Raw genomic sequence first — 112,082 nt, 5'->3', positions numbered from 1 at the left:
TAGGTTCAAGTCCAATAGAATAAGGTCATAGTCGTAGAGTTTGGCGAGGTCTATTCCCTCTTCACCCAAGTCTGTCGCGTAGACGTTGAGGTTTGCGTGCGTCAACATCAATTCGATGCTTTTGGATGTCGTTGGATCATCCTCGACAAGTAGTATGCGCATTCACTGCTCCAATTCGGTTCAATTTACCAATTCAAATTGAGCCTGCGTAAAAATGGTTAATCTGACGTTACCGTTGAATCGTTTATTCACTTTCATCTTTAGGTTGTCGATATTTTTTTAGCGCCGTTGCCTTCAAAGCATCCGTTCCGTGTTCGGCAACTGCTGAAACCCACGAGTTGAACTCTTCATCGCTGAGGCCGTAACGCTTTTTCGCATCCGATAAGCTGATCAGCCCATAAAGAACGCCGCGGACGACAATGACCTTACGTGATGCCACCCAACGGGTCGTGTCGTCCGGCGGAAGGTCTGCACGCGATAAAACTGTTCCATCCGGCAGAGTTACGGATCTTGGGCCTTCAACTTTGTGCAAATACATCGTTCATACCTTTCCAGTTACCACAAAGCTGACCCGAGCCTACTTAATGTGCGGTGAAACCGCCTCTTGAGAGTGTGTAGAATTTTCCTATATTCTGCCGGTCTTTCTTAACCCGCACTGGAATCGTCATGGCACTCGATACCGAGACACCGCTGAACTCGCTTGGCTTCGCCAAACCGCCCGCTGAGACACGGGTGGTCGTAGCCATGTCCGGAGGCGTGGACAGTTCTGTTGTGGCCGCTCATCTGGCCGATCAGGGCTATGATGTAGTGGGCGTGACGCTCCAGCTTTACGACCACGGTGCGGCGTTGGCCAAGAAAGGCGCATGTTGCGCGGGGATCGACATCCACGATGCGCGGCGCGTGGCGGAGGAGCGCGGCTTTCCCCATTACGTGTTGGACTATGAGAACATCTTCAAAGATGCCGTGATTGACGAATTCGCCGATAGTTATCTGGCGGGCGCGACCCCTGTCCCCTGCATACGTTGCAATGAGCGGGTAAAGTTCAAGGATCTGTTGGAAACGGCCAAGGACCTCGAGGCCGACTGCATGGCCACCGGACATTACATCCAACGCAAGATGGGCTCCAACGGCCCGGAATTGCATAGCGCTGAAGACGCAAACCGGGATCAATCCTATTTCCTGTTTTCGACAACGCCCGAGCAACTGGATTTCCTGCGCTTTCCGCTGGGTCACCTGCCGTCAAAAGACGCAACGCGCGAGATGGCGGCGCAATATGGGTTGGCAGTCGCTGACAAGCCGGACAGTCAGGACATTTGTTTTGTGCCGAACGGAAACTATGCCAGCGTGATTGAAAAGCTTCGGCCAGGTGCGGCCGAGCCGGGCGAGATCGTCCATGCCGACGGTCGCGTTTTGGCACAGCACAACGGCGTTATTCACTATACAATCGGTCAGCGCCGTGGCCTTGGTATCGGTGGTCTAAGCGAGCCACTTTACGTGGTCAAACTGGACGTCGACAAAAAGCAGGTGGTTGTCGGCCCAAAAGATCTTTTGGCGACGCGTACAATTCCTGTGCGTGAAATCAACTGGCTTGGCGATGCTCCGTTCACCTCGCAAAAAGAATGGCACGTTTCGGTCAAAGTCCGATCAACCCGTCCACCGCGCGAAGCAATCGTAAGGCCTCTGTCAGACACGACGGCCGAAGTTGAACTGTTTACCCCGGAAGAAGGCGTGTCACCCGGTCAGGCCTGTGTGTTTTACGCGTCAGAGGGTAGTCGCATCTTTGGTGGTGGATGGATCTGGCGCGGGTATTGAGCGCAGGAACATCTTGGGCAGCGCGCCTAAAAAACGTAGAACTCAAAGAACGTCAGTGGGCGTGTTCACCAGAATATATAACCCGACCGAGATCATTACGTATGGAGTAAAACGCTCGAGCCTTGCAAAGCGTGGGGCGAGGCTTTGGGCGCGCGGCGCTCCTACCAACGCGATGATTGCCAGTGCTGCAATCGCCAACCCGGCGCCGATCAAAGCAGCCAAACGGAATGGCGCGGTTGAATCCGCCATCAACGGAGTCATCGCAGCCAACGTGTCGATGGACAGGCTTAGAAACAAGACGAGAATGGAAGAAGTATCACTGCGGTCCTGAACATCAGCGGTATGATCTTGTGTGTATTGGTGCCAAAGGCCCCGCAGCCCCAAAACCAACGGAATGATACCCAGATAACCGATCCATGTCAGAAAGCCGCTTTGGCTAAGGCCGCTCGCTATGGCCAACGAAGCGAGCAAAACGCAAATCTGAGCTGCGGCAAACCCGGCCACGGCCCGGCGCGCGTTGCTGACCATGACCAAGCCGAACAGTACCACCAGATTGTCGAGATTGGTCGAAATCGTCACAATAGACGCGGACAGTGCAAACAGAATTTGTTCCAGCATTGGCTAGGACATTCTTTGCAAAACGGCTCGGGCAGCGCGCAGTCCGGGTGCCTCACCACCACGGCCCAGACGCTCCATCGTAAGATCCATTGCGTGGCGTTGTGCCTGTGGATCCTTGGCGACTTCACCCAAGGCCGCCGCAATGCGCTCGGGATGGCAATCGTCCAACAGGCATTCAGGGACTGTACGGGTTTCAGAGACAAGGTTTACCAAGGTGACCGTATCTAGCTTGACCATCCGCTCAGCCATTTTCTGGGTCAGCCAGCTTAGACGGTATGCGATCACCATTGGCGTCGCTTGCGCGGCCAGTTCAAGGGAAACAGTACCCGATGCCGCCAGAGCTAAATCAGCGGCCGCAAAAGCGGCGCGTTTAACGCGCGCGGCCTCGTCTGATTTCAAAGCGCGAGTGTCTACTATGACTGGCGATCCCGGCCAGGACTTACAGTGTTCTGAAACGGCCTCGACCATATGAGCCACCGTCGGCACAACGACCCGTGTATTCGGATGATCGTTTATGTACAAACGCAAAGCATCGCCGAAGACAGGCGCCAGCCTGTCGACTTCTCCGCGGCGGGATCCGGGTAGTGCCAGCACAATCGGTGCATCACCCAGACCATACGTCTGACGAAAGGCGCGAATGTCCTCGTCTGCAGCTGCGGGTTCGCTGGCGACGGGATGGCCGACAAAATCGCACTCCATCCCTGCCCGCTCCATATAGGGTGGCTCGAACGGTAATAGGGCCAGAACATGGTCAATCACCTTGGCCATTTTGTCCGCCCGTCCCGGTCGCCAGGCCCATACGCTGGGGGCCACGTAGTGAACTGTCCGGATGTCGCTTTGGGCTTTGACCAGCTTTGCAACGCGTAGCGAAAAATCAGGGCTGTCAATTGTGATCAGGACATCGGGCTTGGTTTCGAGAACGGCCTGCGCTGTCTCGGATATTCGACGTTTAAGATGGAAGAATTTCGGCAGAACCTCGACCAAACCTATGACTGACAACTCCGCCATCGGAAAGCGACTGACCAGTCCCTGTGCCTGCATCAGCGGCCCCCCGACGCCATCAAAGATCACGTCAGGATGAAGTTCTTGCAAACCCTGCATTAAAGCGCCGCCCAAACGGTCGCCCGATGGTTCACCGGCGACCAGAAAGACACGCATCAATTCGACCGCTCGCGTACGTAAAGGAAGATACCTAAACGGTTGCATTCCTCGATGACGCGGTCTTTTTGCAGAACCAATACACCGCCCTTTTCGACGACAATGCCTGACAATCCTGCAGCCACGACACTGGCGGGCGTGTCCGGCCCAATCGCTGGCAAATCCGCACGGCGGTCTTGTCCGGGCTTGGGTCCTTTGAACAAAATACCGCCACCGGCGTCGGGCCGTTGAGTCAACGATTGCAGCATCCAGGCCGTTCCATAAATGCTTTCCACCGCCAGCGCCTGACCCTTTGATACCGCGCAAGCTTGCCCGATATCTGCGGCCCCCATACCAATTAATATGCCGGCAGCACGGTCCGCGTCTGACAGGTCGCCTGCGGAAGGTTGCGCCCCGGTCAGGCATCCGAGCGGCGGCAATAGGCCAGGCGCAATCTCGTGAGCGGCACGCATCGTCAGGCCCGCGTCCTCGAATATGCCTATAACTGCGCGCAAGGCACCGTCGTCACCTGACGTCATCGCTTTTTGAATGATGGGCACCAGCGGCAAAGTTGCGGCATCAATACGCGTCGGATCGACCGCAGGACGCCGAACGGCACCTGCCAGACAAAGGTCTGTAATGCCCCGAGTCTGAAGGTCTGCGATGAATGAACCAAGATGCTCCAACGGAAATACAATATCGGCGGCAACCGACTCAGGTTCAAACCCTTCCATTGCACAGATCAGCGGTCGCTCTTGCAATTGCGCGACCACTTCACCGGGCAGAACACCTGTTCCAGCAATCAAGGCCAGCATCGGATCACTTCCTAGGGGTAAGGAACGAGCGGTCCGATTGACCGGTCACGAAATCCACGATTCGCTGGACATAGTCGCTCTCGTTGTCGGCACCGACCCTTTGCGCGCGCTCCATAAAGGTCCCCTCGCCGGTCGAGAGCTCTTTGAAGGCAGCCCGCAAGGCCGAGATATCCTCGCGCGATACACCGCGCCGTTTGAGGCCGACAAGGTTCAGGCCATCAAGTTCCCCGCGCGGTGCCTGGACAAGGCCGTAGGGAATGACATCATTCGGTACCATGGTCAGCGCCCCGATAATCGCGCCCCGGCCAACACGTACCCATTGGTGCAATCCCGAAATACCGCCCACAATAACATCGTCTTCGATAATGCAGTGGCCAGCAGCACCAGCATGATTCACCATGATCACCCTGTTCCCGATCTGCACATCATGGGCCACATGCACACCGGCCATAAACAAGCAATCATCGCCGATCCGCGTGACACCACCGCCACCCTTGGTTCCGGTGTTTATCGTTACATGTTCGCGAATACGGTTGCGTTTGCCGATTTCCAGCTTGGTGTCTTCACCGCCAAACTTAAGATCCTGCGGGATTTCACCGATGACCGAGAAATTGAAGATGATTGTTTCTTCGCCGACAGAGGTCTCACCCGTGACGACCACATGTGATTTTAACTCGACCCGGTCCGCCAGTTTTACTTTGCTACCAACATAACAGAACGGTCCGATGACGCAGTCTTCACCAATCTGCGCGCCATCTTCGACAATTGCGCTTGGATGGATACCGCTCATGTTGTCTTTTCCATGTCCCAATCGACATAGGCGGAAAATTCGGCTTCCGCGGCAACTTCACCGTCAACGGTCGCGCGCCCACTGAACTTGAAGATCTTGCCACCCTTTTTGCCGCGTACGGTTTCGACATGCATTTCCAGTACGTCGCCGGGAACAACCTTGCGGCGGAATTTGCACTTGTCGATATTCATGAAATAGATGAGCAGCTCGCTGTCGATCACGTCCATTCCAACGCCCAGCATGACACCCGCAGTCTGCGCCATGGCCTCAACGATTGTGACGCCGGGCATAATTGGCGTCCCGGGGAAGTGCCCTTGGAAGTGGGGCTCATTCATCGTGACGTTCTTAATACCGACAGCAGAATGATACCCGGAAATGTCCACGACTTTATCGACCAGCAGAAACGGGTAACGATGCGGCAATATCCGCTGGATCAGCTGAATGTCTGCGCTTTTGGTTTCCGTGGTCATCTTGTCTTTGTCCTGCTATGGATTTCTCGTTGAGGCGTGGTTAGCAACACCGCGCCCCAAGGGCAAGCAAACCTATTGTTCGGTTCTGTTTTCCAGGGCGCTTCCGTCCCCGATCCTTTCGTTGATCCGTGCGATAGCGATGTCAGTCACATCTGTTCGGTCCGAGCTTAGAAAGACGCTGGACCGTTCAATGATAACCGTAGCACTCGACTCACGCAGAAGGTCAATCAACACCGGCTGGATCGTTTCGAAGAAAAACTGCTGCGCTTCTTCGTTACGACGTGCCAAAGCGTCCAGTTTGGCCCGCTGTCCATCTCGTTGAGATTGCACTTTTTGATCGAAGGCCTCTGCCAATGGCCGAAATTCTTCGGGAGACAACTGCGCGCGCTGTTCAGTGAGTTCTTTTTCTTCTTTACTAAGCTCGGCCACGATCCGTTCGTTTTCTTCCGATAGCAATGCGCCTTCGGCTTCAATCTCACCCAAGACCCTCCGACCGAAAGCCGAGTCTGCGTAAAGCCTCTCACTGGAGATCGTCAGCACTGATGTTTGCGGGATGCCCAGTTGTTGCGCCTGAGCGGGCACCGCACAAAGGGCAACCAGAAAAACATGCAGGGCCCACAAAGGGCCCTGTAGACTGGACTTTAGAAAGCCGCCCATGAATGGCTCAGAACCGGGCCTGAATAGTCAGGTCAAAGTTCTGCTCTTGGTCAAAGTCTTCTTTCACCAAAGCCTTGGAGAAGTTGAAGCGCAGCGGCCCGAAAGGCGTATCCCAAAGAACTGAGACACCGATCACATGGCGGATCGAGCCATCCTCACCCACGATATCAGCGCCCGCAGTGTTTACGTCATCGAGGTTGTAGAGGTTGCCAACGTCATAGAAGAGACCACCGCGGAGCCCAAGTTCCTCTGGCAGGCCCAAGGGGAAGTCCGCTTCAAAGCGAGCCACCCAGAAATAGTTGCCGCCGATCGCATCATCCTGACCGTTTGACAGGTCGCGAGGTCCGATCCCCGAAGGTTCAAACCCACGGAATGTGTTGGGTCCCAATACAAAGCGGTCAATCGTCCTGCTAAAGTCGTCACCTGTCCAACGCAGCGCGCCAAGTTCCAGCGACGCACGCAGAACAACTTCTTCGTTCAGAACGCGCTGCTGGGCAATGGCACGAGCAGTGGTTCGGTAGAATTCATTGTCCCCACCCAACCCTGCGGCATCAACACCGACTTCGAAGAGAACACCTGCATTTGGGTTCAGGCCACCTAGACGGCTGTCGTAAACATAGGAAACACCCAGTGAGCTGGCAGTCCGCTCACCTTGAGCGATTTCAGAAGCAATTACGGCTCCGTTGACCTCACCGCTTTGTTGAGTCATTTCGCTCTCTTCCCAGTTGTAGCGTAGGCGCAAGGAAGAAAGCTCACCAATGGCATAGCTGAGTTGCGGGTTAAAGAAGAGGCGTTCAGTGTCGAAACTTGCAAAGCTTGAGTTGGTGGTTGCTAGTCCCAAACCTAAGTCAAAGCGCAATCTGCGCCCCAGCAGAAACGGCTCGGTAAAGTTAAGAGTGTATTGTTCCGCATCCTGCGCGGTCGATAGGTTCAGGCCGATAGTTTGACCACGTCCCAAAAAGTTGGATTCGCTCAAGCCGACTGCGATCCCGAAGCCGTCCGAGACCGAGAAACTACCGCCAAGGCTCAAAGAACCTGTCGGCTGTTCTTCTACGTCGACATCCACGATAACTTGGCTCGGGCTCGATCCTTCGCGCGGCTCTACATCCGCAGACGCAAAGAACCCAAGGGCGCGGATACGTTCTGCAGCCTGCCGGATTTCACGCGGGTTGAAGGGATCACCCTCAACAGTGTCAAACTGACGTCGGATGACACGGTCCAATGTCGTTGTGTTGCCCTCAATATCAATCCGCTCAACAAAAATGCGAGGGCCTCTGGTCAGAACAAATTCGACGTCCAGCGTAAGATCGCGTGCGTTCCGGGTAACCCGAGGCTCCACTCGCAGGAAATCCACGCCCTGTTTGATACCCAGACGTTCCTGGCGCGCGATGGAATTCTCGACCAAGGACGGGGTATATGTGACACCGGGCTTAATTTTCAAAGCTGCTTGATACTCTGCAGCGTTCACACCGGGGATCTCGCTGACGGTTGTGATATTACCAAACGAGAACTTCTGCCCTTCTGTGATGTTCATCACCAGGAAGAACGCGTCACGCTCTTGCGTGAACTCCACATTGGTGCTGTTGACGCGGAAGTCTACATAACCGCGCGACAGGTAGAAATCACGGATAACCTGTTTGTCGAATTCAATCCGGTCGGCGATGAACGTGTCACCCCGAAAGAAGGTCCGAAGTACGTTTGCCTGTTTGGTTTCAAGAACACGGCGCAGTCGACGGTCTGAAAACGCGCGGTTTCCAACAAAACTGACGCGCTCGATTTCGATGGTCGTTCCTTCGGCAACTTCAAAGACCAAGTCGACGCGGTTATCGCTCCGGCGGATGATCCGCGGGATAACCGTCGCAGACACACGACCCTGCGCTGAATATATCTGCGCGATCAGATCTGCGTCGGCTTCCGCGACTTGCGGAGTAAACACGCGGCGCGGCTGAGACGAGATAGCTTCGATCAGGACATCGTCTTTGACGCGTCTGTTTCCTTCGATGCTAATCTGATTGATCGTTGGGTATTCCTGGACCTCAATCAGCAAGGTGCTGCCCTGAGGTGTCAGTTCGACTGTTTCAAAAAGACCACTGTCAAGCAAACGCTGAAAGGCGTCATTCAATTCGCCAGCGGAAACGGTCTGCCCCGGTTGGATACCTGTTTGCGAAATAATCGTCGCAGTTTCGATCCTCTGGTTTCCGTCAACATCGAACGAGTTGATGGTAAAATTCTGCGCCTGTGCTGCTTGCGGTGCAGCAATAAAACCAACCATAAACACAAAAGAAACTGCGGATAGCGCGCGCCACAAAATGTTGTTTGCTCGCTTCTGCCCCCCGCAGGATGTGCCTGCGCCTCGCCTATCAGTCATATTTTTCTCTACCCAAAATATTAGGACTTTAATGGTGAGTAGCGAGATTAATTTACCTTGTCAAAAGGCCAAAAAAGGAAAGCGGCCGAGTCGGCCGCTTACTGACGTTTTTATTTGCCGCCGAGAATCACATGGTCAGCAAAAAGGCGCATCCCAACATGGCCAGAGCGGTGGCCCCGAAAAACAGAATCGAGTCCCAATTCAGCACAAATAAGAAGCTGAAGCTTTTGTACGACTTTTTCAGCGCTCGTGTCATAGCAACCTCTAGGGCGTTATAAGTTCAAGACGAAGATAACGTCCAAATGAGGCAGGATTTGGGCTACAACGCGCAGTCTGTGCCTTATTTAGCAAAACAGATCATTGGTCACTGAGAATACCATCAGTCCGAGGATCAACGAGACGCCTATACCCATCAATACCCGCAGTACCCCGTCGCTTGGTGGCTTACCTGCCACGGCTTCATAGGCGTAAAACAAAAGATGTCCGCCGTCTAAAGCCGGTATCGGGAACAGGTTTAGAAGCCCAACAGCCGTAGACAACACGGCGATGAAAAAGATAAAGTTCTGTGCACCTTGGCTGGCCATGGCACCAGAAGTCTCAGCAATTCCAATCGGTCCTGACATGTTACAAGTGCTGATCGCACCCGTGATCATGTGCCACAGACCCGACAATGAGCCATCGACAATTCGAAGGGTCTGGCGAACGCCACCCGTGAACGACTCTACAAAACCGGCTGGGACGGTCTCGGGTTCCAGCATCATTCCACCGACAATACCAATGCGCCAATGGGTGACAAAACCGCCGTCGCTCTGTGGCTCGTCGGTTCTACGCGGTACGAGTGCAAACTCCAAATCGGCCCCATCGCGCCAGACGTCCAGCAAAAGAGCTTTGCCGTCGGATCCTTCGACGAACTCTTTTAACTGATCAAACGCGAAAATAGGTTCACCATTCACTGCAGAGATCACGTCACCTTGCTTTAGGTCGATATCCATGGCTGCACTGCGTGGCACAACTTGTTGGATTAAAGCAGGAAATAGCCATGGCCCGGTTGCGTCCAACGTCTCGCCATCGCGTAAAACGGTGTAATCAAGAACCGGTTGCATCGGCAACGCATCAACGAACTCGGACCACGATTCATCTTGATCAAAGTCAGGCAATGGCACACCGGCGATGGCAACGATTTCGTCCCCTTCCCGCAGTTCCTGAACCGTTCCCGGCAACGGGTAAAGCTTTCCAATAGTGAGCGGGTCTTTGGTCACGCCTTGCGACAGAAAAATCAGACCGAAGACAAGGATCGACATCGCGAAATTAAACGCCGGGCCTGCTGCAACTGTTGCTGCGCGGGCCCAAAGAGGTGCTCCATGCATTGTGCGGCGCAACTGTTCCGGAGTCTGTTGCGAAATTTCTGACATCGCTGCCTCGTCCTTGCCCGAAGCGGCGTTCGCATCTCCCAGAAACTTGACGTATCCCCCAAACGGCAAGGCCGCGATTTGCCACCGCGTACCGCGTTTGTCGACGCGGCTCCACAAAACAGGCCCGAAACCTATCGAAAATACTTCGGCATGAATGCCTGACCAGCGGCCAACGATGTAATGTCCGTACTCATGCACCGCCACGATCGCGGACAACGCGATAACAAACGCTGCTATCGTATAGAGCAAATTGCCAAATTGAGGGATCAGAGAAAGTACGTCCAAAGTTTTATCCTGCTCGTTGGGCTACGGCCTCATCCACCCACATCCGTGCCAAATGGTCCGTTTGCAGTATGTTATCAAGTGTGAGAGGCGCATCAATCACACTATTTTCACCTTCAAACCGGTTCAGAACGATCTCAACCATCTCGGCCATTTCAAGAAACCGGATTTTCTTGGCAATAAAATGATCCAGCGCGCGTTCCTTTGCTGCGTTGAACACAGCACCGGAAAGACCGCCCTGCTCCATCACGTGGCGCGCGAGCCTTAAGGCCGGGTACCGCGCTTCGTCCGGTTGGTGGAACCGAAGCTGACCAAGCTTGGCGAGGTCCAGGCGTTCAACCGGTAAGTCGTTTCGGTCAGGCCAGTTGAGCGCATACCCAATGGCATGCCGCATGTCCGGGGCGCCCATATGCGCCATCACCGCGCCATCGTTGAAGCCCACCAATGCATGAACGATGGATTCGGGGTGAACAACGACTTCTATTTGGTCCGGGGAAACGCCGAAAAACTCTTTTGTTTCTATGACCTCGAGCGCCTTGTTGAACATCGACGCACTATCGATTGTGATGCGTTGCCCCATATTCCAGTTCGGATGGTTGGAGGCTTGTTCAACCGTGGCCGAAGCCAGATCTGACAATGGCCAGTCGCGGAAAGCACCGCCACTGGCGGTGATAATGATCCGTTCGACCGTATCGAGATTTTCTCCGTTGAGCGCCTGAAACACCGCGGAATGCTCACTGTCCACGGGTAACAAACGTGCCTCAAACTTTTGTGCGGTTTCGAGGACCAAAGCGCCTGCGCAGACTAAGGTTTCCTTGTTCGCAAGGGCTAGTGTTGCCCCTTGCTTCAGCGCCTCTAGCCCCGGTGGCAAGCCAGCGGCACCAACGATTGCAGACATAACCCAATCTGCGGGCCGAGCGGCAGCTTCGGTCAGCGCAGTGGCGCCTGCGGCGACTTCAACATTGCTGCCAGCCAAGGCTTCCCGCAAGTCGTCCAAGCGGTCTTCGTGGGCAGTAACGGCAATCTGTGCATTCAGACGGCGTGCGTCTCGAGCGAGTTGCTCAATATTCGCGCCACCAGTCAATGCAACGACGTCATAGGCATCAGGGGCTCGGTCAATCAAATCCAGAGTGTTCTGCCCGATCGAACCCGTAGAACCTAAAATCGTTACTCTGCGCATTACATCGTCCCTGGCGCATATAGCAATCCGGCAATCAGTACGAACAAGGCGGCGCCCATCATACCGTCGAACCGATCCAGGAACCCTCCGTGACCGGGAATAAGGTTAGAGCTGTCTTTCACGCCGAATTTACGTTTAGTCGCACTTTCAACGATGTCGCCTGCCTGACTGGCCATAGAAGCCAACACAGAGACAACCACAAACAAAAACCCAAAACCGGCATAAACCGCAAAAACAGCACCGACCAATGCAGCGGCAGCCCATCCTCCGGCAGTGCCGGACCACGTCTTCTTGGGGCTGACCTTGGGCCAAAACTTTGGGCCGCCAACGGCCTTGCCTACAAAATAACCAGCAACATCAGTGGCAACGACCACTGAAATCAACCACACCATCCAGCCGAACCCCATGTTCTCTCGGATGGAAATAAAGCCCAAACCAGCGGCTGCGATCCAAATCGCAAAGAGCGCATAGGTTCCCTTCGCACGGCTCACCTGCCCGGCCCCGACCAACGCAGGCGCAAGTAAAAATGGCAGTTTGTACAAGGGTGGTAGATGGAAGCTTAGCACCACAGCAACACCGGTCAAAATGGAAAGCTGGATCGCAATGCCTGGTTTGTCTGGGTCAATCATGCGAACCAGTTCCCAGGTCATCAAACCGCACGCGACGGCAATAAACGCCTCGAACCACAGCCCGCCGAGCCAAACTTCGATCGCTCCGATCGCGACGAGAACGGCGGCAGACAGAACACGCGCGGTAAGGTCAGACCATCGGCCTTCGCTCATGCTGGAACCGCTCCGTAGCGCCGCTCGCGGCTTCCGAAGTTGCGGCACAGGCGGCCCAGCTCTTCGGCGGTAAAGTCGGGCCAAAGCGTATCGATGAACTCGTATTCGGAATAGGCCGACTGCCAAAGCAGAAAGTTCGATATCCGAGCCTCACCGCTTGTACGGATCACCAAATCCGGATCAGGAAGAACATGTGTATCCAGATATTTAGGGAGGGTTTCTTCATCTACCTCTTCAGGCTTCAAGCGCCCTTCCGCTACATCCTTGGCGAGGCGCTTGGTTGCGCGCGCAACTTCATCCCGCCCGCCGTAGTTCAGCGCAATGGTCAGGTGCACCAGATCATTGTCCTTAGTGGCATCCTCAAGCGTGTCCATTAGGTCCACTAACTTGGCGTCAAGGCGCACGCGATCGCCAATAAACCGCACGCGGACGCCATTTTTAGTCAAGTTTGCGGTTTCCTTAATGATGTATCTACGAAAAAGACTCATCAATCCGGCAACTTCCGCCTGAGTGCGTTTCCAGTTCTCGGTGGAAAAAGCAAAAACGGTCAGGTACTTAATGCCGAGTTCCGGACAGGCTTCGACAACGTCCCGTACGCGGCGAGCACCGGCCTGATGCCCAAATAGCCTGGGGCGACCACGCGCCTGTGCCCAACGCCCGTTGCCATCCATAATAATGGCAACGTGATGCGGGCCATCGATCGGGGCCGTATGCGCAGTATCGGGCATTTTCTCGCTCAGACCTGCATAATCTCGGATTGCTTGGTTTCTAGCGCGGCGTCCACAGCTTTGATCATCTCGTCGGTCAGATCCTGAACTTCGCTTTCCCAGAGCTTTTGATCGTCCTCAGACATCCCATCCGCCTTGGCTTTCTTGATCTGGTCCATGCCGTCCCGACGGACGTTTCTGATCGAAACCCGCGCATGTTCAGCATATTGCCCCGCAACTTTACCAAGCTCGCGGCGACGTTCTTCGTTAAGCTCGGGGATCGGCAGCATGATAATGGTGCCGTTTAGTTGAGGGTTGATCCCCAGACCGCTTTCCCGAATGGCTTTTTCCACTTTGCCGACGAGACCCTTGTCCCAGACATTGACAGTCACCATTCGTGGCTCGGGTACGTTAACCGTACCAACTTGGTTGATGGGCGTCATCGATCCATAGGCATCAACCATGACCGGTTCCAGCATCGAAGCTGATGCCCGCCCCGTTCGCAAAGACGCGAACTCGGTCTTGAGATTGGCCATCGCGCCATCCATGCGGCGCTTCAGATCGTCGGTGTCCAGTTCAAAATCGTCAGACATTCTGCTCACTCCCCGTCTTCCGGTGCTGTTTGCAAGGCTCATAAGCCATCACAATCGGGATGTATAGCAATAGTGATCGGGAAATGCGCCAATGACCAGAGCTGTTTCCGGCATTTTCGCGGTCATTCGTAGGCAAAGAGATCGGCCGCAGCGTGGCTCGGCCGATCTACAGACTTGGTTTAGGTTCAGGCGTTTACGTCCACAACGACACGGCCTTTGACCTGTCCTTTCAGGATATCTGCACCCAATTGTGGCAAATCGCTGAGGCCAGCGGGGTGAACCATGGCCTCAAGCTTGTCCATCGGCAGGTCCGTGGCGACACGTTTCCATGCGCGCACCCGGTTGTCGAAGGGCTGCATCACGCTGTCGATGCCCAGCAGATTCACGCCGCGCAGAAGGAAGGGAATAACTGTTGCCGGCAACCCAGCGCCTCCGGCAAGGCCAACTGCGGAAACGGACGCGCCGTATTTCATCTGCCCCAGTACGCGGGCCAGCATTTCACCGCCGACCGCGTCCACACAGCCTGCCCAGGTTTCACTTTCAAGCGGACGTTTGACCGTTTCGTTAAGGTCATCGCGCGGCACAATTGTTGTTGCACCAAGCGACTTGAGATATTCACCAGCTTCTGCGCGACCTGTCACAGCTGCAACCTCATAGCCCAGATTTGCAAGGATCGCCGTTGCAACCGAGCCGACGCCGCCTGCGGCACCCGTCACAAGAACCGGTCCATGATCGGGCTTAAGACCATGATCTTCCAGTGCCATAACGGCCAACATTGCAGTAAATCCGGCGGTTCCCACTGCCATCGCCTGACGTGTATCCAGCCCTTCCGGAAGCGGAACCAACCAGTCGGCCAAAGCGTTGGCCTTTTGTGAATAGCCGCCCCAATGCGCCTCACCCACGCGCCAACCTGTCAGAACAACCTTGTCACCCGGTTTATAACGATCATCCGAGGACGCTTCGACCGTACCGCTGTAATCGATACCCGGAACATGCGGATAGTTGCGAACCAATCCGCCCCCTTTCGGAGACATGCATAGTCCGTCCTTGTAGTTGACCGTGGAATACTCGACGGCAACGGTGACCTCTCCATTTGGCAAATCATCGACCGACAGTTGCTTGACCGATGGGCTGGCCAAGCCAGTTTCTTCATCCTTGTCCATGACCAGTGCATTGAACATCACAATATTCCTTTCGTTATCAACAGATCACAGCTCAAAGCGGAGGTGATCAGATCCAGAATTTTTCTCGCACAATCGCGTTTCGCATCCCGTCAGGAGTTTCCACTTCGACCCGCGTACCTGCGTCCCAATGACTGAGGCGCAGCATTCCGATCGAAACGTTGGTTTCGAAATCCGGCGACCACGCGGCCGAAGTCACATGCCCCACCCGCTTACCGCCAGCAAATACCGGCCAAGGCCGGTCACAGGGCGGAACCGCGTCACCATCTATGGCGATCGGTCGAATTTGTTGGACCGGCCCTTCCTTTGCGACACGCAGCAATGCGTCCCGACCGATGCAGCCAATCGCTGTATGGGTGTTGCAAAACTTACCCAATCCGCATTCATGTGGAGTATTGTCGTCTGTCATGTCATTGCCATAAGACAATAAACCGCCTTCGATCCGTTCGATCAGGTTTGGACAACCCGCGCGTACGTTCAGGTCTTCGCCGGCTTTGAATAAGGCGTTCCAAAGCGGCATCCCAATGTCGGATCCTTCTACGTAGATTTCAAACCCACCTTGCTTTGAGTACCCCGATCGGGCGACTGCAAGATCCCGGCCCTCGAACTCGAACATATCGAATTTGAAGAAGCGGATATCCCGAACTCTTTCGCCGAATACTCGCGACATTAGCTCGTCCGCCTTCGGGCCTTGGACGGCAAGTGGTGACACATCGGGTTCATCCACCAGAACGTCCAGCCTATAGCCATTGGCGATGCCTTTAACCCAAAGCAGTAAGTCACTGTCGGCAATAGAAATCCACCAGCGATCCTCGGACAGTTTAACCGCGACTGGATCGTTCAACATCCCACCGGTTTCGTCCACAATCGGAACGTAGTAACACTGCCCCGGCAACATGCCACGCAGATCGCGGGGTGTCAGCATCTGCATAAGACGTGCTGCATCCGGACCGCGCAGTTCAACCTGCCGCTCGCACGCGACGTCCCAAACCTGAACATGGGACTTGAGATGGCGGTAGTCGGCCTCAACCGACTCGAAGACCGTCGGCAGCAACATACGGTTGTACACCGTAAAGGCCTTAACCCCCGCGGCTTGCACACCCTCGGAAAACGGTGTTCGACGTAACCGGCGCGAAAACGATACCTGTGCCACTCAGACCTCCTGCGGCAGAAAAACCAGATCACTGACCGGGGCCGCCGATCCTGTTTCGGTCAACATCTGATGAAGCTGACCGCGATGATGTGTCTGGTGGTTGAAAAAGTGCATTACGCATTGCGCATAAGGCTTTGTTACATCGTCTTGTTTTGCAGCCGAGAACCATGTGAATGAGCCTGAAAGTTCGCCGTCATTCAATGTACTCACCCAGTGTTCAATACGGCTGTCGATCGTATCGCGCAGCGGCAACCATTCGCTTAGTTCAGCGCAAAGTGTCTTGCTTTCGGGTATTCCGCCCACTGGCGCCTCACCTTTGTCAAACCGGGATATCCAGATCCAATCGCCCCACAAAAGATGGTTCGCCGTACCAAGGATCGAGCCAAAAAATGCGCCTCGCTCGCAAGTTAGCTCCTCGGGCGAAAGTGCCGAAAGAAAACCTTTCAACTGACTGTTCTGCCAGCGATTATAGCGCGCCATTTCTTGTGCATAGGCCGCGGTTATCATTACTTGGGTCCGTGCCAGTCAATCGGGCAAATCTCGGCTGATTTGCCGCCAAAGTCCCAAACCCGGCCATAGTCGCGCACCTTGGATTTTGTACCGCGCGCAACGATGATGTCGGGCCCCATCCAGTATTTTGAGTTGGTTACCATAACGGGGTGATCGGCATCTTTACCGCTGAGCATCTCGATTTCACCCTGAATTTTACGTCCGATCATGATGCGGCGCTTATTGCCATCGCGTTCGATCTGAACCGGTGCCCGCTCGGCACCGATGATCTCGCTGACCAGCATGGTGAACAGGCCAGTTGTACCGCCTGCCTGACCACTGAAAATCTGCAAAAGACCGTTATAGGCTTTGCCGCTGGCACGTTCGTCGACATAGGCGGCAACTTTCCACTGACCTTCGCCCATACGCCCCGGAATATCCACCAATAGACCAACGTTCAGACCAGACAGGTCTTCGCCTTCAAAGTGGCCCTCATCAACGATAACGCCCATCCAAGCATGGCAATGCCCTTCGGTCGGAGGGTGCGCACCCAATGACACAACGCAGGGACAGAACACGTCGCAGGAACAGTTCAGGATCAACTCACCCTTGATCGCCCATTCTGTCGGGCTCATCTCGCGCCTTTTGGGGTTTGGCATACGGCTGTCGATACGTTGGCTGATCGGCAAGCGGTCCGCCTCTGGTTTTCTGTTTTTAGCCATGAAGTTATCCTCCGTAAGCAAAGGGATAGATGAGCAGGACAAGACCACCTGCGATAAGTGCAAAACCCAGCGGTCGCGTGAGCGCATGACCGATTTGGGGAAGTTTTTCGAGAACCATAAACAGCGTGGCAAGGCCCATCCACAGAAGGCTCATAACACCGCCAACAAAGCCCAGAACCATAAAGCCCCAGCAGCAGCCTACGCAAAATGCGCCCAGCCTCAGTCCCATTTTCACACCGCCGATAAACCCGGTCTTCCAATGACCCAGAAAGTAGTTCATCGGGGCATGACAGACGCCGTGGCAAACCTCTTTCGCGCGGGTGAATTGAAATGCGCCAACGGCGATCATCAGACCTCCGGCTACAAATCCGGACTTGGCAACACCCAGCATGTCCACCACGCCACCAAATAGCAGAACAAGCTGAACACCGGTGATCAACGCGGCGAACCCGACCCAGACAATGAAGTAACCCGACAGAACGCCCAGCCACCCTGCCCGCGTTCCATTTGCGCTACGGATGAGGTCGTCATAGCTGCGCAAGGTCGGAACAAGCGTGGGCAGCATCATAGCTGCCATCATTATCGCCCACATCCAGAACAATGGGCCGAACTCTGCCATCGGCATGTACATGTCCATACGGGGGTCCATCGCAGCCATGGCTTGCCCCATGGGACCAGGTCTGCCGATCCAATCCAGGTCCATGTTGCGGCTCATGGTGAACATGACCCACCACGCCCAAAGGATCAGGGCGTAAAACCCCAGCCACAAGCCACTGCGTAAAACAGCGCGACTCATTTGCTCCTCCCGACTCAGTTCTTGCTTTTCAAATGTCAGACTTTTAAATGTCAGACAAATAAAAACGTACCTACGGTTCCAGGAATATGAAAATTGACCCGCAAAAACCCGCTGATCTTTCGGCGCAGATCGCGCAAGCCATTCGCGACGCGATTATCTCGGGCAGATTGATTGTCGATGAACGTCTTCCGTCGGAATCTGAACTTGCCGATCAGTTTCAGGTGTCCCGTCCTACTGTGCGAGAGGCGTTAAAGAGGCTTGCCGCTCAATCCCTGATCCGGACGCAACGGGGCGCGACCGGTGGGGCTTTCGTGAACCGCTTGAATTTTGAAGACGCGTATTCCCAACAAATCACCACGTCTACGCTGTTGCTGTCGATGAATGCTGTCAGCTTCGATACAGCATGCGAGGCGCGCTATGCGCTGGAACGGGCCTGCGCGCCCCTATCCGCAAAAAGGCGTACGGCTGACCAACTGGCCACCATGAGAGCTGAGATCTTTCGTCAAGCGCAGCCCGGACTGACGGATGAGGCGTTCTGCGCGTCCGACGTTGCATTCCACCGTGCGTTGGTGGACGGCGCGGGAAATCCTGTTCTGTCCTATCAACTGGCCGGTGCTGTTGAGGCGATGCAGCCGCTGATGAACATGATCACCTTTACAGCCCGCTCTCGCGAAGAGATCATCGCGCTGCACACTCAAATTGCCGATGCCCTAGAAACCGGCGACGCTGCCTTGGTTGATGAAACGCTGGTAAAGCTTGAAAAGTACACCAGAAAACTAGCTATAGATGTGGCTGAGAAGCGCCGTAAGGCGACCTGACGAGGATCAGATGGTTTCGACATTAAACATCATTGCTGCCCTTCTTACGATCGCATTTGGACTATTTGGTTTTCTCGCACCTGCCTGGACGGCGGCCTCGTTGGATTTGGCGCCAACAAACAGCAACATGGGCCTAAGCGAGATGAGGGCATCTGTCGGCGGCCTTTTTGTGGTTACTGGCATCGCTGTCATTTGGCTCAACGCGCCTATGGCATATACAATGCTAGGCGTTGTGTACGCAGGCGCAGCGCTTGGGCGGTTTGTCTCGGTTGTTCTGGACAACCCGCCTCTGGTCAAAGCGGCGACTTTTGGCGGAATCGAATTGGTTCTTGCGCTTTGGCTGATACTGGCAAACTTTAGTAGAACCAGCTAAATTTCTGAAATCGAATGATATTCATCAAATCAATTCCGGAATTGCATCCCATCATTGGCTACCCTATATAAGTTATGTCCTTCGGGACTATGGACATAAACGCGCTCGTAATAAGCGGATCGGACCCGGGGGCGGTACCCGGCGGCTCCACCATAAATCTGCTGGACGTATCCTTCGTTTGGGGATCGCTTTCAGTATCGGGGGGCCGAAACAGGATCGACGAACGTCTAAAGGGGTTAGCTTTGTCTCGGCTGTCTGCCACCGTTACCGGCGAAAATAGTACAATTGCAAACGACAATCGTGCTCCGGTTGCAGTTGCTGCGTAAGCAGTAACAAGACCGAAACTTAAGCCCTTACGCCTAGCCGCGTAAGGCGGGGTTCGCAGGTACCTGGCAACAGAAACCTGCATTTCCCTTCAGTCATGTTCGGCAATTTTCGCGCTTGTTCAGAGTTTGTTCACTCCTATTGCGCATGCTTTCCGTAAAAGTCAGGAGGGCCGAGATGTCACACGCGGAAGTGCTCAGGGAATGGTATTCCGAAGTTTGGGAAAAAGGCGATACGGATGCCATCGACAGGTATTTTGCACCCGAAGTAATGACCGAAGGGCTAATCCCCGAAATGCAGGTTGGAGCTGACGAGTTTCGTGATTTAGTTATGGCTTTCCGACACATCCTTGGTGACATTGAAGTGAACTTGCCGAAAGTAATTGAAGATGGCGATTGGGTTTCCGCTATTATCCATCTCAGCACCACTCGTGCCGACAACGGGGCCCCACTTCAGGCAACCGGCAGCATCATCGGGCGCATCAAAAATGGCCGCGTGGTCGAAGCGTATAACCAGTTCGACTTCATTTCTCTGTTCGAACAACTCGGTCAGTTCCCGCAAGACACTTTGCCCATTTGCATGACAGGTCAAAGGCTGGATTGGGCGTGACAACTTGCGGGTCATTCAGCCAGCTTAACATCAGCCTGATTAACTTGGTGTAGGGAAGCAAATCCAGGCTTTTTGTGGGAAAACCATCGTTCTTGCTTGCCCTCTGACGCATACAGGTCAAAACGAAGGGGAAGAACCTGCAAACTGATTGATGGATCCTAAGCCATGGCGCCTACTGCTTCGGAATTGATGAGGGTCTTCGGTCGTATAGGCCTGTTATCCTTCGGAGGGCCGGCAGCACAGATTTCCCTGATGCAGCAAGAACTGGTGGAAAAACGTGACTGGTTGGACGAACAGACGTTTCTAAGAGCCTTGTCCTTGTGCATGTTGCTGCCAGGTCCCGAAGCCATGCAACTGGCCACATACGCAGGTTGGCGTTTGCGCGGTATTCAAGGGGGGCTGATCGCGGGCGGGCTTTTCGTTATTCCAGGCGCGGTCGTCATCGCTGTACTGGTTGGGCTTTACGCCGCTTTCGGCACCCTGCCCCTTGTCCAAGCCGGTTTTTTGGGCGTCAAAGCCACGGTCATTGTCATCGTCTTACAGGCGTTGAATAACCTTGCGCGCAAAGCCATGACGAGTGCTGAGCACTACGCATTAGCGGGCTTGAGCTTTCTGTCAATCTTTGCCCTTAACCTTCCGTTCCCTTTTATCATTTTGGTTGCCGGCATATGGGGTGCTTACCGTTTCAGCGCAGCAAACTCCCCAGCTATTCCCCCCACGACCACAAAGCCGCGTGACCAGTTTCGAACTGGCGTGCTGTGTCTGACACTTTGGTTAGTTCCTCTGGTTGTGCTGAGTATCTCGGGTCACAAATTGCTTGCAGATATTGGTTGGTTCTTTGCGCGCCTTGCGGTGGTTACTTTTGGAGGGGCATACGCCGTACTGGCCTACATGACCCAAACTGTCGTGGACAAATATCAATGGGTCAGCACAGCACAGATGATTGACGCGTTAGGCCTAGCCGAGACGACGCCCGGGCCGTTGATTTTGGTGACCCAGTTCGTCGCCATGTTGGCGGGACAATTGAGCGGAGGCCCGTGGTTGGCCGTTGCCGCTGGTCTTGTGGCGCTTTGGGCAACTTTCGTGCCCTGTTTTCTGTGGATTTTCATAGCCGCTCCGCATTTGGATCAGTTAGGAAAACGCCCTAGCCTGGCTGCCGCATTGAACGGAATTACAGCCGCCGTCGTTGGCGTGATTCTCAATTTGTCTGTGTGGTTTGGCTTGAACGTGATCTTTCATCGAGTTTCGGAAAAAACATGGTGGATGTTCACTTACCCTTGGCCCAGCTTGTCAAATTTAAACCTGAGCGCAGTTTGCCTAACTGTGATCGCTTGGGTGTTGATATTTAAGTTCAAATTTGGCATGGCGCTGACGCTGGCTGTTATGGCTGCGGCGGGGATCGGTTTTCACGTTCTATGAACAATCCCAGTACTCTCGGACTTTCGTTTCCAGCGAAATCCCTTATGCTGGAGGCACCAATTTTGAGGATGACACATGTCGCAGGACATTGATTACGGGAACCTGATGCACACGGCGATGCGTGGGCTTATTAAGACGGTTCTGACAAGCGTTTCGAAAAACGGCCTGCCGGGCGCGCATCATTTTTTTATTACCTTTGACACACGGCAAGACGGGGTCGAATTGGCCGATTGGCTACGTGAAAGATACCCCGACGAAATGACGATCGTGATGCAGCATTGGTTCGAAAATCTTGAAGTCGGTGAAACCGGTTTTGCCATAACGCTGAATTTCGGCGACGCGCCAGAGCCACTTTATATCCCCTATACAGCTATCAAGACATTCGTGGACCCGTCTGTAGAATTTGGACTTCGTTTCGAAAGCCCAGAGGATGAAACCGAAGAGCTCGAGCTTGAAGAAGAGCCGATTGAGGTAGAAGTTCAGGACGACCAACATGATGCGGATGTCGTGTCGCTGGACAGTTTCCGGAAATAATCTGCCTTCGTGGTCGGGCTAAACGCTTATTCGCGCTTAAGAAACGTGTCCACGGATCGCGATTTCACTCCATTGCGAAAACGCGAGAACGACAGGTTCAACCCTCCTTCGGCTAGGGTTCGGTCGAATTGCTGGAGCTCATAGCCCCCCCGGTCGTCTATGAATAACGAAAACACGGTCAGCGTATCACCCTCTATCCGCCCCCAGACAAAAGGTTCACCAAGCATCGGATCCAAGGGTACTTCATGCCCGAACACGTTCCGTTTCATCGCAGCAGAGTATACGTCAGATCGTTCTGATTGCCGAAAGTCTATCGAAAACGACTGTTCTTTGACCCGTCCGTCCTCTTTGTACGTGGTTGTTTTCCAACTGACGTTAAAACCGTCCTTGGTAGGATGGATCGAAACACTCATGTCCCGGGGCATTTCGCTTCCGTCGGTATCCACCACATTTGCAGAGCCCACGTAGTCCCCGACAAAGGGTTCAATTACACTTGCGCGCGCTGATGGGCTGAATAGCGCGAAGCTCAGCAATACACCTAAAAACAAAGTGCTTAGTTTCAGGGCGTGTCTCCGTTGAAATAGCAGCACAGTACCCTCCACAATCTCTTTATGGATATTGTAGCTCACCTGCGGTCGCACACAATGGGGCCGAGGTGATTAAGCAAAAGAAAAATGTCGCGATTGCCGATCTATACCTTTCAGAGGCTTAAGTTTAAGGTGCGCGCAACTGGCCGATTGCATGGCGGCGTTGCTGCAGGTAAACGGCATGCGACTGTATACAAGACGGAGTGACCGATGTCTCAGACCCGCACCGAATCCGACAGCTTTGGCCCGCTCGAGGTTCCTTCTGATAAATACTGGGGGGCCCAAACTCAGCGTTCGATCATGAATTTTCCCATTGGTTGGGAAAAACAGCCTGTGGCGATCGTTCGCGCGCTTGGTGTCATCAAGAAAGCCTGCGCAATGGAAAACAAGGCGACGGGTAAATTGGATGCCAGGATCGCAGACGCCGTTATTCAGGCCGCTGGCGAAGTGTTTGAGGGCAAGTTCGATGATAACTTCCCTCTGGTCGTGTGGCAGACCGGGTCCGGAACTCAATCCAACATGAACTCGAACGAAGTGATCGCGAACCGGGCTATTGAGATTTTGGGTGGCGTAATTGGTTCAAAAGACCCGGTGCACCCCAATGATCACTGCAATATGGGGCAATCGTCGAACGACACCTTCCCGACCGCAATGCATATCGCCACAGCGATGAGCATACGCGACGTGTTGCTGCCAGGTTTGGAAAAACTGGCCACTGGTCTGGAGCAAAAATCCGATGAGTTCAAAGACATTATCAAGATCGGCCGGACCCACACGCAAGACGCCACGCCACTGACATTGGGACAGGAATTTGGGGGGTATGCACACCAAATTCGTCAAGGTATCGCGCGCGTCAAAGCAGCGATGCCGGGAATTTATGAATTGGCTCAGGGCGGCACGGCTGTCGGCACAGGTCTAAACACCCAAAATGGTTGGGGTGAAGCCGTTGCAGCGAATATGGCAGAGATTACGGGTCTGCCCTTCGTCACCGCGCCAAACAAATTCGAAGCGCTGGCTGCTCATGATGCAATGGTGTTTTTGTCCGGAGCTTTGGCAACCATTGCAGGTAGCTGTTACAAAATCGCTAACGATATCCGCCTGTTAGGATCGGGTCCTCGCTCCGGTTTGGGAGAGTTGATCCTCCCGGAAAATGAACCGGGATCCTCGATTATGCCAGGCAAGGTGAACCCAACCCAGGCCGAAGCGCTGACGCAGGTTGCCGCTCATGTCATGGGCAATGACGCAGCAATTAAATTTGCTGGCAGCCAGGGGCATTTTGAGCTGAACGTCTACAACCCAATGATGTCCTATAACCTTCTTCAGTCCATTCAACTGCTGGGCGACGCTGCAGACAGCTTTACCGAACGGATGTTGCTGGGCATTCAGGCAAACGAGCCGCGGATTGAAAAGCTGATGAAAGAGTCGCTCATGCTGGTCACTGCGCTTGCTCCGACAATCGGTTACGACAACGCGACGACGGTTGCAAAAACGGCTCATAAAAACGGCACCACATTGAAAGAAGAAGCCATCGCGCTGGGATTTGTGGACGAAGAAACGTTTGACGCCGTCGTACGACCCGAACAGATGATTGGGCCCAAAGATTAATGGGTAAGCCGGTTAACCTAAACCGGTACCGAAAGGAAAAAGCGCGGGCTCAGAAAAAAGCCCGCGCCGACGAAAATGCGATCTCTTTTGGACGCAGCAAGGTGGAAAAAGACGCGGTCAGAAAGCAGCAGGACAGACAGCGCAAAGACCTCGATAACCACGAGTTAGACGAATGAGTGGTCGGCCGGTTAAGCGTTCGCTGACTCTGAAAGGTCACCGAACATCTGTGTCATTAGAAGATGAATTCTGGCAGGCGTTTCGGGATATTGCAAAGCACAAAGATATACCAATCAACGTGCTAGCTGCACAAATTGATGTTGAGCGCGGACCCGATATTGGCCTTGCTTCCGCGATACGCGTTTTTGTTTTGAATTGGTATCGTTCGTGAATTCGACAGTTGCGCGTTCGGTTCAGCTCTACGTAGGCTGTATGGGAACGAAAAGGGTACAATCATGAGTCAAACAGTGCTTGGACCAGACGGTAAACCGCGCTGTTCCTGGTGCCAGGCCGCACCGGAATTCTTTGCCTATCACGACAACGAATGGGGCTATCCGGTTGCAGACGATCAGCGTTTGTTCGAAAAACTGTGCTTAGAAAGCTTTCAGTCTGGTCTCAGTTGGCGCACGATCCTGTCAAAGCGCGAAAACTTTCGCAAAGCCTTTGAGGGCTTTAACATCGACGCCGTTGCGCAATTTGATGAACACGACATTGAACGCTTGTTGCAAGATGTAGGGATCGTACGACACCGTGGAAAAATCGAAGCGGTGATCAATAACGCACGCCGCGCGCAGGAATTGATAGCCCAGGAAGGATCGCTTGCATCCTATGTCTGGCGATACGAAAGCGAGACCCCACCTGCCCCGCAATCTGTATCAACCTCGGCCGAATCCATTGCGATGTCGAAGGATTTGAAAAAACGGGGATGGAAATTCGTAGGTCCCACAACCATTTTTGCCTTTATGCAGGCAATGGGTCTGATCAACGACCACGCCTTGGGATGTGTTATGCGCGAAAAAGCGGCGCAGATGCGCCGCGATTTCCAAAAACCACAGTGAGTTCTGTTAGACGGAGGCGCTGTAAATCTTATCGATGTTACCAGCCAACGCAGCGTTGAATTCTGCGTCTGACTGTTGTTTCGACAAACCTTCGGTCAAGGCACGCGAGAAGGACGCGATCATTTTTTCGTTCTGATCCAACAACTCACAAGCCTGTTGTGTTGAATAACCACCCGACAGAGCAACGACACGAACCACACGCGGGTGATCCGCCACTTCGTCATACAGGTTGGCCTTGGACGGGATGGTCAGCTTTAGCATGACATCCTGATCATCATCCAGTTGGTCGAGGTTCTTCAGAATTTCTGCCTTCAGGATATCTTCAGCCTCGGCCTTAGTGGATGAATTGATGTCTACTTCAGGCTCAATGATGGGAACCATTCCTGCAGCAACGACCTCACGCGCAACATCAAACTGCTGGGCCACCACAGCGGCGATCCCGTCGGCATTTGCTTCGTGAATGACCGAGCGTTCTTTGGTGCCAAACACACCTTCAGCTTTAGCGAGCGTTTCAGCCAAGCCTGGGATCGGCTTCATCAACTGAACGCCGTTCGCCTCGTCTTCCAAGCCCTTGTCTATTTTGAGAAACGGAACGATTCCCTTCACGGACCAAAGAAAATCGGCAACTTTCCGGCCATCAATCTCTTCACCCAGCGTACGTTCGAACAGGATAGCGCCGATAACCTTGTTCTTGGTAAACCCGTCGCCGAGGATAATACGGGCCCGCATTTTTTGAATTTCGCCGAACATCTCTTCGTCCGAGCCGTATTCGGATGCCTCTACCCCGTAAAGCGCCAGCGCCTTTGGCGTCGAACCACCACTTTGATCCAAAGCGGCGATGAAACCTGCACCATTGGACATTTGTTCGCGCTGTTCTGATTTGGACATCTTATATTCCCGTTCGAAATGATTCCGCTGTTTTCAACCGCATACAGCAACGCGCATTTGGATGGTAGTTTGTTAGCGCTCAACCAATCGCAACCAAATTCCATCCTCAGAACGAACGGTTAGATGCGCGACAGGCGACGGCGTTTTGCCGGCCACGCGCTCAAACCTAAAGTTTCGAAGCAAAGTGGATAAGATCAAAGGCCCCTCCACCATGGCAAATCCGGCACCGGGGCATACCCGTGCACCGGCTGAAAATGGGATATAAGCCTCTCTTTGGCATTTCTTCCCGTTTTTTGTGCCCCACCTTTCGGGGTCGAACGCATCCGGCTGATCCCACATCCGTTCATGCCGGTGCAGGTGCCACGGGCTGATGACGATCTGGGCACCTTTGGGAACGGCGCGATCTCTGAATCGCTCTGGGCACGTCGCCTCTCGTACCATCATCGGAACTGGTGGGTAGAGACGTAACGCTTCTCGAAAAACATCACGGCTGAGCTTAAGTTGCGACACACCCGTCGCCGGGGCACCAGACACTTGTACCGCTTCCTCGGCAATTTTTTCCTGCCATTCAGGGTATTGCGCCATCAGGTACAACGTCCAAGCCAGCGCCGAAGCACTGGTTTCATGGCCGGCCAAAAAGAAGATGGCGACTTGATCGATCATCTCATCCGTATCAAAGCAGCGCCCGGTTTCGGGGTCCGGAGTTGTCATGATCTTGGTTGCCAGATCATCCGGAGCATTACCACTGGCGATCAATTCAGCACGCTCCTCGGTAAGGGTTTTGATCAATGCGCGGATTTCTTTGGCATTCTTGCGTGTGCGCCGCGAGTGCAAGCGCGGTAAGCATTGAGGCAATGGAATAAACGCCGCGATATTGAGCAACGGCTGTTCTCGCTGGTACGTACGAAACCGGTGAAACACCTGTGTGGCAACGTCATGATCAATCGGAACCGAAAACAACGTGCGAAAAATAACGTCGGCCGCAGCATGGCTGGTTAGTTCTTCGCACTCGACCTCGGTCCCCGTCAGTGCGCGTAGCCTGTTCACCATCGCCTCGGCCGCGCTTTGCATCGCGGGGAATGTGTCTTTCAATCGCCCGCCTTCGAAAGCAGGATCAATAATTCTGCGTTGCCTTTCCCAGGTCGCACCGTTGGTCAAAAACACGGACTCCCCCAGCAATGGCCGCAACCCTTCGCTGATGCGGTTGGATTTCGGGAACCGATTTGGGTTTTTCCTCAGCACCTCTTCAATGAGTTTGGGTTCGTTGATCAGAAACGACCGGAAGAACGGCGTCCGAAACTCTGCCATCCACGCCCGATACAATCGTTGAGGTTGCGCAGACAGGATGTCCCTTCGAAACAGCTTCAGGTACCGCCAAAGCGAGACTTTATCCGGGCGTACAGGTGGTTTCGGCGGCGTCACGGCGCAATCGACCGGTATTTGGATACGGCCTTATCGATACGTGATTTCGAAGGCGCGCGACCGTAGAAGCGGTGTCCGAGTGTTTCAGGTCCGGCGGTAATTCGAAAATAATCGTATGACCCGACCCGATCGAATGCGCAAAGATACTGAAAATGTATCCGGAAAAAACGCCAGCGCAGCTCTTTCCAGCGTTCGGCGGACAAGGTTTGGGTAAAAGCAGCCGACAAGACCAATGGCCATTTCTTACGCTCGGTCGCGACACCGCTGACCGCGACCGGGTCACACAGGGCAAAGGCACATCCGTCGCCCGGCGCGGATACATCGACCCAGGTAATATTGTCATGCTCGGATAGGTATTGCAGGTCGTTCCGAAGCGCATGCGCCTTGGGCAAAAAAGAAACCATAGGTGTCACCTGACCCAGCGACAAAAAAGACAACGCGGGGGTGGCCTTAGTCGGCGGCGTGGCACGCAGCACATCAGCTAAGACCCTTACTCCAAGATGAGCGCCTGAGCTGTGCCCTACAACCAAAACTTCGTCGATTTCTTCGCTTAGCGCATCTGCTATCAAAGCGCTGAACTCGGACAGTCTTTCGCGCAACTCAACTGACATCTCTCCGTTTTGAGCAGCTGAATACGCATAGTCTTGCATCAGGTAGTAAGCGAACAACCGGTTGTCGATTCTGCGAAACCAATAAAGCAACGCGTAGGCCGCCAGAAAGCCTGGGACAATCGCCGCTAGGGCCAAATAGGGTTGCAGCAGCGCTGTGACAAACCACACCAAACCCAAGGAAAGAGCCAGCTGTGCCAACAGCATTCCGACCGGGTATAATGCGGCTATGACAGGCCCTTTGCGCAAGCGCATCAATCGCGCCAATGCGCCACTAGAGATATAGATCCACGCAGTCCGAAACAGCTGAACATAAGTGCGTGGGATCGACACCGCCATGCTGTCTCGTACAAGATCAGACCAGACGAGAACGTCGATATCGGTGTGAACCTCGGTGTTGTCCTGTGTGGATTGCACGCGCCAACCGTAAGGACCATCGCCAGTTTTGGCAGAGACCGAAATACTGTACCCAGATGTCGACGCCTGCACTGCGCTTTCGGTGCGATATAATTCACGGTACCGACGCGGATGGATCGGGTCATAACCGGGTATGTAAAACACCCGGCGCCTTCGTACCTTGGTTGGATTGTTCTGGCTGCTCATTCACTTACCTTCTGCTGCGCAGGTTAGCGCAGCGTTATCGGCAAGGTAAGTCAGATCAGCGCGTTAGCCAAAATTTGCCAGTGCCGGGAAGGTCTCCAACAGCCAAAAGCTAAACTCAGTAAAGAGGCCAGTGATCAGCATGATTCCAACGAACAGCAAAAGCCCGCCCATCACTTTCTCAATCGTGGCCATGTGAGGCTTGATCTTGTTCATGAACTTCATTGAACGGTTCAGGAACATCGCCGCCAGCAGGAATGGAATACCCAAACCTGCAGCGTAAACGCCCAGAAGCAACGTTCCTCTGGCTACCGAGGCTTCAGACGCTGCCAACGAAAGGATCGCACCCAGTTGCGGGCCGATACATGGTGTCCAACCAAATGCGAAAGCCAGCCCCAGAATATACGCACCGAACACAGATCCACCGGAATCACCAGTTTCAATGCGTGCTTCGCGGTCCAGAAACGGGATGCGGAAGACGTTCAGAAAATGCAGACCGAACACGATGACCACTGCGCCGGACAGTTTTGCGAACAAAACCTGATTCTGCAGAACAAACGCCCCAAAGGCCGAAGCGGTGAAGCCCAGCAAAAGGAAAACCGTGGACAACCCAAGCACAAAGAACAACGCGGTGAGCGTCGCCTTGCGGCGCGCTTGAGCCTGATCCTGCATCTCGTTAATCGATACACCGCTCATATACGCCAGATAGGGCGGAACGATGGGCAGAACGCAGGGTGACAGAAAGCTGATCAGCCCTCCGAGCATTGCGATGAACATGGCAGGTAGCAGGCCTGCGTCTATGATATCTATTCCGAACATGTTTCAGCACATATGTTATGAAGCGGGCCGCGTCACGGGGCCATTCAGTCACATCCTCGTGGTTGCACGCTGGACACCAACCCAAAGTGGAAATATCTGGTCCTTATGTCAAATCCATCCGAAACACTTGATGCATTAGGGCTTCTTTGTCCCCTACCCGTGTTAAAAGCGCGTAAACGTCTTAAATCGATGCCCGAAGGTGCATTGTTGCGCCTACTCGCAGACGATCCTGCCGCAGTGGTCGATGTCCCACATTTTTGTACTGAAAGCGGGCATCGCCTCATCTCTCAAGAAGAAGAGAACGGTCACCAGATCTATACGATTCAAAAGACCGGATAAGCACTGGCAGTTTAAAAAAGGCGGACCGAATGGCCCGCCTTTGTGTTTACTGTCCCAATGACCACCAACCTCGTCTTTTCGGCTTGGCTGGTTCTTCTGCAACGACCTCGAGAACAGGTTCCTCAGCCACAGGCTCGGCAACGGCTTCTTCCACAGCGGGCTCTGGTTCTGGTTCGGCTGCGTCCTCGGCAACGGGCGCGGCCTCTTCTTCTTGCGTTTCCTCCACCGCATCCGAAGTATCAGACGTCACTTCGTCGCCTGCGTCCGCCTTAGCGGCAACCTCTTCTTCGGCAGGAACTTCGGCCGCTTCGGTTTCAGGCTGCGATGCTGCATCTTCGTCCGAAGGCTGGTCTTCACCGGTCGAATCTTCGGTGGATGCAGCTTCTACATCATCCGCCTTTTCTTCTTTTTTCTTACGGCGCGGAGCGCGTCGACGCTTTGGCTTGGTGGCAACCTCTTCTTCGGCTGCCTCCTGCACATCGGCTTCTGCGGGTGTCTCTTCAACAGCCGCCTCTTCCGACGTTTCGGTTTCGTCGGCGTTCACCTCTGTTGCGTCACCGTTGCCATTGCTTTTCTTACGACGCCGACGCCGACGCTTACGTTTGGGCTTGCTTTCCTCTTCAGCCTGAGGGGCGTCGTCTTCGACTTTTTCCTCTTCATCGGCATCCACCAAATCCATCAGAGAGGCGTCGACCGATACGACCGGTGCACTTGCTTCAGGAACAATCCTGCTGGCTGTCTTGAACTTCTCCATGGAGAAGTCCGGGCTGACCAGATGCACGTCACCCTCGATCCGAACCGACAAACCATACCGACCTTCAATCTGAGCGATATGTTCACGCTTCTGGTTCATAAGGAAATTGGCAATGCTGACGGGGCAGCGGATCAATACCTCACGCGACCGACGGCGCGTCCCTTCTTCTTCGATCTGACGCAGTATACTCAGCGCCATGTTGTCGTCAGAACGGATCAGACCAGTGCCATGGCACGACGGGCAAGGCTGGGTCGTCGCCTCAAGCATTCCCGGGCGCAAGCGCTGTCGGCTCATTTCAAGCAGACCAAAGCCCGAAATCCGCCCGACCTGAATTCGTGCCCGGTCGGTTTTCAGCTTTTCCTTCAGACGCTTTTCAACGGCCGAGTTATTTTTGCGCTCGTCCATGTCGATAAAGTCGATGACGATCAAACCGGCCAAATCGCGCAGCCGCAATTGCCGCGCAACTTCCTCGGCAGCCTCGAGGTTGGTCTTTAACGCCGTATCCTCGATCGAGCCTTCCTTGGTTGCCCGACCTGAGTTCACGTCGATTGCGACCAGTGCTTCGGTCACGCCGATCACGATATACCCACCAGACTTGAGCTGGACGGTTGGGTTGAACATACCGGCAAGATAGCTTTCGACCTGATAGCGCGCGAAAAGAGGCAAAGAATCTTCGTACCGTTTCACGTTCTTCGCGTGCGACGGCATGATCATTTTCATGAAGTCTTTGGCGATGCGATAGCCCGCCTCGCCTTCAACCAGAACCTCGTCGATATCGCGGTTATAAAGATCACGGATCGACCGCTTGATCAGGTCACCTTCCTCGTAGATCTTCGCAGGTGCGATAGACTTCAGTGTTAGTTCGCGGATCTGTTCCCACATCCGCTGCAGATATTCGTAGTCTCGCTTGATCTCGGACTTGGTGCGTTTGGCCCCGGCCGTTCGAATGATCAGACCTGCGCCGGTTGGCACATCTATATCGGCGGCGATTTCCTTTAGCTTTTTCCGATCCGGGGCGTTGGTGATCTTGCGGCTGATGCCACCACCACGCGCGGTATTCGGCATCAGAACGCAATAACGTCCCGCCAGCGACAGATAGGTGGTCAGAGCGGCACCTTTGTTCCCACGCTCTTCCTTCACAACCTGAACCAGAAGAACCTGCCGAACCTTTATGACCTCTTGTATCTTATACCGGCGCGGACGGGGTTTGCGCGGAGGGCGAATGTCCTCGCTGTCATCCTCGTCAGCGACAGATTCAATCGAATCGTCCTTTGCGGCAGCATCTGCGCGTTCTTCGGCTTCCTCGTCGGTTTCGGTCCCAGTTTTGGCTTCAACCTCGTCGGTCGCCGCCTCATCTGCCGAAGTTTCTTCTCCAGCTGCTTCATCGCTTTCGGAAGTGTCCTCGACGGCGGCCACTTCGACCTGCGGCTCAACGTCCTCAGCAACCGGAGCTTCGACTTCGGTATCACTGCCCGCTTCGTCTTCGACAGCAGATGACTGCTCCGCGTCGTCGCCCACAATTTCATCACTCGACGAAACGTCGGCAGCTTCATCAGCGGCGACGTCGTCCTCAGGTTCCTCTACCGGTGTCTCGGCAACCAGATCCACGGGCGATGTGCCTTCGGGGACCGACAGGTCTGCCGCTTCATCGCTGTCATCCAGGTCGATAGTTTCCATCCCGGAGGGTTCTTGCGAAACCTCCATCGTTTCAACGACATCGTCCGTTTTCACATCCGCCGCCTTGGTCCGCGAGCGTGAACGGCGTTTCTTTGGCTTGGCTTCTTCCGCCTCATCCCGAGCTTTCATCGCCTCGGCATAAGCCCGCTCTTCTTCCATAAGCGCTTCACGGTCAGCAACTGGGATTTGGTAATAGTCCGGATGAATTTCTGAAAACGCCAGAAAACCATGACGGTTTCCGCCATAGTCAACAAAGGCCGCCTGCAAGGACGGCTCGACCCGAGTAACCTTTGCTAGATAGATGTTGCCAGCAAGCTGGCGTTTGTTTTCAGACTCAAAATCGAATTCCTCGACCTTGTTTCCGTCAACCACCACAACGCGGGTTTCCTCCGCGTGGGTGGCATCGATAAGCATTTTCTTAGCCATGTTTCCTTGGTGCACCGCGCCAAACGCGTTGTCCTTACCCATCCTGGAGGACAGGCGCTTTTGGGATGGTGTCTTGTATGGGCGATTTCGGACGGCGCGCGGCAGGGTCTGGCGCTTTGGCCCCCTGCCCTCAAACTCAATCGTTGCGCGCGCGTCATCGCGGTTCTTCTCCGACAGGCATTTTTAAAGCTGCCTGCCCATTTATTCCTTTCACCCGCATCCGCGGGTTCAGGCGTTCAACTGCCCCTATTCGGGGCACAATCGGTCTGCTTGGCCAGCGTGGGACTTTTGTCACCACCCGCGGCGTCGCAGCGAAACTCAAAGATCGGGACTTGTGGGCGCAAAAAAGCCCAGCCCGTTCGGACACAATAAAAGCAGTCCTGTGGAAAAGACAATGGGCAAACTGCATACCGCCGCACGAACGCAGTCGGGATCCTTCATCTGGCCCAAAATATCCCGGGGGTGAATTGAGCCAAAGGCTCAAGAGGGGGCTGGCCCCCTCCTCTACAGATAATCCGAGCGCTGAAGTCCGTACTTAGCCATTTTCTCGTTCAGCGTACGCCGCGGCAGGCACAGCTCATCCATGACCGAAGCAATCGAGCCCTTGTGCCGCCGCATCGTGTTATCGATCAACATGCGTTCAAACGCTTCGACATATTCCTTAAGCGGCTTGCCTTCAGTCGTCATAACGGGCTGCATTTCTTCATGGTCTGACATCAGCAACGACGCTATCGTCCCGGACCCACGCCGCGACTGCAGCACTGCCCGCTCGGCAATATTGATCAACTGCCGCACATTACCAGGCCACGGTGCTTGAAGTAACTGTGCCGCCTCTTGCGCACTGACCTGAGGGGCGTCACACCCATATTCCTCGGCGAATTGTTCGCTGAGGCGAGTGAACAAAGTTAGGATATCCTCCCCACGCTGACGCAACGGAGGCATCGTAATCCGCAACGCAGCAAGGCGATAAAACAAGTCCGGGCGTAAAACATCCTCACTGGTTTTGCCCGCTTCTTGCAAATTCGAGATCGCAATGATCCTTGTTTCAGCGGGTGTCCCCTGATCATTCATCACGCTCAACAGCCGTGCCTGCAGGGTATCACTCAAGGCCTCGATATCTTCCAGAACCAGCGTTCCGCCCCGCGCTTCCTCTATCGCAGGTAGTTGCGCATCTTCCGGCATCATCGGGCCGAACAGACGCTTGGAAAGTGCCTCTTCCTCCAGCGCCGCACAGGACACCAGAACGAATTTCTTACCTGCCCGGCTTCCGACCGCATGCAGCGCATGAGCCACCAGCGTCTTGCCTGTTCCGGTTTCACCGTCAATCAGCACGTGTCCGTCGGCTTGTCCCAGATCCAGAATATCTTCGCGCAAGCGCTCCATTACCGGGCTCGCGCCGATCAGTTTGTTCATGATCTGCGTGCCGTCGGACAATTCACGCCGCAAGGCCCGGTTGTCCAGCGTCAGACGTCGCGCATTACTGGCGCGTTTTGCCAATTCGGACATGCGATCCGGGTTGAACGGTTTTTCAAGAAAATCGAATGCACCGACACGCATGGCTTCCACCGCCATCGGAACATCCCCGTGCCCGGTGATCATGATCACCGGCAAAGTGCTATCAGCACCCATCAGTTTCTTGAGCAATTGAATGCCATCCATCCCCGGCATCTTGATGTCAGAAATGACAATTCCGGGATACTCGGGCCCCAAAACCTTGAGCGCATCCTCGGCGCTCGAAAAGGTTTCAGTGTCGTACCCCGACAGAGCAAGCCATTGGCTGATCGACTGGCGCATGTCCTGTTCGTCATCCACAATGGCAATTTTCATGGCCTGTGCCATAGTCTTTCCTCGTTATTCCGCAGCCTCTAGGCCGTCACTTCCCAGTATCGGCAGCTGCACTTCAAACACCGCACCACCGTTCGGGCTGTTGCGCGCGGTCAGACGACCGCCATGGTCGTTCACGATCCCGGACGAGATGGCAAGCCCCAGTCCGACCCCGTCGCCAGGCTGCTTGGTCGTGTAAAACGGCTCAAACAGGTTTTCGATGTCTTCGATCCCGTGCCCGTTATCCCTTACAGTCAACACCGCTTTGTCACCGGCAGCCAGAATTATTTCGACGTCTGGCTCTGATACTGATTTGGTGGCGTCCAAAGCATTGCGCAAGAGGTTCACCATAACCTGCTCGATACGCATCCGATCACCCATCGTGATCACGGGTTCTTCGGGCAATATCTGAGTGATCTTGACCTGTCGTTGGCGCAGCTGAGGTTCCATCATCGACAGGGCCGAGGCTAGCGCTTCACCAAGATTTACAGGGGAAAACGCATCTGCGCCCTTGCGCGCATAAGACTTGAGCTGCCGGGTGATGGCGCCCATCCTCTCGATCAGGCCATCAATTCGACCAAAGCTCGCCAAGGCTTCTTCCGGACGGTTCCGGCGCAGCAAAAGTCTTGCCCCTGCCAGGTAGGTTTTCATTGCAGCCAGAGGTTGATTCAGCTCATGGCTGACGGCAGCCGACATTTCCCCCAACGCGGCGAGTTTCGAGCTCTGAGCAAGCGTTTGTTCGGCGACTTCCAGCGTTTTCTCGACCCGTTCACGTTCAGCAATTTCCCGCTGTAGTCTTGCGTTCAATGCGCGAAGCTCTGCCGACTCGCGTTGGAACAAAGCCATGCGGAACGTCGCCCGACGGCTCAGCGCATAGAACGCAAGCGCCAAGAGAATCGCAAAGCCCATAATTTCCAAGGCGATGACGCTGTTGACCTTTTCGCGGATCGACGAATACGTCGTGAACGATGTCATCTTCCAACCCCGGAACGGAATACGCGTTTCCAGCCGCATAACCGCCTCGCCCTTCAGGTACGCATCCGGGGGCAAAGCCGTCCAGTCGGTGGTCGCCCGAATTGCGCGCTCAATTGCACCCTCAGGTGGCTGGCGTTGCATTGCTGCGGTTTCTTCCAGCCCCCGCCACTTGGGCTCGGTCGATAGAATGATCGTCCCAGTACTGTCTGCAACCATGACCGCGTCCGAAATACCGGCCCAGGCGCGTTCGAACTTTTGCAGATCAACCTCAACGACGATAACACCCAAAGTGTCCGAGCCGGCATCCATGCGCCGCGAATAGACAAAGCTGTAACCACCCGCCTCTTTCTGGATTACAGAGAAGATTGTTGAATTGGCTCTGACCGCATCCACGTAATAAGGCGAATTTCGGTGCGCTTCGCCTAAACGGTTTCTGTCCGTTGCAGCAACGGTCCGGCCATCCCCATCCAACAGCATCAGAGAGGCCGCGCCGATTTCTTCGACAAACGATATAAGTCTTTGTGTGGAAAGCGTATAATCGCTGGATTGAAGCGCAGAGATCAGCGTTGGATCGCGCGACAGCAATTGCGGAACGATCGAGTTTCTGCGCAGCTCGCTCAGCAGGTTCCCGGAATACAAAGCCAGCCGCAGTTCAGCTCTGTTACGTGTCGATTCAGTGAACCGATCCGTCAGTAAACGGTTCGTCACCCATATCGTCGCGACGGTAGCGATCAGCAGGATCGAAACCGCTATGCGCAGGCGCCAACCGAGTGGCGCCCCGCGGAAAGGTTTTGTTAAAAAAGACCAGTCTGAATTGGTATCGGAACTCATCCCCGAAAACTACGCGGGCCGTTCCGTAACCTCAAGTCACGCCGGCGCAAGAACGCCTGACAATGCGCGGAACAATGCCGTCCCATCCGTGCCGCCATGGCCATGATCCGCTGCCCGTTCTGGATGTGGCATCATCCCGAGAACGCGGCGGTTTTCCGACAATATCCCGGCAATGTCCCCGACAGAGCCATTTGGATTCTCGGTATAGGTGAACGCGATCCTGTCTTGATCCTGAAGTGAGGACAATGTCGCGTCATCGGCAAAATAGTTTCCATCATGATGTGCAATCGGCACGCCGATCACGTCACCTGCATTGTACCCTTGGGTAAAGGCGCTGTCGCTGGTCTGAACCTTCAGGCCTACAGTTTTGCAGATGTACTTCAGCCCCGCGTTCCGCAGCAATGCGCCGGGCAAAATTCCGGTTTCGGTCAGAATTTGGAAGCCGTTGCAAATTCCAACGGCATAGCCGCCGCGTTCTGTATGTTCGACCACAGCCTTACAGATCGGAGAATGAGCAGCGATCGCCCCACAGCGCAAATAATCGCCATACGAGAACCCACCCGGAACTCCGACAATGTCGACCCCATCCGGCAAAGCCGCATCTTTGTGCCAGACCATATCGACCTGAAACCCGGCCTGTTCGAAGGCCACTGCAAGGTCCCGGTCACAGTTTGAACCGGGGAAAACGATGACGGCTGCGCGCATATGCGGACCCTCCTACGAGATAAAATCGGTTACCACGGCGACGCCGGGCGGCGTTGGGTGGTCAAAGGCGGCGAGTTCCTCGCTCACCTCATTCAGTGATATTTTACGTGTCACCAACGGGCTCAGGTCGACATTGCCCCCGGATATCAGCGACAACAAAGACGGATAACGCCAGCTTGGCATACCGCGGGTGCCGTAAATGGCCAACTGGCCGGAATACAGTGCGTCCATGGGCAAGGACATGTTCGTATGCTGCCCGGCTGGCATTCCGATCTGGACCATACGGCCCAGCTTGCGCAGGGACTTCATGGCGGCAACTGTCGTCGTTTCAAAACCCAAAGCCTCGATCGCGACGTGGGCGCCGCCGCCCGTGATCTCTTTTACAGCTTCAGGTGCATCCATTGTCGCGGCGTTCACGACCGCATCCGCTCCAAGGCTTTTGGCATAGGCTAGCTTTTCGTCGACAATGTCGACCACAACCACCCGTGCCCCAAGCGCTTTCCCCAGCAGCAGGGTCGAGATCCCTACACCACCCCCGCCAAAGATGGCCAACCACTCACCGCCCTGTATCTGCGCGCGGCCGATCAGGGCTTGCCATGCGGTCGTCACGCGACAGCCCAGAGCAGCCGCAATTTCAGGCGCCATGGTTTCCGGCAGAACTGTCAGGTTCGCATCGGCATGCGCGACAGCAATGTATTCAGCAAACGCTCCGTCACAGGTGAAGCCCGGGACAACTTGTTTTGAGCAGATCGTTTGATGCCCTTGCGCGCAGTCAGGACAATGACCACAAGCCAGAATGAAAGGAGCGATCACCCGGTCGCCGACCCTCCAGCGGTCAACCCTTGCCCCAACGGCGATGACTTCGCCGCAGAACTCGTGGCCTGGGGTCATCGGCAAAACAACATCCGGGTCCGAGCCCGACCACGCATGCCAGTCTGACCGGCACACTCCACAGGCCAGTACCCGCACAACAACGCCGTCTTCGCCCGGTTCCGGATCGGGAACCGCCATCAGCTCAAGAGGCTGACGGTAAGTGATCAGACGCGCTGCCCGCATCAGGTTAAACCAGTTCGATCTCGTAGCGTTCGATCACGGTATTTGCCAACAGCTTTTCGCACATCTCGGTGATATCAGCTACGGTTGCACCATCGGACAGTTCCAAATCAATGACCTTGCCCTGACGAACCCCTTCGACCTGATCAAAGCCCATGGCACCCAATGCGTGGCGTACCGCCTCGCCCTGCGGGTCAAGAACCCCATTCTTGAGCATCACATGCACACGTGCTTTCATTCCTGCAACTCCAACCATTGGCCTGGAATTCAGGCCCTGTTCCGTTGCGCGGGGGATAACGCGACAAAAGGCTTTCGACAACCCTTGTCTTAACGCAGTTTGCCGCAGGAATGGGCGCGAATGGCACAAAAAAACGCCACTCAACCGAGTGGCGTTTTCATAGCAGAATTTTCGGACCAGCGATCAGTTGATCAACGTAGGCTTTGTCACGTTGGTTTGGGGCAAAACACCCAAACGGCGCGCGACCTCGGAATAGGCATCCGTCAGGCTGCCTAGATCGCGCCGGAACACGTCCTTATCCAACTTCTGCCCGCTTTCGATGTCCCACAGGCGGCAGCTGTCGGGGCTGATTTCGTCCGCCACGATCAAACGCTGGAAATCGCCCTCGAACACGCGACCGATTTCGATTTTGAAGTCGACCAGACGGATACCTACAGCCAGCATCATGCCGCTCATGAAGTCGTTCACGCGCAGCGCAAGGCTCAAGATATCATCCATGTCCTGCTGACTTGCCCATCCGAACGCTGCGATGTGTTCTTCGGTCACCAGAGGATCACCCAGTGAGTCGTCTTTGTAGCAATATTCCACGATCGGACGCGGCAATTGCGTACCTTCGGCGATCCCAAGACGCTTTGACATGGACCCGGCAGCATAGTTGCGCACGATAACCTCAAGCGGCACGATCTCGCAGCTTCGGACCAGTTGTTCGCGCATATTCAAGCGGCGAATGAAATGAGTCGGCACACCGATCTGGTTCAGGCCCGTCATGAAGAACTCGCTCAGGCGGTTGTTTAGAACACCTTTGCCGTCAATGACGTCTTTCTTTTCCGCATTAAAAGCGGTGGCGTCGTCCTTGAAATACTGCACAATTGTGCCCGGCTCGGGGCCTTCGTACAGAATCTTGGCCTTGCCTTCATAGATTTTCTTGCGACGCGCCATAAGCGACCCTTCCAGACTGACGAGCGGGGGATTTCCCTGCTTCTTGGCGCTCTCATAGTCCAAGGCCCCGGTTCCCGCAAGTTCAGTAGACCGAGAGGGTTTGACGCAGCGCAAATCCCTTGCACCTGAGAGATGCAATAGTCATATCATGAATCAAGAAGATGTAATCCAAGAGGTCCCCAACCAATGACCACGTTTGACGAACGCGAAAACGCTTTTGAAGCCAAGTTCGCTCATGATGAGGAAATGCAGTTCAAAGCTCAGGCGCGCTGCAACAAGCTTTTGGGCCTATGGGCCGCGGAAAAGCTGGGTAAAGCCGGTGCCGACGCCGAAGAATATGCGAAAACTGTCGTGATCGCGGACATGGAAGAAGCCGGGCACGAAGATGTCGTCCGCAAAGTTTCGGGCGATCTTGGTGCTTTGTCCTCTGACGACGAGATTCGTGCCAAAATGGCCGAGCTTCTGCCCGAGGCCAAAGCGCAGGTTTTGACCGAGGCTGAATAAGGTCAAAATGCCCACCTCATGATCTTCATGAGATTTATGAATTTGATTTGATGCCCCGGTCGTGAGACACGGGGCGTCTTAGTTTTTATCGTCTGTGACGACTGTTTTGGAAAACTTGAATGACAAACGCGCTTAGTAAACTCCTGGAAACCAAAGACGCTATACTGGCCGACGGTGCTACGGGAACAAACCTTTTCAATATGGGTTTGCAATCGGGTGACGCTCCTGAACTTTGGAATGTTGATGCACCAGATAAAATTCGCGCATTGTATCAAGGCTCAGTTGACGCAGGCAGCGATCTTTTCCTGACCAACACGTTTGGCGGTACAGCTGCGCGTTTGAAATTGCATGACGCGCATACACGGGTCGGGGAACTGAACCGCATTGGCGCTGAACTTGGACGCGAAGTGGCCGACAAGGCCGGTCGGACCGTTGTTGTTGCGGGTTCTGTCGGTCCCACAGGTGAAATCATGGAACCTGTGGGTGCCCTGTCCCACGCAGGTGCGGTTGAAATGTTCCAGGAACAGGCCGAGGCCCTCAAAGAAGGCGGGGCTGATGTTCTTTGGTTGGAAACCATCAGCGCGCCAGAAGAATTCCGCGCAGCTGCCGAAGCCTTTGCAATGGCTGACATGCCCTGGTGCGGAACCATGAGCTTTGACACGGCTGGGCGCACCATGATGGGTGTAACCTCAGCAGATTTGGCGCAGCTGGTCGAGACGCTGCCAAACCCACCGCTGGCTTTTGGCGCGAATTGCGGGACTGGTGCATCGGATATCTTGCGCACGGTGCTGGGCTTTGCCGCTCAGGGTACCGAACGCCCGGTGATTTCCAAAGGCAATGCGGGCATTCCAAAATACGTCAATGGCCATATCCACTATGACGGCACGCCTGAGTTGATGGGCCAATATGCTGCAATGGCCCGTGATGCGGGCGCCACCATTATCGGCGGTTGCTGCGGCACAATGCCGGATCACTTGCGCAAAATGCGCGAGGCGCTGGACACGACCGAGCGTGGCGCGCGTCCGACATTGGATCAGATCACGGATGCGCTGGGGCCGTTTTCCTCGGCTTCAGACGGGACCGAAGAGGGTGCCGCGCCCGAACGCCGAACACGTCGCCGTCGTCGCGCTTAACGATCAGCGCCCCTCGAATTTCGGGGGGCGTTTTTGCATGAACGCAACCACACCTTCTGCGAAATCGCGTGTCCGTCCGCACTCACCCTGCAAATGCGCTTCGATCTCTAACTGCTGCGGCAGTGATTTTTCGTACGTCCCACGGATCGCTTTTTTGATGGCACTGAACCCCGCGGTCGGGCCTTTGGCTAGGTATGCGGCGCGCTGGCGCCAGTGTGCGTCGAACGCGTCATCGGCAACGGCTTCCCAGATCAGGCCCCAATCGTCGGCCTGTCGGGCGCTGATTTTCTCAGCAAACAGGGCGGCACCCATTGCTTTGGCAAACCCCATCTGTCGGGGCATGAACCACGTCCCACCCGCATCAGGCAGCAAACCCAATTGCGCAAAAGCCTGCATGAAATAGGCGCTTTCCGCCGCAATCACGATATCTGCGCTAAGTGCGAGGTTGGCACCCGCACCGGCAGCAGGCCCATTGACCGCGGCAATTGTAGGAACCGGACAGTTGTAAATCGTTTCGAGCATGGGCTCATACTCATCCCGCAGCGTACGCTCCAGATCGATTTTTCCCGTGCTCGAAGCATCACCCAAGTCCTGACCCGAGCAAAACGCCTTCCCTGACCCGGTCAGCACGACCGCGCGTGCATTTTGCGCCGCGTGTTTCATCGCATGGGTCACTTCGGCCCTCATCTGCGCGGTCATGGCGTTCATTTTGTCGGGCCGATTCAACGTCACAACAGCCAGATCGTCCGCGATATCAAGCAGAAGAGTTTCGTAGTCCATTTGCGCCTCCCCCGGGGTCAGTCTTTGAGGTGACCCTGACGCAAACTGACCATAAGGGAAAGACCGACCAAGGGTCAGTCTTTGAGAATTTGCTCTAATCGCTTCTTTTCGGCGTCGCTGAGCGTATCGGATTCACCCGAATGTTCCGCATTTGACCGCTTTCGTAGAAAGTTCCACCCCATCGCAGCCGCGATCAACAACATGATGGGCCCGGCCAGCCACAACACAATGTTGGACCCGGACACGCTTGGTTTCAGCAAAACATATTCGCCATAACGGGCGACGATGAAATCTATTGCTTCTTCGTCGGTATCCCCAGCAACAAGGCGTTCGCGTAGCAAAAGGCGCAGATCACGCGCCAGATCGGCATTGCTTTCGTCAATGCTCTCGTTCCGGCAAACGAGGCAACGCAAACCGGTGCTCAGATCGCGGGCGCGCTGTTCCAAAGCTGGGTCGTCCAGGATCTCGTCAGGCTGTACTGCAAAAACCGGCGAAGCGATCAACGCCAGGATCAAGATCAGGCGCTTCATTCCGCGGGCACTCCGCCAGCAGGTGTCTTGCGCGCACCAGCCGCAACACGGAACCTGCGGTCAGACAAGCTCAGGCAACCGCCAAGGGCCATCAGGATACACCCGCCCCAGATCCAATTGGCCAACGGCTTGATGTAGGTTCGAATGACCCACCCACCATCGGCTTGCTGGTCGCCGATCACGACATACAAGTCGCGAAGGAATTTATAGTCGATCGCTGCCTCGGTGGTGGGCATGCGGGCAACCGGGTAATCCCTTTTCTCGGGGTGCAGCGAACCGATTTGGCGTTCGTTCTGCTCAACCCGAACATCAGCCATAGTCGAAAAGTAATTCGGCCCTTCGACCCGGCGCACATCTTCAAGCGTAAGAGTGAACTGACCAACTGTAAAAGGCTGGCCGGGTTGCGCGACACGAATGTCTTCCACTTCCCACGCGGTCAGCCCGGCGATGGCGAACATCGTCACGCCAAGCCCGCTATGCGCGACAGCTTTACCCCAGTCTGCACCCGGCAACCGGAACAGGCGTTGCAGGTTTCCTTTTCGCCCGGTGCGGCTCCACAAGTCCACGATTGCGCCGAAGGTGATCCAAGCGCCAAGGAACAAACCGACAGGCCCCAACGCGCTGCGTCCTGTTTGCATCGCCCAGACCAACAGGGCCAGCGCAACGGCAAGTATGAAGGCATAACGCAGCGAATGAACTGCTTTCCCGATCTTTCCGCGCTTCCACGGCATCATCGCTCCAACTGGCAGAACAATACCCAGCGCGATCATGAACGGTGTAAACGCCGCGTTGAAAAACGGAGGACCAACCGACAACTTCCGGTCAAAAGCCATCTCGGCCACCATGGGCCAAAGCGTGCCAAAGAATACAACGAAACAGCTGACAGCCAGAAGGATGTTGTTCAACACCAACGCGCTTTCGCGGCTGACCATTCCGAATACGCCCTTGGCTTCCATCGCCTGGGCACGCGCTGCAAACAAGGTCAGTGCACCACCGATGAAAACGACCAGAATTAGCAGGATGAAAACCCCGCGTTCAGGATCGTTGGCAAAGGCATGAACCGATGTCAGCAAGCCTGAGCGAACGATGAACGTACCAATGAGTGAAAAGCCAAAGGCGATGATCGCCAACAGAATGGTCCAGCTTTTCAGAGCTTCGCGTTTTTCAACCACAATGGCCGAATGCAACAAGGCTGCGGCGAGTAGCCAAGGCATGAACGACGCGTTCTCGACCGGGTCCCAGAACCAGAAACCACCCCAGCCAAGCTCGTAATAAGCCCACCACGACCCAAGCGCGATCCCGATCGTTAGGAACACCCAAGCCGCCAACGTCCAGGGTCGCACCCAACGGCCCCACGCTGCGTCCACGCGTCCTTCAATTAAGGCCGCGACGGCAAAGCTGAAGGCCATGCTCAGGCCGACATACCCCAAATACAAGAACGGTGGATGGAACGCCAAGCCGGGGTCTTGCAGCAGGGGGTTAAGGTCCTGACCGTCAAAGGGGGCAACGACCAGGCGATCAAATGGGTTAGAGGTGAACAGAATAAACGCATAGAACGCGACACCCACAGCTGCCTGGACCGCAAGGACCCTCGCCTTGAGAGTAGGTGGCAATCCCGCCCCAAATATCGCTGCCATCCCGCCAAATAATGCGACGATGAGAACCCACAACAGCATCGAGCCTTCGTGGTTCCCCCAGGTACCACTGAACTTGTACAGCATCGGTTTGGCGGAATGGCTGTTTTCAACCACCACCCGCAGAGAAAAATCCGAAGTCACGAACGCCCACACCAACGCGCCAAAAGAAAACGCCACCAATGCCAGCTGGGCAATCGCGGCCGTTTCCCCGAATGTCATCCAGCCCGACCAACGTTTGGCGGCCCCGATCAACGGAACCACCGACTGAACGATCGCAACAAGAAATGCGAGAATAAGGGCGAAGTGTCCAAGCTCTGTAACCATGGCTTGGGATATAGTCCTGTAGGGCGTCGATCACCAATAACTTTCGCCTCAACGGACAGCACAAAGTGTCGCGGGTTATGCCCTCCGTTCACGCCGCCAGTCTTCCAGCGCTGGATTAGAGTCCGGTTTGGTAACACTTTCCGCCAAAACAACATCCGTGCCAGTATCGGCAGTGCCGACAAACTCTGCCCGCAAATTCTGGAGTGATTGCAGGTTTTGCAAAACCATCGGTACGCGTTCAATCGAAGTTCCGATCTCGCGTTGAAAATCCTGCATTTTTGCCTGATGACGCGCGCCGAAATAGAATGAAACAATCACCCCAAGAAGCCACCACAAAGGCTCTGGCACCAATGCAATTCCCTGCATGCGGGATGCAAACCACAACGGGTCCACCATCGCCGCTACAAACAAGCCCAAGGTTCCCAGTGCAAGTGCAGGTCGGGGCAAACGGTTCAAACCATCTATGAACCGGTCATAGACACCTTTTCCGGCATGGTTGAACTCGGCGCTGAACTGCAACAGCGCTTGTTGGCGCAACGACAAATCCCGCTGGGCACCTTTTTCAGTGTTTTCGCGAAACACTTCTGCGGTTTCGCGGACGACGTTACGACCATCGCCAAACAAGAAACTTAGGAAACCTGAAATCAATCCCATCCCGAAACCCTTTGTCTAAATTCCGCTTCACTAAGGTGATACTTTTCCGAGATGAACTCCTCTGCCCGCCGTATCCACCCGCCCTTTCCACCGGCCCGTGTCCGGGCATATTTTCGAGAGTTCGGTCGCCGGTCTGCCAAACGGAAATAGTAGTTTCGACGCGCAACCCCATAAGCATCCCTAAGCGACATGGGATGTGGCTTGGACGCGTCAGCACAGGCCTGGGCTGTCTGCGGGCCGATCATACCGTCAACGACAACCGCAAAACCCATATCTTTCAGCAGTTTTTGCAGTATTCGAACGGCCTGATTTCCGGCGTTTACGTACATATCGAATACCGACGGTTGCGCTGCCTTCGGCAGAAGATCGAGCCGAGGTCGGTAGAAGTAATGCGATACGAAAAGTCCCACGGCCTGAGACTTGCTGAGCATTTCAACATCGGCCGCCGTGACCTGCCCGTCGCCGGTTAAATCCAAACCCAATCGCCGCATCGTATGGATTGTCACGCCATATTTCGTTGCCCCACCCGGGTCGTCAGGATCATCAACAAACCCGCCTTCCCGCGATACTATTTCATTGGCCAATTGCCGGACTGTATGCATTGAAACCTCTGTGTTGAGCCGCACAAAGGCTGAAAGAAAAGAATTAAAGTGCTCCAACAGAAACGGGCGCTGCCCTGTTCAAAAAGGCAACGCCCTAAAAAAACAAGTTTTCTAGCGGATCAGCCTTCGTCGGCCTCTTTGTAAACACCCTGCTCTTTCAAGGCGTCTACGACCTCTTTCGGCATGTAGGTTTCATCGTGTTTCGCTAGTATTTCAGTGGCTTCAAACACGCCGTTTACGTAGCTGCCCGTGCCCACCATACCTTGGTTTTCAGTGAACAGATCCGGCAAAACGCCGGTAAATGCTACAGGCACGCTTTCTCCGCCGTCGGTTACAACGAAACGAACCGTTTCGCCCTGCCCTCGAACGATCGAACCTTCTTCGACCAGACCGCCAATCCGGAACACTTCGGTCGGCTTAGGAGGTTCAGCGATGACTTCGCTTGGTGAACGGAAGAAATTGATCCCGTCCTTTAGCGCGATGCCAATAAACGCCGTCGAGGCTACAAGGGCGACAACAGCCACCAATATGATTTGGACGCGACGGCGTTTCTTGAGCGTTTTCATGTCATCCTCACGGAAACAGAGGGGCCATCATCAGGCCAGCGGTTTCAGTTTCACCTAACATCAGGTTAGCATTCTGCAAGGCTTGCCCACTGCTACCTTTTGTCAGGTTATCCAATGCACCGATCACTATGGCGCGACGTTCGATACGGTCGCCGACTACGCCTATGTGGCAATAGTTCGAGCCGCGAACATGATGGGTCGACGGCGTCTCACCAAAAGGGAGCATCTGGATAAATGGTTCGTGCTCATAGGTTTTCGCCAGTGTATCATAGACGCTGGCTGGGTCACCTTTGACGTAAGTCGTAGCAAGAATCCCGCGATTGGCGGGTACAAGGTGAGGTGTAAACTGAACATGCACCGGACGCCCGGCTAGGGCTGAAAACTCCTGATCGAATTCGCCCAGATGACGGTGCGTTCCGCCAACAGCATAGGCGTTGTAGCCTTCGCTCAACTCGGCGTGCAGCAGGTTTTCCTTGAGCGACCGGCCCGCGCCTGACACCGCGCATTTCAAGTCCAGAATGATATCGTCCAGGTCAATTACACCCGCTGTGATTAGAGGTCGAAGGACGTATTGTCCGGTTGCTGCGTTACAGCCCGTTCCTGCGACCAGCCGCGCGGCGCGGATGTCTTCGCGGTAGAATTCAGTCAGACCGTAAACCGCCTCGTCCTGCTGATCCAAAGCGGCGTGGGCGTTCCCATACCACTTTTCGTACTCGGCAGGATCGTTCAGTCGGAAATCTGCGGACAAGTCGACGATCTTCAAGTTTCGGGGAAGGTCACGAATAACCTCCTGGCTGGTTTTGTGCGGTAAGGCGCAAAAGCACAGGTCAATCTGCGAAAAGTCGATCTCAGAGATTTTGCACAGGTCTGGCAGTTGCATGTGGCGCAGATGGGGAAAAACCTGCGCCATCGATTGGCCAGCTTTTCTTTCAGCCGCAAGAGCCCTGATTTCCATATTCGGATGTTCGGCGATCAGCCGCACCAACTCGACCCCGGTGTAACCGGACGCGCCTAAGATTGCGATTTTGTGGGTCATGTCAGACCTCTATTCTAGTGTGCCACATGATTTGACCGCCTATGCGACGGTTTTTGAACTACGGGAACGGATGGACGTCGTCCTTGACCTAGGTCAGACCGCTTTGAAGGTGATCTTTCGTCGGAGGAACTGCGTGGCCCGGTCGCTTACGACATCGGGCTTTCCTGTCGTCAGAAATCCGCCAGCGCCCTGCCCTAACATATTTGGGTGGCGCTTTAGATAGTCTCCAAGGCTTTCGGCAACCAAGTCTCCCTGGCTGAAAACCTGAACTTCATCTCCCAACGCCTGCTGGAACGTTTCGGCCATCAGCGGATAATGCGTGCATCCCAGAATAGCAGCCTGAGGCTCGGGCATCTTGCGCTTGAGCGCATCAACGTGACTGCGCACCAAGGCTTCGGCCAAGATCATGTCGCCGTCTTCGATCGCATCGACGACCCCACCACAGGCCTGTGCTTCGACATCAACGCCGATCGCCCGGAACGCAAGTTCACGTTGAAACGCTCGACTTGAAACAGTCGCAGGTGTGGCGAACAAGGCTACGTGTTTCACGGCCACTTCGCGCGGCGGGCTGTTGTCACCCCATTGCCGTTCGGTCAAAGCTTCGATCAGCGGAACGAACACGCCCAACACGCGCTTGCCTTCTGGAACACCTTCTTCCTGCATACGGCGCAACGCCGCCGCACTGGCCGTGTTGCAGGCCAGAATCACCAGATCACACCCACGGGACCATAGATCATTTACCGCGCCGCGCGTTAATCCGTAGATGTCTTCAGCATCACGCACACCGTATGGCGCATGCGCACTGTCCGCATAGTACAGAAAATCCACCTCAGGCAGATGCTTCTGCGCGGCGTCCAATACGGTCAGACCGCCCAGCCCTGAATCAAAAATACCTACTGCCATTTGCCCCTTCAGGCGCGATGCCGTTCCTCGAATTCATAGCCGTAATCATAAGACTTCAACGGCTTCGGAGACAGCTCATACGTGGCTTTGCGAAGGAAATCCATCATCTTGCGCGTATCCTTGGCCAAAGGATCCAAGACGTCGCGGTCGATCGGATTTCCAATCACCACTTTAACCGGCGTATCGACGCGTTTTTTGAACTCTTTTATCAGCAGGCCCATCCGCAGCGTGTTGTGCAAATGACTGGCGATCTGAAACAAGCGCGACGTATGACCGTCAAAAAATACTGGAACGACGGTCGCGTTCGATTTTGCCACCATCCGGGCGGTGAAACCGCGCCAACCCGGGTCCATTGGATACGAGAAGGGTTTCACACCTGTACTGACAGTTCCGCCGGGGAATATTCCAATGGCGCCACCATCGCTCAGATAGTTCAAGGCCGTTTTCCGTGTCTCCAGGTTTTGCTTCATTGCCTCTTTTGTTTCATCGAACGAAATCGGCAGGATAATTTTGTTCAAGTCCTCGGCTTTTCTAAACACGTGGTTGGCCAGAATCCTGAAATCACCACGCGCTTGCGACAGGATATGCCCCATCATCATCCCATCCAGAATCCCATAAGGATGGTTGGCGATCAGAATAAGCGGCCCGGTCTTGGGAATATTCGACAACGAACCGCTGACGATATCCAATGAAAGCCCATACCGCTCGACCATAACGGCCCAAAAATCGCGGCCCTGAGCGACCTCTTCTTCGTACCCGTCAGCACGTTTAATCAGACGCATGCGGCCCGTCGTGTTCTCCATCAGCTTGATGACCATTCTGCCGCCTTTTGTCTCGGCGGAATAGGCATACGAGATGTCACGTGCGACATGGCGGCGCGAGGGCATTGGAGTCTCCAGATATTGTGCCTGCAAAATAGGTGTAAGAGACGATTTTGCCTAGTGATCGTGACAGAGTTGTGACGATTTACTCGGCAGCTGCCTGCAAATCCGGCCCTCCGTTTCGTATTACGGTCAAAAGCTCTTCTCGGCGTTTTGCCGCTTTGGCTTCGTTGTCCTTCAGCACTGGGCCGAACCCGCGTATGTCCAAAGGCAGTTGCGCCAAGGCAATGACGGCATCACGTGTCTGGTCAGAGATAAAAGGCATAATCTCTTTCAGGTCGCGTTCATATTGCTTGATCAGAGCCCGTTCCATACGACGTTCGGCACTGTAGCCAAAGATATCCAGCGGTGTGCCGCGCAAAACCTTGAGCTTGCTCATCAATTTCAACGGGCCTTGCATCCACTCTCCGTAAGACCGTTTACGTGGACGACCGTCAGTACCTGTTCCACCCAGGATTGGTGGCGCAAGATGAAACGTCATTTTGAAGTCGCCATCGAATTCCGCAGCCGCTTTTTCCCGTGTCGACAGCAACAAACGCGCCACTTCGTATTCATCCTTATAGGACAACAACTTATGATACCCTTTCGCAACGGCATCGCGGATTTCGACATCATCAAACGCTTCGACAAGCTTGCGATACCGTTTGGCCAACCGACCACTTTGGTAAGCCTTCAGATGATCCGCGCGGAATGCGATACGCTGTTCCGGCGTTTGGGGGAGTTCGGTGACGTTTGGCTGCAAAACCTCGCGCACCTTTTCTGGGTGCAACACGGCCCAGCGACCGATATCAAACGCGCGTTTGTTACGTTCAACCGCCGTTCCATTCAGTTCTATAGCAGCAATTACGGCATCATGGCTGATCGGCAGCAACCCTCGCTGCCACGCGGCCCCAAAGACCATCATGTTCGAATAGATCGAGTCCCCCATCACAGCGCGCGCAAGGTCGGTTGCATCGAACAACGAAACATCGTCTTTGAGCCGTGCCTGTAACGCAAGCTCTAGCCGGTCACCCGGTATTCTGAACTTGGTATCGCGCGTGAAATCGCCGGTAACCGTTTCGTGGCTGTTCACGACGGCACCTGTTTGTCCGGCCCGCGTCAAGCCAAGCGTCTTTGCACCCGCCGACACGACAAGATCGCCGCCGATTAGCGCATGAGCCTCACCCGTTGCTACGCGAATGGCGCTGATGTCTTCAGGTCGGTTCGCAAGACGGCAATGGATATGCACTGCCCCGCCTTTTTGAGCCAAACCGGCCATCTCCATCATGCCAGCCCCTTTCCCGTCAATTTGGGCCGCCTGTGCAAGTACAGCACCCAGTGTGACAACCCCGGTGCCGCCAATCCCCGTAATGACAACATTGTGGGTACCGTCGATCTGCGGCAGAACTGGCGCGGGTAAATCCGGCAGGTCGATATTGGTTGTTGCCTCTTTGCGGATTTTCGCCCCCTCCAGCGTCACGAAAGACGGGCAAAACCCTTTGAGGCAAGAGAAATCCTTGTTGCAGCTTGATTGGTCGATCGCGCGTTTTCGGCCAAGCTCGGTCTCTTTGGGAACGATTGACATGCAATTCGACTGAGTTCCACAATCACCGCAGCCTTCGCATATGTCAGTATTGATAAACACGCGTTTGTCGGGATCAGGGAACGTTCCACGCTTGCGCCTGCGCCGCTTTTCTGCCGCGCAGGTCTGGATGTACACAATGACCGAGACTCCCTCGACCTCACGCAGCTTTTCCTGAACATGCATCAATTCAGCACGTTCAAAAGTTTCGATACCTGAGGGCAGAGCCTTGAAATTCACATCTTCTTTTTCGTCATAGACGACTACCACGTCTTTGACGCCCATGGCTTTGACCTCGGCCACGATGCGTTCGGCGGTCAGGTCACCTTCGTTCCCTTGCCCACCTGTCATAGCAACAGCGTCATTAAAGAGGATCTTGAACGTAATATTGGTGCCAGCAGACAAAGCAGCCCGTATCGCCTGCACGCCCGAGTGGTTATAGGTTCCATCGCCGAGGTTCTGGAACACATGCTTGGTTTTTGAAAACGGCGCCTCGCCAATCCAGTTGGCCCCTTCACCCCCCATCTGCGTAAAGCCAGAGGTGTTCCGATCCATCCACTGGACCATATAGTGGCATCCGATGCCTGCATAAGCCCGGCTACCGTCCGGGACTTTTGTCGAACTATTATGCGGACAGCCTGAACAGAAATACGGAAGTCGCGTCGCGATCTCTTCGGCGTTGTCGGCCCGCCGTGCCTCGGTCAGTTTTTCTAGACCTGCCCGCACACCATCCGTGTCGCGACCTTCTTCGATCAGAATTCCCCCCAGCTTTTCCGCGATCATGTTGGGATCAAGGGCACCACGCGTTGGGAACAGCTCTTCACGGTGCAGCGTGCCAGCCCCGCCCTTGTACCAACCATAAACACGCCGACCACGCCGATCGTCGAAAATGGCCTCTTTGACCTGAACCTCAATCAGCTTGCGCTTTTCCTCAACGATAACAATTAGATCAAGACCCTCGGCCCAGTCGTGAAAGCCCGCCATGTCCAAGGGAAATGTCTGCCCAATCTTGTAGGTCGTGATACCCAGACGTTCAGCTTCGGTGGCGTCAATATTTAAAAGCGACAGCGCATGGGTAAGATCCAGCCAGTTTTTACCGGCCGCAACGAAACCGATCTTTGCACCGCGTTTGCCCCATACGCGCTTGTCCATCTTGTTGGCATGCGAAAACGTCTCGGCCGCAAACCGCTTGTAGTCGATAATACGCCCTTCCTGCAGGTGGGGCGTGTCGCCTAACCGAATATTCAAACCACCTTCGGGCATGTCGAATTCAGGTACGGTTACCTTCATGCGCTCAGGGCTTCCATCCACAACCGAGGTCACCTCGATCGTGTCTTTCATAGTCTTTAGCCCCACCCAAACACCCGCAAAACGGCTGAGCGCAAATCCATAAATCCCGTAATCCAGTATCTCTTGCACACCCGCCGGACTGACGACAGGCATGTACATGTCGACCAGTGACCATTCGGATTGATGTAAGACGGTCGAACTTTCGCCAGTATGGTCATCGCCCATCGCCATCAGCACGCCACCGTGCTCGGCCGTTCCGGCCATGTTGGCGTGGCGCATCACGTCGCCGGAACGATCCACCCCCGGACCTTTTCCGTACCAAAGACCGAAAACACCATCGTACAGGCCATCTCCGCGCAAACCTGCCTGCTGGCTGCCCCACAGCGCCGTCGCAGCAAGATCCTCATTCAACCCAAACTGAAAGGTCACATCGCTTTCAGCCAACTGCTTTTGCGCGCGCATCATCTGTTGATCGACCGCGCCCAAGGGCGATCCACGGTACCCGGTCACAAGACCAGCAGTGTTCAACCCCAGCTTTCGATCTCTGGCTTTCTGCATCAACATCAGGCGCACAAGCGCCTGCGTGCCGTTCAATAAGACCGGGCTTTTTTCCAGGTCGAACCTGTCGTTCAGACTTATATGTGGCTGACTCATCAGACGTCTCCCCTCGTCAGATCAGTGTGCTTCATTTATGAACATAATAGGTCATCATTTCTGACCTGCATAGAGTTTATCCACTGAATCATAAGGATTTCAGCCTTTGATTATGGAAGTTATCACCTATTTCATATAGGCGTTCCGAAGGATAACGAAAGTTGCGGCAATGGATTGGGACAAGCTTAGGATATTTCACGCGGTCGCGGATGCGGGCAGCCTGACACACGCTGGTGACAAGCTGAATCTGTCGCAATCCGCCGTCAGTCGGCAAATTCGGGCACTGGAAGAATCCCTTGATTCGACCTTGTTCCACCGGCACGCGCGCGGCCTGATCCTGACAGAACAGGGTGAGCTTTTGTTCGATGCGACTTCGGCCATGTCAAAACGCCTCGACGCAGCAGCTGCCAGAATTCGGGACAGCGAAGAAGAAGTGTTTGGTGTTCTGCGCGTTACCACAACTTTTGGTTTCGGAACGCTCTGGCTCGCACCGCGTTTGCCGAAACTTTATGAGCAATACCCAGACCTTAACATCGACCTGATGCTGGAAGAACGGGTCCTTGACCTGCCGATGCGCGAGGCCGACGTCGCAATCCGCATGAAAGAACCCAGCCAGGCCGACTTGGTTCGAAAACGGCTGATGACGGTGCAGATGCAGCTCTATGCCACGCAGGAATATCTTGACGGTGGCGCTGGCCATCCAAAGACTCTGGAAGACATCGCGAAACATCGTCTGATTTGCCAAACACCGGCTGCACCACAGGTTGGTGCCAGCGCCGCAATGGTCCGCCATCTGATGACGTACAACCCTGGCTCTCTGTTGACGGTGAACAACTATTTCGGGGTGCTTCAAGGCGTGCTTCACAATTTGGGCATCGGTGTTTTGCCAGACTATGTGACACAGGATTTCTCGCATCTGGTGCCCATCTTGTCAGACATAGAAACGGCTGACGTACCGGTATACCTCGCGTACCCCGAGGAACTGCGCCATTCCAAACGCGTCGCAGCCTTCAGGGACTTTGTCCAGGATGAGATCATTGCGCAGCGCAAACAGCTGAAGCAAATGGGAAAACTCTAGCTATGCGCCCTAAGCATAGCGGACATGCCGAAACTACAGCCTGTTAAATCTTGATCGTTAACAAACTGATCCCTAAATGAGCACTCGAAGGCGGTGATGCTGAAACGCTCATCATCTTCATACCTCCCTGTTGGACTACGGCCGAGCTTAGTGCTCGGCCTTTTTTTTGGCTTTGCGTTCAGAAGCCCGTTTCAACACGACGAAACATCTGGGAAAATCCGATACTTATCCCTATGATCACGAAAAAATTATCAAGACGCATGATCGAGGACAGATTCGATGTTTCACCCCATCCGCCTTTTACTGGCGTTGATTTTGGCCGTTATTGTAGCAGGTCCTGTTACCGCTCAGGAAACAGGCACCCCTACGCCGGTCACCATCCCGGAGAATTTAACGCCCGAGCAGGTCGATGATCTTGTTGCCAGAATGTCTGACGATCAAGTGCGCGCCATCCTGCTGGACCGTCTGGACGCTGTTGCTGAACAACGCGCCGCAGAACAGGCAAACGTCGAAGACCCACTTACGGAAATAAGTGAAATCTGGGCCGAGATGGTCGGCTCTTGGACCCATGTCCTGACAACCATACCGAATATATTCTCGGCTCAGGTCGTCGCATTCAGCAACTTTTCGACCACTTTCGGAGAAACCGGCGTATTTGTTTTGTTCGGATTGGTTTTGTCGGTTCTAATCGCCGGGTTTGCGGCAGAAAAACTGTTCAACCTGTTGACCCGCAAGTGGCACGAAACATCGAAAGTCGGCGATGAAGGTGACCTTTGGGGCGCCGTCAACTACCTGTTCCGCCGCTTTTGCCGCGAAATCGCTGGACTTGTGGTGTTCTACGTCGTGATCCGCGCTTTGGGGCGCGCAGTACTGACGCAAGAGCAGATCACCTATGCCGCACCTTTCGTGTTCTATCTGATCTGGATTCCGCGTCTTGGTGCTGCTGTTTCACGCTTCCTGCTGGCCCCAAAACAGCCCAAATACCGTTTGGTTAACACCGACGATCACTGGGCGCAGTATTTGCACCGAAATCTGATTGGCCTCTTGTTCCTGATCGGGTTCACCTTGTTCCTGATCCATTTCAACGACCTGAATGGCGTTACCGGAGAAGACACGCGCATCATCTTCTGGTTCAACGCGGCCATTCATATTTACATCGGCCTGATCGCGTGGACAGCACGCGAAGGCTTGTCGCAAATGATGTTGGGGACCGATCCAGACTACAGTCAGTTCGACGAACAAGTCGCCCACTACTACCCCTACTTCGCAATTGGTGTATCAGCCGCCAGTTGGGTTCTGGTTGAGTTCCTTGTCGCTCAACGGGATCCAACCACGATTGCGCTGTTGGTCAAAGGCGCACATTTCACCACGATGTTCTGGCTGTTGATCGCGCCCGCGCTGGATACGTTGATCCGCGGCCTTGTACGTCACCTGCAGCCCCCCATGCTGGGCGAAGGCCCGATTGCCGAGCAGGCCTATAAGTCGACCAAACGCAGTTACATTCGCATCGGTCGCGTATTGGCTGGCATTCTGGTGATCCTGATGATTGCGAATGCCTGGGACCTAGACTTGCGAGAAATCGCAGGAGGCGGCGATGAGTCCGGCAGCCGTCTGATCCAATTCTTCATTATCATTGCGGTGGGCTACATTCTGAACGAAGTCGTATCGCTCTGGATTAACCGCCGCCTTGCCAAAGAGATGACCGCCTCTGGGCAGAGCCCAGACGAAGAAGCCGGCGAAGGTGGCGGCGCGGGTGGTTCGCGTCTGGCCACTGTTTTACCCCTTCTGCGGGTTACGGCTCAGATTGCTATAGCTGTGATCTTCATACTTCTTGCGCTAGGCGCGCTGGGTCTGGACATCACGCCGCTTTTGGCCGGTGCCGGTATCCTGGGCCTCGCCATTGGCTTTGGTGCTCAGAAACTGGTGTCGGACATCGTGGGGGGTATTTTCTTCCTGATCGATGACGCGTTCCGGGTGGGTGAGTATGTCGACGTTGGCGGAACGACCGGAACTGTCGAAAAAATCTCAATCCGGTCAATGCAGCTGCGCCATCACCGCGGCCCGGTCCACACCATTCCTTACGGCGAGATTCAGAAGTTGACCAACTATAGTCGCGACTGGGTCATCATGAAGCTTAAGTTCACAGTGCCCTTCGACACCGACCCCAACAAGGTTAAGAAAATCTTCAAGAAGATCGGTGCCGAGATGATGGAAGACGAACTGCACAAGGACGGATTCCTGCAGCCCTTCAAGTCGCAAGGTGTGTTCGATTTTGACGACGTGGGCATGATCATCCGCGGCAAATTCATGGCCAAGCCAGGCAAGCAGTTCACCCTTCGTAAGGAAATCTTCAACCGCGTCAAAGCGGCCTTTAAGGAAAACGGGATCGACTTTGCCCGCCGTGAAGTTCGTGTGGCGATTCCGGGGTTAGAAGAAGCGGAGCACATCACCGATCAACAAAAGGCAGCTATCGGCGCGGCGGCCAGCGACGCCGTTAATCAGGGCCAGGGCCCAGCCCAAGGTTAATTCCATACACCGCACCCAAAATGGTATTGGGTGCGGTTCAAACCCCCTAATTTTCCGTGCTTTTGACCTCTGCGGTGTCTTGACCCTTCCCACGGGCGCGCCCTTGCCCTAAAAGGCGCGAAATCTCGGCCCCTTTGGACACAGGACAAACGATGCAAGAGCCCGCCATCACCCCGGATCTGATTGCTGAACATGGGCTCAAGCCCGAAGAATACGACATGATCCTCGAGATCATCGGGCGCGAGCCGACCTTTACAGAGCTGGGCATTTTCTCAGCGATGTGGAACGAGCACTGCTCGTATAAATCCTCCAAGAAATGGCTGCGCACTCTGCCGACCGCTGGCCCTCAGGTTATTTGCGGTCCCGGTGAAAACGCCGGGGTTGTAGACATCGGCGACGGTCAGGCCGTTGTCTTCAAGATGGAAAGCCACAACCACCCCTCATACATCGAACCCTACCAAGGTGCCGCAACCGGTGTCGGCGGGATTTTGCGTGACGTGTTCACCATGGGTGCGCGGCCCATCGCCTCAATGAACGCCCTGTCCTTTGGGGAACCCGGTCACCACAAAACCCGTCAGTTGGTCAACGGCGTTGTTGAAGGAATTGGCGGCTATGGCAACTGTTTCGGTGTGCCGTGCGTTGGTGGCGAGGTTCGCTTCCACCCAGCCTATAACGGCAACTGCCTAGTAAACGCATTTGCCGCTGGCCTGGCTGACAGCGATAAGATTTTCTACTCAGCCGCATCGGGCGTTGGTATGCCGGTCGTCTATCTGGGTGCCAAAACCGGCCGCGATGGCGTGGGCGGCGCGACCATGGCCTCGGCCGAATTCGACGACACGATCGAAGAAAAGCGCCCTACCGTTCAGGTCGGCGACCCGTTCACCGAAAAGCGACTGATGGAGGCGACGCTGGAGTTGATGCAGACCGGTGCCGTAATCTCGATCCAGGATATGGGCGCTGCAGGCCTGACCTGTTCCGCCGTTGAGATGGGTGATAAGGGCGGTCTTGGTGTGCGCCTTGATCTGGAAAACGTTCCCCAGCGCGAAGAAAACATGACCGCCTATGAAATGATGCTGTCGGAATCTCAGGAACGGATGTTGATGGTCCTCAAGCCCGAGCTTGAAGCCGAAGCCCGCGCCGTGTTCGAAAAATGGGATCTGGACTTCGCCATCGTCGGCGAAACGATTGCCGAGGATCGTTTCCTCATCGTCCATAATGGCGAGGTCAAAGCCGATCTGGTCCTGTCGAAACTCTCGTCAACCGCGCCCGAGTACGACCGCCCATGGGTCGAAACGCCTGCCGCCGAGGAATTGGCCGAGGTTCCTAAGATTGATCCGATCGACGGCCTGCGCGCCCTGCTCTCTTCGCCCAACTATGCAGGCAAGCAGTGGGTGTACGAGCAATATGACACCATGGTCATGGCCGACACAGCCCGCACTCCGGGTTTGGGTGCTGGCATGGTCCGCGTGCATGGCACAGACAAAGCACTGGCTTTCACCAGCGACGTCACACCGCGTTACGTCCGTGCGAACCCGATTGAAGGCGGTAAACAGGCAGTTGCCGAGGCTTACCGCAACTTGACAGCGGTCGGCGCCAAGCCCTTGGCAACCACTGACAACCTGAACTTCGGTAACCCCGAAAAGCCCGAGATCATGGGCCAGTTCGTCGGCGCGATTAAAGGCATTGGCGAGGCTGTCGCCGCTCTGGACATGCCCATCGTTTCTGGCAACGTCTCGCTTTATAACGAGACCGACGGTCAGGCGATCCTGCCGACCCCGACCATTGGCGCGGTGGGCCTGCTTGCCCACACCGATGAGATCATCGGCAATGAGGTCCGCGAAGGCCATGTCGCGCTGGTTATTGGCGAAACGAAGGGCCATCTGGGCCAGTCCGCCCTGCTGGCCGAGGTGTTCAACCGTGAAGACGGTGACGCCCCCCACGTTGATCTGGAGGCTGAAAAGCGCAACGGCGACTTCATCCGTGCCAACCGCGAGATGATCAAGGCGTGTACCGATCTGGGCGATGGCGGCCTTGCACTGGCAGCGTTCGAACTGGCCGAGGCAGCTGGGGTTGGTGTGCATCTTGATGATGCGTCAACCGACTTTCTGTTTGGCGAAGATCAGGCACGCTATCTGGTAGCCTGCAACTTTGATCAGGCCGAAGCGTTGATGATCGCGGCCGGCCAAGCTGGTGTTCCATTGGTTTCTGTCGGGCGTTTCACCGGCGAAAACGTGCGGATCGGTAGTTCCGAGGCCCCTCTGTCCGAAATGACTTCCACTTTCCGCAACAGTTTTGCTGAGGCTGTCGCTTAAAACCTCATCATAGGTTGGCTAAAAAACCTGCGCTTTGCCGAGCGCAGGTTTTGTCGTTTTGCAGCTCCGTTCACACCCTTGCGCGCCTCGCGTTGGCGCTCTACATCTTGGGAAAGACTTTCAGGAGTAACCTACATGCCGATGAGCGCCCACGAAATCGAACACCTGCTGCGCGAAGCCTTTCCGGATGCGGAAATACAGGTTGGCGGCAGCGACGGCGTACATATGTCCGCCATGGTCGTGGATGAAAGTTTTCGCGGTAAAAACCGTGTTCAGCAACAGCGCGCAGTTTATGCGGCCTTGAAAGGCAAGATGGATGGCCCAGATGGAGAGCTGCACGCATTGGCGCTGACTACTAAAGTGCCGGAGTAACCTGACAATCTACGGCTCAGTTGCGGCATACGGCATATTACTTGTCTTGTTCGGCCTAGTGGTCCTAATCGGCTCTCCCGGACTGGTTATTTACTACATGCGAAAACGACGTGGTAAGACGCGGTCCGATCCTCCGCCAGATTAGCCTGTCTCGTTATGTCCAAAGTTGGCTGTATTGACAGTTGTCGCGGCCCTGATCGAAGCCTATGTGAAATAAAACAGAAAAAGAAACTCAGCTAATATGCGCGCGGATCTTGAAAAGCTAAGCAATACTAGCGGTATCGAACGCTATGGTCTCGACCAACTCACGCCAGCGCAAGCTGAACACAGCCAGCTACAGGAAGAAAGATAGACCCAAGGGTTTGTCAAAGGATGAAACCAACACCCCGGACGCGGGGAAAAAGGAAACGCAAAATGACCGATGTGAAAACCCAGATCGACGAAACCGTCAAAGCCAACGATGTGGTGCTGTACATGAAAGGCACCAAGGAAATGCCGCAATGTGGTTTCTCATCCCGCGTGGCTGGTGTTCTGAATTACATGGGCGTTGATTACACCGACGTGAATGTTCTGGCCGACGAAGAGGTCCGTCAGGGCATCAAAGACTATTCTGATTGGCCGACCGTTCCGCAGCTTTACGTCAAAGGCGAATTCGTAGGCGGATGCGACATCATCACCGAGATGACCTTGTCCGGCGAGCTGGACACGTTGTTTGACGACAGTGGCGTCGGCTACAACAAGGATGCAGCCGACAAAATTCGCGAAGCCAACGCCTGATTAACGGCTGGAACAGTTCTCAAGAACGATATCTTCACTGGCGGCATCACCGGCCGCCAGGAAGCTGACCGTTGCGTCCCAACCTTTCGACCTAAGGATGTAACGCCCATTCGGTCCGGTGGATTCGTAGCGTATCCCAGATCCACTTACGGTTTGCTGCAATGCCACAAGTTGGTTATCGACCATCATTGCAGCGGCGCTTGTTCCGTCCGGCGCGTTGAAATACGCCACTTGCAACTGGACCCCACCGTCGCAGTTGAAGGTAACGGGCAGAATATCCATCTGGGCCCACGCTGATGTAGCGAAAACACCCGTGCACAGCCCCACAACACATGCTGTCCGCTGGATCATCCGTTCGATTTCTCTTCGACAACCGAGGCCAGCGCTTCGGCACGCGCCGCAAGTTCGGCAAGTGTATCCGTCACCGATGGAGGAACGACAGCAACTTCGACCCTTTCAGGTGCAGGCTGCGGCTTGTTTTGCAAAGCTTGAACCTCTGCCTGAGCTTGAGCCAGTTGCCCTTCCAGCGAGCGGATTTTGTCTTCCGTCGCGGCGGTCTTGTCTGCCAGCATAAGGCCCGCCATCAGCAGCATCCTGGACTCTGGCATCCGTCCGATCTGGTCAGACAGGACTTGCGCCTCATCATCCAATAATTTGGCCGCAGCTTGCAGAAAAACCTCTTCACCGTCCTGGCACGATACATCAAAGCCGCGCCCGCCGATTTGAATGGTAACTTCGGGCATTACTCTACCTCTCCTTCAGCCAGCTTCGCTTGCGATAACAAGGGCTCCAATCGCGCAAGAACGGCATGGGCTTCGGCTGCATCCGTCGCCTGCGCCGCACGCGTCGCTTCCAATTCGGCTACCGTGGCACGGTTCAACAACTCAGCATCCGTCATTCCGTTTTCCGATGCCGCGCGCAGCTCATCCACGGATTGGCGCAATTGTTCGTTTGCCTTGCGCATGCGCTGCAAGTCGTCATCTAGGCGAGACATTGCTGCCCCGTGGCTGCTGCGTTCTGCGCGAAGCATCTCTAGCTCTGCGCTAAGCTCAGCGACACGCTCACTATCCGCAAGTTCGGATTTCAACCGCGTGTTTTCGGTTTGAAGGGCCTCAGCAGCGGTGGCGATACTCTTCAGTTGATCGTTTTCAGCCCGAAGCGCATTCACCTCGTCCTGATTTTCGAGCGCGGCCTTTGCCTCTGCTAACTCAGATCGCGCCGCCTCAACCGCAGCAAGTTTCGCGGTCGCCTCGGCCAACTGTTCGCGCAGTATGCCTGTTTCAGGGCTTTCGGTGGGTACGTTTCGAAGCTTTTCCATATCGGCGCGCATGGCGTCGACTTCTTGCTCGTGACGCAGCTTAAGCGTTTTCAGCCGCTCTTCTAGTTGAGCGTTCGCAACCCGTTCGTCATCCAATGCCGCGCGCAGCGTCTCATCTTCACCGGCTTCGACCGGCGCCGCGTTTTGCAAGGCATCGACCCCGGTTCCGATCCGCTCCATCGCAGCGATAATACGGCGCTGTAATTCTTCGATCTGGCTCATGCCCCTGCCACCTCTTGTCCAAGGTCCCTTGTACTGTGGTTTGTACGAATCAATTTAATCCACGTATTGGCCTAGTCTAACCCAATGCCGTAGAAAATACCCACTGTTTGCTTTCAACCACTTGGAATGCGTTCTTGAACCTCAATCGCATCGTAACCCCCAGTTCTGCTTGCACTTTGGGGACTGAATGGTATTGAGCGCGCAATCTGCCCTTAATCCAAAGGAACAACGCCCGTGGACCTGACTGCGCTGCGCAATGCAAACCCCGAACATTGGGACAAAGCTGCGGCCATCCGCACCCTGACCCTGGACGCCGTCGCCGCCGCCAATTCCGGCCATTCCGGCATGCCAATGGGCATGGCTGATGTTGCCACCGTTCTGTTTGAGAAGCACCTGAAATTCGACGCCTCGGCCCCAAGCTGGCCAGATCGCGACCGGTTCATCCTGTCCGCCGGTCACGGCTCGATGCTGATCTATTCGTTGCTGTATCTCACAGGTCATTCGGACGTCACGCTGGACGAGATCAAGAACTTCCGCCAGCTGGGTGCCAAAACCGCAGGTCACCCCGAGAATTTCCTGGTCGACGGGATCGAGACCACCACCGGCCCGCTGGGTCAGGGCATTTCGAACGCTGTAGGCTTTGCCATGGCCGAAGAGATTCAGCGCGCGCATTACGGTAAGAAAGTCGTCGATCACTACACTTACGTGATCGCAGGCGATGGTTGTTTGATGGAAGGTGTCAGCCAAGAGGCGATCACTCTGGCCGGGCGCCATGAACTAAGCAAGCTGATCGTTTTCTGGGACAACAACAACATCACCATCGACGGCACTGTCGACATCGCCGACCGCACCGATCAGGTGCGCCGTTTCGCGGCCTCGGGCTGGCATGTAATCGAGATCGACGGCCATGATCCACAGGCGATTGATGCAGCCATCGTACAGGCGAAAAAGTCAAACAAGCCGACCATGATTGCCTGCGAAAGCCACATCGCTCTGGGTCACGCGGCGCAGGATACGTCGAAAGGCCACGGTGCGCTGACCGATCAAGACCAGTTGAAAGCCGCCAAAGAAGGCTATGGCTGGCCTCATGACGCGTTCGAGATTCCTGCGAATGTGAAAGCCGCGTGGGAAGCGATTGGTGCGCGCGGTGCTGCCGAACGTGCCGCTTGGGAAGAACGCTTTGCGCAACTGTCCGAGCGCAAACAGGCCGAGTTCAACCGCGCCTATGCGTTTGAGGCACCCAAGAAACTGGCTGGTGCGATCCGTTCGTTCAAGAAACAGATGTCCGAGGATCAGCCCAAGCTGGCCACCCGCGCCTCGTCCGAGAAGGTTCTGAACGTCGTGAACCCGATCATGACCGAAACCGTGGGCGGCTCGGCTGACCTGACCGGTTCGAACAACACCAAATCGGCCGATATGGGTGTGTTCCTGCCGGAAAATCGCAAGGGCCGCTACATCCATTACGGGATCCGGGAACACGGCATGGCCGCTGCGATGAACGGCATGGCGTTGCACGGTGGCATCCGCCCTTATGGCGGGACCTTCATGGCCTTCACCGACTATGCCCGCCCGTCCATGCGTCTAGCCGCGCTGATGAAAATCCCGTCGGTCTTCGTGATGACCCACGACTCGATCGGTCTGGGCGAAGACGGTCCGACCCACCAGCCGGTCGAACATCTGGCCATCAGCCGCGCAACACCCAACACCTATGTGTTCCGCCCCGCTGACACTGTTGAAACGGCTGAAGCGTGGGAACTGGCGCTGACCTTCAAGGAAAGCCCATCTGTCCTGTCGTTGACCCGTCAGGGCGTTCCGACCGTGCGCAAGGATCACAAGACCAAAAACTTGGTTGCCCAAGGTGCCTATGTTCTGGCCGAGGCTGAAGGCAAACGTCAGGCCATCCTGATTGCAACGGGTTCTGAGGTGTCGCTGGCGATGGAAGCCAAAGCGATGCTTGAAGCTGACGGCATCGGCACTCGCGTCGTTTCCATGCCCTGTATGGAGCTGTTCGCTGAACAAGACGAAGCCTACCGCAAACGCGTTCTGCCCGCTGGAGCCGTCCGCGTTGGCATCGAGGCCGCCGTGCGCGCCGGTGGCTGGGATCGTTGGCTGCTGGGTGAGCGTGGCCGCGAAGCCAAGGCAGGCTTTATCGGCATGTCCAGCTTTGGCGCGTCCGCCCCCGCAGGTGAGCTTTACAAGCACTTCGGCATCACTGCCGAAGCAACCGTGGCCAAAGTCAAAGAACTGCTGGGTTGATCATCAGCTTATGTTTCTGGAAAGGCGGCCCATTGTGGTCGCCTTTTTTTGTTGCCGCGGACATCTGTCACAGAACGGTGACAAGGCGTGAGCCACCCTGCCCTGTCCCTATGGTCAATTCAACTTAACTGCAGGCAGTTCGACTAAACACAGGGAATTGTGCCATGAAACTCCGCGCTGCGCTTTGCGCCGTCACGCTCGCTACCGCAACTTCAGCTTTTGCCGGTGACTTTGCATCCAAGGATGAAATCCAAAACGCCATGAGTGACCATACCTATCAGGGTGGGATGCTTTCAGGGGCATTCACGGAATACTACGCTGCGGATGGTACCATTAAAGGCGACGGCTACACCGGAAAGTGGAAGGCGACGGATAGCGGTATGTGTTTCCAATATGGCGCCGACCCGGAAAACTGTTGGGACCTTAAAATCGAAGGGGCCGCAGTCACATTGTTCAAGGACGGCAAAGTTGACGGTGCGGGCGTCGTCGTATCCGGCAATCCAAACGCGTTCTAAGCACCACGCCGCGCCGCTCAACTTGGCGGCGCGGTCACACAATGTGGTCAATGCGGCTTGAGCAGTTTGGTCGCCACCGGAATCAGAACCAAACCCCACGCCAGACCAAACACACCATCCATTGTGGCCTTGGCTATCCATTCCACCGCTGCGCTGTACTGTGCCGAAACCGCCAGCCCTATCGCATGCGCCCAATCGTGGACGTGGTGGCCCAACCAACCAAAACCCAGCACTTCAAGCCCGTGGATAATGATCGATCCACCGACCCAGAGCATTGCCGCAGTCCCAACAATTGACAGCACCTTCATCACGATTGGCATCGCTTTGACCAGACCGCGTCCTGTCCCGCGACCAATCGGTGTCGGCGCGTTTTGGGCGAGAAACAGGCCCACGTCGTCCATCTTGACGATCAACGCAACCGAGCCATAGACCGCCACTGTTACTCCAACACCGACGACCGCCAATGTCGCCGCCTGCATCCAAAAGTTCGGCGCTTCAATGGCGGCAAGTGCGATCGTCATGATTTCGGCCGACAGGATGAAATCTGTTTTGATGGCGCCTTTGACCTTCTGCTCCTCCAGGTGGCCGGGGTCTCGGATTTTCATATCCGCGTCGATAACGTGGCTTCCGTGGGGAAACAGCACATGGAAAATCTTTTCAGCCCCTTCAAAACACAAATATGATCCCCCTAGCATCAAAAGCGGAGTGATCAGCCACGGCGCAAAATTGGCCAGCAGCAAAGCGACCGGCAGCAATAGAATGATCTTGTTAAAGATCGACCCGCGCGCAATGCGCCAGATGATGGGAAGCTCGCGCGCTGGTGCGAAACCCTGAACGTATTTTGGCGTCACAGCCGCGTCGTCGATGATCACGCCGGCCGTCTTTGCCCCTGCCTTGCCGGCAGCAGCTACTACGTCATCCACTGAGGTTGCGGCAACTTTTGCAATCCCGGCAACATCATCCAACAGCGCCAAAAGACCGCTCATGGCAATTCCTTTCTATCCACCTGTCGCACGCGTGACCCTACCTGATCGGACAGCTAGCGCAAGCGTTAGCGCAATCGGCAGAGGTTTGCGCTAACACGTTAAAAATATGTCACTTTTGGGCTTTTGGGAATGCTTGGGGGCCGCTATATGGCCCTAAGAGCAAGCGCATTTTGGAGACGTCAGATGACCATCAAGGTCGGCATCAATGGTTTTGGCCGTATCGGCCGCTGCACGCTGTCGCATATCGCGGCTTCTGCCCGTAACGACATCGAAGTGATCAAGGTCAACGCAACCGGCCCGCTCGAGACAACAGCTCATCTGTTGAAATACGACAGCATTCACGGTCGCTTTCCGCGTGACGTGTCCATCGAAGGCAACACGATGGATCTGGGCCGCGGTCCGATGCAGATGTTTTCGACCTATGACATGAACGAGCTGGACTGGGAAGGCTGCGACGTCGTTCTGGAATGCACGGGCAAATTCAACGATGGTCTGAAAGCCAAGACACACCTGGAACGTGGTGCACACAAGGTGTTGCTGTCCGCTCCGGGCAAAAACGTCGACAAAACGATCGTCTATGGCGTCAACCATAACAGCCTGTCGGCAGATGATCGTATGGTATCGAACGGGTCGTGCACGACCAACTGCCTTGCTCCGCTTGCTAAGGTGCTGGACGAAGGTATCGGCATCGAACACGGCATCATGACAACGATCCACGCCTATACCGGCGACCAGCCGACACTGGACCGTCGCCATAGCGACCTGTACCGCGCGCGCGCCGCTGCCATGTCGATGATTCCGACGTCCACCGGTGCAGCAAAGGCACTGGGTGAAGTCCTTCCAAACCTCAAGGGACGCTTGGACGGCTCGGCCATTCGGGTGCCTACCCCGAACGTGTCGGCAGTCGACCTGACTTTCCGCGCGGGGCGCGATGTGACTGTTGACGAAGTGAACGCCATCGTTCGCGACGCTTCACAAGGTCCAATGCAGCGTGTTCTTGGCTATGAGCCTGCACCGCTTGTTTCCACAGACTTCAACCATACCGAAGAAAGCTCGATCTTCGCACCTGACCAAACCCGCGTTGTGAATGACCGCATGGTCCGCGTTCTAGCCTGGTACGACAACGAGTGGGCATTCTCGGTTCGCATGGCAGATGTCGCGGTTGCAATGGGTCGCCTTAACTAAGACGCCACCGAATTCTTGAACCTATTCGCCCGCTCAGGTTATCTGAGCGGGCGTTTTTATTCGGGACCACCATGACCAATCAAATAGCTATCTGGCTGGGCCTTCTGATCCTTGGTGGCTTTATTCTGGATTTCGCCATTTTCGGCACCGAGCATTTTATCTTTTTAGGTAAAAAGCTTTACGCGTTTTTGGACTGGCTCGCGTTCTGGCGCTGACATAGGTTTTTCTTGACTTTTTCATCAATCCCGCTTTGTTAGCGCTAACCAGATTTTGGCCACTACCCGCACGGAGAAGACCATGACATTGAAGCTGGCGATTAACGGATTTGGACGTATTGGCCGCGGAGTTCTGCGCGCGCTGACAGAGACCGGTCGAACAGATGTAGAAATCGTTGCCATCAATGACCTGGCAAAGCCCGAGATGAACGCTCATCTGTTCGAGTTTGACAGTGTTCACGGAAGATACTCCAAACCCGTTACGCTGACAGATGCGGGTCTGGATGTCGGCGCGGGTCCGATCCGGCTGACCAGCGAACGCGATCCTGAAAAACTGGATTGGTCCGACGTAGATGTCGTTTTGGAATGCACCGGCGTTTTCAGAACACGCGAAGCCGCGTATCGCCATTTTGAAAACGGTGCAAAAAAGGTTCTAATCTCCGCGCCAGCGCGCGGTGATGGTGCTGTGAAAACTGTCGTTTTTGGGGTGAACGATAACGAACTGACCGCTGAGGACACAGTTGTATCGAATGCCTCTTGCACTACGAACTGCCTATCGCCTGTCGCAGCAGCTTTGGACAGTGGCTTGGGAATCGTTCATGGCAATATGACAACGATCCACGCCTACACCGCCAGCCAACCCGTCCACGACACTGCAGGAAAAGATCCGTATCTGTCCCGTGCGGCTGCCTTGTCGATGATCCCAACGACAACAGGCGCTGCATCAGCGGTTGGCTTGGTTTTACCGCAACTCTCTGGAAAACTCACTGGTCAGGCAATTCGTGTTCCGACGTCCAATGTCTCGGTTGTTGATTTGGTGGCAGAAGTATCCCGCCCGACCACGGAAGAAGAGGTTAACGCCCTTTTTATTGAGGCCGCAGCACAGATGCCGGGTGTCTTGGCTGCAGAAAACCGCCCGTTGATCTCGGTCGACTTCAACCACGACGCCCACAGTTCAACCGTGTCGTTGCCCGAAACGAAGGTGACAGACGGCACGTTGGTGCGCGTTCTTGCCTGGTACGACAATGAGTGGGGTTTCTCGAACCGTATGCTGGATACCGCTGCGAAAATGGGTGCCCTAACCTAGCCTCTCGCGCAAAGCTGTGTTGACGCTGGGCGTGACGAACTTCGACACGTCTCCGTTCAAACGCGCGATCTCTTTAACCAGCTTTGACGCAATCGCCTGATGCCGTGCCTCTGCCATGAGGAAAACGGTTTCGATCGAGTCGTCCAGCGCGCGGTTCATCCCAACCATCTGAAATTCATACTCGAAATCGGCCACAGCCCGCAGGCCACGCACGATGATTTGCGCCCCAACATCGCGGGCGCAATCGATCAGCAGGTTTTCGAAAGGATGGGCAACAATCTCGGTTCCCGTCTGTTTTGTCAGATGGGCGCATTCAGCCTCGATCATCGCGACACGCTCTTCCAAGGTGAACAAAGGTCCCTTATCCCGGTTGATGGCGACCCCGATCACGAGCTTATCCACCAAGGCAGCCGCACGTCGAATGATGTCGATATGACCCAAGGTGATTGGATCAAAAGTTCCGGGATATAATCCAACCCTCATCGCGACCTCCTGCGCAACAAAATTTCTGCGCAAGCAAACACAACTCTGCGGCAGGTTCAATAGACGGGTGCGTCGCCACCTGGAATTAGTGACCCATAATCATTGTTTCGAGCGCTTCTTTTTCCATCGCCAATTCAGACAGCTGCGCTTTTACGACATCGCCCAATGTAACGATTCCGATCAATTTACCCTCTTCGACAATCGGCATATGGCGAAAACGCCCTTCAGTCATTCGGCTCAGAACGTCCTGGACCGAGTCCTGCCGTGTCGCAGTAACCAGATCGCGGGTCATATATGCGCTGACAGGCTGGCTAAGGCATCCGCTGCCACTGGCAGCCAATTCGCGTACGATATCACGTTCCGATAGGATACCGGATGCTGTTTCGCCGCCATCTTCGGACACCACGACCGTACCGATCCGCTTTTCCGCAAGAATTTTGGACGCGTCGGACACAGTCATATCCGGGTTGACCGTTTCAACCCCTTCGGTGGCCTTGGATTTCAGAATGGCCTGAACAAGCATATACGTAACCTCCGAAATAACTGTCTGTTTTACAAAGCGTTGCCGGAATGTTTGAATGTGTCAAGGTGAAGCTTCGGCTTCAAGCCGCTCAACTTCTTCCCGAATACCAATGGTTAACGCCTGTGCAAAACGATTCAGCCGTTCATTTCGCTGATCACCCTGATGTCGAACCAGATGAAAGCTGCGCGTCAAACTCACCTGTTCTGTCAGGATTTTTTTCAGACTTGGGTGAAAAGGCAGCGTGAAATCATGAGCCATGCAAATACCTGATCCAAGCGAAACCTGACGCAATTGCACAGACACCGAATTCGATGCAAGCGCGACACGGTCAACTCCGATATCCACAAGGTAGTCGAGTTCCCGGTCAAAAATCATGTCTGGGATATAGCCGATCATCCTGTGGCCGTTCAGATCGTTTGGTTTTGTTATACCAGTGCGGTTCGCCAAATAGTCTTTGCTGGCGACAAGGTGCAATTTGTAGTCTGTGATTTTCTGCACCACCAATCGACCTGCGGTTGGCGCGCTGACTGTCACGGCCATGTCTGCTTCGCGACGAGACAGGTTAATCACCCGTGGCAGCGCCAGAATTTGAATATCCAGATCGGGATTCGCATCGCAGATTTTTTCGCAAACCTGCGGCAGTAGGTAATTGGCACACCCATCTGGTGCACCGATCCTAATCTGCCCGCTCAGGGTTTTTGAAGAGCCTGCCATAGCCCCTGCAGCCGAACGCATCGCCTCTTCTGCCTTAAGGCCGTGGTCCAATAACCGCTCACCAGCCGATGTGAGTACATAACCGAGCTGCGATTTCGTGAACAAAGATGTATCCAGCGACGCCTCAAGCCGCGCGATCCTTCGCCCAACAGTGGCTGGATCGATCTTCAGCTGACGCCCTGCCGCCGAAAGGCTTTCTTCGCGGGCGACGGCCAGAAACACCCTCATGTCATCCCAGTTAGGAGTCACGCACCACCCTTTGCATTTTTGCAAAACATCTTTGGGAAATTGCCTCTGTTCACAGGATTTATGCAAGCCTATTCTGCGCTCAAAATTACCGGAGGAATTCGCAATGACCGAACTGTCCCACTTCATCAACGGTGAAAACGTCGCTGGCACATCCGGCCGTTTTGACGATGTATTCAACCCGGCCACTGGCGAAGTGCAGTATAAATGCCCGATGGCCAGCGCTGCAGAGACGACAGCCGCGATTGAAAGCGCCGCTGCAGCGCAACCAGAATGGGGTGCGACCAACCCGCAAAGACGCGCTCGTGTCATGATGGCGATGGTTCACCTGATGAATCGTGACATGGACAAATTGGCCGAAGCACTAAGCCGCGAGCACGGCAAAACAATCCCCGATGCCAAGGGGGATCTTCAGCGCGGGCTGGAAGTTATCGAATACTGCATTGGCGCACCGCAGATGCTGAAAGGCGAATACACCGATAGCGCTGGCCCTGGAATCGACATGTACTCGATGCGTCAACCGCTGGGCGTTGTGGCGTCGATCATGCCCTTTAACTTCCCGGCCATGATGCCGCTGTGGCACGTGGGTCCGGCGCTTGCCTGCGGTAACGCAGTGGTTCTTAAACCGTCCGAGCGTGATCCTTCTGTTCCATTGATGCTGGCCGAACTGTTTATAGAGGCCGGCCTTCCAAAAGGCGTGTTCCAAGTCGTAAATGGCGACAAAGAGGCCGTCGATACGTTGTTGGATAGCGAAGTCATTCAGGGCGTGTCCTTTGTCGGATCGACCCCGATTGCGCAATACATCTATTCCCGCGCCACAGCGAACGGCAAACGCGCACAGTGTTTCGGCGGTGCCAAAAACCATATGATCGTCATGCCCGACGCAGATATGGATCAGGCCGCGGACGCATTGGTTGGTGCGGGCTTTGGGGCCGCAGGTGAACGCTGCATGGCTGTTTCCGTCGCTGTCCCAGTCGGAGAAGAGACCGCCGACGCGCTGATCGAAAAGCTGGTACCCCGTATCGAAAAGCTAAAAGTTGGCCCTTATACTGCTGGCGATGACGTCGACATGGGTCCGGTTGTAACCGGTGCTGCCAAAGAGCGCATCCTTGGTCTGATCAATTCTGGCGTCGAACAAGGTGCCAAACTGGTCGTGGATAATCGGGACTTTAGCTTGCAGGGCTACGAGGACGGCTTCTTTGTCGGGCCTCACCTCTTTGATCATGTCACCCCGGACATGGACATCTACAAGCAAGAGATTTTTGGCCCGGTTCTGTCGACAGTCCGCGCAGGTTCTTACGAAGAAGCGCTGAAACTGGCGATGGACCACGAATACGGAAACGGCACCGCTATTTTCACCCGCGACGGTGACACAGCCCGTGACTTTGCCAGCCGCATTAACATTGGGATGGTCGGTATTAACGTGCCGATCCCGGTTCCGCTGGCCTACCACACCTTTGGCGGCTGGAAGAAATCTATGTTCGGCGACTTGAACCAGCACGGACCAGACAGCTTCAAGTTTTACACCCGCACCAAAACCGTGACGGCCCGCTGGCCATCAGGCATCAAAGAAGGCGGTGAGTTCAACTTCAAAGCCATGGACTAAGTCTTTTCGACACCAGAAACCGGCCCCTGTGGGCCGGTTTTTTCGGCGGCGACCTGCCAAAACCCACGTTTTTGTGAGCCTCACGATAAATTCAGACTGCAACATCTTTAAAAAGCGGGTCTTTCCCAATATTTTTAGGCTAAATTAAGCTCGAGCAGTTTCTGATCCGGAGGCGAAATTGTCTAATCCTCGTATCACCCGTCGCTCTGCCTTGTTGGGGGCAGCATCCTTTTTGGCGACACCTGCGCTTGTCCGCGCGCAAAGCACTGATGCTTTCCCGCAATCCGAAGATGCGATCAGCACGCAACTTCCGGTGCGTCGTAACGTATCGTCCTTTTCTCAGCAGAACTGGCAGGATCATTTTGATGAGCTAGGTGCCGGTTGCCTGCTGGCAGATATCACAAGCCGCGCCGTGCATTACTGGGGGCCCGACGGGACGTACAAACTGTACCCCAGTTCTGTTCCGATGAGCGAAGAGTTGACCAAGCGCGGATATACCGAAGTTGTCCGCAAACGCGAGCACCCTAGCTGGACGCCCACCGCGTCCATGCGTGAGCGTGATCCATCCCTGCCGATCCGGATGGAAGGCGGAGACCCGGGTAACCCGCTGGGTACACGCGCGATGTATCTGGGATGGCCGGCTTACTTGGTGCATGGCACCCACGATACGCGCAAGATTGGACGGCAAAGCTCGTCCGGGTGCATCGGACTTTATAATCAGCACGTCGAGGAATTGTATCCTCTGGTCCAGATCGGAACCCAAGTCCGTCTGGTCTGACAAAAAAGCCCCGGCCGCAAGGACCGGGGCTTTTTTGTTAATATCAATCTTATTCCGGCAAGATTACCGAGTCGACGACGTGGATCACACCGTTGCTTGTCTCAATATCGGCCTGCACAACTTCGGCATCGTTCACCTTGACGCCGCGCTTGGCGTTGACGCTCAGACGGTCGCCCTGAACCGTCAGAACCTTGGCGCGTTTACCAGCGATGTCACCGGACATCACCTTCGCAGGCACAACGTGATAGGTCAGGATCTCGACCAGCTGATCTTTGTTTTCCGGCAGAAGCAGGGTTTCAACTGTACCTTCAGGCAGAGCCGCGAATGCCTCATCAGTGGGGGCAAAAACTGTGAACGGGCCATCACCCTTCAGGGTTTCGACCAGACCTGCGGCCTGCACTGCGGCAACCAGAGTGTTGAACGACCCTGCAGACACGGCTGTGTCGACGATGTCGGCAGCTTGTGCTTTGACGGGCAGTGTTAGTGCAAGTGCGGCGGCGGCGCCCATGAGTGTGCGACGGAACATGGCTGTAACTCCTCTCCAGCTTGTTATGAAAAGGGTTACGGACCTATCGTCGCACCGGATCACATTGATATCAATTTTCTTTGATCTGCACCCAGATACTCTGCGCCCTGCCGTCCCTTAAGAATGGTAGCGCATCGACTGCATCGGGGCGGTCCTGCTGCAGGTAGTATCCGGGCCAAAGCATTGAAAACGCGCCAGATTGCAAAAGCGCATGTAGCATGTATTGCTCGCCCCAGCCGGGGCAGTCATAGAAAAAACGTTTCGGGTATTCATACGGTAAAAAAACATCGTGCACGTGGATCACCACCCCCGGTTTCAGGGTAGGAATGATGCGGCAGAACAGATGCGCGACATCATTGCTCATGCGGACAACGTGGCTGGAGTCGATAAAGAGAACATCCCCAGCCTCAAGCTGGTCGAACACCGCAGGATCAACCTCTTCCAACCGCTTTTGCTCGAATTGATCCACGACATGGGCGATATCTGCGCGCGGATACGGATCAATTGCCGTGATCTTTGTGTCCAGCCCGCCGTCAATAATCGCTTGCCGTGTGACGCGGGTCGAGTTTCCACAGCCGACCTCGATCACTCTTTTGGGCTGAAACCGCCGGATCATGAGATAAAGCGCATCAGCGTCAGGGCTATCGTAGTATCCGTTTTCCGCTCGGTACCCAGTTTTATTCCGCTGCGGATCCTTTAGCGCGGCCAAAGCATCGGCGTTTTCGGCATATTCCGAAACCAGCGGGGCAATATCAAACGCCTCCATCCCCGGTGACAACGCATATGCTGGTTTGGTCAATCCACCTGCTTTTTCGAATGCCTCCAGCCGGGCGCGCTCATCGTTTTCGACGATCTTGTCGACAAGCTTTACACCCAGCTCGTCCAATGCGGCGTTGATCTTTGGGAATTTCCTGGGTTTCACGCACGGACTCCGGGTTTTGACAGATACCTGCATGCTGCATATCGCTGTGGCCGGGGGGTTCGCAAGCTAAACACTTGGCAAGAAGTTGAATTCCGTATTCACTGTTCGGAATACAGCAGCGAGGGTCGCCATGCAGCAGGAATACACGCTGGGCATCGAAGAAGAGTATCTTCTGGTCGATCGCGATACGCTTGAACTGGCCGAGGCACCCGCGGCTTTGATGGAAGCGTGTCAAAACGATTTCCAAGGTCAGGTCAGCCCCGAATTCCTGCAATGCCAGATCGAAGTGGGCACCCGCCCCCATCCGACAATCGGCTCAGCGCGGGAAGACCTGAAACGTTTGCGCAGCTGCGTGGCCCAGCGTGCCGCCGAATACAACCTCGCGCCGATCGCCGTATCCTGTCACCCGTTCGCAGATTGGAAAAAACAGCATCATACGCGAAAAGACCGCTACGATGCGTTGCATCATGCGTTGGGTGGAGTGGCGCGGCGCATGCTGATTTGCGGTATGCATGTCCATATCGGCATCGAGGACCCTGCCCTGCGCGCAGATTTGATGCCGCAATTATCCTATTTCCTGCCCCATCTTTTGGCTCTGTCCACATCTTCCCCTTATTGGAACGGCGAAGATACTGGCCTTTCATCCTATCGGCTGACCGTTTTTGACAACCTGCCGCGCACAGGGTTGCCGCCAGTACATGCCAGTTGGGGCGATTATGAACGCACCACAGGTATTCTGGTCGAGCTAGGCGTCATAGAAGACACGTCCAAAATCTGGTGGGATCTGCGCCCTTCGCATCGCTTTCCGACCTTGGAAACCCGGATCATGGACGTACAGCCCCGATTGGAACACGCCCTGTCCCTTGCAGCCATGGTGCAGGCACTGACGCGCATGCTGATGCGCTTGAAAGACCGAAATTTGCGGTGGCGCCACTACGATCAGTTTTTGATCGGCGAAAACCGGTGGCGGGCCCAAAGATACGGTGTTGGCGAAGGCATGATCGACTTTGGAGACCGATCCATCAAACCCATGCCCGAACTCATTGGTGAATTGATGGGTATGCTGGCCGAAGATACTGAGGCGCTGGGTACCATGACCGAGCTGGCCCGGCTCCAGCAGATTGCGCAAAACGGAACCTCGGCAACACGTCAACGACGCGTGTACGCCGAAGCCGCAGCGCGCGGAGAAGACCCCGGCAGAGCGGTCGTCCGGCATCTGATTGATGAGTTCCACCACGACTTGTGAGGCCTGATCCTAAACCGCGGACTCTCGCGCTGTGGCAATTGCTGAGCGTGCAAAATTTCTGTAAGGATTAAGAAATAAACACTCGTTCAATTCGACCGGCGACGTGGGAGGCAAGATATGGATTTCGCCCTGACCGAAGAGCAGACAGCGATCTTCGACATGGCATACGACTTTGCGCAAGAACACATCGCCCCGTTTGCCCGCCAATGGGAAGAAGACGGCACAATCCCCAAAGATCTATGGCCGCGCGTGGGCGAGCTTGGGTTCGGTGGCTTGTATGTACCCGAGACCAACGGCGGCTCGGGCTTGTCCCGACTTGATGCAACGATGGTTTTTGAGGCGTTGTCGATGGCCTGTCCGTCTGTTGCGGCCTTTCTGTCCATTCACAACATGTGCGCCAAAATGCTGGACAGCTTTGCCGGAGACGACCTCAAAGCCCGCGTCATGCCCGACGTGCTCAGCTTGAACACTGTGCTTAGCTACTGCCTGACGGAACCTGGGTCGGGCTCGGACGCTGCGGCATTGAAAACACGCGCGGACCGCACAAACCTCGGCTACACGCTGAACGGCAGTAAGGCGTTTATCTCTGGCGGTGGCTATTCCGACGCCTATGTCTGCATGGTTCGAACAGGACAAGACGGCCCAAAGGGGATTTCGACCGTTTACGTCGAAGACGGCACCCCAGGTCTAAGTTTTGGCGCGCTTGAGCAGAAGATGGGCTGGAAAAGCCAACCCACGGCGCAGGTGCAATTCGATGATTGTACCATCCCGGCCGAAAACCTTGTCGGCATCGAAGGCGACGGGTTCAAATACGCCATGATGGGCCTTGATGGTGGACGCTTGAATATCGCGTCATGCTCGCTTGGTGCGGCGCAGGCTGGTTTGAATATGACGTTGCAATACATGTCGGAACGCCGCGCCTTTGGTCAATCGATCGACCAGTTTCAGGCCTTGCAATTCCGTCTGGCCGATATGGAGATCGAGTTGCAGGCTGCGCGCACCTTTTTGCGACAGGCGGCATGGAAACTGGATCAAGAAGCTCCGGACGCAACAAAGTTCTGTGCCATGGCCAAGAAGTTCGTCACCGAAACCGGTTCTAAAGTCGTCGACCAATGTCTTCAGTTGCATGGCGGCTACGGATACCTTGCCGACTATGGCATCGAAAAACTGGTCCGCGACCTGCGGGTTCATCAGATCCTTGAGGGCACGAACGAGATCATGCGCGTGATCGTATCCCGGCAAATGATCGCCAACCGCTGAGGATCAGATGGCAGATATCGACATTCGAACCACGGGCCGCGCTGGGCGCATCACCCTCACTCGCCCGTCAGCTCTGAACGCTCTCAGTTACGATATGTGCATGGCTATTGATGCCACGCTGCGTAACTGGCGCGAAGACGATGCAATCGACCTGATCATTCTGGACGCCGAAGGTGAAAAGGCGTTTTGCGCAGGTGGCGACATCGCCGAATTATACGACACAGGGAAACAAGGTGACTTCACCTATGGCCGCACGTTCTGGCGCGACGAGTATCGGCTGAATGCCGTGATCTTCGAATACCCCAAACCAATCGTGAGCTTTTTGCAAGGTTTCACTATGGGCGGAGGCGTAGGTATCGGGTGCCACGGAAGCCATCGCGTTGTTGGCGAAAGCAGTCAGATCGCCCTTCCTGAATGTGGAATTGGGCTGGTTCCTGATGTCGGAAGCACCTTGATGCTTTCGCTCGCACCCGGTCGGATCGGAGAATACCTGGGAACAACCGGTTATCGGATGAACGCAAGTGACGCGATCTTCGCCGGGTTTGCCGATCATTACATACCACAGGCGAATTGGCCTGACCTAATCGAAATGCTTGAGGCTTCGGGTGATCTTGAGCATTTGGCCAGCCATGCAGAAATGCCGCAGGACGGTACCTTGGCAAGCATTCGAACCGATATAGATGCGTGTTTTGACGGCGAAACCTTGCAGGACGTGCTAAACACCTTGCGCCATTCCGACAAAGAGATCGCCGCGAATGCCTTAAAGCTTATGAACCGCAGTGCGCCGCTTTCGATGGCATGCACGATTGAGATACTCCATCGGCTGCGTTCAACCAACCTGAGCATCAGAAAAGCGCTTGAACTGGAATACCGGTTCACATTTCGCGCGATGGAACATGGCGATTTTCTGGAAGGCATCAGAGCACAGATCATCGACAAAGATCGCAACCCGCGATGGCGGTACAAAGATCAACCAGTGCCGGCTGTAGACGTTTCAAAAATGCTACAGCCATTGGGTAAGGATACCCTGACATTCGAGGAGGATTGAAATGAAAATCGGGTTTATCGGCCTCGGGAATATGGGAAACCCAATGGCCGCCAATCTGGCCAAAGCCGGACACGAGGTGACCGGTTTTGATATGGCAGATGTAAATGTCCCGGGTGTCAGAATGGCATCTTCCGGGGCCGAAGCGGCCGCCGGAGCGGACATTGTCATAACCATGTTGCCCAACGGACCAATCCTTCGCTCGGTCGCAGACGAGATCCTGCCTGCCATGGATTCCGGGTCTGTTTGGGTAGACTGTTCTACGGTGGATGTCGACAGCGCGCGCGCCGTTGCGGATCAGGCTAGCGCGGTTGGCGTGCAGGCCGTGGACGCTCCGGTGTCGGGCGGTATTGGCGGCGCCGCGGCCGGTACGCTGACCTTTATGGCCGGAGGGAGCGATGAAGCCTTTGCCAAGGCCGCCCCGCTGTTTGACATCATGGGGCAGAAAGCGGTGCACTGCGGAGTATCCGGCGCGGGGCAAGCCGCAAAGATCTGCAACAACATGATTTTGGGTGTCACCATGATCGCGACGTGCGAAGCGTTCGCGCTGGCTGACAAGCTTGGGCTGGACCGACAAAAGATGTTCGACGTCGTCAGCACGTCTTCGGGGTATAGCTGGACGATGAACGCCTATTGCCCTGCCCCGGGCGTTGGCCCTGCCAGCCCTGCGGATAATGACTATCAACCCGGTTTCGCTGCAGAACTCATGCTGAAAGACCTGCGTCTTAGCCAACAAGCTGCCGAAAGCTCGGATGCAGATACACCTATGGGTCAATCGGCAACCGAACTGTACGCCCGGTTTGTCGAGGAAGAAGATGGTCTGGGCAAGGATTTCTCGGCGATGTTGCCGCGCTTTGAAAAGCGTGGGCGAAGTTGACACAGCGCTCGGCGTGTTGTCGCCTATAGGGTTGACCCAAAAGCACCGCGTGCGCATGTAATGATCAAACCATATCGTTGTATTCGGAAAACATCATGTCGCGCGCGCTGCCTATCGCACTGTCCATATTGGCTCTGACCCTTAGCCCTGCAGCAGGGATTGCAGGTAATGGAAAAGGGCATAGCAAACACAGTGACAAAGTGTTCCGTGTCGAACCTCAACTGGTAAAAGGCAAAGCCGGACACTGTCCGCCGGGCCTTGCCAAGAAAAACGTTCCCTGTGTCCCTCCTGGTCAGGCGAAGAAGCTCTACCGAAATGGGGACTTCATCAACCGCGATTACCGTTGGATCAATGACCCCTATCGCTATGGGCTGCAACGCGGCGGTAGCTATATTCGCGCGGGCGATTACGTCTATCGCGTTGATCCAGAGACACGGAAAGTGCTGAACCTGATCGGTGCCGTCGCTGATATCCTTTATTGAGAAACGCAGACCTGCGGCCAACGAGCCACAGAATTTGTTGGATTGAACCGCGTTTGCGCAACTATGGCGGTAGCTCCTAACTTTTGACGCAATTTAGCGTCACCACGATTCTCGTTATTACGAGGATTGAATATGAACAGCGAAGCCACGATATTTGAGTTCCGCGGCCCGTGGAATGTTCCGATACAGTTTAGTCAAAGCTTGATTTTCCTGGTTCTGATCGTTGTTGGGTTTAACTTTGATCCAGACAGCCTGCCCTACGCGCTTGGATTTGTGGCCATTTTACTTGCCTCAATCCTTCTGCATGAATTGGGTCACGCTTGGGGCTGCCTTGTTCAGGGTATTCCCGTCAAACGCGTGGTCCTTTGGGGCGGCGGCGGGTTTTGCGAGCATGCACGATCAACCTCATCCTATGAAGACGAACTGATTGTTGCGATGGGCCCCATCGTGAACCTTTCCCTGTGGGCAATTTGTTCACTGTTGGAGCCGATGGTTGCCTCGCCCCAGCTTGGATGGGTATTGGCCGTGGCAGCCGAACTGAACTTGTGGCTAACCGTATTCAACATGCTGCCATTGATGCCGCTGGATGGAGGGCGTCTGCTTCATGCCGGCTTGAACAGAGTTGTTACCCCCGGCATCGCAACCCGTATCTCGGGCTTTGTGGGCCTGGTCGGTGTTCTTCTTTGGCTGCCACTGATGTTCTTTGCCTACTACTATTTCGGCTTTGTTTTTCTGTTTTTCCCGCCGTTATTGCTTCATTGGCACATGCTCAGATACGCCCACTATTAGGCTAAGAAACAACAGCTGCGGCAGGACTCATTCTGCCGCAACCTGCTCAGGATTAAGCATTTGCTTGAGGTAGCGCCCAGTGTGGCTGCGCTCGACCAGAGCAACCTCTTCCGGGGTGCCGGTCGCAACGATTTCACCGCCGCCATCACCACCCTCGGGACCAATATCAATGATGTGGTCAGCCGTTTTAACCACGTCCAGGTTATGCTCAATCACGACGACGGTGTTTCCCTGATCAACGAGTTCATGCAGAACTTCCAACAGCTTACGGACGTCTTCGAAATGTAGTCCTGTGGTTGGCTCATCCAGGATGTACAATGTCCGACCCGTCGAACGTTTAGACAATTCCTTGGACAGCTTCACCCGCTGCGCCTCGCCCCCCGACAGGGTCGTGGCTTGCTGGCCTACCTTGATGTAACCCAAACCGACGCGCGCCAGTGCATCCATTTTATCCCGGATCGATGGCACTGCCTTGAAGAACTCTTGTGCATCTTCGACTGTCATATCAAGAACATCGGCGATGGACTTACCCTTGAATTTGATCTCAAGTGTTTCACGGTTATACCGCGCGCCTTTGCACGTTTCACAGGTGACATAGACATCAGGCAAAAAGTGCATTTCGATCTTGATGACGCCATCACCCTGGCACGCCTCGCATCTACCGCCTTTGACGTTAAAGCTGAAACGACCGGGTTTGTAGCCACGTGCCTTAGCTTCGGGCAATCCCGCAAACCAATCCCGGATTGGGGTGAAGGCACCAGTGTAAGTTGCTGGATTTGAACGCGGAGTCCGCCCGATTGGGCGTTGGTCAATATCTATAACTTTGTCCAGATGCTCTAACCCCTTGATGGTTTCACACGGGGCCGGAGTTTGCCGCGCGCCGTTCAGACGCATCGAAGCCGTTTTGAACAACGTTTCGATGGTCAAAGTTGATTTTCCACCACCGGAAACCCCGGTCACGCACACGAATTTCCCAAGCGGGAATTCGGCCGAAACGTTCTTGAGGTTGTTGCCCGTAGCTTTGACGACTTTGACTTTCTTTTTGTTACCTTTTCGGCGATCCGCCGGTACCGAGATTTCTCTGGTACCCGACAGATACTGACCGGTCATCGACGCCGCATCCGCTGCGATTTCACTTGGTGTTCCTTTGCTCACCACTTGTCCGCCATGCACACCAGCGCCGGGGCCAATATCAAAAACGTAATCGGCCTCGCGGATAGCTTCTTCGTCGTGCTCGACCACAATCACCGTGTTGCCCTGATCGCGAAGGTTCTTCAGCGTTCCAAGCAGCCGGTCATTGTCGCGCTGGTGCAGACCTATCGATGGTTCGTCCAACACATATAGAACGCCAGTCAAACCTGAGCCGATTTGGCTGGCCAAGCGAATTCGCTGGCTTTCACCACCCGAAAGCGTCCCGCTTGAGCGAGACAGTGTAAGATATTCCAAACCAACGTTATTCAGAAAACCCAAACGCTCGCGTATTTCCTTGAGAATGGCACGCGCGATCTCATTCTTCTGGGTGCTAAGATGGTTCGGAGCCTGTTCAACCCAGTGCAGAGCGTCTTTGATCGACATTTGAACAACTTCGCCTACATGCAGCCCAGCGATCTTTACCGCAAGCGCTTCGGGCCGCAACCGGAACCCATGGCACGCCCCGCAAGGGCGATTGTTTTGATAGCGTTCGAATTCTTCGCGAATCCAGGCGCTATCTGTCTCACGATAGCGCCGTTCCATATTCGGGATCACGCCTTCAAAGTTGCGCGTTACCTGATAAACGCGGCCACCTTCGTCATAGCGGAACTGTATCTCTTCGTCGCCTGAACCACGCAGGAATACCTGCTGGACCTTTTCAGGCAGATCTTTCCACGCAGTGTTCTTGTCGAATTCGTAGTGCCGGGCAATCGCTTCGATCGTCTGCAGAAAATACGGAGACTTCCCCTTGCGCCACGGCGCCAAGGCGCCGTCATACAACTTAAGTGTCTGGTCGGGAACGACTAGGCGTTCGTCAAAAAACAGTTCCACCCCTAACCCGTCACAATCCGGGCAAGCGCCGAACGGAGCGTTAAAGGAAAAGAGGCGCGGTTCAATCTCCGGGATCGTAAAGCCGCTTACCGGGCAGGCAAAGTTTTCGCTGAACGTAATCCGCTCGGGGTCGCCTTCGCGTGGCGCGGTTTCAAGGATGGCGATCCCATCCGCCAGATCCAACGCCGTTCGCAGGCTATCCGCCAGCCGGGTTTCCATACCCTCACGCACAACCAGACGATCCACGACCACATCAATGTCATGGCGGAACTTCTTGTCCAGCGTGGGCGGTTCGTCCAATTCATAGAACTCTCCATCCACCTTTACGCGTTGGAAACCCTGTTTACGGAGCTCTAGGAACTCTTTCTTGTATTCCCCTTTGCGGTCGCGAACGATCGGGGCCAGCAGATAGCCACGAGTGCCCTCCTCCATGGCCATGATGCGATCCACCATGTCCTGAACCTGCTGGGCTTCAATCGGCAACCCTGTGGCCGGGCTGTACGGGGTTCCCGCACGCGCAAAAAGCAGTCGCAGATAGTCGTAAATCTCGGTCACGGTTCCTACGGTCGAACGTGGGTTCTTAGAAGTCGTCTTTTGTTCGATCGAAATTGCCGGGGACAAGCCGCTGATATGATCCACATCGGGCTTTTCCATCATATCCAGGAACTGGCGCGCATAGGCCGACAGGCTTTCGACATAGCGACGCTGACCCTCGGCATAGATGGTATCAAACGCGAGGGACGACTTACCCGACCCGGACAGCCCCGTGATAACCACCAACTGGTCCCGTGGGATATCTACGTCGATACCTTTGAGGTTATGCTCGCGCGCTCCGCGCACCTCAATATTCTTCAGCTCAGCCATGCTTGGCCCCCAAAACACAAGTGTCCTAGAAATAGGCGAGCGGCACTGAGTCTCCAACAGAAAAGTTAGAACGAATAGTGAACAATCAGTTTATTGCCGATCTCTACTGACAAATTTCATCACGATTGTCGTTTTGTCATGCAGGGATCGTTTAAAACTGAAGATTGAGAAGAAAATGGCGCGGTTGACGGGGCTCGAACCCGCGACCCCCGGCGTGACAGGCCGGTACTCTAACCAACTGAGCTACAACCGCGCATCTATTTTCGTGGCCTTTGACCTGGACCAAGGATGGCAGCGATGGCGCGGTTGACGGGGCTCGAACCCGCGACCCCCGGCGTGACAGGCCGGTACTCTAACCAACTGAGCTACAACCGCCCGCTGCACGTTCGTCGCTGAACGTTTGGGTGTATTATGGCTAGGCTCGGGCAGCGTCAAGCGGCGTTTTGAAGTTTTTTCCGAATTCCGGAATTTTACGCAGTGCGTGATTGAATGGCGTGATGCGTACCGACCTGCACACTTGATATAGGCATTGGTTTTCGGGGGCTTCGAAGGCCCAGGCCCAGCACGTGAATATTCGAATGTGTTTACCTAGCAACAGGATAGGAAATTTCCGGCCAACCGATACACCCTGGAGAGGAATCACCATAAGGCTGCGCCCGCTGATCAGGTCTCAATTCAGAACCTGAAGCAACAAAACCAAAAACGGAGCAGAAACGTGAATAAACTGTTTATTTGCAGCGCATTAATTGCATCTTTTAGTGTAGGAACTGCGCAAGCTGTCGAAATTTCCGGTGGCTACATTGATTTAGGCTATTCGACTTTCACTGATACCGACCTCGGGGATGTCTACAACCTGAACGGTTCAGGTGAGCTGGCTTTCTCACGCGCATTCAGCGCGCAATTGGACCTGGGAGCATACCGCTTTCAGGACTTTGGTGAAACTGCCACAAACTGGACAGTACACGGCAACTGGCACACAAGCGGAAACGCCTCTTTCGGTGCATTCTGTGGCCAAGAGGATCTGGACGAAGCTGACTTTGATTTCTACGGAATCGAAGCCGGATTTGACGCCGGCCCCGCCGAGATCGAAGGTTACCTGGGCCGTCATGACCTAAGCAATGTCTCTGATCTCGACGGAACTATTTTCGGTATCGCGGCCAAGACTGACCTGAATGACAATTGGGAACTAAACGCCAGTTTTGACATCGTGGACAATTTCATCGGCGCACTGGATTATAACCTGTTTGCCCTTGGTGCTACGTATGCCGCTGCTGACAATGCTGAGGTTTACGGCAAAGTCGGTGTCGCCCATATCTCTTCACCGCTGGTCTCTGGCAGCTCGAATGAGGCCTATATCAACGTAGGTGTACGTGTGAACTTTGGCAACGAACGCGGAACGACATTTGGACGCCGCGGCGTTCTGGCCAGATTGCCGGGTCTGCCGGGATAACAAACAATGCGCCCCGAAACCTTCGGGGCGCGTTTTGCCTGATGTCTTTGTGAACATATCGACCCTGTCTTGCGCAGCAAAAAGTCTCGCGCTAAGAAGCCGGCTCATGGGTGATTAGCTCAGTGGTAGAGCGCTTCGTTCACATCGAAGATGTCAGGAGTTCAAATCTCTTATCACCCACCATTCCCCTCTTGGCCGGACTAGTCTCACTACCGATGAAGTGCGTGTGTGATAGAACTATGGGCGAGACGAAAGTCCCGCCCACAGTTTTCTGAAATTAGTGGGTAGTCGCCGCCGCACCCGAGCTGTCGGATGTCTTAGCCGCTGCGGCAGCCGCTTCTTCAGCCGCTTCGTCCCATTCGATCGCTTCGGGTTCACGAACCAATGCCTGCTTCAGCACCTCGGATACATGGGTCACCGGAATAATCTCTAGCCCTTCCTTCACATTGTCGGGAATATCGGCCAGATCCTTTTCGTTTTCCTCGGGGATGAGCACAGTCTTGATCCCACCACGCAGAGCCGCCAGCAGCTTTTCTTTAAGGCCACCGATCGGCATCGCGTTACCACGCAGTGACACCTCTCCCGTCATGGCTATATCCTTACGAACCGGGATTCCGGTCAGCACGGACACGATGGATGTCACCATCGCCAGACCGGCACTCGGTCCGTCCTTGGGCGTTGCCCCGTCCGGAACGTGTACGTGAATATCCAACGTGTCGAACTTGGGCGGCTTTACCCCAATCTGCGGAGAGATCGACCGCACATAGGACGAAGCTGCATCAATGGATTCCTTCATCACGTCGCCCAGTTTACCCGTGGTCTTCATCCGACCTTTTCCAGGTAATTTCAGCGCCTCGATGTGCAGCAGGTCACCACCGACCGAAGTCCACGCCAGACCGGTCACAACACCTACCTGATCGTCCTGTTCCGCCAAACCATAGCGGAACTTGGGCACGCCAAGGAACTCATCCAAGTTATCGGACGTCACCGTAACGGATTCGGCCTCTTTCTTGATGATCTTGGTCAGCGACTTCCGCGCCACCTTGGCGATCTCACGCTCAAGATTCCGCACACCCGCCTCACGGGTATAGGTGCGGATGATGGACTGCAGCGCGTCATCGGTCAGTTCAAATTCCTTGGCTTTGAGGCCGTGGTTTTTGACCTGTTTGCTGATCAGGTGCTGCTTGGCGATCTCGGACTTTTCCTCTTCGGTGTAACCGGCCAGCGGGATGATCTCCATCCGGTCCAGCAGAGGCCCAGGCATGTTATAGCTGTTCGACGTGGTCAGGAACATCACGTTGGACAGGTCGTATTCAACTTCAAGGTAGTGGTCCATGAAAGTGCTGTTCTGTTCCGGGTCCAACACCTCGAGCATGGCCGAGGCCGGGTCGCCACGGAAATCCTGCCCCATCTTGTCGATTTCATCCAACAAGATCAGCGGGTTCGTGGTTTTCGCCTTTTTCAGCGCTTGAATGATCTTACCGGGCATCGAGCCGATGTAAGTCCGGCGGTGACCCCGAATCTCGGATTCGTCGCGCACGCCACCAAGCGAGATGCGAATGAACTCACGCCCGGTCGCCTTGGCAACCGACTTACCCAGCGAAGTTTTACCCACACCCGGAGGGCCGACAAGGCACAGGATCGGGCCTTTCAGCTTTTTCGAGCGCTGCTGGACCGCCAGATACTCAACGATCCGCTCTTTGACCTTCTCAAGCCCATAGTGATCGGCATCCAGAATGTCTTGCGCGCGACCCAGGTCCTTTTTGACACGCGATTTCGTGCCCCACGGCAAGGCGAGGATCCAATCCAGATAGTTTCGCACCACGGTGGCTTCGGCCGACATGGGCGACATGTTCTTGAGCTTTTTCAGCTCGCCCTCAGCCTTCTCGCGCGCTTCCTTGGACAGCTTGGTCTCAGTGATCTTAGCTTCCAGTTCGGCAACTTCGTTGCTGCCGTCCTCGCCATCGCCAAGCTCCTTCTGAATGGCTTTCATCTGCTCATTCAGATAATACTCGCGCTGCGTCTTCTCCATCTGGGATTTGACGCGTGTCTTGATCTTTTTCTCGACCTGAAGCACCGACATCTCGCCCTGCATCAGGCCATAGACCTTTTCCAGCCGCTCACTGACCGAAAGCGTCTCAAGCAGCTCCTGCTTTTGCTCAACCTCAATGCCCAAGTGACCGGACACAAGATCAGCCAGTTTTGCGGGCTCTGTGGTCTCACCCACGGCGGTCAACGCCTCTTCGGGGATGTTCTTGCGGACTTTGGCGTAACGCTCGAACTCGTCCGCGACAGTGCGCAAAAGTGCCTCGGTCGTGGTCACATCGCCGGGTATCTCGGTCAGATATTCCGCGCGTGCCTCAAAGAACTCTTCGTTTTCCAGAAACTCGGTGATCTGCACACGTGCTTGCCCTTCGACCAGCACCTTCACAGTGCCGTCCGGCAATTTCAGCAACTGCAAAACGTTTGCCAGAACACCGGACCGGTAAATCCCGTCCTCGACCGGATCATCGTCGCCCGGATCAATCTGGCTGGACAGCAGAATCTGCTTGTCGTCCTGCATCACTTCTTCCAGTGCGCGGACGGATTTTTCCCGGCCCACAAACAGCGGCACGATCATATGTGGGAACACCACGATATCGCGCAGCGGCAGTACAGGGTACGAGGAATTAAGAGGCTCTTGCATGCTCTATCCTTATCATTCGCAAGACGGCACCGGTCCCTTCTAGAGGCAACGCCTGACCGTCTCCTGTTTGGACGATAAAGGTGGGGTGTGATGGCCCCATTTCAACCTCATCGCCATGTGTCGTGATCTAGAATGACCCGACAGTCTAGCAACTACAAGACGTCCTAACAAAACTTACACCAGAATTCGTGTCCAAGCGCCCGCTACCAAACTGTCGCAAAATCTTTTCTGCTAAGGTATTCCTTGATTTTTTCATAGCGATCTACCGCACTTCGCGATCGCCTCGCACGTCGGCGTAGCAATATTGGTTGAAACTCATTCCCCCAGACCGCTTCTCTAAGGGTGGCCGCCTCTGTATCTAGCCCGTTATGTTTCAGAAACTCTTCCATAGCGCTTGAGTAATATTCGTCCATCAGAAACAGAGCTCCGTTCCATGGCTTATTTCTACCCGAAAAATGCACGATACGTGGATTGACGGCCCAAGCGAGGAACCCGTCACCTTTATGCATTTGCCAATTCCAACTTGGAGGCAATTCGCGCCAATTCGCAGAAAGCGCGTAGTTCAATGCAGTCTGATCCGCGTAGACAAGGGTTTTCCCATGTTCCATCAGAAAGTTTACAGCCTTTTCGGCAATACCTTGAGACAGAAACTCTTTGCTATTTGCGACTAGAAAGCCCGAGTTGAAATAGTTCTGCTCTTGCCCCGCCACCAAATGATCAGCGTCCCGGATGACGTCGCAGTCGCTCATCGACCAATATTGCGCATCTCTAACAGCAGCCATCGGCTTGCCTTCAAAGTCAAAGTTCCGAAGCTCGTTGAGGTCGCCCCAACGCAGGAACATATCGACATCACAATACACGACACGCACGTATTTTGGGCACAGCTCTTCAAGTGCTGTAATTCGAAGTAAAGAAGTCAATGTAAAACGTCGAGTTGTCTTGAATTTTTCGAATGGAATTACGCTTTTATCCTTTACGACGACATTAACGTCTGACGAGAGAATTTTCTCCAATTCTGTAGGTAAAGGCTGATTGGAATAAAAAAAACAATCCAACGAACCGCCGTGGAATTGTAAAACTCGGTTCAAAAAGAAAACAGCCTGCCAAGCGAGATTTTCATCCGCGCAAACGACAAGTGCCATTCTGCTTTCACCTGCTGCGGATTCGCCCATGGATTCGGGTTTTTGTTTACGCTCAGTGCCAAATTTCATCGCATGAAACCAGGTTTTGTGACTGTTGAATCAGTGTCGCTCAATATCGCCTTGCGCACGTTGCGCATGGAAATCATCCTGCCACAGATCAAATGATCCTGCGGATATTGCACTTCGCATACCCTCCATAATTTCTTGAAAGTAATGAAGGTTATGCCATGTCAGAAGCATGCCTGAGATCATCTCGTTGGCGCGGAAAACGTGATGCAAGTAGGCCCGAGAATAGTGCGAACACGCCGGGCATGTACATTTTTCATCCAGAGGCCTGGGATCGTCAGCGTGGCGGGCGTTTTTGATGTTCACGACGCCATAACGTGTAAAAACCTGCCCCGTCCGCCCCGATCGAGACGGCAAGACACAATCCATCATATCTATACCCCGGGCAACCGCACCGACGATATCATCAGGTTTGCCGACCCCCATCAGGTAGCGCGGTTTGTCTTGCGGCAGCATATCAGGGGCGAAATCCAGGACGCTAAACATGGCCTCCTGACCCTCTCCAACGGCCAGACCGCCGACAGCGTACCCTTCAAACCCGACCTCCTTAAGTGATTGGGCGGACTCCTCACGAAAATCCTGTTCTAGCCCACCTTGTTGAATACCAAACAAAGCATGCCCCGGCCGATCACCGAACGCATCGCGCGAACGCTGCGCCCACCGCATTGACAGACGCATCGACTCGGCAATGCGATCCCGATCCGCGGGCAAAGCAGGGCATTCGTCAAAACACATCACGATATCTGACCCAAGCAAGCGCTGGATTTCCATAGAACGTTCAGGTGTAAGCTCATGTTTCGACCCATCAATATGGGATTTGAAGGTCACGCCTTTTTCCGTCAATTTGCGCAACCCGGCCAGCGACATGACCTGAAACCCACCCGAGTCCGTCAGGATCGGACGCTCCCAATTCATGAACTTATGCAATCCACCCAGACGGTCGATCCTTTCGGCCGTCGGACGCAACATCAGGTGGTAAGTATTGCCCAGCAGAATGTCCGCGCCAGTTTCCCGCACGCTTTCGGGCATCATTGCCTTAACGGTCGCTGCCGTTCCAACCGGCATGAAAGCGGGCGTTCGCACATCGCCACGTGGTGTACGAATTACACCGGTCCGGGCTTTGCCGTCTGTGGCTTTCAGATCAAATGAAAAACGGTCGGTCATTGGGGCCTCAGGGTATCAGAACCGGCCAGCATTTGCCTTATCTGAGTGCCTATTGCAACCCGTCACGCAAGTGATGCGACCCGTCTCGTAAACAGGTCGACGACCCCCGCCCCGTCGACATCGCGACAAACGCGGACCGCAGGGCGTGTCGCGTCAACACGTGTTGCACCAAACTCTGGGCCATCTGTAACAACACAAATACCGGTTTCAACCATATCAAACATCGCTGCATGTGTGCAGGCGATTACCGCTGTTGAGTCGTGCAAGCCGCATCCATCCAAACCGCTGACTTCTTTGTAGAAACGCAGGTAGAACTTGGAAATATCTCGAATAAAACCGCCGATTTCAGGTGCCTGTAACGCCAAAGCCTCGAAATCGGCCGGTTTGTAGAGCGTCTTTAGCGTCACATCCAAGCCCACCAAAACCGTTTCTGGCGGAGCTGCGAAAACCTCATCCGCCGCCTGGACGTCATGGTAAATATTCGCCTCGGCGTGGTCTGTGACGTTGCCGCGACAAAACACAGCGCCACCCATAATGACCAACCGTTTGATATTGGACGAAAACTGAGAATCCAAACGCATCGCGGCGGCGACATTGGTCAATGGACCCACTGCACAAACAACCAGTTCGCCCTTATGCGCTCTGGCCATTTCAACCAGGTATTCCGCTGCTTTCAACAGATGATTTTCACCGATCTGAGGGATATCGACCACGTCACCGAACCCTTCGGGCCCATGCACGCGATCAGATGGTATGTGAGTATCCTTGCCCTGCGCGGCCTTTGCACCTTCGGCGACCGAAGCGGGCGATCCAAGTTTATGCAGTAAAAACCGGGCATTGCGGCTGTATTGATGCACGTGTGTGTTGCCGAAGACCGTTGTTAGCCCAAGCAAGTCTATCTCGGGCGCGGCAACGGCATAGACAATCGCCATCGCGTCGTCGATACCGGGATCTGTGTCGATAATCAGTTTCATCCCTGCCCGATAGCGCAATCAACCAGGGATGCAAAGCAGCCACATTTAGCTGTTTCCCCAACACATACACAGGTTCAAAGACTTGCATCACCAGCTATTCCATCCATACCTGAGTTGAAAATGGGCGATTCAATACCCAAATGTATACTATAGTACACAATAAACGAGGACAGATATGACTGAAGACCAGATAATAGGATTGCTTTCGTCGAATATCATCTACCTGCTAGCGGCGGTCTTGATCGTCGTTGTGATTTTCAAAGGCATAAAAATCGTGCCGCAGTCGGAAAAATATGTGGTCGAACGGTTTGGGCGCCTTCACTCGGTACTTGGCCCCGGCATCAACTTTATCGTCCCTTTTCTTGATGTTGCGCGTCACAAGATATCCATCCTTGAACGCCAGTTGCCGAACGCCACGCAAGACGCGATCACCAAGGACAACGTTCTTGTTCAAATCGACACATCGGTTTTCTACCGAATTCTCGAGCCTGAAAAGACCGTTTACCGTATCCGCGACGTTGATGGCGCCATCGCGACCACCGTTGCAGGTATTGTCCGTGCAGAAATTGGTAAGATGGATCTGGACGAAGTTCAGTCGAACCGCGCGCAGTTGATCACCCGCATTCAGGAAAGCGTAGAAACCGCCGTGGATGATTGGGGTATCCAAGTGACGCGCGCCGAAATTCTGGATGTTAACCTTGATCAGGCAACGCGTGATGCGATGTTGCAACAGTTGAACGCTGAACGTGCCCGCCGTGCCCAGGTGACAGAAGCCGAAGGACAGAAACGCTCGGTCGAGTTGCAGGCGGATGCCGAACTCTACGCCGCGGAACAATCTGCTAAAGCCCGTCGGATTGAGGCCGAGGCCGAAGCCTACGCAACTGGCGTTGTCGCCAAAGCGATTCAGGACAACGGCATTGAGGCTGCGCAATATCAAGTTGCGCTGAAACAAGTCGAAGCCCTTAACGCCTTGGGTAATGGTGATGGTGCACAAACAATCGTCCTACCCGCAAATGCGCTTGAGGCGTTTGGCGATGCGTTCAAAATGCTGAGGGGAGGAAAATAATGGCCGATCCGTTCTGGCTGACATGGTGGATCTGGCTGGCGGCTGCTTTGGCGCTGGGAATTCTGGAAATCGTCCTGCCAGGGTTCATCTTCCTCGGGTTTGCCATCGGGGCCGCCATAACGGGCCTGTTGCTGGTCATTCCGGGAATTACTCCGTCACTGCCGGTTCTGCTTTTGATCTTTGCGGTATTGTCGCTAGTTGCATGGCTGGCCCTGCGTCGAATGTTTTCCTTGCCTCATGGTCAGGTGAAGACATTCAAGCACGACATCAACGAATAAATCCGTCGGCGCCCTCAATGGGCGCCACGGCACTACTGGACGCTGCCCGTGGCTTTCCCTATATAAAAGCTCAGGAAACAGACCCGAGGCACGAATGACTCACCCGAGTGAACAGTTTGAAGGCACACCACTGATCGCGCCTTCGACCATTGAACACCCGCTGTATGACGCAGTGGTAGAGGCTTGCCGCACCGTCTATGACCCTGAAATACCGGTGAATATCTACGATCTGGGCCTGATCTACACGATAGACATCGCTCAGGACAATGCGGTCAAGGTGATCATGACGCTCACGGCTCCGGGCTGCCCGGTTGCCGGCGAAATGCCGGGCTGGATCGTCGAGGCAATTGAACCGGTTGCCGGCGTTAAAGATGTTGACGTAGAACTGACTTGGGAGCCCCCCTGGGGCATGGAGATGATGTCAGACGAAGCGCGTCTAGAACTGGGATTCATGTAAACCCAGCCGCGACACACAAGATTTCTTTGAAAAACCGCTGCCACCGTGCAGCGGTTTTTTAGTTTTTAGGGGTCATTCTACCCCGCAAGTGGTCCTGATTTCGTCAGCTCTTTGGTCGAGCTGCTTTACGTAATCCCCTGAAAGCATGGATAACCTTTTCTTCTCGGTCCCCGTTACAAGGCCCAACAACGCCCCGGCTGGTGTAATGGCGGCTACACTTTCCACCTGTTGATCCTGCGCGTGTTTTCGTTCTGCCGCTATGGCGCGCAAATCACCTTCGGCCGTTGCGCAATTGACTGGGTGACGCTTGTCCTCACTCGCGGCATTTACGGCGGTGCCAGTTAAGGAAAAAAGGACAAGCAAATGTAATATTGTTATTTTTCTAAATCCTGCGTGCATGATTGCCTCCTGTGTCTTCAGAAAATGCTCGATATTTACTAGGCTAGGACGCGCAGGCTTCATAAGGCAAGCAAAGTTAAATCGACGACCACCGACATTTGCCTGACCGTAAAAGTTAGGTAAGAAGCCCTGCTATGACTTGAGACTGTCGCCTCGCCCCACTAAGTTATGTGTGACGCGCGACAACGGAGATCACCATGTTCGGCATTCCCGGCAAACAAGCCGTGACGATGACGCCTAAAGCGGCAGCTCAAATCGTACGCCTGATGGAAACGGGCGGACACGCGGGCCTGCGCATTGGCGTAAAAAAAGGTGGCTGCGCGGGTATGGAATATACCATGGACTATGTCGACGAAGCGGATGCCAACGACGAGGTGGTCGAGCAAGATGGCGCACGCGTCATGATCGCGCCGATGGCCCAGATGTTTTTGTTCGGCACCGAGATCGACTACGAAGTGTCGCTACTGGAGTCGGGATTCAAGTTCAGAAATCCGAACGTCGTTGATGCCTGTGGCTGCGGTGAGTCGATCAAGTTTGATGAAAGCCTGTCGACCCAAGGCTAAGACGCTTTCAAATGGACGTATGTTTCGTTGAACCGGCGTGTCAGATGATCGCCCGCGCGGATAACCTTGTCCGCTTCAGGCGGGGCAACATTGGTGTCGTAAGACGGGTTGAAAAATAACGGCACCGAGATTCTTTCTTCATTCCCGCCGATTACCCGGTGAAGGGTCGCTTTGACCCGACCTGCTGTCCAAAACTCCAGCATCTCTCCGAAGTTAATAACATACGTGCCGGGCGACGCCGTGATTTGTTCCCAATGACCATCGGGCATCTTCACCTCGAGACCCGGTGTGCCGTCTGTCGCCAAAAGCGTAAGGCATCCGTAGTCGGTATGTGCGCCGATGCCAAAATCCCGAGAGCCAGCCCACGCAGGACGCTCGGGATAATAGTTTCCGCGTAACAAAGCCATCGGGGTTTCGAAAGCGCTGTCAAAACTATTCGCGCTACGGCCAAGGGCATATGCGATCGCTCGCAAAACGCGCATCGCAACCGCACAAGCATCTGTGTAATACGCCTGAACAACCTTCTGGAAATCGCTTGGGACCTTTGGCCAGAGATTGGGTGCATAGACGCTCAGCCCGCGATCAACATAGGCGTTGCCCGCTGGCAATTCATAGCCGCAATCGAAAACCTCTTTGAAATCTGGGTTTGCATTCGGGTCGACATGTTCAGACTGCGACGCCCCCCAACCCCGGTTTGAGCCGGTCGCCGCCATATCCACCCGCTTTTTCTCTGCGGCGGGTAAGTGAAAAAACTCTCGGTATGCGCCAATGACTTGTTGGCATCGGGCAGCATCGAGTCCGGTATAGGAAACCGTCAGGAAACCGACCTCGCTGATCGACTGCAGCAAACGAGCAACCTCGGTCGGGTCGCGTTGGTCCAGCTTGGATAGGTTCAGTTCGTTGATCATACCGGCCTCATTGATTGCATGGGATATCTGCCGTTTTGGGGCGTCTTCCGCAACCAGAATTGTCAGCACGCCTATGTGGTGTTATCCGGAGTGCAAACAACAGCTTATTTGGGGGTATCTATGATGCGGCGCAAGCTAGCGGCGGGAAATTGGAAGATGAACGGAACGTCTTCGGCCTTGGCAGAGCTCGACACTTTGGCCAAAGCCTTCCCTTCCACTTCGGTCGACGTTTTGATCTGCCCTCCCGCGACCTTGCTTCATCGTGCGGCTCAGACTGTTGGCAACTCCGGCATCTCGGTCGGCGGGCAGGATTGCCATGCGGCGGGATCAGGGGCGCATACCGGTGATGTCAGTGCCGAAATGTTGGTCGATGCAGGGGCCGATATGGTCATTTTGGGACACTCGGAACGGCGCGAAGACCACGGTGAACAGAACGAAGACGTTCGCGCCAAGGCACGGGCCGTAATGGATGCAGGTCTGAAAGCCATCATCTGCGTCGGTGAGAGCTTGGAACAGCGTGAGGCCGCAAATACGTTGGATATTATCGGCGGGCAAATGTCCGGATCGATTCCTGATCAATCCACAGGTGAAAACTTGATCGTGGCCTATGAGCCAATCTGGGCCATCGGAACCGGAAAAGTCCCGACATTGGACGAGATCGGTGAAGTGCATGATTTTATCCGCGCGCGGCTCGAGCGCCGCTTTGGCGAAGGTGTCGGGCGGTCGGTTCGCCTGCTTTACGGTGGCTCCGTCAAACCCAGCAACGCTGCTGAAATCTTCGCGGTTTCCAATGTCGACGGTGCACTGGTCGGCGGAGCAAGCCTGAAGGCTTCGGATTTCTCGGGCATCATTGAAGCATTGCAAAAGGCCTGAGCGTTCAGCTCAGGCCAGTTTCATTGTGACAAGACCGGCCAAAACCAACACGGCCGCAAAGACCCTTGTGGCGTTCAGGCTTTCGCCCAAAAACGTGACCCCGACCAAGAACGCACCCATAGCGCCAATACCGGTCCAGATTACGTAGGCAGTACCCAGTGGCAGTGTGCGCATTGCCATGGCCAAAAGACCAAATGAGCCGATCATTGACAGGCCCATCACCACAGTCGGCCAGAGCCGGGTAAAGCCTGCCGATTGCTTCATGGAAATTGCCCACACGATTTCAAGAAGACCAGCGAAGAGAAGATAAATCCAAGCCATGTCAGACCTCATATCCGTTCGGGTCGTCCCGAATGATTGCCCATGATGGGAAGGTCGTCCTTGGTCCTTACTTAAGGTCTCAAATTGATTTCACAATGTTTGAATGAAAAAACCGGGCAAGTCTCCCTGCCCGGCTCTGAATAGTTTTATCGTCGTCAGTTGGTTATGATCTCTGGCCCCATGAAGGTATTGGGCAGGAAAGTCGATATCCAGGGGATATACGTGACCATGATCAGGAAGACGAACAGCACGGCCAGGAATGGTAGTGCTGCCTTGACCACGCCCATCATTGGCATACCAGCGACGCCCGAGGTTACGAACAGGTTCAGCCCAACCGGAGGGGTAATCATCCCGATCTCCATATTCACCACCATGATGATGCCCAGATGGATCGGGTCGATGCCCAGCTCAATGGCAATCGGGAACACCAGCGGTGCGACGATGACCAGCAGGCCCGAAGGCTCCATGAACTGACCGCCAATCAGCAGAATAACGTTGACTACGATCAGGAAGGTCACCGGACCCAGACCCGCCGACAGCATGGCGCTGGCGATGTGTTGGGGCACCTGCTCATCCGTCAGAACGTGCTTCAGGATCAACGCGTTGGCGATCACAAACAGCAGTGTGACGGTCAGTTTGCCTGCCTCGAACAGCGTATGCTTGGTGTCAGGGTGGAAAAACGCAGTCACCAGCGCATAGGGTTTCTTCATCAGCGGCAGGTTCGGCGTGCCTTCTTCGGTGCTGAGCGGCCCCATGTCCTTGTAGACAAAGCTGGCGATCAGGAACGCGTAGACGGCGGCCACCGCTGCAGCCTCGGTCGGTGTAAAGATGCCCCCGTAGATACCGCCCAGAATGATGACGATCAGAAACAGGCCCCAACCGGCTTCACGCGCCGAGGTGAAGATTTCGCCCCAACCCTTCCAGTCGCCTTTGGGCAAGTTCTTTACCTTGGCCATGATGTAGATGGTGATCATCAACATCAGACCAGCCATCAGGCCCGGAATGACACCGGCAAGGAACATGCGTCCGACCGAAACCTCAACGGCGGCGGCGTAGACGACCATAACGATGGACGGCGGGATCAGAATGCCCAACGTACCCGCGTTACAAATCACACCTGCGGCGAATTCCTTGGAGTAACCCACCTGACGCATGCCCGCGATCACAATCGAACCGATCGCAACAACGGTCGCAGGGGACGACCCAGAAAGCGCGGCAAAGAGCATACAGGCAAACACGCCCGCAATAGCCAGACCACCGGGCAAATGCCCCACGCAAGCAATCGAGAACCGGATGATCCGACGGGCCACCCCTCCGGTCGTCATAAAGGACGACGCCAGAATGAAGAACGGGATCGCCAGCAGGGTAAAGTGCCCCTCGAACGCCTCGAACAGCGTGCCCGCAACCGAGGCCAAAGAGCTGTCGGAATAGATCAGCAAGAAAAGGGTCGAACTGAGGCCAAGCGCCACCGCAATCGGAACACCGATCAGCAGCAGGCCGATGACCATCGAGAATAGAAGTACGACGTCCATCAGTTATGCTCCCCTTGCTGAGCGCGGACTTCTTCGATCTCGTCCTCGACTTCATGGCTGGCAACCAGGCGGTCGGTTTCGCCGCGCCAGATTTGAACGGCAACCTGGCTGAACCGAAACACCAACAACACCATAGAAACTGGAAGAACCAGGTAAGGTATGACTTTGGGAAGTTTCTCGTATCCTTCGCCATAGTTGATCATGTCTTCCAGAAATCGCAGCGGAGCGACCATTGGGATATCGTCAACTTCGTAGAAACTCTGACTGCGCGCGCTGGTATCAAACCCCGTTGGGAACCAACGGCCCGAGGTGGGCGGCAAGTCTGCAAACACGGCCCAATAGTCATACGACCCTTTGAGCAGCAGCAGCGAGAACACCAGACAGCATGCCACCGCAATCAGCGCCAGAATACGGCGCGGTGCGGGTTGCAGCATGTTCAGTATCGCATCCACGCCCAGATGTGCGTGCTTTTTGACGGCATAAGAAGCACCCAAAAGCACCAACCAGCCAAAGGTGAAAACCGTCAGCTCCAGCGCCCACAGAATATTGGAGTTAAAGACAAACCGCGCGATCACGTTGGCAAATGTGACAACCGTCATAATGCCCAACAACAGCGCGATCATTGTCTCTTCGATATGGTCGACCAGCCCGCCTTGGCCGGGTTTCGCACCAGACATCTCTCTGTCCCCGCATTTTTTGTAGATGAGAGTAAAGGGTGGCGGGCCGTCTAGGCCCGCCCTGACCGCGCGTCGATAACTCCCCAGTCCCCCGACGCGCTGTCTGAACCGGGATCAGAACCCGGCGTTGATTGCTTGTGCAGCGTCGATCTTGTCCTGACCGACATCGCCCGCAAACTTGTCCCAAACGGGCTTCATGGTGTCGACCCACGCCTGACGTTGTTCCGGCGTCAGCTCGCGGATGGTTCCACCGGCGTCGATCACAGACTGTTTGGCGGCTTCATTCACAGAAAACGCTTCTTTGTTCCGTGTCTCGGTCACTTCGGACAAGATGGTCAGGAACTGTTCACGAACCTCTGGGTCCAGGCTGTCCAGCCAATCGACCGAGGTCACGACCAGATAGTCGATAATGCCGTGGTTCGTTTCGGTAATACCGTCCTGCACTTCAAAGAACTTCTTGCCGTAGATGTTCGACCAAGTGTTTTCCTGACCGTCCACAACACCCTGCTGCAGCGCACCGTATACTTCCGAGAATGCCATTTTCTGCGGGCTTCCACCGATGGCTTCCATTTGCGCCACCAGAACGTCAGAAGACTGCACGCGGAACTTCAAACCATCTGCATCCGACGGATCGACCAATGGTTTGTTCGCCGACATCTGCTTCATACCGTTGTGCCAGAACGCCAGCCCCTGCAGGCCGCGGCGCTGCATGCTGTCTTTCATCGCCTGACCTGCGTCCGAGGCCTGGAATGCGTCCACTGCGTCGATGTTCTTGAACATGAACGGCAGGTCAAACAGACGGAACTGTTTGGTGAACTTCTCGAACTTTGACAGTGACGGCGCGGCCAGTTGCACATCGCCTTGCAACATCGCCTCAAGCACTTTGTCATCGTTATACAAGGTCGAGTTCGGGAACACTTCCATGCACATGACGCCGTTCATTTCGTCATTCACCCGCTGCTCGAGCAAAGATGCGGCAATCCCCTTGGGGTGTTTGTCTGTATTGGTTACATGAGCGAACTTGACGACAATTTCACCGTCTTCGCAGGCAGCCATGCCAGCGGTGGCGGTCACTGTCAGCGCAACAGCGGTTGCGGCCGTTGTCAGGAATTTCATCAGTCTCTTCCTCCCAGACTTCATAGATAGATCTTCGAAGCGCTCAATGCGCCACATGACGGGGAGTGAACCGAATCGATATGTACCACTCAACTTTTTGTTGGCCATTGATGCACTCGGTCAATTTTTGATTAAAACATAATCACTTATAGGCAGGCATCCGGGATCAGGGCTCGCGCCAATGGGCACACAGTGCGGAAATCCACACATCCAATTCCAAATTTGTGCGGAATTTCGCACTGTTTGTGATTCGTCGCCTTAGAATCGGTTCGCAAAAATCTCAGCGCGCCCGCAGGCCGCGTCAGCGGGCTGCCCGGCCCGACGGCTTTAACTGCATGACAAGGCAGTAAAAGTCGGCGGGAGCCCCGACTACCTTCGATAGTCCTCTGGTCGAATTTTGTACCGGGCAAGCTTGTCGTAGAACGTCTTACGCGGCACTTTCAACGCTTTGGCCGCGTCCGAGGCCTTGCCGTTGTGGCGCCCCAACGCTGCGATCAATAACGAGCGTTCGACCTGCGCCATTTGCTCACTCAGCCCCAATTCGGTGGAATGCGCTCCCTCCTCTGGCATTCCCAGCACGAACCTCATGGCAGCGGACATAAGGGATCGCGCATTGCCCGGCCAATCCTGCGCCATCAAGGATGCCAGATGTTCCGAGTTAATTTCCGGAGGCGCAATTCCAGCCTGCTCTGCCGCCTGCGCCACATAGTGCCTGAATATCACTGGAATATCTTCGGGACGCTCAGACAAAGACGGTATGCGCACACGCATCACGTCCAGCCGGTAAAACAAATCGGCGTTGAATGCACCTTTCGACGAAAGTTCCGCCAGATCCGTCGTTGTTCCGGCCAGAATACGCGCCCCTATCCCCTGCTCGACCAATTCAAGCGCGGCATACTGGGTCGCTTGCGGCATTGCCGAAATTTCATCCAGAAACAAAGAGCCTCCGTCGGCCCCTTCGCAGATTTGGGTCAAATCCTGAACCGTCAATCCTGATGCAGGCCGCTTTACAAACGGGCCCTGTCCAAACGGCGACATCAGGTGGATGACTTCGGCCACCTTTGAAATACCACTACCTGCGGGACCTGTTACCAACACTTCGGCACCGGTCGGTGCAACCGTACGCACGCGATCCCGCAACGCTTCTGCCTGCGGAGATAGACCGAACAATAGCCGTGCTGCAGGATCACCGCGTTCCAATTCCTGTTTGACCGCGCGCTGCTCCAGCACTTGATTGCGCGCTGAGATCGCCCTTTCCAGCACCGCCAAAAGATCAGATGCAGCGCAGGGTTTCTCTAAAAAGTCGAACGCGCCTTTGCCCATGGCCTGAACAGCCATCGGAATATCACCTTCCCCGGTCAAAAGAATGACAGGCAATTCGGGATCGACCTCGTGCGCAAAGCTCAGCAGGTGAAAACCGTCCCGCCCGGGCATACGTATGTCTGACACGATCACACCGGGAAAATCCTCGCGAATATGGTCTTTGGCCGCCACAAACGAGCCCGCAGTGATCGGCGCATAGTCGGCAAGCTCTAGCGTCTGCGCCAAAGCCTCGCGAACAGCGGCATCGTCATCAACCAAAAGGACTTTACTGATCATGCGACCTCATCTTCGCGGTAATATTCCAGTTCAACCGTGAATTCTGCTCCGGGTTGAACGTTGGCGCCCCGAATATTTCCCCCAAAGCTTTGAACCAAACCATATGAGATCGAAAGCCCCAATCCCATCCCTTCGGAGGAGCCAACCGCCTTGGTTGTATAAAACGGCTCAAACAGCTTTTCGGTATTCTCGATCCCCGGTCCGATATCACGCACTGTGACCTCTAACTTGTCTGTCGTGCGTATCTCGATCCCAATACGCCGCTCCGCCTGTTGGCTCATGGCGTCAGCGGCATTGTTGATGAGGTTGACGAAGACCTGCACCAAGCGCACTTCACCGCCCCAGGCGAACACCGGCCCCGGCGGAGCTGTCCAATCCAGAGCAACGTTTTCCGTCTTTAGCCGTACCTCGGTTAGTTCCACAGCAGTTTCGATTACCTGAACCAAATCAACCTTTCCCATTGGTTCACTTTCGTTTCTCGCGAAAGCGCGCAAATTCTTGATAATCCGCGCCATTCGGGAGGCCATATCCGAGATACGCGTCAAGTTCTCGGATGCGCGTTCTTCGCGGCCTTTTGACAGGAACGCAGCGCCGTTATCTGCGAACTGCTGAATAGCCATAAGGGGTTGATTCAGCTCATGACTGATCCCCGCTGACATTTGACCCAACGCACTTAGCTTACCTGCCTGAATCAGCTCTTCCTGAGCTTGCTTCAGGGCGATCTCGGCCTCTTGCCGTTCGTGCACTTCGCGTTTCAATGCAGTATTCGCCGCGGTTAGCGCCTGCGTGCGTTGCGCCACTCGGCTTTCCAGTACGACATTGGCTTGCGCCAGCGCACGGCGCCGTTCCGTTGCCAAAAACAACAAAGCGCCGAATGCAAAACAGATGGCGGCAACCGCTGCGGCCTGCAGGCCTGCAAGGCGGCGCGCCGGTGCAACATCCACCAGCACCTCGGCCGTCATATCGATGACCGGTAAGTCCAGCGTCAAATGCAAAGCGCGTTCAGGAAGATAACGCCCCCAACCCAGTTGCCACAATTCATGATCACCAACAAAGCTGGACGCGAAATCAACCGCGTTGCCTTCTGGTGGCGATAGTCCTTGCTGGCCTTGCGCGCGCCTCCAGAACAAAAGGTCGGACCTGTTCGAGATAAAGACTACCCCGTCCGCATCCACAAAGAAAACGGCCTCGGTACTGCCGCGCCATGTCTGTTCAACATCCTGTACGTCCGCGACGACCATCAACGCGCCTGCAACCTGGCCGGCGGCATCAAAGGAAGGCGCTGCGTAGGTGTAGATACGAGCCTCGTTGCTGGGATCCACACCATGCGCACTGCCCAATGCGCCCTGCATCGCACGTTCGAAGGCTGGATGATCCGCCATGCTGCCCTGCGCGACCGGCTGCGCGGCAGCCAAAACCTGACCACGTTGATCTAGGTACATCATGTTTACCGCCGCCGTCTTATCGGCCACGTCCAGCAACATGGCCTGCGCAGTCTGACGTTGCGCCTCGGTTTCCAGAGAGCGCAAACCCGGATGCGTTGCCATCAAAACCGCCAGCTCCTGATAAACCTGCATCTGCGTGCTCAGACGGTCTGCGGCTAGCTCAAGGTCGGCCTCAGCCTTTTCGCTGAGCTGTGACAGCGCTTGTCGGTAGCCATACGACCACACCCCGGCGGACAGCGCTCCGACCGCCAGAAGAAAACTCAGGATGATCCAAACTCTTTGCATGACATAGGGTCTTGCATTCGACGCGCGGCATGGCAAGTCTGCGCCGCATGAAGACGGTCATTCAATCTCCGGTCGATCCGGATTTCGTTCAAAACCCCTACCCTTTTTATGACGACGCCAGATCATCCGGTGATCTCGTTTTCTGGGAGGAGTATCAGATGGTGGCGGCCGTCTCGCACAGGGCCGTACATTCCCTTTTGAAGGACCGTCGTTTCGGCCGTGAAATACCGCCCGAATTGATCACGGAAGGACCGGATCATATTGCACCCTGGTTGGCCGTCGAAGCCCATTCCCTGCTTGAGGCTGAACCCCCACGCCACACCCGCTTGCGGGCCTTGGTGTTGCGAGCTTTTACGTCACGCGCCGTAGCGCAGCTTGAGCCCTCGATCCACGCCCTCAGCCACGCGCTGATCGAAGAGTTCCCAACAGGGCCTTTCGATCTGCTTGAACATTACTGCACGCAGATCCCCGTCATAACCATTTGCCGCCTTCTGGGTGTACCCGAAGATATGTCTCCCAGCCTATTGCAATGGTCCCACGATATGGTGGCCATGTATCAGGCCAGCCGAACCCGTCACTCAGAGGACAACGCCGCAAAAGCTGCGAAAGAGTTCACGGCGTTTCTGACTAACTACATCGAAGATCGCCGCAGCGATCCCCGAGATGATTTGATCACACGTCTGATCGAAGCCGAACAAGATGGTGAAAAGCTCAGCCACGATGAGCTTGTTGCGACTTGCATCTTATTGCTGAACGCAGGTCACGAAGCCACGGTCCATTCGCTTGGAAATGGTGTGAAAACCATTTTGCAGACACCACAGGGGATCGCAGGGTTTCTTCAACATCCCATCGATCTGGCGGTTGAAGAAGTGCTGCGTTACGACCCGCCGCTGCACATGTTCACACGCTATACCTACGAAGAGACCGAAGCTTTCGGACATCGGTTTAAGCGCGGTGATCAGGTCGCATTACTGCTTGGTGCCGCGAACCGTGATCCTTCGGTCTGGAACAATCCCAATCGTTTTGATCCATCGCGGGTGATCGTGACCAATGCAAGCTTTGGAGGCGGCTTGCACTTTTGCGTCGGCGCACCGCTTGCGCGTCTTGAGATGAAAATCGCGTTGAGCGTGCTGTTCGACCGCTGCCCCAACCTGAGACTGGCCTCAGCACCGGAATACGCCAACAGTTATCACTTTCATGGTCTTACCCGGCTAATGGTCGAGGTCTAGTGCCTCTAGCCATTGGCCAGCGCGTTCAAAGGCAGCATTGTCGTGGACTTGATCTCTTCCATCGACAGCAAAGCGGTTACATTGTGAACGCGCACTTCTGAAATCAGGGTCTGGTAGAATTCATCATAGGCCCGGGCGTTTTTGACCCGAACTTTCAGGATGTAATCAATATCGCCCGCCAACCGATGAGCTTCCTGAACCTCGGGCCGATCACGCAGGGCCTTTAGGAACCGACGTTGCCAGTCAGCCTCATGCTCTGAGGTACGGATCAACACAAAGAATGTCGCCTCAAAACCCAGCGCTTCGGCATCCAATAGGACGGTCTGTTGACCGATGACGCCAGCCCCTTTCAGCTTGCGTATGCGATTCCAAACCGGGGTCTTGGAACTACCGACGCGGGCTGCTATTTCGTCCAGCGATTGACTGGCATCACGCTGCAGCTCAACCAGAATTTTCCGATCCGTATCATCAATCCGCACCGACATTCCAATTTTCCCTTCGTTTCGACACGCACGTTCCAAATCAGGAAATTGACGGAACGTATGTTCTTATTTAATCGCCCATATGGCGCAATACCGGGAATATTTCCTATATTACAGGTCAAGTCAAACGAACGGAACGACACATGCAGTTAACGCATTCATATGATGGCACAGGCCACGTCGACTTTGTCGGCGCGGGACCGGGCGATCCGGACTTGCTGACGCTCAAGGCACTGAACGCCTTTGGGCAGGCTGATGTCGTTCTGCATGACCGCCTGATCAGCGCCGAGGTGCTGGAACTGGCCGGGAAAACCGCCATTCTCGTAGATGTGGGCAAAGCGGGATTTGGTCCCTCGTGGAAGCAGGAAGACATTGACGCCCTGCTGGTCGACTACGCCGCGAAAGGCCACCGCGTTGTGCGCCTGAAGTCGGGCGACCCCACCGTATTCGCTCGTCTGGATGAAGAGATCGAAGCGGTCGAGGCCGCCGGTATCCCGTGGCAGATCGTACCGGGTATCACTGCAGCCTCAGCCGCTGTTGCTGGCATCGGTCAAAGTCTCACGCGTCGTGGCCGGAATTCTTCTGTCCGCTTCCTGACTGGGCATGACATGAAAGGCTTCGCCGATCATGACTGGGCCGCGCTGGCGCGTCCGGGTTCGGTTGCCGCGATTTACATGGGCAAGAAATCCGCACGGTTTATTCAGGGCCGCCTGATCATGCACGGTGCGGATCGCACCACGCCCATCACATTGGTCGAAAACGCATCGCGCCCGGACGAGCGTGTGCTGACAACCAATCTGGACCAGTTGCCCAACGATTTGAACGCCGCCGAAATGTACGGCCCGACCCTGACCTTTTACGGGCTGGAACCGCGCCAAGCGGCCAAAGCCCTGACCGAATTCAAGAAGGAGCACGCCTGATGGCCCGCGCTTTTACCCCCAAAGTCGTCACAGCCAACGATCTGTTGGAAGGTGACGTCATCTACCTGACCGCAGATGACCGTTGGTCGCGTGAGCTGGCTGAGGCCGAACTGATCACGGATGAAGCCCATGCGCAGGTTCGCCTGCTGGATGCCGAACGTCAGGCAAGCAAGATAGTCGGCGCGTATTTGGCCGATGCCGTAGCCGGCGCTAACGGCCCCGAACCCACCCATTTCCGGGAGGATTTCCGCCGGACTGGTCCGTCCAACTATGCCCATGGCAAACAGGAAACTTCCCCGCAGCCCCGGACCTGATCAAAGGCCCTCTCTCTCCCCTTTCAAGGCCCCAAAGTTCGGGGCTGCAACTAAGGACAGCTAATCATGTATCGCTACTCCGAGTTCGACACAGCATTTTTGGCAGAACGCAACGCACAGTTCCGTGCTCAGGTTGAGCGTCGTATCGACGGCTCTCTGACCGAAGATGAATTCAAACCCTTCCGCCTGATGAATGGCCTGTATCTGCAGTTGCACGCCTACATGCTGCGCGTCGCCATTCCTTATGGCACGCTGTCCAGCGCGCAGATGCGCCAACTGGCCTTGCTGGCCGAGAAGTGGGACAAGGGTTACGGCCATTTCACCACCCGTCAAAACATCCAGTACAACTGGCCCAAACTGAAAGACGTGCCGGATATGCTGGACGCGCTGGCCGAGGTTGGCATGCACGCCATCCAGACCTCGGGCAACACCATCCGTAACGTGACCGCCGACCACTTCGCTGGTGCCGCCGCAGATGAGGTCGCCGATCCGCGCCCCTATGCCGAACTGCTGCGCCAGTGGTCGACCGACCACCCGGAATTCCAGTTCATGCCGCGTAAGTTCAAGATTGCCATCACCGGCAGCGAAAACGACCGCGCTGTAATCAAAGCGCACGATATCGGCCTGCAACTGGTCGAGCGTGACGGCGTTCTGGGTGCCCGCGTGATCGTAGGTGGCGGTCTGGGCCGCACGCCCATGATCGGCAAGGAACTGTCCGACTTCGTCGCCTTTGACGACCTGCTGGCCTATCTTGAAGCCACCGTTTCGGTTTGGAACCAGATCGGCCGCCGCGACAATAAATATAAAGCGCGTATCAAGATCACCGTTCATGAAAACGGCATCGACACCATCCGCGCCAAGGTCAACGAGCGTTTTCTGCAAGTCCGCCCGCAGTTCAAAGGCGCCGACATGGCACTGCTGGAAGAGATCAAAGGCCACTTTGCGGCCCCAGCCTTCCGCGAAGCCTCGGTTGCGTCCTTTGAAAGTGCTTACACCAACGATCCGGTCTTCCGTTCGTGGGTCGATACCAACATCGCGCCGCACAAGAACGCCGACCACGCGATTGTCACGATCTCGATCAAAAAGCACGGCGCTACGCCTGGTGATGCGACCGCTGAACAGATGCGCGTGATGGCCGACCTGGCCGAAGAGTTCGCCTATGACGAGCTGCGCATCAGTCATGAGCAGAACGTGATCCTGCCGCATGTCCACAAGTCCGACCTGCCCGCGATCCACGCGAAGCTGAAGGAATACGAACTGGCCACTGCCAATATTGGCCTGATCAGCGACATCATCGCCTGCCCCGGAATGGACTACTGCGCTCTGGCCACGGCGCGCTCGATCCCGGTCGCCCAGCAGATCGCAACTCGTTTCGATGAGTTGAAGCTTGAGCATGATATCGGCCACCTGAAGATCAAGATCTCGGGCTGCATCAACGCGTGTGGTCACCACCACGTGGGTCATATCGGCATTCTGGGTCTGGATCGCGCTGGCGTCGAAAACTACCAGATCACGCTGGGTGGCGACGGCACCGAGACGGCGGCTATCGGTGATCGCACCGGTCCTGGCTTTGCCTATGATGAGATCGTCCCTGCCATCGAGCGGATCGTGAACACTTATCTGGAACAACGCGAAAGCCCCGAGGAAGAATTCCTGCAGACCTATCGTCGCGTCGGCATGGCGCCGTTCAAAGCAGCACTCTACCCCGAGGCTCGGGCGAATGCCGCTTGACCTGATCCAGACGGAGCTGGGCAAGGAAAGACGCGAACTGACCGAAAAGGTCGAGGCGCTCAATGCCCGGTTCCGGCACCACAGTGCACATGACGTGATGCATGGTGCCAACCAAGAGATCGAGGACCTGGCCCTTGTTTCCAGTTTTGGGGCCGAGTCTGTGGTGTTGCTGCATATGGCGGCGGTGGTCGACAAAATGACCCCCGTGCTGTTCATCGACACCCAGATGCTGTTTACGGAAACGCTGGAATACCAGCAGGAAGTCAGCGAGCGTCTGGGGCTTAAGAACGTCAAGATCATCCGGGCGGATGAAGAAGACGTGCAGCGCGAAGACCCCTATGGCGCCTTGCGCCTGCGGGACATGGATGCGTGCTGCAATCTGCGCAAGACCTTTCCGCTGCAACAGGCCCTGTCGGGTTATTGCGGTTGGATCACGGGACGAAAGCGGTTTCAGGCAGGCTCTCGCGCCGCGCTCGAGTTCTTTGAGGTCGAGGACGGAACGGGCCGGATCAAGGTCAACCCGCTGGCCCATTGGGCGCCCGAAGATGTGCGCGCCTATATGGTGGAAAACAACCTGCCTCGGCACCCGTTGGTGGCCAAAGGATATCCTTCGATCGGATGCGCGCCGTGCACATCTCCGGTCAAAGAAGGCGAAGACCCACGCGCCGGGCGTTGGCGCGACCAGAACAAAGAAGAATGCGGTATCCATTTTGTCGACGGCAAGATGGTACGCGCCGGAGAGAAAACATGAATGTAATCGTAACGGATGAGGGCTTTGCCCCCGACGACTGGACAGATGGGTTCGTCACGTTGGAAGACGCTGCGAACGATGTGGTCGCGCTGGATGTCAGCTCGGACACCGATCCAGATCAACTGTTTGAACGGTTGGGAAACGCGCGGATGGTGCGCGTTGACTTCCCGTCTTTCGCTGACGGCCGCGGCTTTACCATCGCGCGTACCCTGCGTTTGAAAGGCTACACCGGTCGCTTGCGCGCCAAAGGCCATGTACTGGCTGATCAGTTCACCATGGCCCGCCGCAGTGGCTTTGATGAGGTCGAAATCGATCACAATCTCGCCAGCCGCCAACCCGAAGATCAATGGTTGGCGCGGGCGAATTGGGAAGAAAACAACTACCAAGCGCGCCTACGCGGTTAACACCGCCTTTGCCAGCTAGCAACGAGAGGGGCAATTCGCCCCTTTTCCTGATGTGGATCAAAGATTAAACGGAGATGTCGGTTTAGCGAACCGGCAGTGAAACGATGACAGAGATGAAACCCGTGACCGAAGCAACCGCCGTTAAGGCCCCCGTCCTTCCGGACGCCCAGACCGTGACAGACGTCAAGCATTGGACCGACAGCCTGTTTTCTTTCAAGGTGTCGCGTCCCGCATCGCTGCGGTTCCGCTCGGGCGAGTTTGTCATGATCGGCCTTCTGGGCGATAACGGCAAGCCGCTGTTGCGCGCCTATTCGATTGCCTCGCCTTCATGGGACGAAGAGCTGGAGTTCTATTCGATCAAGGTGCAGGACGGCCCTCTGACCTCGAAGCTGCAGCACATCAAGGCAGGCGACCAGATCATTCTGCGCCCCAAGCCCGTTGGCACGCTGGTGCATGACGCTCTGCTGCCCGGAAAGCGCCTGTGGTTCTTTGCCACCGGCACCGGCTTTGCACCTTTTGCTTCGCTGCTGCGCGAACCTCAGACATATGAGGACTATGACGAAGTCATCATCACCCATACGTGCCGCGAAGTGGCCGAGTTGGAATATGGTCGGCAGCTGATTGAAAACATCCGACAGGATGAGATGCTGGCAGAGCTGATGGGCGAAGGCTTTGCAGACAAGATCCGCTACTACCCGACCACGACCCGGGAAGAGAGCCCCAAGATGGGCCGCATCACCAACCTGCTTAAAGACGGAACCGTCTTTGCAGATCTTGGCATCGAAGGCGGGATCAAACCTGAAACCGACCGTGCGATGGTATGTGGCTCTCTGGCGTTCAACCTGGATATCAAAGCGATCCTGGAAGAGTTCGGCCTGCGCGAAGGCGCAAACTCTGAGCCCAAGGAATTCGTGATTGAAAAGGCCTTTGTCGGCTAAACTGACTGCGCCGGTCTTCTGAATAGGCCTGACCGGCGCATAAACCTGCTGTGAATCCTGATTATTTCGACCTTTTCACCGCGGATGGCGCTTGAAACGGCGCGCCGGGCGGTCTAAATTTCGGGCTCGAATTTCTGCAATCATCAAAGGAATGAACCCATAGCTCGCAGACCTCACAACGCGCCGCCTCAGAGAGATACCGGCCCGCGTGTAAATGAAAGAATCCGTGCCCCCGAAATCCGCCTGATTGGTGCCGAAGGTGAAAACGTCGGGGTGGTTCATCCCGCCAAAGCCATGCAACTTGCTGCCGATGCCGGGCTTGACCTGGTAGAGATTTCGCCCAATGCGAACCCGCCGGTCTGCAAAATCATGGATTTTGGCAAGTTCAAGTACGAACAGCAGAAACGCGAAAGCGAAGCCCGCAAAAAGCAAAAGGTCATCGAGGTGAAAGAGGTCAAATTCCGACCCAACACCGATACGCATGACTATGACGTGAAGATGAAGAACGTCTTCAAGTTCCTTGAAAAGGGCGACAAGGTCAAAGTTACGCTGCGCTTTCGCGGACGGGAAATGGCGCACCAGAATTTGGGCCGTGAATTGCTGGAACGCGTCGCTGAAGACATCAAGGATTTGGGTAAGATTGAAAACATGCCAAAGATGGAAGGTCGTCAAATGATCATGATGATCGGACCGCTTCCTCAAAAATAACGGACCGCTTCTGCGATCATCCAAGCCTCCTTCGTGTTAAGGGGGCTTTTTTATTTGGTGGCGCGCGACTTTACCCAGTGAAACGAGTCGTGCAGATCGAACGCCAACGAGATCGTATCTACAGTCAGCAGCACGATCAAAAACGCAGCATATTCCGGTGACAGCGGTGCATCGCTGGCAAGAGCCAGAGAAATCACGAAGACCAAGGGCCCCCAGCACAATAAATGCGGCAGAGACATAGCTTTGCTCATACCCCGTGCGGCCAGCATTATTGGAATGTTCAGGGCCATTCCGGTAACGGCCAGAACGGCAATCAACTCACCGTGAGGTTGATCCAGAAACGCCAATGGCGCGAGATTGATTGGGACAAGTATCAAAGCAACCCAAACCTGAACCCATGTAGGGAGATTCCGAAAGCTCGACCATATATCACCAATCATTACCACTGTCCTAGTCAAAAATTTTTCCGTCATTGTATTGAGTTAAAACGGAAAGTCAGATCACAAGGGTGTTATATCACGCTAGATATCGCTTTGCCTAGCTTGCCAATTAATTCGTCCAATTGTGTGTCTTCAATGATGAAGGGTGGTGCAAGCAGAACGTGATCGCCCACACGTCCATCGCGAGTGCCTGACATCGGGTAACAGATCAGCCCTTCGTTCAAAGCTGCTTTCTTGATTTTCCCTGCAAGGCCCACACTCGGGTCAAACGGCGTTTTCTGACCGCGGTCAGCAACAAGTTCTATTCCCCGGAACAATCCACGGCCGCGAATGTCGCCAATATACGGGTGTTGACCGAATGCTGATTCAAGAGCCTGCTGCAATCGGTCCCCCATCATTCTGGCGCGCTCCGGCAGTTGCCGCTCTGTAAGTTCGCGCACGACCGCAAGCGCGGCGGCGGTCGCGACCGGGTGGCCGACATAGGTGTGTCCGTGCTGAAAGAACCCGGACCCGTCGCAGATCGCATCGTAGATTGCACCGGTGCACAACATTGCTCCGATAGGCTGGTACCCTGCCCCAAGACCCTTTGCGATGCACAGGATATCGGGCGAGACCCCCTCGTATTCACACGCAAAAAGGTAACCCGTGCGTCCCATTCCGCACATGACTTCGTCGAGTATCAGCAAAACACCGTATTGATCGCAAATTTCTCGGATACGCCTAAAATAGCCATCGACGGCAGGAACCGCACCCAGTGTCGCCCCGACAACGGGCTCGGCCATAAAGGCCATGACCGTTTCAGGACCCAAGCGCAAAATCTCGGTTTCCAACTCATTTGCGACACGCTGGCCGTATTCGAAACTGCTCTCGTCTTCTTGCTTTTCCGCGTATTCGTAACACGGCGCGATATGAGTCATTTCAATCAACATCGGCGCAAACTGGGCACGGCGCCAAGCATTACCGCCTGCAGACAAAGCACCTAAAGTGTTGCCATGATAGCTTTGGCGTCGGGCGATCACATGACGCCGTTCCGGCTGCCCCGTTTCCAGAAAATACTGACGCGCCAGTTTGATTGCCGCTTCGGTCGCTTCCGACCCGCCCGATACGAAATACACACGGTCCAAAGCGCCCGGGGTAAACTTAATAAGAAGTTCCGCCAATTCTTCAGCAGGTTCCGACGTCATAAAACCGGTATGGGCAAATGCTATTTTGGCGACTTGATCCTGAACCGCCTTTATCACAGCTGGATTCGAATGACCCAAACAGGACACGGCAGCATCACCACAATCCAGATAGCGTTTTCCCTGATCGTCGATCAAATAGGCTCCGTCACCGCCTGCTGCGATGGGCAGAACCGACTTGGTATGACGTGGAAAGACTTTGCTCATGTCCTAACCTCTCTCAAACTCACTGCCAAAGCGGCAACGGATGCAGCGTTGTCCGCCCAAGGGGTCTCCTGATAATCCGTCAAACTGTTTTCAAAGCCAACACGGACGTCTCCACCCCGGCTGGCGGCCAAATGCAAACACGCATGTTCCTGTGGGCCAAAAGCGCAAACCATCCAATTCGTGCCGGAGGCTGGAAACTGATCCAGCTCTTCAGGAGAGGAAGTCATGCGCTGAGTATACCCCCCCAAAACAAACAACCGATCCGTCTGACCGCGTCTCACTGTTCCGCTTTCCTGCCAATGCGACAGCCGCGTCAAATCCTGCGTGTCATAAAGAATATGCTGCACGCGAGTCCCCTGTTCTGCGCAGGCCCCGTAAACGTGGTCAGCCAATTCTGGTGATCTTGCAATTTCCCGAACAGCGATCGAAGCCCAGTTCGGTCGCACGTGGCGCAGACAATCCAACTGAGCGGCTACGTCGTATAGACCTGCCGCCTCGGTAGTGATTTGCACGTCCATTTCGGGGCAAGCTTCCCCCAAGGCGCTGATAGTTTCGCGGTATCGTCCCGCATCCAATGAATGCACGCCCTGTTCATCTCGTATGTGTAAATGAATTCCGTTTGCGCCTGCGCGAAAACAAGTTCTTGCCGTCTCGACAATTTCTTCCGTGCGTATTGGCAATCGAAGATGATCACGCGTAGACCGACGCGCCCCGTTCGGTGCAACCAGGATATACGGCTTCCTCGCCAAGACTTCAGATTGTTGGGCCTTCTGCATGACGAAAACTCTTCTTTGTTCCACAATCGCCTATCCAACAGGGGTTTCGTTTTGTATATTAAAAATCCATAACAAATGTTTTTTCATGAGCTACAGCGCAAACCAACTTATCGCCAAACTTCGAAAATCCATCGAACGGATGCCGCCTGCCCTACAGGCCGCGGCCAAATACGTGATAGATTATCCCGGCGACTTCGGCCTGGATCCCATTCGCATTACGTCTGAGAATATTGGCGTCAGCCCAAATGTACTTGTGCGCCTTGCACAGCACATGGGCTTTGAACGGTTCGAGGAATTTCGAGCGCCCTTTCGCCACGCTTTGGTCACCGACAAGGAAGAGGACTTAGGCAATGATTGGCTTAAGACGATGCATGAAGGCGACGCGTTTAGCCAAAAGCAGGCCAAGCTTGCGCAGAACGCACAAAACGTGACAATGCGTTCTCTGCGCCTGATGAGTCCCGCAAAAGTGGCGCAAGCATTGGGATACATCGAAACAGCACCACGGTGCTATGTTACAGCGACACGAGCCAGCTATGCCCTCGCCTATTACTTTGCCTATGCAGGACGGATGGCTCATCCCGGCATTCACCTTATCCCTAGGCATATGGGGTCTGCGATCGACGATCTATTAGACGCCGATCCCAGTGACTGTTTGCTGGCTATTACGATGCAGCCCTACTCGGCTGACACAATCGAAACCATGCGCTACGCGCTCAAAAAGAAGCTGAAAGTCATCCTTGTATCGGAAAGTGATGTAATCGCGCCGGGCATCCAACCGGATATTACATTCCAGATCAGCACCCAATCGCGCCACCATTTCTCCAGCTTTTCAGGTGCCGCCGCAGTCTTGGATTGCCTATTGGGTCATTTGTTCGATGCTGGTGGCGAGGAAGCGCGGGTGCGGATCGAACGCTACGAAAAAGCGCGCGAAGACACAGGTGCATATCTGCAGCCCGCCAAATTGCCCAGAATAGGCAAAAGATAATCCAAAAGCCCCGTTTGTTACATCGGGGCTTTTGAATGATTTAAGCGCAGGCTTGGATTGCGCGTTTAGTCATGACGCTGACGAGATGGGCGCGGTATTCTTTGCTGCCATGCAGATCGCCGATCATGTTGGCTGGGTTGATACGCAGGTCCATCAGCGCATCGGCGCGGAACTCTGTGTTCAGAGCCTGCTCTGCCTCGGACCAGCGGAACACGCCATCCTCGCTGGCACCGGTGACGGCAACGCGCACACCATCTGCGAACCGCGCCAGATAGACGCCGACCAATGCAAACCGAGACGCAGGCTGCAGGAACTTCTGATAGCTCGCCGCCTGCGGCACCG

General features: G+C 55.0%; 114 protein-coding genes, 3 tRNA genes, 1 other RNA gene and 1 pseudogene (1 of these 119 running past the window's edge). 48 read left to right on the top strand and 71 right to left on the bottom strand.

Features of this window, described 5'->3' with window-relative positions:
* Together ctrA and sciP are read right to left on the bottom strand one after the other, a co-directional pair.
* Positions 1–162 carry the start of a response regulator transcription factor CtrA gene (ctrA, locus tag ACR0BD_RS15715; protein WP_480693485.1) on the bottom strand. Its footprint begins 555 nt before the window's first position, so only the first 162 of its 717 coding nucleotides appear in the window; its start codon is at positions 160–162; the stop codon falls past the left edge of the window.
* A gap of 82 nt (positions 163–244) precedes the next feature.
* A complete protein-coding gene (sciP, locus tag ACR0BD_RS15710; protein ID WP_480693483.1) occupies positions 245–538 on the bottom strand; it encodes a CtrA inhibitor SciP in 294 nt (97 codons plus the stop codon).
* A gap of 128 nt (positions 539–666) precedes the next feature.
* Here sciP and mnmA point away from each other — a divergent pair, with 128 nt between their 5' ends.
* Complete coding sequence (gene mnmA, locus ACR0BD_RS15705) at positions 667–1,812, top strand: tRNA 2-thiouridine(34) synthase MnmA (protein WP_480831813.1); 1,146 nt, start codon at positions 667–669, stop codon at positions 1,810–1,812.
* 42 nt (positions 1,813–1,854) lie between these two features.
* Here the strand turns inward: mnmA and ACR0BD_RS15700 are convergent, their stop codons facing one another.
* From ACR0BD_RS15700 to ACR0BD_RS15615, 18 genes are all read right to left on the bottom strand, one after another.
* Entirely contained in the window at positions 1,855–2,430 is a 576-nt protein-coding gene (locus tag ACR0BD_RS15700) for a cadmium resistance transporter (protein ID WP_480831811.1), read from the bottom strand.
* Between the two features lie 3 nt (positions 2,431–2,433).
* Complete coding sequence (gene lpxB / locus ACR0BD_RS15695; RefSeq protein WP_480831809.1) at positions 2,434–3,588, bottom strand: lipid-A-disaccharide synthase; 1,155 nt, start codon at positions 3,586–3,588, stop codon at positions 2,434–2,436.
* Complete coding sequence (locus ACR0BD_RS15690) at positions 3,588–4,382, bottom strand: LpxI family protein (RefSeq protein ID WP_480831807.1); 795 nt, start codon at positions 4,380–4,382, stop codon at positions 3,588–3,590. Before ACR0BD_RS15690 ends, lpxB begins: the two co-directional genes overlap by 1 nt.
* Before the next feature lie 4 nt (positions 4,383–4,386).
* Entirely contained in the window at positions 4,387–5,172 is a 786-nt protein-coding gene (gene lpxA / locus ACR0BD_RS15685) for an acyl-ACP--UDP-N-acetylglucosamine O-acyltransferase (RefSeq protein WP_480831805.1), read from the bottom strand.
* Positions 5,169–5,642 carry a 3-hydroxyacyl-ACP dehydratase FabZ gene (gene fabZ / locus ACR0BD_RS15680; protein WP_480693471.1) on the bottom strand — a complete coding sequence of 158 codons (474 nt, stop codon included), beginning with the start codon at positions 5,640–5,642 and terminating at the stop codon, positions 5,169–5,171. Before fabZ ends, lpxA begins: the two co-directional genes overlap by 4 nt.
* 72 nt (positions 5,643–5,714) lie before the next feature.
* Positions 5,715–6,299, bottom strand: a complete 585-nt coding sequence (locus tag ACR0BD_RS15675) for an OmpH/Skp family outer membrane protein (RefSeq protein ID WP_480831804.1) — start codon at positions 6,297–6,299, stop codon at positions 5,715–5,717.
* A gap of 7 nt (positions 6,300–6,306) precedes the next feature.
* A complete protein-coding gene (gene bamA, locus ACR0BD_RS15670) occupies positions 6,307–8,571 on the bottom strand; it encodes an outer membrane protein assembly factor BamA (RefSeq protein WP_480707014.1) in 2,265 nt (754 codons plus the stop codon).
* A gap of 223 nt (positions 8,572–8,794) precedes the next feature.
* Positions 8,795–8,923, bottom strand: a complete 129-nt coding sequence (locus tag ACR0BD_RS15665) for a hypothetical protein (RefSeq protein ID WP_480693465.1) — start codon at positions 8,921–8,923, stop codon at positions 8,795–8,797.
* A gap of 88 nt (positions 8,924–9,011) precedes the next feature.
* Positions 9,012–10,364: an RIP metalloprotease RseP gene (gene rseP / locus ACR0BD_RS15660; RefSeq protein WP_480693464.1), complete on the bottom strand. Its 1,353-nt coding sequence runs from the start codon at positions 10,362–10,364 to the stop codon at positions 9,012–9,014.
* Between the two features lie 4 nt (positions 10,365–10,368).
* Entirely contained in the window at positions 10,369–11,541 is a 1,173-nt protein-coding gene (gene dxr / locus ACR0BD_RS15655) for a 1-deoxy-D-xylulose-5-phosphate reductoisomerase (protein ID WP_480831801.1), read from the bottom strand.
* Entirely contained in the window at positions 11,541–12,323 is a 783-nt protein-coding gene (locus ACR0BD_RS15650) for a phosphatidate cytidylyltransferase (protein WP_480831799.1), read from the bottom strand. The genes dxr and ACR0BD_RS15650 overlap by 1 nt, the downstream gene beginning before the upstream one ends.
* Positions 12,320–13,051, bottom strand: coding sequence for an isoprenyl transferase (locus tag ACR0BD_RS15645; protein WP_480831797.1), 732 nt, complete (start codon positions 13,049–13,051; stop codon positions 12,320–12,322). Before ACR0BD_RS15645 ends, ACR0BD_RS15650 begins: the two co-directional genes overlap by 4 nt.
* 8 nt (positions 13,052–13,059) lie before the next feature.
* Positions 13,060–13,623, bottom strand: coding sequence for a ribosome recycling factor (frr, locus tag ACR0BD_RS15640; protein WP_480693457.1), 564 nt, complete (start codon positions 13,621–13,623; stop codon positions 13,060–13,062).
* A 185-nt stretch (positions 13,624–13,808) separates the two neighbouring features.
* Positions 13,809–14,804, bottom strand: coding sequence for an acryloyl-CoA reductase (gene acuI, locus ACR0BD_RS15635; RefSeq protein ID WP_480831795.1), 996 nt, complete (start codon positions 14,802–14,804; stop codon positions 13,809–13,811).
* A 49-nt stretch (positions 14,805–14,853) separates the two neighbouring features.
* Complete coding sequence (locus tag ACR0BD_RS15630; protein ID WP_480831794.1) at positions 14,854–15,957, bottom strand: dimethylsulfoniopropionate demethylase; 1,104 nt, start codon at positions 15,955–15,957, stop codon at positions 14,854–14,856.
* Entirely contained in the window at positions 15,958–16,464 is a 507-nt protein-coding gene (locus ACR0BD_RS15625; RefSeq protein WP_480831792.1) for a DinB family protein, read from the bottom strand.
* Positions 16,464–17,168 (bottom strand): DUF1326 domain-containing protein, encoded by a 705-nt coding sequence (locus ACR0BD_RS15620; RefSeq protein ID WP_480693452.1) that lies wholly within the window; start codon positions 17,166–17,168, stop codon positions 16,464–16,466. Before ACR0BD_RS15620 ends, ACR0BD_RS15625 begins: the two co-directional genes overlap by 1 nt.
* Positions 17,169–17,172: 4 nt before the next feature.
* Complete coding sequence (locus ACR0BD_RS15615; protein WP_480831790.1) at positions 17,173–17,964, bottom strand: DUF2182 domain-containing protein; 792 nt, start codon at positions 17,962–17,964, stop codon at positions 17,173–17,175.
* 86 nt (positions 17,965–18,050) lie between these two features.
* Between ACR0BD_RS15615 and ACR0BD_RS15610 the strand changes: the two genes are divergently transcribed.
* The 6 genes from ACR0BD_RS15610 (at position 18,051) to ACR0BD_RS15585 (ending at position 22,041) form a co-directional block, all read left to right on the top strand.
* Positions 18,051–18,782, top strand: a complete 732-nt coding sequence (locus ACR0BD_RS15610; protein WP_480693448.1) for a FadR/GntR family transcriptional regulator — start codon at positions 18,051–18,053, stop codon at positions 18,780–18,782.
* A gap of 10 nt (positions 18,783–18,792) precedes the next feature.
* Positions 18,793–19,155: a DUF4345 family protein gene (locus ACR0BD_RS15605; RefSeq protein ID WP_480831788.1), complete on the top strand. Its 363-nt coding sequence runs from the start codon at positions 18,793–18,795 to the stop codon at positions 19,153–19,155.
* A gap of 37 nt (positions 19,156–19,192) precedes the next feature.
* Positions 19,193–19,565: a transfer-messenger RNA gene (gene ssrA, locus ACR0BD_RS15600) on the top strand.
* A 91-nt stretch (positions 19,566–19,656) separates the two neighbouring features.
* Positions 19,657–20,088 (top strand): ester cyclase, encoded by a 432-nt coding sequence (locus tag ACR0BD_RS15595; protein WP_480831786.1) that lies wholly within the window; start codon positions 19,657–19,659, stop codon positions 20,086–20,088.
* Positions 20,089–20,253: 165 nt separating this feature from the next.
* Entirely contained in the window at positions 20,254–21,507 is a 1,254-nt protein-coding gene (gene chrA / locus ACR0BD_RS15590; RefSeq protein WP_480831784.1) for a chromate efflux transporter, read from the top strand.
* Between the two features lie 75 nt (positions 21,508–21,582).
* The gene (locus ACR0BD_RS15585) at positions 21,583–22,041 is read left to right on the top strand and encodes an SspB family protein (protein WP_480831782.1); all 459 of its coding nucleotides are present in this window, start codon (positions 21,583–21,585) and stop codon (positions 22,039–22,041) included.
* Positions 22,042–22,067: 26 nt separating this feature from the next.
* Here ACR0BD_RS15585 and ACR0BD_RS15580 read toward each other — a convergent pair whose 3' ends face one another.
* Positions 22,068–22,631 carry a hypothetical protein gene (locus tag ACR0BD_RS15580; RefSeq protein WP_480831780.1) on the bottom strand — a complete coding sequence of 188 codons (564 nt, stop codon included), beginning with the start codon at positions 22,629–22,631 and terminating at the stop codon, positions 22,068–22,070.
* Between the two features lie 207 nt (positions 22,632–22,838).
* Here ACR0BD_RS15580 and fumC point away from each other — a divergent pair, with 207 nt between their 5' ends.
* The 4 genes from fumC (at position 22,839) to ACR0BD_RS15560 (ending at position 25,288) form a co-directional block, all read left to right on the top strand.
* Positions 22,839–24,233 (top strand): class II fumarate hydratase, encoded by a 1,395-nt coding sequence (fumC, locus tag ACR0BD_RS15575; RefSeq protein WP_480831778.1) that lies wholly within the window; start codon positions 22,839–22,841, stop codon positions 24,231–24,233.
* Entirely contained in the window at positions 24,233–24,409 is a 177-nt protein-coding gene (locus ACR0BD_RS15570) for a DUF4169 family protein (protein WP_480831776.1), read from the top strand. The genes fumC and ACR0BD_RS15570 overlap by 1 nt, the downstream gene beginning before the upstream one ends.
* Entirely contained in the window at positions 24,406–24,621 is a 216-nt protein-coding gene (locus ACR0BD_RS15565) for a ribbon-helix-helix domain-containing protein (RefSeq protein WP_480693437.1), read from the top strand. Before ACR0BD_RS15570 ends, ACR0BD_RS15565 begins: the two co-directional genes overlap by 4 nt.
* Before the next feature lie 64 nt (positions 24,622–24,685).
* Positions 24,686–25,288: a DNA-3-methyladenine glycosylase I gene (locus tag ACR0BD_RS15560; protein ID WP_480831774.1), complete on the top strand. Its 603-nt coding sequence runs from the start codon at positions 24,686–24,688 to the stop codon at positions 25,286–25,288.
* A gap of 6 nt (positions 25,289–25,294) precedes the next feature.
* Here the strand turns inward: ACR0BD_RS15560 and ACR0BD_RS15555 are convergent, their stop codons facing one another.
* From ACR0BD_RS15555 to ACR0BD_RS15540, 4 genes are all read right to left on the bottom strand, one after another.
* Entirely contained in the window at positions 25,295–26,176 is an 882-nt protein-coding gene (locus ACR0BD_RS15555) for a fructose bisphosphate aldolase (protein ID WP_480831772.1), read from the bottom strand.
* A gap of 72 nt (positions 26,177–26,248) precedes the next feature.
* Complete coding sequence (locus ACR0BD_RS15550; RefSeq protein ID WP_480831771.1) at positions 26,249–27,598, bottom strand: cytochrome P450; 1,350 nt, start codon at positions 27,596–27,598, stop codon at positions 26,249–26,251.
* Entirely contained in the window at positions 27,595–28,809 is a 1,215-nt protein-coding gene (locus tag ACR0BD_RS15545; RefSeq protein WP_480831769.1) for a hypothetical protein, read from the bottom strand. The genes ACR0BD_RS15550 and ACR0BD_RS15545 overlap by 4 nt, the downstream gene beginning before the upstream one ends.
* Positions 28,810–28,872: 63 nt before the next feature.
* On the bottom strand, positions 28,873–29,625 hold the full coding sequence (locus ACR0BD_RS15540; protein ID WP_480693428.1) for a cytochrome c biogenesis CcdA family protein: 753 nt from the start codon (positions 29,623–29,625) through the stop codon (positions 28,873–28,875).
* 105 nt (positions 29,626–29,730) lie between these two features.
* Between ACR0BD_RS15540 and ACR0BD_RS15535 the strand changes: the two genes are divergently transcribed.
* Positions 29,731–29,964, top strand: a complete 234-nt coding sequence (locus ACR0BD_RS15535) for a sulfurtransferase TusA family protein (protein ID WP_480831767.1) — start codon at positions 29,731–29,733, stop codon at positions 29,962–29,964.
* Between the two features lie 46 nt (positions 29,965–30,010).
* On the opposite strand, the gene ACR0BD_RS15530 is transcribed toward ACR0BD_RS15535, so the two are convergent.
* The 7 genes from ACR0BD_RS15530 to purC all read right to left on the bottom strand — a co-directional run bounded on the left by ACR0BD_RS15530 (position 30,011) and on the right by purC (position 39,386).
* A complete protein-coding gene (locus tag ACR0BD_RS15530; protein ID WP_480831765.1) occupies positions 30,011–32,821 on the bottom strand; it encodes an Rne/Rng family ribonuclease in 2,811 nt (936 codons plus the stop codon).
* Between the two features lie 504 nt (positions 32,822–33,325).
* Positions 33,326–34,660 carry a sigma-54-dependent transcriptional regulator gene (locus ACR0BD_RS15525; protein ID WP_480693423.1) on the bottom strand — a complete coding sequence of 445 codons (1,335 nt, stop codon included), beginning with the start codon at positions 34,658–34,660 and terminating at the stop codon, positions 33,326–33,328.
* Positions 34,661–34,672: 12 nt separating this feature from the next.
* A complete protein-coding gene (locus ACR0BD_RS15520) occupies positions 34,673–36,451 on the bottom strand; it encodes a sensor histidine kinase (protein WP_480831763.1) in 1,779 nt (592 codons plus the stop codon).
* 36 nt (positions 36,452–36,487) lie between these two features.
* A complete protein-coding gene (gene purQ, locus ACR0BD_RS15515; RefSeq protein ID WP_480831761.1) occupies positions 36,488–37,156 on the bottom strand; it encodes a phosphoribosylformylglycinamidine synthase subunit PurQ in 669 nt (222 codons plus the stop codon).
* A 12-nt stretch (positions 37,157–37,168) separates the two neighbouring features.
* Positions 37,169–38,212: a zinc-dependent alcohol dehydrogenase family protein gene (locus ACR0BD_RS15510; RefSeq protein WP_480831759.1), complete on the bottom strand. Its 1,044-nt coding sequence runs from the start codon at positions 38,210–38,212 to the stop codon at positions 37,169–37,171.
* A 4-nt stretch (positions 38,213–38,216) separates the two neighbouring features.
* A complete protein-coding gene (purS, locus tag ACR0BD_RS15505) occupies positions 38,217–38,447 on the bottom strand; it encodes a phosphoribosylformylglycinamidine synthase subunit PurS (RefSeq protein WP_480831757.1) in 231 nt (76 codons plus the stop codon).
* A 183-nt stretch (positions 38,448–38,630) separates the two neighbouring features.
* On the bottom strand, positions 38,631–39,386 hold the full coding sequence (gene purC / locus ACR0BD_RS15500) for a phosphoribosylaminoimidazolesuccinocarboxamide synthase (RefSeq protein ID WP_480694953.1): 756 nt from the start codon (positions 39,384–39,386) through the stop codon (positions 38,631–38,633).
* A gap of 186 nt (positions 39,387–39,572) precedes the next feature.
* On the opposite strand from purC, the gene ACR0BD_RS15495 reads away from it, so the two are divergent.
* Positions 39,573–39,890 (top strand): DUF1476 domain-containing protein, encoded by a 318-nt coding sequence (locus ACR0BD_RS15495; RefSeq protein WP_480693415.1) that lies wholly within the window; start codon positions 39,573–39,575, stop codon positions 39,888–39,890.
* 119 nt (positions 39,891–40,009) lie between these two features.
* Positions 40,010–41,023, top strand: coding sequence for a betaine--homocysteine S-methyltransferase (gene bmt, locus ACR0BD_RS15490; protein ID WP_480831755.1), 1,014 nt, complete (start codon positions 40,010–40,012; stop codon positions 41,021–41,023).
* A gap of 3 nt (positions 41,024–41,026) precedes the next feature.
* Here bmt and ACR0BD_RS15485 read toward each other — a convergent pair whose 3' ends face one another.
* The 10 genes from ACR0BD_RS15485 to ACR0BD_RS15440 form a co-directional block, all read right to left on the bottom strand.
* Positions 41,027–41,803 carry an enoyl-CoA hydratase-related protein gene (locus ACR0BD_RS15485; protein WP_480831753.1) on the bottom strand — a complete coding sequence of 259 codons (777 nt, stop codon included), beginning with the start codon at positions 41,801–41,803 and terminating at the stop codon, positions 41,027–41,029.
* 74 nt (positions 41,804–41,877) lie between these two features.
* Positions 41,878–42,333, bottom strand: a complete 456-nt coding sequence (locus ACR0BD_RS15480; protein WP_480831751.1) for a cytochrome c-type biogenesis protein — start codon at positions 42,331–42,333, stop codon at positions 41,878–41,880.
* Positions 42,330–44,294, bottom strand: coding sequence for a heme lyase CcmF/NrfE family subunit (locus tag ACR0BD_RS15475; RefSeq protein WP_480831749.1), 1,965 nt, complete (start codon positions 44,292–44,294; stop codon positions 42,330–42,332). Before ACR0BD_RS15475 ends, ACR0BD_RS15480 begins: the two co-directional genes overlap by 4 nt.
* Positions 44,295–44,369: 75 nt before the next feature.
* Positions 44,370–44,948, bottom strand: a complete 579-nt coding sequence (locus ACR0BD_RS15470) for a holin family protein (protein WP_480831747.1) — start codon at positions 44,946–44,948, stop codon at positions 44,370–44,372.
* Positions 44,939–45,550 (bottom strand): holin-associated N-acetylmuramidase, encoded by a 612-nt coding sequence (locus ACR0BD_RS15465; RefSeq protein WP_480831745.1) that lies wholly within the window; start codon positions 45,548–45,550, stop codon positions 44,939–44,941. The genes ACR0BD_RS15470 and ACR0BD_RS15465 overlap by 10 nt, the downstream gene beginning before the upstream one ends.
* Before the next feature lie 119 nt (positions 45,551–45,669).
* On the bottom strand, positions 45,670–46,116 hold the full coding sequence (ccmE, locus tag ACR0BD_RS15460; RefSeq protein ID WP_480693408.1) for a cytochrome c maturation protein CcmE: 447 nt from the start codon (positions 46,114–46,116) through the stop codon (positions 45,670–45,672).
* A gap of 7 nt (positions 46,117–46,123) precedes the next feature.
* Complete coding sequence (gene argC / locus ACR0BD_RS15455) at positions 46,124–47,152, bottom strand: N-acetyl-gamma-glutamyl-phosphate reductase (protein WP_480831743.1); 1,029 nt, start codon at positions 47,150–47,152, stop codon at positions 46,124–46,126.
* Positions 47,153–47,245: 93 nt separating this feature from the next.
* Entirely contained in the window at positions 47,246–48,055 is an 810-nt protein-coding gene (locus ACR0BD_RS15450) for a glutamate racemase (protein ID WP_480693406.1), read from the bottom strand.
* Positions 48,056–48,063: 8 nt separating this feature from the next.
* Positions 48,064–48,942 carry a lysophospholipid acyltransferase family protein gene (locus ACR0BD_RS15445; protein ID WP_480831741.1) on the bottom strand — a complete coding sequence of 293 codons (879 nt, stop codon included), beginning with the start codon at positions 48,940–48,942 and terminating at the stop codon, positions 48,064–48,066.
* 79 nt (positions 48,943–49,021) lie between these two features.
* Positions 49,022–52,441, bottom strand: coding sequence for an indolepyruvate ferredoxin oxidoreductase family protein (locus tag ACR0BD_RS15440; RefSeq protein WP_480831740.1), 3,420 nt, complete (start codon positions 52,439–52,441; stop codon positions 49,022–49,024).
* A 169-nt stretch (positions 52,442–52,610) separates the two neighbouring features.
* Between ACR0BD_RS15440 and ACR0BD_RS15435 the strand changes: the two genes are divergently transcribed.
* The 5 genes from ACR0BD_RS15435 to grxD all read left to right on the top strand — a co-directional run bounded on the left by ACR0BD_RS15435 (position 52,611) and on the right by grxD (position 59,506).
* Positions 52,611–53,519: a LysR family transcriptional regulator gene (locus ACR0BD_RS15435; protein WP_480693403.1), complete on the top strand. Its 909-nt coding sequence runs from the start codon at positions 52,611–52,613 to the stop codon at positions 53,517–53,519.
* A gap of 279 nt (positions 53,520–53,798) precedes the next feature.
* Positions 53,799–56,045 (top strand): mechanosensitive ion channel family protein, encoded by a 2,247-nt coding sequence (locus ACR0BD_RS15430; RefSeq protein ID WP_480831738.1) that lies wholly within the window; start codon positions 53,799–53,801, stop codon positions 56,043–56,045.
* A gap of 152 nt (positions 56,046–56,197) precedes the next feature.
* Positions 56,198–58,357 (top strand): phosphoribosylformylglycinamidine synthase subunit PurL, encoded by a 2,160-nt coding sequence (purL, locus tag ACR0BD_RS15425; protein WP_480831736.1) that lies wholly within the window; start codon positions 56,198–56,200, stop codon positions 58,355–58,357.
* Between the two features lie 135 nt (positions 58,358–58,492).
* A complete protein-coding gene (locus tag ACR0BD_RS15420) occupies positions 58,493–58,729 on the top strand; it encodes a BolA/IbaG family iron-sulfur metabolism protein (protein ID WP_170354080.1) in 237 nt (78 codons plus the stop codon).
* Between the two features lie 414 nt (positions 58,730–59,143).
* Positions 59,144–59,506, top strand: coding sequence for a Grx4 family monothiol glutaredoxin (gene grxD / locus ACR0BD_RS15415; protein ID WP_480831734.1), 363 nt, complete (start codon positions 59,144–59,146; stop codon positions 59,504–59,506).
* On the opposite strand, the gene ACR0BD_RS15410 is transcribed toward grxD, so the two are convergent.
* Genes ACR0BD_RS15410 through ACR0BD_RS15400 form a run of 3 tightly spaced genes read right to left on the bottom strand, consistent with a single transcriptional unit; the run spans position 59,507 to position 61,046 of the window.
* Entirely contained in the window at positions 59,507–59,857 is a 351-nt protein-coding gene (locus tag ACR0BD_RS15410) for an MliC family protein (protein WP_480831733.1), read from the bottom strand. It abuts the gene before it with no gap.
* Entirely contained in the window at positions 59,854–60,249 is a 396-nt protein-coding gene (locus ACR0BD_RS15405) for a cell division protein ZapA (protein ID WP_480831732.1), read from the bottom strand. The genes ACR0BD_RS15410 and ACR0BD_RS15405 overlap by 4 nt, the downstream gene beginning before the upstream one ends.
* Positions 60,249–61,046: a hypothetical protein gene (locus ACR0BD_RS15400; protein WP_480831730.1), complete on the bottom strand. Its 798-nt coding sequence runs from the start codon at positions 61,044–61,046 to the stop codon at positions 60,249–60,251. The genes ACR0BD_RS15405 and ACR0BD_RS15400 overlap by 1 nt, the downstream gene beginning before the upstream one ends.
* A 234-nt stretch (positions 61,047–61,280) precedes the next feature.
* Between ACR0BD_RS15400 and tkt the strand changes: the two genes are divergently transcribed.
* Together tkt and ACR0BD_RS15390 are read left to right on the top strand one after the other, a co-directional pair.
* Positions 61,281–63,302 (top strand): transketolase, encoded by a 2,022-nt coding sequence (gene tkt, locus ACR0BD_RS15395; protein ID WP_480693396.1) that lies wholly within the window; start codon positions 61,281–61,283, stop codon positions 63,300–63,302.
* Between the two features lie 164 nt (positions 63,303–63,466).
* Complete coding sequence (locus tag ACR0BD_RS15390; protein ID WP_480831728.1) at positions 63,467–63,817, top strand: hypothetical protein; 351 nt, start codon at positions 63,467–63,469, stop codon at positions 63,815–63,817.
* 47 nt (positions 63,818–63,864) lie between these two features.
* Here ACR0BD_RS15390 and ACR0BD_RS15385 read toward each other — a convergent pair whose 3' ends face one another.
* Positions 63,865–64,803, bottom strand: coding sequence for a DUF808 domain-containing protein (locus tag ACR0BD_RS15385; protein ID WP_480831726.1), 939 nt, complete (start codon positions 64,801–64,803; stop codon positions 63,865–63,867).
* Positions 64,804–64,986: 183 nt separating this feature from the next.
* On the opposite strand from ACR0BD_RS15385, the gene gap (ACR0BD_RS15380) reads away from it, so the two are divergent.
* From gap (ACR0BD_RS15380) to gap (ACR0BD_RS15370), 3 genes are all read left to right on the top strand, one after another.
* On the top strand, positions 64,987–65,988 hold the full coding sequence (gene gap, locus ACR0BD_RS15380; RefSeq protein ID WP_480693393.1) for a type I glyceraldehyde-3-phosphate dehydrogenase: 1,002 nt from the start codon (positions 64,987–64,989) through the stop codon (positions 65,986–65,988).
* A 71-nt stretch (positions 65,989–66,059) separates the two neighbouring features.
* Positions 66,060–66,203: a hypothetical protein gene (locus ACR0BD_RS15375; RefSeq protein ID WP_480693392.1), complete on the top strand. Its 144-nt coding sequence runs from the start codon at positions 66,060–66,062 to the stop codon at positions 66,201–66,203.
* Between the two features lie 82 nt (positions 66,204–66,285).
* The gene (gene gap, locus ACR0BD_RS15370) at positions 66,286–67,290 is read left to right on the top strand and encodes a type I glyceraldehyde-3-phosphate dehydrogenase (protein ID WP_480831724.1); all 1,005 of its coding nucleotides are present in this window, start codon (positions 66,286–66,288) and stop codon (positions 67,288–67,290) included.
* Here gap (ACR0BD_RS15370) and coaD read toward each other — a convergent pair.
* From coaD to ACR0BD_RS15355, 3 genes are all read right to left on the bottom strand, one after another.
* Complete coding sequence (gene coaD, locus ACR0BD_RS15365) at positions 67,282–67,773, bottom strand: pantetheine-phosphate adenylyltransferase (RefSeq protein ID WP_480693390.1); 492 nt, start codon at positions 67,771–67,773, stop codon at positions 67,282–67,284. The two genes, gap (ACR0BD_RS15370) and coaD, sit on opposite strands and share 9 nt — an antisense overlap.
* An 85-nt stretch (positions 67,774–67,858) precedes the next feature.
* A complete protein-coding gene (locus ACR0BD_RS15360) occupies positions 67,859–68,296 on the bottom strand; it encodes a CBS domain-containing protein (RefSeq protein ID WP_480693389.1) in 438 nt (145 codons plus the stop codon).
* A 60-nt stretch (positions 68,297–68,356) separates the two neighbouring features.
* The gene (locus tag ACR0BD_RS15355; protein WP_480831721.1) at positions 68,357–69,259 is read right to left on the bottom strand and encodes a LysR family transcriptional regulator; all 903 of its coding nucleotides are present in this window, start codon (positions 69,257–69,259) and stop codon (positions 68,357–68,359) included.
* 103 nt (positions 69,260–69,362) lie between these two features.
* On the opposite strand from ACR0BD_RS15355, the gene ACR0BD_RS15350 reads away from it, so the two are divergent.
* Positions 69,363–70,862, top strand: a complete 1,500-nt coding sequence (locus ACR0BD_RS15350) for a CoA-acylating methylmalonate-semialdehyde dehydrogenase (protein ID WP_480693387.1) — start codon at positions 69,363–69,365, stop codon at positions 70,860–70,862.
* 178 nt (positions 70,863–71,040) lie between these two features.
* A complete protein-coding gene (locus ACR0BD_RS15345) occupies positions 71,041–71,640 on the top strand; it encodes a L,D-transpeptidase (protein ID WP_480693386.1) in 600 nt (199 codons plus the stop codon).
* 49 nt (positions 71,641–71,689) lie between these two features.
* Here the strand turns inward: ACR0BD_RS15345 and ACR0BD_RS15340 are convergent, their stop codons facing one another.
* Together ACR0BD_RS15340 and ACR0BD_RS15335 are read right to left on the bottom strand one after the other, a co-directional pair.
* Positions 71,690–72,166, bottom strand: a complete 477-nt coding sequence (locus ACR0BD_RS15340; protein ID WP_480693385.1) for a fasciclin domain-containing protein — start codon at positions 72,164–72,166, stop codon at positions 71,690–71,692.
* A 70-nt stretch (positions 72,167–72,236) separates the two neighbouring features.
* A complete protein-coding gene (locus ACR0BD_RS15335) occupies positions 72,237–73,088 on the bottom strand; it encodes a class I SAM-dependent methyltransferase (RefSeq protein WP_480831719.1) in 852 nt (283 codons plus the stop codon).
* A 130-nt stretch (positions 73,089–73,218) separates the two neighbouring features.
* Between ACR0BD_RS15335 and ACR0BD_RS15330 the strand changes: the two genes are divergently transcribed.
* The 6 genes from ACR0BD_RS15330 to ACR0BD_RS15305 all read left to right on the top strand — a co-directional run bounded on the left by ACR0BD_RS15330 (position 73,219) and on the right by ACR0BD_RS15305 (position 78,787).
* Positions 73,219–74,334 (top strand): carboxylate-amine ligase, encoded by a 1,116-nt coding sequence (locus ACR0BD_RS15330; RefSeq protein ID WP_480693383.1) that lies wholly within the window; start codon positions 73,219–73,221, stop codon positions 74,332–74,334.
* 117 nt (positions 74,335–74,451) lie between these two features.
* On the top strand, positions 74,452–75,594 hold the full coding sequence (locus ACR0BD_RS15325) for an acyl-CoA dehydrogenase family protein (RefSeq protein ID WP_480831717.1): 1,143 nt from the start codon (positions 74,452–74,454) through the stop codon (positions 75,592–75,594).
* A 7-nt stretch (positions 75,595–75,601) separates the two neighbouring features.
* Positions 75,602–76,642, top strand: coding sequence for an enoyl-CoA hydratase/isomerase family protein (locus ACR0BD_RS15320; protein WP_480831715.1), 1,041 nt, complete (start codon positions 75,602–75,604; stop codon positions 76,640–76,642).
* Between the two features lies 1 nt (position 76,643).
* Complete coding sequence (mmsB, locus tag ACR0BD_RS15315; RefSeq protein ID WP_480831713.1) at positions 76,644–77,516, top strand: 3-hydroxyisobutyrate dehydrogenase; 873 nt, start codon at positions 76,644–76,646, stop codon at positions 77,514–77,516.
* 95 nt (positions 77,517–77,611) lie between these two features.
* Positions 77,612–77,998 carry a hypothetical protein gene (locus tag ACR0BD_RS15310; protein ID WP_480831712.1) on the top strand — a complete coding sequence of 129 codons (387 nt, stop codon included), beginning with the start codon at positions 77,612–77,614 and terminating at the stop codon, positions 77,996–77,998.
* Positions 77,999–78,130: 132 nt separating this feature from the next.
* Positions 78,131–78,787 carry a site-2 protease family protein gene (locus tag ACR0BD_RS15305; protein WP_480831710.1) on the top strand — a complete coding sequence of 219 codons (657 nt, stop codon included), beginning with the start codon at positions 78,131–78,133 and terminating at the stop codon, positions 78,785–78,787.
* A gap of 27 nt (positions 78,788–78,814) precedes the next feature.
* Here the strand turns inward: ACR0BD_RS15305 and uvrA are convergent, their stop codons facing one another.
* The 3 genes from uvrA to ACR0BD_RS15290 form a co-directional block, all read right to left on the bottom strand.
* Positions 78,815–81,673: an excinuclease ABC subunit UvrA gene (gene uvrA, locus ACR0BD_RS15300; protein WP_480693377.1), complete on the bottom strand. Its 2,859-nt coding sequence runs from the start codon at positions 81,671–81,673 to the stop codon at positions 78,815–78,817.
* A gap of 176 nt (positions 81,674–81,849) precedes the next feature.
* Positions 81,850–81,926, bottom strand: a tRNA-Asp gene (locus ACR0BD_RS15295).
* A 45-nt stretch (positions 81,927–81,971) separates the two neighbouring features.
* A tRNA-Asp gene (locus ACR0BD_RS15290) sits at positions 81,972–82,048 on the bottom strand.
* Positions 82,049–82,388: 340 nt separating this feature from the next.
* Here ACR0BD_RS15290 and ACR0BD_RS15285 point away from each other — a divergent pair.
* Entirely contained in the window at positions 82,389–83,123 is a 735-nt protein-coding gene (locus tag ACR0BD_RS15285; protein ID WP_480831709.1) for a hypothetical protein, read from the top strand.
* 108 nt (positions 83,124–83,231) lie between these two features.
* Positions 83,232–83,306, top strand: a tRNA-Val gene (locus ACR0BD_RS15280).
* Between the two features lie 94 nt (positions 83,307–83,400).
* Here the strand turns inward: ACR0BD_RS15280 and lon are convergent.
* The 4 genes from lon to ACR0BD_RS15260 form a co-directional block, all read right to left on the bottom strand.
* Positions 83,401–85,809 (bottom strand): endopeptidase La, encoded by a 2,409-nt coding sequence (lon, locus tag ACR0BD_RS15275; protein WP_480831707.1) that lies wholly within the window; start codon positions 85,807–85,809, stop codon positions 83,401–83,403.
* A 203-nt stretch (positions 85,810–86,012) separates the two neighbouring features.
* Positions 86,013–87,020, bottom strand: a complete 1,008-nt coding sequence (locus ACR0BD_RS15270; protein ID WP_480831705.1) for a glycosyltransferase family 8 protein — start codon at positions 87,018–87,020, stop codon at positions 86,013–86,015.
* A gap of 30 nt (positions 87,021–87,050) precedes the next feature.
* Complete coding sequence (gene tgt / locus ACR0BD_RS15265; RefSeq protein ID WP_480831703.1) at positions 87,051–88,181, bottom strand: tRNA guanosine(34) transglycosylase Tgt; 1,131 nt, start codon at positions 88,179–88,181, stop codon at positions 87,051–87,053.
* 62 nt (positions 88,182–88,243) lie between these two features.
* On the bottom strand, positions 88,244–89,155 hold the full coding sequence (locus ACR0BD_RS15260; RefSeq protein WP_480831701.1) for a nucleoside hydrolase: 912 nt from the start codon (positions 89,153–89,155) through the stop codon (positions 88,244–88,246).
* Between the two features lie 175 nt (positions 89,156–89,330).
* Here ACR0BD_RS15260 and ACR0BD_RS15255 point away from each other — a divergent pair, with 175 nt between their 5' ends.
* The 3 genes from ACR0BD_RS15255 (at position 89,331) to ACR0BD_RS15245 (ending at position 90,956) form a co-directional block, all read left to right on the top strand.
* Entirely contained in the window at positions 89,331–90,221 is an 891-nt protein-coding gene (locus ACR0BD_RS15255) for an SPFH domain-containing protein (protein WP_480693366.1), read from the top strand.
* On the top strand, positions 90,221–90,499 hold the full coding sequence (locus ACR0BD_RS15250) for an NfeD family protein (RefSeq protein ID WP_480831699.1): 279 nt from the start codon (positions 90,221–90,223) through the stop codon (positions 90,497–90,499). Before ACR0BD_RS15255 ends, ACR0BD_RS15250 begins: the two co-directional genes overlap by 1 nt.
* 94 nt (positions 90,500–90,593) lie before the next feature.
* Positions 90,594–90,956: an SUF system Fe-S cluster assembly protein gene (locus ACR0BD_RS15245; protein WP_480693364.1), complete on the top strand. Its 363-nt coding sequence runs from the start codon at positions 90,594–90,596 to the stop codon at positions 90,954–90,956.
* Positions 90,957–91,028: 72 nt separating this feature from the next.
* Here the strand turns inward: ACR0BD_RS15245 and ACR0BD_RS15240 are convergent, their stop codons facing one another.
* A complete protein-coding gene (locus ACR0BD_RS15240) occupies positions 91,029–91,355 on the bottom strand; it encodes a hypothetical protein (protein ID WP_480831696.1) in 327 nt (108 codons plus the stop codon).
* A gap of 197 nt (positions 91,356–91,552) precedes the next feature.
* Here ACR0BD_RS15240 and ACR0BD_RS15235 point away from each other — a divergent pair, with 197 nt between their 5' ends.
* Entirely contained in the window at positions 91,553–91,918 is a 366-nt protein-coding gene (locus ACR0BD_RS15235) for a HesB/IscA family protein (RefSeq protein WP_480693362.1), read from the top strand.
* Here ACR0BD_RS15235 and ACR0BD_RS15230 read toward each other — a convergent pair.
* Complete coding sequence (locus ACR0BD_RS15230; protein ID WP_480831694.1) at positions 91,915–92,895, bottom strand: isopenicillin N synthase family dioxygenase; 981 nt, start codon at positions 92,893–92,895, stop codon at positions 91,915–91,917. The two genes, ACR0BD_RS15235 and ACR0BD_RS15230, sit on opposite strands and share 4 nt — an antisense overlap.
* A gap of 54 nt (positions 92,896–92,949) precedes the next feature.
* Here ACR0BD_RS15230 and tpiA point away from each other — a divergent pair, with 54 nt between their 5' ends.
* Entirely contained in the window at positions 92,950–93,699 is a 750-nt protein-coding gene (gene tpiA, locus ACR0BD_RS15225; protein ID WP_480831937.1) for a triose-phosphate isomerase, read from the top strand.
* Positions 93,700–93,708: 9 nt separating this feature from the next.
* On the opposite strand, the gene ACR0BD_RS15220 is transcribed toward tpiA, so the two are convergent.
* The 6 genes from ACR0BD_RS15220 to ACR0BD_RS15195 all read right to left on the bottom strand — a co-directional run bounded on the left by ACR0BD_RS15220 (position 93,709) and on the right by ACR0BD_RS15195 (position 100,674).
* Complete coding sequence (locus tag ACR0BD_RS15220) at positions 93,709–94,020, bottom strand: DMT family transporter (protein ID WP_480831692.1); 312 nt, start codon at positions 94,018–94,020, stop codon at positions 93,709–93,711.
* Positions 94,021–94,175: 155 nt separating this feature from the next.
* Positions 94,176–95,552 (bottom strand): TRAP transporter large permease, encoded by a 1,377-nt coding sequence (locus ACR0BD_RS15215; RefSeq protein ID WP_480693359.1) that lies wholly within the window; start codon positions 95,550–95,552, stop codon positions 94,176–94,178.
* Positions 95,552–96,229, bottom strand: coding sequence for a TRAP transporter small permease (locus tag ACR0BD_RS15210; RefSeq protein ID WP_480831690.1), 678 nt, complete (start codon positions 96,227–96,229; stop codon positions 95,552–95,554). Before ACR0BD_RS15210 ends, ACR0BD_RS15215 begins: the two co-directional genes overlap by 1 nt.
* A gap of 114 nt (positions 96,230–96,343) precedes the next feature.
* Complete coding sequence (locus tag ACR0BD_RS15205) at positions 96,344–97,345, bottom strand: DctP family TRAP transporter solute-binding subunit (protein ID WP_480693357.1); 1,002 nt, start codon at positions 97,343–97,345, stop codon at positions 96,344–96,346.
* A 369-nt stretch (positions 97,346–97,714) separates the two neighbouring features.
* Entirely contained in the window at positions 97,715–98,944 is a 1,230-nt protein-coding gene (locus ACR0BD_RS15200) for a sigma-54-dependent transcriptional regulator (protein ID WP_480831688.1), read from the bottom strand.
* Positions 98,941–100,674: a sensor histidine kinase gene (locus ACR0BD_RS15195; RefSeq protein WP_480831686.1), complete on the bottom strand. Its 1,734-nt coding sequence runs from the start codon at positions 100,672–100,674 to the stop codon at positions 98,941–98,943. Before ACR0BD_RS15195 ends, ACR0BD_RS15200 begins: the two co-directional genes overlap by 4 nt.
* Positions 100,675–100,721: 47 nt before the next feature.
* Here ACR0BD_RS15195 and ACR0BD_RS15190 point away from each other — a divergent pair, with 47 nt between their 5' ends.
* A complete protein-coding gene (locus tag ACR0BD_RS15190) occupies positions 100,722–101,903 on the top strand; it encodes a cytochrome P450 (RefSeq protein ID WP_480831935.1) in 1,182 nt (393 codons plus the stop codon).
* A gap of 5 nt (positions 101,904–101,908) precedes the next feature.
* Here ACR0BD_RS15190 and ACR0BD_RS15185 read toward each other — a convergent pair whose 3' ends face one another.
* On the bottom strand, positions 101,909–102,388 hold the full coding sequence (locus ACR0BD_RS15185; RefSeq protein WP_480693354.1) for an Lrp/AsnC family transcriptional regulator: 480 nt from the start codon (positions 102,386–102,388) through the stop codon (positions 101,909–101,911).
* Between the two features lie 140 nt (positions 102,389–102,528).
* Between ACR0BD_RS15185 and cobA the strand changes: the two genes are divergently transcribed.
* The 7 genes from cobA (at position 102,529) to infC (ending at position 108,151) form a co-directional block, all read left to right on the top strand.
* Positions 102,529–103,305, top strand: a complete 777-nt coding sequence (cobA, locus tag ACR0BD_RS15180; protein WP_480831684.1) for a uroporphyrinogen-III C-methyltransferase — start codon at positions 102,529–102,531, stop codon at positions 103,303–103,305.
* Positions 103,305–103,619 (top strand): DUF2849 domain-containing protein, encoded by a 315-nt coding sequence (locus ACR0BD_RS15175; protein WP_480831682.1) that lies wholly within the window; start codon positions 103,305–103,307, stop codon positions 103,617–103,619. The genes cobA and ACR0BD_RS15175 overlap by 1 nt, the downstream gene beginning before the upstream one ends.
* Positions 103,620–103,685: 66 nt before the next feature.
* Entirely contained in the window at positions 103,686–105,350 is a 1,665-nt protein-coding gene (locus tag ACR0BD_RS15170; protein ID WP_480831680.1) for a nitrite/sulfite reductase, read from the top strand.
* Entirely contained in the window at positions 105,340–106,101 is a 762-nt protein-coding gene (locus ACR0BD_RS15165) for a phosphoadenylyl-sulfate reductase (protein WP_480831678.1), read from the top strand. Before ACR0BD_RS15170 ends, ACR0BD_RS15165 begins: the two co-directional genes overlap by 11 nt.
* Entirely contained in the window at positions 106,098–106,505 is a 408-nt protein-coding gene (locus ACR0BD_RS15160; RefSeq protein WP_480693349.1) for a DUF934 domain-containing protein, read from the top strand. Before ACR0BD_RS15165 ends, ACR0BD_RS15160 begins: the two co-directional genes overlap by 4 nt.
* Positions 106,506–106,609: 104 nt before the next feature.
* Positions 106,610–107,443 carry a ferredoxin--NADP reductase gene (locus ACR0BD_RS15155; protein WP_480831676.1) on the top strand — a complete coding sequence of 278 codons (834 nt, stop codon included), beginning with the start codon at positions 106,610–106,612 and terminating at the stop codon, positions 107,441–107,443.
* 117 nt (positions 107,444–107,560) lie between these two features.
* Positions 107,561–108,151: a translation initiation factor IF-3 gene (gene infC, locus ACR0BD_RS15150; RefSeq protein WP_480694947.1), complete on the top strand. Its 591-nt coding sequence runs from the start codon at positions 107,561–107,563 to the stop codon at positions 108,149–108,151.
* Between the two features lie 50 nt (positions 108,152–108,201).
* Here the strand turns inward: infC and ACR0BD_RS15145 are convergent, their stop codons facing one another.
* From ACR0BD_RS15145 to ACR0BD_RS15135, 3 genes are all read right to left on the bottom strand, one after another.
* Positions 108,202–108,591, bottom strand: a complete 390-nt coding sequence (locus ACR0BD_RS15145; RefSeq protein WP_480693347.1) for a hypothetical protein — start codon at positions 108,589–108,591, stop codon at positions 108,202–108,204.
* A gap of 71 nt (positions 108,592–108,662) precedes the next feature.
* Entirely contained in the window at positions 108,663–109,979 is a 1,317-nt protein-coding gene (locus tag ACR0BD_RS15140; RefSeq protein ID WP_480831673.1) for an aspartate aminotransferase family protein, read from the bottom strand.
* Complete coding sequence (locus ACR0BD_RS15135) at positions 109,976–110,755, bottom strand: beta-keto acid cleavage family enzyme (protein ID WP_480831671.1); 780 nt, start codon at positions 110,753–110,755, stop codon at positions 109,976–109,978. The genes ACR0BD_RS15140 and ACR0BD_RS15135 overlap by 4 nt, the downstream gene beginning before the upstream one ends.
* 85 nt (positions 110,756–110,840) lie before the next feature.
* On the opposite strand from ACR0BD_RS15135, the gene ACR0BD_RS15130 reads away from it, so the two are divergent.
* Entirely contained in the window at positions 110,841–111,740 is a 900-nt protein-coding gene (locus tag ACR0BD_RS15130; RefSeq protein ID WP_480693344.1) for a MurR/RpiR family transcriptional regulator, read from the top strand.
* 40 nt (positions 111,741–111,780) lie between these two features.
* Here the strand turns inward: ACR0BD_RS15130 and ACR0BD_RS15125 are convergent.
* Positions 111,781–112,082: pseudogene (locus tag ACR0BD_RS15125) on the bottom strand (FAD binding domain-containing protein); the annotation flags it as partial.

The sequence above is a fragment of the Ruegeria sp. G5 genome (assembly GCF_056533365.1).
Note: the sequence above shows the minus strand (reverse complement) of the source record. Positions and strands in the feature narration are given on the sequence as shown.

Bases quoted from the DNA above. Each gene is read 5' to 3' on its own strand.
- sciP (WP_480693483.1), bottom strand. From the start codon at position 538: ATGTATTTGCACAAAGTTGAAGGCCCAAGATCCGTAACTCTGCCGGAT.
- mnmA (WP_480831813.1), top strand. From the start codon at position 667: ATGGCACTCGATACCGAGACACCGCTGAACTCGCTTGGCTTCGCCAAA.
- ACR0BD_RS15700 (WP_480831811.1), bottom strand. From the start codon at position 2,430: ATGCTGGAACAAATTCTGTTTGCACTGTCCGCGTCTATTGTGACGATT.
- lpxB (WP_480831809.1), bottom strand. From the start codon at position 3,588: ATGCGTGTCTTTCTGGTCGCCGGTGAACCATCGGGCGACCGTTTGGGC.
- ACR0BD_RS15690 (WP_480831807.1), bottom strand. From the start codon at position 4,382: ATGCTGGCCTTGATTGCTGGAACAGGTGTTCTGCCCGGTGAAGTGGTC.
- lpxA (WP_480831805.1), bottom strand. From the start codon at position 5,172: ATGAGCGGTATCCATCCAAGCGCAATTGTCGAAGATGGCGCGCAGATT.
- fabZ (WP_480693471.1), bottom strand. From the start codon at position 5,642: ATGACCACGGAAACCAAAAGCGCAGACATTCAGCTGATCCAGCGGATA.
- ACR0BD_RS15675 (WP_480831804.1), bottom strand. From the start codon at position 6,299: ATGGGCGGCTTTCTAAAGTCCAGTCTACAGGGCCCTTTGTGGGCCCTG.
- bamA (WP_480707014.1), bottom strand. From the start codon at position 8,571: ATGGTTGGTTTTATTGCTGCACCGCAAGCAGCACAGGCGCAGAATTTT.
- ACR0BD_RS15665 (WP_480693465.1), bottom strand. From the start codon at position 8,923: ATGACACGAGCGCTGAAAAAGTCGTACAAAAGCTTCAGCTTCTTATTT.
- dxr (WP_480831801.1), bottom strand. From the start codon at position 11,541: ATGCGCAGAGTAACGATTTTAGGTTCTACGGGTTCGATCGGGCAGAAC.
- ACR0BD_RS15650 (WP_480831799.1), bottom strand. From the start codon at position 12,323: ATGAGCGAAGGCCGATGGTCTGACCTTACCGCGCGTGTTCTGTCTGCC.
- ACR0BD_RS15645 (WP_480831797.1), bottom strand. From the start codon at position 13,051: ATGCCCGATACTGCGCATACGGCCCCGATCGATGGCCCGCATCACGTT.
- frr (WP_480693457.1), bottom strand. From the start codon at position 13,623: ATGTCTGACGATTTTGAACTGGACACCGACGATCTGAAGCGCCGCATG.
- acuI (WP_480831795.1), bottom strand. From the start codon at position 14,804: ATGTTCAATGCACTGGTCATGGACAAGGATGAAGAAACTGGCTTGGCC.
- ACR0BD_RS15625 (WP_480831792.1), bottom strand. From the start codon at position 16,464: ATGATAACCGCGGCCTATGCACAAGAAATGGCGCGCTATAATCGCTGG.
- ACR0BD_RS15620 (WP_480693452.1), bottom strand. From the start codon at position 17,168: ATGGCTAAAAACAGAAAACCAGAGGCGGACCGCTTGCCGATCAGCCAA.
- ACR0BD_RS15615 (WP_480831790.1), bottom strand. From the start codon at position 17,964: ATGAGTCGCGCTGTTTTACGCAGTGGCTTGTGGCTGGGGTTTTACGCC.
- ACR0BD_RS15610 (WP_480693448.1), top strand. From the start codon at position 18,051: ATGAAAATTGACCCGCAAAAACCCGCTGATCTTTCGGCGCAGATCGCG.
- ACR0BD_RS15605 (WP_480831788.1), top strand. From the start codon at position 18,793: ATGGTTTCGACATTAAACATCATTGCTGCCCTTCTTACGATCGCATTT.
- ACR0BD_RS15595 (WP_480831786.1), top strand. From the start codon at position 19,657: ATGTCACACGCGGAAGTGCTCAGGGAATGGTATTCCGAAGTTTGGGAA.
- chrA (WP_480831784.1), top strand. From the start codon at position 20,254: ATGGCGCCTACTGCTTCGGAATTGATGAGGGTCTTCGGTCGTATAGGC.
- ACR0BD_RS15585 (WP_480831782.1), top strand. From the start codon at position 21,583: ATGTCGCAGGACATTGATTACGGGAACCTGATGCACACGGCGATGCGT.
- fumC (WP_480831778.1), top strand. From the start codon at position 22,839: ATGTCTCAGACCCGCACCGAATCCGACAGCTTTGGCCCGCTCGAGGTT.
- ACR0BD_RS15570 (WP_480831776.1), top strand. From the start codon at position 24,233: ATGGGTAAGCCGGTTAACCTAAACCGGTACCGAAAGGAAAAAGCGCGG.
- ACR0BD_RS15565 (WP_480693437.1), top strand. From the start codon at position 24,406: ATGAGTGGTCGGCCGGTTAAGCGTTCGCTGACTCTGAAAGGTCACCGA.
- ACR0BD_RS15560 (WP_480831774.1), top strand. From the start codon at position 24,686: ATGAGTCAAACAGTGCTTGGACCAGACGGTAAACCGCGCTGTTCCTGG.
- ACR0BD_RS15555 (WP_480831772.1), bottom strand. From the start codon at position 26,176: ATGTCCAAATCAGAACAGCGCGAACAAATGTCCAATGGTGCAGGTTTC.
- ACR0BD_RS15545 (WP_480831769.1), bottom strand. From the start codon at position 28,809: ATGAGCAGCCAGAACAATCCAACCAAGGTACGAAGGCGCCGGGTGTTT.
- ACR0BD_RS15540 (WP_480693428.1), bottom strand. From the start codon at position 29,625: ATGTTCGGAATAGATATCATAGACGCAGGCCTGCTACCTGCCATGTTC.
- ACR0BD_RS15535 (WP_480831767.1), top strand. From the start codon at position 29,731: ATGTCAAATCCATCCGAAACACTTGATGCATTAGGGCTTCTTTGTCCC.
- ACR0BD_RS15530 (WP_480831765.1), bottom strand. From the start codon at position 32,821: ATGGCTAAGAAAATGCTTATCGATGCCACCCACGCGGAGGAAACCCGC.
- ACR0BD_RS15525 (WP_480693423.1), bottom strand. From the start codon at position 34,660: ATGGCACAGGCCATGAAAATTGCCATTGTGGATGACGAACAGGACATG.
- ACR0BD_RS15520 (WP_480831763.1), bottom strand. From the start codon at position 36,451: ATGAGTTCCGATACCAATTCAGACTGGTCTTTTTTAACAAAACCTTTC.
- purQ (WP_480831761.1), bottom strand. From the start codon at position 37,156: ATGCGCGCAGCCGTCATCGTTTTCCCCGGTTCAAACTGTGACCGGGAC.
- ACR0BD_RS15510 (WP_480831759.1), bottom strand. From the start codon at position 38,212: ATGCGGGCAGCGCGTCTGATCACTTACCGTCAGCCTCTTGAGCTGATG.
- purS (WP_480831757.1), bottom strand. From the start codon at position 38,447: ATGAAAGCACGTGTGCATGTGATGCTCAAGAATGGGGTTCTTGACCCG.
- purC (WP_480694953.1), bottom strand. From the start codon at position 39,386: ATGGCGCGTCGCAAGAAAATCTATGAAGGCAAGGCCAAGATTCTGTAC.
- ACR0BD_RS15495 (WP_480693415.1), top strand. From the start codon at position 39,573: ATGACCACGTTTGACGAACGCGAAAACGCTTTTGAAGCCAAGTTCGCT.
- bmt (WP_480831755.1), top strand. From the start codon at position 40,010: ATGACAAACGCGCTTAGTAAACTCCTGGAAACCAAAGACGCTATACTG.
- ACR0BD_RS15485 (WP_480831753.1), bottom strand. From the start codon at position 41,803: ATGGACTACGAAACTCTTCTGCTTGATATCGCGGACGATCTGGCTGTT.
- ACR0BD_RS15480 (WP_480831751.1), bottom strand. From the start codon at position 42,333: ATGAAGCGCCTGATCTTGATCCTGGCGTTGATCGCTTCGCCGGTTTTT.
- ACR0BD_RS15475 (WP_480831749.1), bottom strand. From the start codon at position 44,294: ATGGTTACAGAGCTTGGACACTTCGCCCTTATTCTCGCATTTCTTGTT.
- ACR0BD_RS15470 (WP_480831747.1), bottom strand. From the start codon at position 44,948: ATGGGATTGATTTCAGGTTTCCTAAGTTTCTTGTTTGGCGATGGTCGT.
- ACR0BD_RS15465 (WP_480831745.1), bottom strand. From the start codon at position 45,550: ATGCATACAGTCCGGCAATTGGCCAATGAAATAGTATCGCGGGAAGGC.
- ccmE (WP_480693408.1), bottom strand. From the start codon at position 46,116: ATGAAAACGCTCAAGAAACGCCGTCGCGTCCAAATCATATTGGTGGCT.
- argC (WP_480831743.1), bottom strand. From the start codon at position 47,152: ATGACCCACAAAATCGCAATCTTAGGCGCGTCCGGTTACACCGGGGTC.
- ACR0BD_RS15450 (WP_480693406.1), bottom strand. From the start codon at position 48,055: ATGGCAGTAGGTATTTTTGATTCAGGGCTGGGCGGTCTGACCGTATTG.
- ACR0BD_RS15445 (WP_480831741.1), bottom strand. From the start codon at position 48,942: ATGCCCTCGCGCCGCCATGTCGCACGTGACATCTCGTATGCCTATTCC.
- ACR0BD_RS15440 (WP_480831740.1), bottom strand. From the start codon at position 52,441: ATGAGTCAGCCACATATAAGTCTGAACGACAGGTTCGACCTGGAAAAA.
- ACR0BD_RS15435 (WP_480693403.1), top strand. From the start codon at position 52,611: ATGGATTGGGACAAGCTTAGGATATTTCACGCGGTCGCGGATGCGGGC.
- ACR0BD_RS15430 (WP_480831738.1), top strand. From the start codon at position 53,799: ATGTTTCACCCCATCCGCCTTTTACTGGCGTTGATTTTGGCCGTTATT.
- purL (WP_480831736.1), top strand. From the start codon at position 56,198: ATGCAAGAGCCCGCCATCACCCCGGATCTGATTGCTGAACATGGGCTC.
- ACR0BD_RS15420 (WP_170354080.1), top strand. From the start codon at position 58,493: ATGCCGATGAGCGCCCACGAAATCGAACACCTGCTGCGCGAAGCCTTT.
- grxD (WP_480831734.1), top strand. From the start codon at position 59,144: ATGACCGATGTGAAAACCCAGATCGACGAAACCGTCAAAGCCAACGAT.
- ACR0BD_RS15410 (WP_480831733.1), bottom strand. From the start codon at position 59,857: ATGATCCAGCGGACAGCATGTGTTGTGGGGCTGTGCACGGGTGTTTTC.
- ACR0BD_RS15405 (WP_480831732.1), bottom strand. From the start codon at position 60,249: ATGCCCGAAGTTACCATTCAAATCGGCGGGCGCGGCTTTGATGTATCG.
- ACR0BD_RS15400 (WP_480831730.1), bottom strand. From the start codon at position 61,046: ATGAGCCAGATCGAAGAATTACAGCGCCGTATTATCGCTGCGATGGAG.
- ACR0BD_RS15390 (WP_480831728.1), top strand. From the start codon at position 63,467: ATGAAACTCCGCGCTGCGCTTTGCGCCGTCACGCTCGCTACCGCAACT.
- ACR0BD_RS15385 (WP_480831726.1), bottom strand. From the start codon at position 64,803: ATGAGCGGTCTTTTGGCGCTGTTGGATGATGTTGCCGGGATTGCAAAA.
- gap (WP_480693393.1), top strand. From the start codon at position 64,987: ATGACCATCAAGGTCGGCATCAATGGTTTTGGCCGTATCGGCCGCTGC.
- ACR0BD_RS15375 (WP_480693392.1), top strand. From the start codon at position 66,060: ATGACCAATCAAATAGCTATCTGGCTGGGCCTTCTGATCCTTGGTGGC.
- gap (WP_480831724.1), top strand. From the start codon at position 66,286: ATGACATTGAAGCTGGCGATTAACGGATTTGGACGTATTGGCCGCGGA.
- coaD (WP_480693390.1), bottom strand. From the start codon at position 67,773: ATGAGGGTTGGATTATATCCCGGAACTTTTGATCCAATCACCTTGGGT.
- ACR0BD_RS15360 (WP_480693389.1), bottom strand. From the start codon at position 68,296: ATGCTTGTTCAGGCCATTCTGAAATCCAAGGCCACCGAAGGGGTTGAA.
- ACR0BD_RS15350 (WP_480693387.1), top strand. From the start codon at position 69,363: ATGACCGAACTGTCCCACTTCATCAACGGTGAAAACGTCGCTGGCACA.
- ACR0BD_RS15340 (WP_480693385.1), bottom strand. From the start codon at position 72,166: ATGTTCCGTCGCACACTCATGGGCGCCGCCGCCGCACTTGCACTAACA.
- ACR0BD_RS15330 (WP_480693383.1), top strand. From the start codon at position 73,219: ATGCAGCAGGAATACACGCTGGGCATCGAAGAAGAGTATCTTCTGGTC.
- ACR0BD_RS15325 (WP_480831717.1), top strand. From the start codon at position 74,452: ATGGATTTCGCCCTGACCGAAGAGCAGACAGCGATCTTCGACATGGCA.
- ACR0BD_RS15320 (WP_480831715.1), top strand. From the start codon at position 75,602: ATGGCAGATATCGACATTCGAACCACGGGCCGCGCTGGGCGCATCACC.
- mmsB (WP_480831713.1), top strand. From the start codon at position 76,644: ATGAAAATCGGGTTTATCGGCCTCGGGAATATGGGAAACCCAATGGCC.
- ACR0BD_RS15310 (WP_480831712.1), top strand. From the start codon at position 77,612: ATGTCGCGCGCGCTGCCTATCGCACTGTCCATATTGGCTCTGACCCTT.
- ACR0BD_RS15305 (WP_480831710.1), top strand. From the start codon at position 78,131: ATGAACAGCGAAGCCACGATATTTGAGTTCCGCGGCCCGTGGAATGTT.
- uvrA (WP_480693377.1), bottom strand. From the start codon at position 81,673: ATGGCTGAGCTGAAGAATATTGAGGTGCGCGGAGCGCGCGAGCATAAC.
- lon (WP_480831707.1), bottom strand. From the start codon at position 85,809: ATGCAAGAGCCTCTTAATTCCTCGTACCCTGTACTGCCGCTGCGCGAT.
- ACR0BD_RS15270 (WP_480831705.1), bottom strand. From the start codon at position 87,020: ATGAAATTTGGCACTGAGCGTAAACAAAAACCCGAATCCATGGGCGAA.
- tgt (WP_480831703.1), bottom strand. From the start codon at position 88,181: ATGACCGACCGTTTTTCATTTGATCTGAAAGCCACAGACGGCAAAGCC.
- ACR0BD_RS15260 (WP_480831701.1), bottom strand. From the start codon at position 89,155: ATGAAACTGATTATCGACACAGATCCCGGTATCGACGACGCGATGGCG.
- ACR0BD_RS15255 (WP_480693366.1), top strand. From the start codon at position 89,331: ATGACTGAAGACCAGATAATAGGATTGCTTTCGTCGAATATCATCTAC.
- ACR0BD_RS15250 (WP_480831699.1), top strand. From the start codon at position 90,221: ATGGCCGATCCGTTCTGGCTGACATGGTGGATCTGGCTGGCGGCTGCT.
- ACR0BD_RS15245 (WP_480693364.1), top strand. From the start codon at position 90,594: ATGACTCACCCGAGTGAACAGTTTGAAGGCACACCACTGATCGCGCCT.
- ACR0BD_RS15240 (WP_480831696.1), bottom strand. From the start codon at position 91,355: ATGCACGCAGGATTTAGAAAAATAACAATATTACATTTGCTTGTCCTT.
- ACR0BD_RS15235 (WP_480693362.1), top strand. From the start codon at position 91,553: ATGTTCGGCATTCCCGGCAAACAAGCCGTGACGATGACGCCTAAAGCG.
- tpiA (WP_480831937.1), top strand. From the start codon at position 92,950: ATGCGGCGCAAGCTAGCGGCGGGAAATTGGAAGATGAACGGAACGTCT.
- ACR0BD_RS15220 (WP_480831692.1), bottom strand. From the start codon at position 94,020: ATGGCTTGGATTTATCTTCTCTTCGCTGGTCTTCTTGAAATCGTGTGG.
- ACR0BD_RS15215 (WP_480693359.1), bottom strand. From the start codon at position 95,552: ATGGACGTCGTACTTCTATTCTCGATGGTCATCGGCCTGCTGCTGATC.
- ACR0BD_RS15210 (WP_480831690.1), bottom strand. From the start codon at position 96,229: ATGTCTGGTGCGAAACCCGGCCAAGGCGGGCTGGTCGACCATATCGAA.
- ACR0BD_RS15205 (WP_480693357.1), bottom strand. From the start codon at position 97,345: ATGAAATTCCTGACAACGGCCGCAACCGCTGTTGCGCTGACAGTGACC.
- ACR0BD_RS15200 (WP_480831688.1), bottom strand. From the start codon at position 98,944: ATGATCAGTAAAGTCCTTTTGGTTGATGACGATGCCGCTGTTCGCGAG.
- ACR0BD_RS15195 (WP_480831686.1), bottom strand. From the start codon at position 100,674: ATGCAAAGAGTTTGGATCATCCTGAGTTTTCTTCTGGCGGTCGGAGCG.
- ACR0BD_RS15190 (WP_480831935.1), top strand. From the start codon at position 100,722: ATGAAGACGGTCATTCAATCTCCGGTCGATCCGGATTTCGTTCAAAAC.
- ACR0BD_RS15185 (WP_480693354.1), bottom strand. From the start codon at position 102,388: ATGTCGGTGCGGATTGATGATACGGATCGGAAAATTCTGGTTGAGCTG.
- cobA (WP_480831684.1), top strand. From the start codon at position 102,529: ATGCAGTTAACGCATTCATATGATGGCACAGGCCACGTCGACTTTGTC.
- ACR0BD_RS15175 (WP_480831682.1), top strand. From the start codon at position 103,305: ATGGCCCGCGCTTTTACCCCCAAAGTCGTCACAGCCAACGATCTGTTG.
- ACR0BD_RS15170 (WP_480831680.1), top strand. From the start codon at position 103,686: ATGTATCGCTACTCCGAGTTCGACACAGCATTTTTGGCAGAACGCAAC.
- ACR0BD_RS15165 (WP_480831678.1), top strand. From the start codon at position 105,340: ATGCCGCTTGACCTGATCCAGACGGAGCTGGGCAAGGAAAGACGCGAA.
- ACR0BD_RS15160 (WP_480693349.1), top strand. From the start codon at position 106,098: ATGAATGTAATCGTAACGGATGAGGGCTTTGCCCCCGACGACTGGACA.
- ACR0BD_RS15155 (WP_480831676.1), top strand. From the start codon at position 106,610: ATGACAGAGATGAAACCCGTGACCGAAGCAACCGCCGTTAAGGCCCCC.
- ACR0BD_RS15145 (WP_480693347.1), bottom strand. From the start codon at position 108,591: ATGATTGGTGATATATGGTCGAGCTTTCGGAATCTCCCTACATGGGTT.
- ACR0BD_RS15140 (WP_480831673.1), bottom strand. From the start codon at position 109,979: ATGAGCAAAGTCTTTCCACGTCATACCAAGTCGGTTCTGCCCATCGCA.
- ACR0BD_RS15135 (WP_480831671.1), bottom strand. From the start codon at position 110,755: ATGCAGAAGGCCCAACAATCTGAAGTCTTGGCGAGGAAGCCGTATATC.
- ACR0BD_RS15130 (WP_480693344.1), top strand. From the start codon at position 110,841: ATGAGCTACAGCGCAAACCAACTTATCGCCAAACTTCGAAAATCCATC.